We start from the raw sequence: 115,343 nt of genomic DNA, 5'->3' as shown, positions 1-115,343 counted from the left end.
GCCACCACGCAGTCCGACAGCAGCGGCAACTATACCTTCACCAGCGTGACCCCCGGCAGCTATACCGTGCGGGTGGTTGCCAGCGATCCCGATCTGGGCGGAGCTACCCCCAGCGCACCGGCCAGTGGAGCCCTGAGCGTGACGGTGAGCCCCGGCGCAGCCAGCAACAACCAGAACTTCGGTTTCAGCCGCACCGGGCTGGATGTGCTTAAGTCGGCAGGCCCGCCCACCCAGGTGGATGCCCGCACCTTTACCGTGCCCTACACGGTGGTAGCCGGGAATACCGGTACGCTGCCGCTGCCCAACGTGCAACTGACCGAGAACCTAGCCCAGACCTATGCCGACAATGCACCTACCATTACCGTTGTTTCCGGGCCGACCAAGACCACAGGGGCTGCGCCCTGCACCATCAACCCGGCCTTCAACGGCACCACCGATACCCGGCTTTTGACCGGCAGCGATACCTTCCAGGGCGGTCAAAACTGTACCCTGAGCTTTACCGTGCAGGTACAGTACCCCGACGCGGCCTCGGTACCCAGCACGCCGCAGAACAACTCGGTGTACGGCTCGAGCACCCCATCGGGCCCCAACCCCGGTCATAGCTTCCCGGGCGGCACCCCCACCCCACCGCCAGGCGCTACCGCCGCGGATACCAGCAGCAACACCACCCACCCCGCCAGCCCCGGTGCCCTCCCTGGTACGCCGAACGGGGACACCCCCAGCGCTACCCCGGTCAGCCTGGTGACCAACCTGGGCAGCATCTCCGGCACGCTCTACAACGACCTGAATGGCAACAAGAGCTTCGACGGCACCCCCGCCGATAGTCGCCTGGGGGCCGGTATCACCGTTGAACTGGTAGACGGCAGCGGCAACGTGGTGGCCTCCACCACCACCGATGCCAGCGGGAACTACAGCTTCAATGCGGTCCCGCCGGGCACCTACACCCTTCGTGTACCGACTGGGGCAGGTAATCCGGCCCTGGGCACCCTCCAACCCGTAGCCCCCGCCAGTGCGCAGATTACCGGGGTAACTATCGCCCCCGGTACGGTCAGCAACAACCGCAACTTTGGCTTCAACAACCCGCCGGTGGCTGCGAACGACAGCGCTACCACCCCCTTCAACACGCCCGTTACCTTCAGTGCGGTGGGCAACGACACCGACCCCGATGGGTTTGTTGACCCCAGCACCCTGGATCTTGACCCCAGCACACCGGGCGATCAGAAAACTCGAGCCATACCCGGCCAGGGCACCTTTACGGTGGACAGTAGCGGCAACGTGACCTTTACCCCGGAGCCCACCTTCAGCGGTACGGCCACCATCCCCTATACCCTGCGCGACAACACCGGCAATCTTTCGAATCAGGCCAACCTTTCAGTCACAGTTCAGCCGCCGCAACCGCCGGTAGCCGTCAACGACGACTCGAGCACCTTACCCAACACCCCGGTCACTATAGATCCCAAAATCAACGACACCACACCCAACCGGGGCGCCAGCATCGTGCCGGCTTCAGTGGTCTTCCCGGCATCCGGGCAGCCTGCTGGCAGCACCCGCTCGCCGGATGGCAAGACCCTTACTGTACCGGGCGAAGGCACCTACACCATCAACCCCGATGGCACCGTAACCTTTACCCCTCTGCTCACCTTCGTCGGGCCGGCAACTCCGGTCACCTATACTTTCCAGGACAGCACCGGCCAGACCTCCAATCCGGCTACCATTAGCATTGATGTAAGCAGCCCGGCGGCGCTGGACGACACAGCCACCACCCCCTTCAACACCCCGGTCACCCTCGATCCCAAAACCAACGACCTGGTAGCCTCGGGGCGCAGCCTGGTGCCTGGTTCGGTGGTCTTCCCGGCCTCCGGGCAGCCTGCTGGCAGCACCCGCTCGCCGGATGGCAAGACCCTCACGGTACCGGGCGAGGGCACCTACACCATCCAGCCCGATGGCACGGTCAGTTTCACCCCGGCTCCCACCTTTAGCGGTATCACCACCCCTGTGCAGTACACCATTACCGATAACACCGGCGCGGTTTCCAACCCGGCCAGCATTCGCGTGACAGTGGGGCCTCCCGCCGTTCCGGTAGCCACCCCAGACACAGCCACCACTCCCTTCGGGACGCCAGTTACCCTAAACCCACCCGCCAACGACACCGCCGGCCCCGGCACTACGCTGGTACCCGGCTCGATTGACCTTGACCCCAGCACGCCAGGCCAGCAGACCACCCGTACCGTACCGGGCCAGGGCCGTTTCGATCTGAACCCCACCACCGGCCAGGTCACCTTTACCCCCGACCCCGGCTTTGCTGGAACGGTGCAGATTCCCTATACCATTCAGGACAATCTGGGGCAGACCTCGGCGCCCAGCACCCTGACCGTAAATGTCACCCCGCCGCCCGCACCCGTAGCGCGCGACGACGCCAAAGCAGGCGACTTCAACCAGCCGGTGGTGGTACCGGCCCTGTTGAACGACACTGCCAGCCCCGGCACCACCCTGGTGCCTGGCTCAATTGACCTTGACCCCAGTACCCCCGGGCAAGAGACCACCCGCACCATCCCCGGCAAGGGCACCTTCACGCTGCAGCCTGACGGCACGGTGCGCTTCGACCCGGTGCCGGGCTTTGAAGGTACAGCGGTGGTGCCCTACACCATCCGGGACAACCTGGGCCAGACCTCCAACCCTGCCAATATCGCCGTCACGATTCGCCCGCGCCCAGCTCCGCCGATGGCAGTGGACGACCAGGCCTCCACCCCCAGGGGCACGCCGGTCACGCTAAACGCTGCCGCCAACGATACGGCCAATCTGCCCAACGTGATTGACCCTGGCTCCATTGACCTTGACCCCAGCACGCCAGGCCAGCAGACCTCCCTTAACGTACCGGGACGTGGCACCTTTGAGGCCCGCCCCGACGGTACGGTGATCTTCACTCCGGAGCCGGGCTTTGTCGGCGTGGTGACCATCCCCTACACCATCAACGACCAGGACAACGACCCCAATACCGCGCCCCAGACCTCCAACCGGGCCAACCTGACCGTCACCGTAAGCGAACTGCCGGCGGCAGTTGACGACCGCGCCCAGACCCCGGTGAATACCCCGGTCAACGTGCCGGTTGCGGCCAACGACGTAACCAACCCCGGCCAGACCATCGTGCCCAGCACCATTGACCTCGACCCCGATACCCCCGGCCAGCAGACCACCCGCACCGTGCCGGGGCAGGGTACGTTCGCGCTACAGCCCGATGGCAGCGTGCGCTTCACCCCCGAGCCGGGCTTTGTGGGTACCGCTACCACGCCCTACACCGTGCAGGACAGCGCAGGGGTACGTACCAATCCGGCCAACCTGATCATCACCGTTACCCCACCGCCCCCCACCGCTGCCGACGATCAGGCCCGCACCCCCTTCCGAACCCCGGTTACGCTGTACCCCAGCACCAACGACACACCGGGCGCGGGCGGGCAGTTGGTACCCAGCACCGTTGACCTTGACCCCAGCACGCCGGGCCAACAAACTGAACGGGTGGTGCCGGGCAAGGGCCGCTTCGTGCTCCTACCGGCCACCAACCTGAGCAATGAGTCGGTACAGTTTATCCCAGAAGAGGGTTTCACCGGCACGGTTAGCATTCCCTACACCATTCGGGACAACTTCGGCCAGACCTCGAGCCCGGCCAGCCTGACCGTTACGGTAGACCCGCCCACCGCGCCCATCGCCAACAACGACCTGGCCAGCACCAAGCGGGACACCCCGGTCACCCTGACCCCGGCGGCCAACGACACCCCTGGCCTGGGCACCGTGCTCGACCCCCGCACCATTGACCTGGACCCCAGCACCCCAGGGCAGCAGACCCGCTTTGAAGTGCCTGGACAAGGGGTTTTCGAACTTCAACCCGATGGCAATGTGCTATTCACCCCGGCGCCGGGCTTCACCGGCACGGTACAGGCGCCCTATACCATTCAGGACCAATCCGGCCAGACCTCCAACAGCGCCCGCCTGGTGGTGACGGTCAACCCGCTCCCGGCGGCCAGCAACGACAGCGCCAACACCCCCTTCAATACCCCGGTCACGCTGAACCCGCTCAACAACGACACCCCCAGCGACGGCGCAACCCTCGACCCCAGTACCCTCGACCTCGACCCCCTGACCCCAGGGGTGCAGGAGAGCTTCACCGTGTCGGGTAAAGGCACCTTCAGCCGCAACCCCGATGGCAGCGTGACCTTTACGCCCGCGCCGGGCTTCACCGGCACCGTGACCATTCCCTACACGGTTCAGGACACCAGCGGCAGCACCACCAACACCGCCAACATTGCTATTACGGTGCGGGCCCCTGCCGTACCGGTGGCCCGTGACGACAGCGCTACCACGCCCTACAACACGCCGGTCACGCTGAACCCCATTGCCAACGATACCCCCGGCGCGGGTGCAACCCTGGATCCCAGCACCCTCGACCTCGACCCGGCCACCCCCGGCGTCCAGAACCAGGTAATCGTGCCGGGCAAGGGTACCTTTGTGCGAAACCCCGACGGCAGTGTGACCTTTACCCCAGTCGAGGGCTTCACCGGCACGGTGGAGGTGCCCTATACCATTCGCGACAACGCTGGACAGGAGTCCAACCCCGCCACCATCCGGGTAGAGGTGCGGGGCCCCAACCTGGTGCTGGAGAAAACTGCCGTGCAGGGGGTGGCCCGTATTGGGGGAAGCCTCGAGTACATCCTCAAGGCCACCAACCAGGGTTCGGGCGCTTCTATGCGACAGGTCACCCTGAGCGACCTCTTGCCGGTGGGGCTGGAGTACCGCCCGGGCAGCTCGAGCCTCAACGGCGCAGCTTTCCCCGACCCACAGATCACCAACGAAGGAGGCCGCCAGCGGCTGGTCTGGGTAGTGGGCGAGCTGGCGCCCGGCCAGTCGGCCAGCCTGCGCTTTGCCACTACCGTGACGGCAGCCGCCCCAACCAGCGGCCAGCTGGTCAACGCTGCCGAGGCCAGCGCCCTAGTTGGTAGCTCGCTCAACCCGGTGCGGGTCAACTCCAACGTGGCCACAGCCACCGTGCGAATCGAGGCCGGCGTCTTCAGCGACAAGGGCACCATTCTGGGCCGGGTTTACTTCGACAAGAACAACGACAACAACTACACCGCCGGGGTGGATGAACCCTTGCAAGGGGTGCGGGTCTACCTCTCCGATGGGCGCTACGCCGTTACCGACGAGCAGGGCCGCTATAGCCTGACCGAAGTGCTGTCGGGCCTGAACACCCTGCGGGTAGACCGCCTGACCGTGCCGTACGTGCCCAAGGCCGTACCGGATGACCGGGGCCTGCGTGGCACCCGCCAGGTGCGGGTGGAGGGTGGTGGGCTCTACACCGAGGACTTCCTCTTCGAGAACCCCAGCAGCCAGACTGCCGTCACCCGCTCGACCCGCCTGACGGTGAATGGGCAGCGCCTGGAGAAGACCCTTACGCAGGTCTCGAGCAACACCTACACCGTCACCCTGACCCTGACCCTGAACAAGGCCGTCAACAACGTGCGTATTTCCGATCCGCTTCCCGCCGGTGGCAGCCGTGGAGCCATCACCGCGCCAAACCTGCAACCCAGCGTCCAGGGCAGTGAAATTCGCTTGGGCAACGTGCAACCTGGAACCTACACCCTGACCTACACCCTGAGCGGCAACATTCCCATAGACCGCCTGATTACCGACCCCGACCTGCTCTGGGAGGAGGTACGCTGATGAAAAGGCCAGTATTCTTCTCCATTCATACAGGTTTACGGGCAGAAGTCCCTCCCGATGGGAATCTAGCTTTAGTGAATGCCATGCAAAGCCACATCAAACTGGTACTGATTGCGCTGATGACCCTGCTCCCCTGGGTGGCAGCCCAGCCCGTTGCGCTGCCGCAGTCGAGCATCAACCTGCCGCTCTCGAGCGTGGGCAGCGAGGTGGGCTGGGACCAGCGGGCCGGAGGCCAGGACGACTACCGCCTGGCCGTCTTCGAACGGGCTGCGGGCCAGCCCTTGCGGGTGGAGCTCTTTAGCCCCGACATCAACTTGAACGATTACCGCAACAAGCGCGACGTGCAGAACTACTACGGCGACGAAATCTATGCCCCCAACGTCAAAATGCGGTCTGACTTCAAGCTGCTGGGCCGGGGCACGTCTGCATTGCTGGCGGAGCGGAGCTACGGCAACGCCGAAACCCACCGCTACGATACCCTCTTCGAGGGCACCCTGGGGCAGGGCTACTACGCTCTGCCTGTGCGCACCTTCGGCAACGGCAAGAACGCCTTTGGCTTCCGCTTGAGCCCCGGCATTGCAGTGGAGGCCAGCCAGTTTACCGTGGTAACGCGGGGGCAGTTTGGCCGCGACCAGGTTGCGGCCCGCCTGACCCTGGGGCAAGCGGCGGTCGGCAAGGTATTCCGTATCGAAAACTTCGACGCCGACGGCCCCCAGGAGATGCGCATCTTCGTGCGCTTTCCCAACGGGCAGCGCCGCGAGCTCACCAGTTCGGGTGATGTGCAGTGGGCCCGCAACGAGTTCCGTGTGACCCCCGAGCTGCGGGGCGAGTGGGCTATCCTGGTGCGGATTCTGCCCACCACAAGACAGTTCTCCAACTCGGTCAAGTTTCGCCTGCGCCTGGACAACCAACCGTACTATGCCCGCGTGCCGGCTGAACCCGGCCCGGTCCTGCCTCGCGTCGAGCCGCCACCCCCACCGCCGCCGGCCCCCACGATAGACCTGGCAGTAAGCAAGAGCGTGAACGTACCCCGTGCCAACCCTGGGGACGCTGTCAGGTATACCCTGACGGTGATCAACAACGGCCCCGATGCCGCCACCAGCGTGACCCTGGCCGATGCCCTCCCCAGTGGACTGGGGGAGGCTCGCAGCGAAGGGGCCCGCCAGGAGGGCAGTACCCTGATCTGGAACCTGGGCCGTCTGGGGCCTGGGGAGCGCCGAACGGTGCAAGTAGAAGCCATCGCAGAGAGCCTGGGCACCTGGGTCAATACCGCCGAAGTACGGGGTGCCGAGGAAGATACCGCCCCTGAGAACAACCGTGCCCAGGCCCGCCTGGAAGTGGTGCCCCCGCCTCCGCCTCCGCGCCAGCCGGAAGTGGAGCTGGCCCTTACCAAGACGGTGCAACCCGCCCGCCTCGAGCTCGGGCAAAACGCCACCTACACCCTGACCGTCCGCAACAACGGCCCCGATGGAGCCACCGGAGTGGTGCTCACGGATCGGCTGCCGGTGGGGCTCGAGTTCGTTTCGGCCACGCCTGCGCCGGTGCGGGAAGGCAACACCCTGACCTGGAACCTGGGCAGCCTGGCGAACGGGGAAAGCAAGAGCTTTAGCGTGGTGGTGCGGGGCCAGGTAGCGGGTCAGCGCACCAACCAGGCCAGCGTTCGCTCGAGCGAGCGTGACCGTGACCCCGCCAACAACCAGGCCCAGGTCTCCCTGGAAGTGTCGCCACCGCCTCCACCCCCACCTCCCCCTCCGCCGCCGGAGCCCAGGGCCGATCTGTCCATCAGCAAGACCGTGAGCCCCGCGCAGGCCAACGCAGGCGACCGGGTGACCTACACCCTGACCCTGGTCAACAACGGCCCCGATACGGCCAGCAATGTCGTCCTGACCGATACCCTGCCCGCAGGCCTGGCCAGCATCACCGCCGAGGGTGCCACCCAGCAGGACAATACCCTGACCTGGACGGTGGGCAGCCTGCCTAGTGGGGCCCGCCGCACCTTCACCGTGCAGGCCACCGCCACCCAGGCCGGAACCCTGGTCAACAGCGCCGAGGTGCGCCTGCGCGAGACCGACCCCGACCCTGCTAACAACCGGGCCCAGGCCCGCTTGAGCGTGGCCCAGCCGCCCGCGCCTCCGCCGCCGGTGGTGCGCGAGCTGGTGCGGGAGCGCGAGTCGGAAGTGACCCTGGCGGCCCGGCTGGCCTCAGCCCCGGCTGCGGGTGTGGTAATCCTCTCAGACCGGCTACCCCAGGGCGCACGCTACGTGCTGGGCAGCAGCCGCTTGTTGCGGGGTGCGCCTGGGGGCGATGTGGAGCAGTCCGTGCTGGCCAACCCCACCCGCGAGAACGCCGACCCCCTGGCGGACCCGCTCGTCTCGGGCGACCGGCTGTTCTGGGTGTTGCCTGGGCCGTTGCGGACAAACTACGTGCTGGGCTACCGGGTGAGCCATACGGGGGCGCTCGAGTTCCCCCAGGATCGCCTGGGCGTGATTCTGCAAACCCCAGAAACCCGCTCGGCAGGTAAACCCCGTACCCCCCAGGGCCAGCCCTTCCTCGGCAGTCTGGGCGATGTCCGGGTGGTGGTGGGTGAGCCGGGTCTGCTGCAGGCGCTCACCCAAGCTCAGCCCATTCAGCGGAGTGACCTGGCCGACTTCAGCCTGGTGCAGGGGGGTGGCGCACCGGCCACGGTTCAGATCTACCCCAGCCGCCCCCTTACCACCGATCGCGCCGACCAGCCCGAACTCATCATTCTGCTGCGGGATGCCCAGGACAACCCCGCCAATGTGGGCTACGTGACGGTCAATGTCCGGCCTGAACCGGAAGAGCCTGATGCCGAGCCCGGCGTGCCCGGCTACCAGGTGCGGGTGGTGAACGGCGAGGCCCGCCTCGCCCTCTCCAACCTGGGCACCCGTCTGCAAGGCGGCAGCCCGGATGCGGTCGAAGTAGAGGTGATGGCGGGTGAGGTTCGCCGCCAGGCCCGCTTCCCGGTAGAGGCCGCCCTGCCGCGCCCGCTCATCGTTTCCGGTGCGCTGGGAGTGCAGGCCAACCTGAACGGCAATGGCTTCAGCCTCGAGACCAGCCTGCGGGCCTTTGGGCGTGGAACCGCGCTGGGTGAGGGTCTTTTCACCGGTGCGCTCAACACCGGCAGCAACTTCTCGGTTGAAAACGGCTTCCTGTTCAAGGACGTGAACCTCCTACCCCCCGCCAACCCCTACCAGCGCTTCCCGCTTTTGGGCGACAGCTCGCAGATTGGCACCGACGTCAACTCCGCCGACAGCGTCTTCTTGCGCTTCGAGGTGGGGAAGAGCTACCTGCAATACGGCCAGCTCAGCACCGACTTCCAGGGCCTCCTGACCGGCTATAACGTAGGCTACAACGGCCTCAAGGGGGTGCTGCGTCAAGGCGACTTCAGTCTGAATGCCTTTGCGGCGCTGGTACCCAATGCCAACCGCCGCGAGGTGATTCCGGGTGACGGCACCAGCTTCTACCGCCTGGGTCTGCTGCCCAGCGAGCGTCCGGTGGTACCGAGCAGCGAGCAGGTGGTGCGGGTGGTGCGCAATCGCACCAACCCCAACCTGGTCCTGAGCCGCACCATCCTGCTGCGAAACGCCGACTATGACATAGACTATAGCGCAGGCATTCTGCAACTGCGGGCCCCCCTCCAGCCCACCGACCTGAACGGTAATTCGCAAAGCCTCGAGGTTGCCTATGCCGTCACTACGCCCAGCGGCATCGTGCGCGAGCTGCGCGGCGGGGTGCAAGCGGGTCTCGAGACCGAAAGCTTCGGCATCCGGGCCACCCTGCTCTCACTCGATAGCAGCGTCTCGAGCCTGGCCGGGCTGGGCTTGCGGCTGGGGGGCGAGGGCGCCCGCCTAGAAGCCGAGCTGGCCGCGCCTTTGAACAGCCTGGGCCAGGTAGCTGGCGCCCTGAAGTTTGGCCTCAAGAACGCTAATTTCGATCTGGAAGGCCGCTACCAGGATGTACCGCTGGGCTTCCAGGATCCTCGTGGAACGCCAAATGCCGCTCGAGACCTCACGCTGGGTGGTGCGGCCCGCTTTGGCCTGCTGGGCCTCTCCGGACGCTATAGCCTGAACCAGGACTATACCGCCGGTACCACCACCCAACAATTGAGCGGCGAAGCCAGGGTGGGCGGCGAGAACCTGGCCCTATTGCTGGGTGCTGGGGCCAGCTTTGGCCTGGACCCGCAGTCCATCAACAACTTCCAGACCGTAACCGCCTTCCTCTCGCTTGGGGCAGAGGCCAGGGCCGGGCGCTTTGGCATTTCGCTGCGGCAACTGGTGGGCCTGGGCAATACCCCTGGAGCTACCGACCTCAGCCTGGATTATGCACTGACCCAAAACTTCGGTTTACGCCTGCAAAATCGCCTCACCTACGCCGCCACGGGCCTGCGCCTGACCGGGGCGCTGGGGGTGCGGGGTAGCTTTGCCAACGACGAACTGCTGCGTACACTGCTTGGTAACACACCCGAGGCCCCCGACCCCGAAGCCCGCGTGCTCGGCTCCACCAACATCTCGGCGACCTACGAGATGTCCAACCTGGACGGTGAGGCCGGACGCACCCGACTGGGCCTGGATACTACCTTCCCCCTCACCAAAGAGCTTCAGTTGGGTGTGGGCACCAACGTTACCATTGCCGACAACGCCCAGGGCGGGGCCAGTGCGGGCCTTGGGCTCCGCTACAACGGCGAAAACCTGCAAGCCAGCGCCCGTGCAGAATTCTCGGGTCAGGCCAGCACCCCGGGCATCAAGCAGGTCTACGAGTTTGGCCTGATCTATAAGCCCAGCAGCGACCTGATCCTCTCGCCCCAGGCCGCCTACGTGCGCGAGGCCAGCGGCACCGACGGCAGCCGCTTTAGCCTGGCCGGAGCTTACCGGGGTGACCGCCTGAGCCTCCTGACCCAGAACGTGCTGAAGGGCGGCTTCTACCGCGACGCCGAGGGCATACTCTTCGAAGGCGAGGTGCGCGGGGGCTACCAGGCCGACGAGCGCTGGTTCCTTCGCCTGGGTACTGCCTACCGCTTGAGCGACACGAGCATCTTCACCGGCCAGGTGGGCGGCGGCCTGACCTACTTCCTCACCGACACCTTTGGGCTGGGGGCCAGTGCCAGCTACCTGTTCCAGCCCGCAACCCGCTCCGGCCAGCTTTCGCTGGGTGTGGAGGCCAGCCTACGGGTAGCCACCGGCCTGACCTTCTCGGTAGGGGCTAACCTGCTGGGCACCGAGACCAGCCTGGGCGGTTTCCAGAGCCTGTCGGGGCTGTATCTACGTCTGGACTGGCTCTTCGACGAGACCCTTTTCGGGGCACCTGCCCGATAACCCCGTGTGTATGGGCTGTAGCCTTTCTTGAAGATAATCTGCCTCCGGGCGCAAGGGTCTTGACCCGTCCCCAAGGGAATCTGCCCCCATACCAGGCCGAGCCTGCTTCGGCCTGGTATTTTTTAGCGTATGACCCAGCACCCCCGGAGGTGATTTGCTAGGCTGTACCTATGCTTTGGCGAGTGTTGAGAGCAGGGGGCCAGCCCCCGGCGATCTGGATTCTGTTGCTGGGTCTTGGGGTAGTGGCCGCCTTGCTCTTCGTACAGGCCCTCGAGCCCTACCGCACGGCCTGGCCGGTGCCCCTGTTCATTACTTTGCTGGCCTGGCTGGCCATGAGCGCGACCCAGCTCGAGCACCGTCTGGCCCCAGCCATAGAGGACGACCCCCTGATGAAGAAAGCCCTGGAGCGTCGCAATGCACTGGCTCGAGAGATTGGCCTGCTCGAGGCCCCCAGTTTCCGGCGACAGGTAGAAGATGTCTTGCAGCAGGTAGACCAGGACATCCTACCCGAGTTTGAGCGTCGCCTGGCCCGCTACCGCATCCTGGAATCTTCGCTGGCCGACCAGCGCAAGGGCCGGGGACCCCTGGTGGGGGCCAGCCCCGCTACCCTCAAAAACTTGCAACAGCTTTCTGCGGCCCAGCAAGAAGCCCTGCAAGGGCTGCTCACCAAGCTTTCCGATATGGTCGCCAACCTGATAGGCCTGTCGCACAGTACCGAAGATCCCGAGACCCTACGCCGTGCCCGCTCACTGGCCGAGGATATGGCAACCTACTGGGAAGCTAGCGCCGAGGTTTTCAAAGATACCAATCCTGCCCCACGTTCCAAATAGCCTTGTGACACTCAACGCACAGTCGCATAAGCATCTGTATACCCCCATTTTTCCGTATGTGATGGTCTCTTGGCCCCCTCCCTACACTGCAGGAGCGGAACAATAGAGCGCTCTTCATATAGAAGAAGCCTCCCGAGAATCAAGAATCCTCCATCCCAGACAGAACAGTTGCCGCCCGGAAACTCGAAACCCAAGCACCCGTGGGCCGGGCCCGCCTCACGCTGGGGTGCGCAACATGCGTCTGGGCGCAGACGCATTCTCGTTTTCACGGGCGGCAACGTCTGTGAAGAGCGCGATAGAAGCTTTCGTTGGTGAAACCGCAGGGGATCCGAATATAGCTCATTGATACAGCCCTTCAAAGGGGCCGCTATTGAATCTAACTGTACGGGCATCTATGCGACGATATACTTAATCCGTGATGCCCGCCATCAGGAGCCCTAGCTTTTCCTCAGTGGCCTCGCTGGCTTTGAGTTCACCCATGATGCGACCCTCAAACATGACCAGAATACGGTCGGACAGCGAGCGTACCTCGTTTAGGTCGGCAGAGACCAGCAGTACGGCCATGCCCGCATCCCTAGCCTTGACTATATTTTCGTGGATGAACTCAATCGCACCAATGTCCACCCCACGGGTAGGCTGGGCGGCCACCAGCACCCGTGGCTTGCGGCTTAATTCGCGTCCCACGATTATTTTTTGAGCATTGCCACCCGAGTAACGGCGGGCGGCCAGCTCGGTGCTTCGGGGGCGTACATCAAACTGCTCCACAATTTCGCGACCTTCCTGTTCAATGATGTCAGCATCAATGAAACCTAAAAAGCCTGCGTTGGGCCTCCTGTAGTGGTCGCCCAAAATCAGGTTCTCGCGGGTAGTAAAGTCCAGCACCAGACCCCTGGAGTTGCGGTCTTCGGGGATGTGCGATACGCCCCATTCACGCACGACTCGAGCGTTTGGCCGGAGGGTTTGCCCTTCGTACTCGATGGTGCCCTCATAAGGCCTCAAGCCCGTGATGGCCTCCACCAACTCGGTCTGGCCGTTGCCCTCCACACCTGCAATGCCCACGATCTCGCCTGCCCGTACCTCAAACGAGACCCCATTAAGGCGGTGCTTTTTGTCTTTGCCCGGGATAGTCAGGTTGGAAACTTTCAGTACCGCCTCGCCGGGCTGGGCCTCGGTTTTGTCCACCGACAAAATCACCTCGCGCCCCACCATCATGCGGGCCAGTTGGGCCACATTGGTTTCGGGTGTGCTAACCGTACCGACTACCTTGCCATCCCGAATGACGGTCACACGGTTGGATAGCTTGATGACCTCGGCCAGCTTGTGGCTGATAAAAATGACGGCGTTGCCCTGGTCCACGAAGCGGCGTAAGAAGTCAAAAAGCTCGTCGGCTTCCTGGGGTGTAAGCACGGCCGTAGGTTCGTCCAGAATAAGGATTTTGGCCTTGCGGTATAGCGCTTTGAGAATTTCTACCCGCTGCTGCAAGCCCACCGGCAGCTCCTCAACCGGGGTATCGAGAGGCAGGTCGAACTCGAGGTCTTGCATCAAGCTTTCGACCTCAGCTCGGGCCTGGGCCAGGTTAAGCTGGGCCCCCTGGGTAGGTTCGGATCCTAGAATCACGTTTTCCAGCACGGTAAAAGGGTCTACCAGCATGAAGTGTTGGTGCACCATCCCAATACCCTGTGCAATGGCATCGCCCGGTTCGCTGATGTTCACCTTGTGGCCATTAACCCAGATTTCGCCCTGATCGGGTTTGACCAGGCCGTACACAATCTTCATCAGGGTGGACTTTCCCGCCCCATTTTCCCCCACCACCGCCAGTACCTCGCCCCAGCGCACATCCAGCGAGATATGGTCGTTGGCCAGCACCAGGGGGTAGCGTTTGGTGATGTTTTTGAGCTCGAGGGCCACCGCACCCTTTTTTTGCGGTTTGGGGTCGGAGACGGTATTGTTCATGCCCCTCATCATACAGTCAAGCCTTACGCTGTCACAGCCGTAGGCCAGTAATACCGGATTCAAAAAGACAGTTTACAAAAGCAAAAACACCAGAGGCTGTCTTTTTGAATCCTAGAGCACTCCCTTCGGTCGGGTTAGTTCGTCACCAAAGGGTGACGAACTAACCGAATCTGGTATAAATCAAAAGATTCAGGGCGTTGAAAAACGCCCAGGGAGAACCCCTGGGCGCTATCTAGAGCCAGATTAGCGTTTGTCCGGCACCTTAATGGCACCAGAGATGATCTGGCTGCGCAACACGGCCAGGCGGTTGATAACCGCTTGAGGAATCAGGGCGCGGTTGTAGTCGTCGAGGGCGTAACCTACGCCGTTGTTGTTCAGGCCGAACTCGCGTACGCCACCCTTGAAGGTGTTTTCCTTCACGGACTTGATTACGTCATAGGTGGCCACATCCACCCGCTTGAGCATGGAGGTGAGCACATGGTTAAGGGTGCGGGGGTTGTTATCGGTGTCGCCCAGGTAGTTCTGGTTGGCATCTACCCCAATCATGAACATGGGGCGGGTGGTGGCAGCGGGGCAAGACTGATTGTAGGCGGCGTAGCGGGGCACTGCCGAGCCATTGTTGGAGATGAAACGCACCCCGGAGGGCAGCTCGTTTTGCTTCAAGCAACGTTGCTGCTTCACAAAGTCCAGCACGCCCAGGCCCGAAGCCCCAGCAGCGGCGTAGATAATGTCGGCGCCCTGCTTGGACTGAGCGGTGGCGATTTCCTTGGCCTTACCGGGGTCGTTCCAGGCGGCGGGGGTGGTGCCCACATAGTTGATGAGCACGCGGGGGTTGGCGATGTTGCGCTCGCGCATACCCGCAATGGCCCCGGCGCGGTAGCCCTGCTCAAACTTGTGGATGAGCGGGATGTCCATGCCACCCACAAAGCCCACCACACCGGTGTTGGTGGTGCGGCCTGCAATGTAGCCTACCAGGTAGCTGCCTTCGTGCTCGCGGAAGACCAGACCAACCGCGTTGTCGCACTTGCCTTCGCAGGGCACTGAGTCAATCACCGCGAACTTGATGTCCTTGAATTCCTGGGCGTTGCGGGTGATGGAGGGCTCATTGGCGAAGCCGACCCCCACGATCAGGTCGAAGCCTTCCTCGGCAAAACGGCGGATGCCCTGGCCTACCTGGCCCGGATCGCCGGGCTCAAAGTCAAAGACCTTGACGCCTAGCTCACGGGCAGCCCGCTGGGCGCCCTCGAAGGTAGATTGGTTGAAGCTGCGATCGTTTTTGCCACCTGCGTCGAAAGCCATGCCAACGCGCACTTCCTGGGCCAGCCCCAGCCCCAATGCGGTAGCCATGGCAACACCGAGCACTACGAGTTTCTTCATGCGATTCGCCTCCATCTACTTGTGAACATCACAAGTTCCGAACTGGCTGTTAGCCGAAGCGCATTATAGAGCAGAATTCATGAGGCTTGAAAGGGGCTTGACAAAAGAAAGAAGCATGCCTCTGGCGTTTTGAGACTGGCGACGGGGCCGATTTGAAATTGCTTTGAGTTAAGATGGTAGCATCGCGTTATGTCTACGCCTAAACAGCGAGTTCAGGAACTACGGGAACAAATTCGCTACCACAACTATCGCTATTTTGTCTTAGACGACCCGGTTATTTCCGATGCCGAGTACGATCGCTTGATGCGCGAACTCAAGGCGTTGGAGGAAGCGCACCCCGAGCTGGTTACGCCAGACTCGCCTACGCAAACCGTGGGTGCCCAGCTCTACGAGACCACTTTCGAAGCCGTGCCCCATCCAAGCCGCATGTTCTCGCTGGGCAATGCCTTTAGTCGCGAGGACATCGAAAATTTTGAGTCCAGCATTAACCGTGCTCTGGGCGCTGAAGAGCCGCGTGAATATGTGCTGGAGTATAAAATTGATGGTTTGTCGGTCAATCTGATATACCGCGATGGCGTGCTGCGGCGGGGCCTGACCCGGGGTGACGGCACGGTGGGGGAGGACATTACCCCCAACCTGCTCACTATTGACGATGTGCCGCACCGGCTGCAGGAGCCCTTGAGTCTTGAGGTGCGCGGTGAAATCTATCTGCCCATTCAGGCCTTTCTGGAGCTGAACGCCAGGTTAGAAGAGGAGGGAGCGGCACCCTTCAAGAATCCCCGCAACGCTGCAGCCGGTAGCTTACGGCAAAAAGACCCCAGGGTAAGTGCCAGCCGGGGCTTGCGCGGCCTGTTTTACGGTGTGGGAAGGCCTGAAGCTTTTGGCGTGGCTACCCAGGTCGAGTTGCTGAAGAAGCTAGGGGAACTGGGGTTTTCGATAGAGCCACATTACCGCGTGGTACATGGTGTGGAGGGCGTTGAGGAGGGGTATCGGGCTATGCTGGCCCATCGTCGAGCGCTTGCTTTTGAAGCCGATGGGGTGACGGTTAAACTCAACAACCTGGCCCTCTGGTCAGAACTCGGTTACACTGCCAAGACCCCCCGCTTTGCCATTGCGTACAAGTTTCCTGCCGAAGAAAAGCCCACGAGGGTATTGAATGTGGTGTTTCAGGTTGGGCGTACCGGACGGGTCACGCCGGTGGCCGAACTCGAGCCCATCACGTTGGATGGTTCCACCGTCAGCCGGGTTACCCTGCACAACGAAAGCTACGTGCAGGAGCTGGATTTGAAGATTGGCGACACGGTACTGGTGCATAAGTCCGGCGGAGTGATTCCCGAGGTGCTGCGTGTTTTGACCGATGCACCCAGAGGCCACAAGCCCGTAGAATGGCCCCACCGTTGCCCGGAATGCCATACCGAGCTCGTACTGTCGGGCAAGATTCATCTCTGCCCTAACCCCTTGTGTCCAGCTAAAGCCTTTGAGTCTATCCGTCACTTTGCCAGCCGCCGGGCCATGGACATTCAGGGGCTAGGAGAAAAACTCATCGAGCAGCTTCTGGAGGCTGGTTTGGTCAAGGACGCCTCCGACCTCTACCAGCTCCGTAAAGAGGACGTAGCGGCCCTCGAGCGCATGGCGGAGAAAAGTGCCCAGAACCTGATCGAGCAGATAGAAAGCAGCAAAAGTCGCGGCCTCGAGCGGCTTTTATTCGCCCTGGGCATTCCCCAGGTGGGCGAGGTCACCGCCAGGGTCCTGGCCAAGCGCTTTGGTCATCTGGATAACATTCTCTCAGCTACGGTGGAGGAACTCGACGCCGTGCCGGACATTGCCGAAGTCACCGCCCAGGCCATCCACAAGGCCCTTGCCAAACCCGAGATGCGGCGTTTTATAGAGCGCCTGCGGGCCGCCGGTGTTAGTTTTGAGGCCAGAGAGAGACAAAAAAGCAACGCCCTAGAGGGGCTGACCTTTGTACTTACCGGTGAGTTATCCCGCCCTCGGGATGAGGTGGCGCGGGAGCTCGAGGCCCTGGGGGCCAAAGTATCCGGCTCGGTCAGCAAGAAAACCAGTTACGTGGTCGCGGGGCCGGGTGCGGGCTCAAAACTAACCAAAGCTCGGGAATTGGGGATTCCCGTACTGGACGAGAATGACCTGACCGATCTACTGCAAAGAACCCGAAGCGATTGAAGCTTTGAACCCTCTGTCATGCATGCGTGTAACTCGTTTACTTGCAGAGGTCGTTACGACAAATGTCCAGTACGGCCCAGTCGCGGCCTGGCTGATTGCGCACCACCAGCTTCACAAAAACGCTACCACCTTCGCTCCAGTAGCGGTCCCCAGGGCTGGCATCGAATTCGGCCCGGGAAGCTGCACGCGCTAGTTTGTTGCGATTGTCAATCCAGTAGTCGCGGTAGATGAAGGGTTCCCCAGCATAGGGTATAGCCAGGGTAATGAAGTCTCCCGGCGCACTATCATCAAAACGCAGCTTGAGCTTGTCGGGTACGGCTCCTGTCACACCCAGGGTATAGGAGCGGCCCTTGATCACGCTTGCGCCAAATTGCAGGTTATCGCCGCCTCTGGGCGTTCCCCACATGCGGAAGACTGGGTTGCTGCCATCGTTGCGGGTCAGCGAGACTGGGGCGATATTGCCCCCGCTTTCGTTGTAGATGTAAAGCCGCCCATAGCTGTAGTTGCAGATGCCCGCATTCCACTCGGCCCGCAATGTGCAGTTGGTGTCGAGCAGGAAGGGATTGTTGAAAACGATGGCACGACCCGGGCTCCCACTAACCGAGCCATCAACATCCACAAAAACCCCGCCCCGGTAGCCATCGGCGTTGTCGTCTTTGGCAACTTCGTCGGGGGTGGGCTCTGGTCTGGGAGGAAGGTAGACCGGCTTGGCGTTATCGAAACTTGCTCCCTGCGCAAAATTGCGGCTATCAATGGCAAAAGCGGTAAAGCGCAGGTAGCTCATGGCCGCGGCCTCGCGCGTGGCGGTCTGGCCACCCTGGGCATTCTGGATTTGCAGGGGTTGGAAGTTGACAAACTGCACGTTGCGGAAGCCAATCTTGCCGTCGTAGAACTCAAAACCCCGGATGGGAAAGTTATCCTGGATGGGGCCGCCGTTGCTGGCTGCCCAGGGTCTGGGCAGGCTGCGACCATCTACCCCACGAAACTCCCAACTTTCGGCGAAGCCCCGGTTGGCACTGTCGCCCACTATTAACGAGTCTTCCAGGGTACTCTCCGAGGAGGCGAAGGTCACCCCAATGGCATTGTCGGCCAGCTTAGCTCCGGTCAGCTTGTGGTGGATTCCCCGGAGCCAGGCGGCATTGCCCCGGTTCTTGTAGGCGGTGAAGTTCTTGAACTCGGCCAAAACGGGCGGGTTCTTGACGTCGTCGTACTGGTTCTGGCCGTCGGCGGGGTTGGTGCGGGGGTTGTAATAGGTGGGCTCAGATTCCAGGGTGTTCTTGTTTGGGCCGCGGTCTACCATCAGCCCGTCCCAGTTGGAGTGGGCGACATTGCCCGAGAACTCGCCGAGTGGGGTGCGGCGGGGCCAGATGGTAGTGGTGGCTGAAGGGCCGGTGGGGTTTTCGGGCAGGGCATACCAGAAGCCGGTGTGGTGCGAACCTGCGGCCACATTGTTGCGCACGATGTTGTCGGGGTGACTGATCCAGAAGGTGGCGGGGTTGATGTCGGTGGGAATGATCGGGCGTTCGCCCTGCTGGCTGTTGGGCCGCCGGGTCAGAATGCCCAGGTTGTTCTCGAGCAAGTTTTTGCTTTCGGCGGCGTCCTCGAGGAAATAACAGTGCCCCACGGTGTTGTAAGCCACGTTGCCCACCACTTCCACCCGGCTGGTGCCGTGAATGGTGACACAACGGTTGAAACTCTGGTGGATGGAAGACTGCTTTAGGTACTGCCCCGGAGCGTCGCCCATCAGGTGCCAGTGGATGGGATAGCGGGCCAGTGTGTTGCGCTGGCCCATGCGCAGCAGCTCCACACCGGAAACACGCAGGGTGCCCCCCTGCATGGACATAATGTGACCTCCAAAACCGCTCTGGCTCGAGGCCTCGTCCCCCTGGATGGTGATGTTGCGGCTCAGCAAGCCCACCTCCCCGCGCTGATCCACCCCATAGGTAATCTCGCCAAAATGGGGGTATCGGAGGGCTGAGTCGAGGGTGATGGTGTTGCCAGCAATGGCGGTGATGGTTCTGACTTCGGCCTGTTCGGGGTTGAAATCGGTGGAGGCCAGCACGATGCGGTCTCCTACCCGCCACCCACTGGGATCCAGCACGGTTATGCCATTAGAACCGGCAGCCACGCTCTCGCTCAGTTTGGTCCAGCCATTGCGGGGCTCCCCGTGCAAATCCAGCACGCCCCCCTTCATCACGCCAATCACCTTGCTGCCCATGCCCATGATGTTTTCGTTGGGGTTGTTACCGGTTAAGGTCAGGACGGCTCGGTTGCGAAATGGCTGGCTTGGGGTGCCGATCTCGAGCTTTCCATGCACCATAATCCAGTCGGCACTGAGCTGTAAATCCTTGTTGTCAAACCGCAATATGCCGTAGACGTTAAGCCCCTTGAGCGCCGGCGGGTTGACATCCAGCGTCACGGCCAGGTCGGCGGGGATGTTCACCACCTCACCCTCACGGGGCACCTGTCCAGCGGGCCAGATTTTGGGATCCGACCATAGCCCCGACCGGGTGGGATTGGCTCCTTCATCTTGCGGTGAACATGCTGTAGCACTCAGCAAGATTGTCAGCCAAAGCCAGTGTTTCACGGGTTCCTCCAGGAGCGGGTTATCGCGAAGAAGTGCTGATACAGCAGTAACATTCTAGACCGATGGTATGACAAATAGTGGTTGTAGTCCACTCGTTTGGCACTCATTAAGACGGGGTTTAGTCGCTTACCGCCAGTATGAGAATCTTAGTGGTTTCTCAAGAGAGCAGTTTCGGCTTTCGCGGCCCTGGCCATGGAAAAAGCGGGTCGGCTCCAGCCACCTTATACCAGTTCTTTTGGGGCGAGGCCAATAAAGGAGAATGATGCCAGGCGACTTCAAAGGTTGATTGCTCGTGTATTTCTCTATTTAGACCTTGACACTAACGCCTGGTACTCGGTCAACCCCCAAAATGCCTTGCGCATTTGACAGCTCAAGGCTTACCTAGACAAAGCCTCGAGTCCACTCTATACTCATAAACTGCTGGTGCCGAGGAGTAGCGCAGCCTGGTAGCGCACCTGCTTCGGGAGCAGGGGGTCGCTGGTTCGAATCCAGTCTCCTCGACCAACGGACCCCACGATTCGTGGGGTTTTTTTCGGCATACCTTCTAAAGCTCTTCTCACGGGCTTCAAATAACGATTTGTGAAACTCAGATCTGCTATAAACTGCCATCAGGCAGAAGCTCCTGAAATGCAGCAGGGCCAACGCCAGGCCATGGCCCCCAGTAAAACAGATAAGTCATGAAACGTTTGCTCGTCTTTTTATTGGTCCTCACCACGTTCGGTCTGGTGGCGGGTCAGTCGAGCGTTTATCGCCTGCGGGTGGTTTCCTGGAGTTGTAAAGCGTTTGCTCGAGGGGTACTGGTGCAGGGTACGGTCAAGAATATTAGCTCCCGGCCTTTGCAGGACCTGAGGGCGAGTGTACGGGTGATTGGGCCTGGGCTTCGCATGGCCAGCAATTCCACTGCGTTGCAAGATCGCAACTTAATGCCTGGAGAGGTAGCCCCTTTTGAGGTGCGGATTCGTACTGGTTTTGACTCGGTCAATCGGTGTGAGTTGTGGTTTCGCAACCCTCGAGTGGTGCAAATTGCTTCTCTGGTTCCCAGCCCCCGCTGAGTATTTCCAAGGAATGACCGACCCTGCAACCAGCTCGGCCTACATGGAGGTGTTGTATCTGTGAGGCCGCCGATGGGTAGATGGGCCTTACGGCCTTTACATCCTCATAGAATCAGCCTGGAGGTGGACAGGAAGTATCGGATATGGGGCCTGGTTTTGGGAGTAACGTCGGTTCTTTGGTAGCATTGCGGTATGAACAAAGCTGTTATTTTTATTGGGTTGATGTTGTCTACGGGACTGGGTCAGGCGCAGGGTACGGTCTACAAGCTTCGGGTCAGCGAGTGGAGTTGCGCCCTCAACGCCAGCGGTGCGATGGTAGCACGAGGTACGGTGGTCAATCAGTCGGGGCAAACCCTGAACAATATCCGAATCAACCTGCGCATAACCGACAAGGAGGTTACCACGGTGAATGGGGTGCCCAATCGCCGGGTTTATGGCACTAATTCAGCCCCCATCGCGGTGCGCAGCCTGGCCAACGGGGCCAGCAGCCGTTTTGAAGTACAGGTCAAGCCCAGTCAAACGCGCAATGTGCAATGCCAGATCTGGTTCCGTAGCCCGGACATGGTGCAGATTCCGACTCGGGTTCCCGGGCAGTGATCCTGAGGGTGCTACGGTGCTGCGAATTCTGGGCGGAACGGCCAAAGGGGTCGCGCTAAAAGTACCGCAATCGGCGCGACCGAGTCCGGTACGGCTGCGCAAGGCCCTTTTTGACTATTTGCGTTTTCGCTATCCACGCAGGGGTAGCTTTCTGGATTTGTATGCGGGCAGTGGCGCGATTGGGCTCGAGGCCGCCTCGGAGGGTTTTGAAACCACCTTGGTGGAAAAAGATCGCCAGGCCATTCAGTGCCTGCGTGAGAATGCTACTAAAGCCCGCCTAAAGGTTCGGATTGAAGGTAAGGCCGTGGAGGATTATTTGCTGGAAGCGAAAAGGCGGGGTTTGCGCTTTACCGTGGCCTTCATGGCCCCGCCCTACCCCCACAATCTGGTGCAGGATTTTGAGCGTTTGCTCGAGGCTGAAATTGTCGAAGCGGGCGGTCTTTATATTTTGCAGCACCCCACCGAACTGACCCTGCCAATGGGGGAGCGTAGAGAGTATGGCTTCAATACCATCAGTATCATTGAAGCCAGAACGGTTGCAGATGCAATACAATCCACCACTCAGAAATAAATCCGTGCGTGGGGGTTTGGCGGTCTTTCAGTCGCCGGGCCAAGTACAATATGATGGGCATTATCCTGCAATAGACTTGTTTTAGAGAAACCCAGGCTCCGACCCCGAATCCCCTTACGCTAGGTGTGTTTGACGCTTTGCGCCCCGTTATGTGAAGATACTCCGCGAAAGCGAGGCTTTATGCATGTGGTTTATCCGGGGAGTTTTGACCCTTTGCACAACGGCCACTTCGATGTGATTCAGCGGGCCTCGAAGCATTTTGCCAGGGTAACCGTAGCAGTGCTCGAGAACCCCTCCAAACGCGGACTATGGCTTTTTACCCCACAAGAGCGGGTCGAGATTATCCGCCAGGCGGTAGCCAGTGCCCGCATGACCAATGTGGAAGTGGATACCTTTAGTGGCCTGTTGGTAGATTACATGAAGCGGATTAACTCCAAAGTGATTGTCAAAGGATTGCGGGCGGTGTCCGATTACGAAAACGAACTGCAAATGGCCCACCTCAACCGCCAATACGGCAATCATCCCGAGACTTTGTTCATTATGGCGGCTACCCGCTGGTCATTTGTTTCTTCCACCATGATCAAGGAAATCGCCCGCTATGGGGGGGATGTGTCCAAGTTGGTACCGGCGGCTACTGTTGAGGCGCTTCGGGCCAAGCTCAACTCGGTAGAGAGGTAAACCGTGCAAACACATAAAAGCAAATATGGTAGTACCTTGGAGATTGGCCACATTATCGGTGGTGAGGAAGTCTTCGATGGCAGGCAGCTCGAGCGCCACAACCCTGCCGACCGGGCCGACCTTACAGCGCGCTTTCCCGAAGCTTCCAAAGAAACTGTGCGAAAAGCTGCGCTAGCGGCCCAAAAAGCTTTCCAGGAGTGGTCGCGCACGCCTGCACCTGTTCGTGGGGGGGTTCTAATGAACCTGGCTGGGGTGCTGACCCGTGAAAAAGACACCCTGGTGCGGCTGATGGTGCGCGAGGTGGGTAAGACCTTCAAAGAGGCCGGTGGCGATGTGCAAGAGGCCATTGATACGGCCATCTTCTTTGCCTCGGAAGGGCGCAGGCTCTACGGCCAGACGGTGCCCAGCGAGATGAAGAACAAAGAACTTTTTACCTTCCGCAGGCCCATTGGCGTGGTGGGTATGATCACGGCAGGCAACTTTCCCATTGCTGTACCCTCCTGGAAGCTAATTCCGGCTATCTTGACCGGCAACACCGTGGTCTGGAAGCCCTCCGACGACTCTCCCGCACTTTCCTATGTCTTTGTCAAGCTCTTCGAGGAAGCCGGACTGCCGCCTGGGGTCATCAATGTGGTGTTTGGCGAGGGCAAGGGATCTACGGGGCAGTGGCTGGTCGAACTGATGGACGAGGGCTTGCTCAACAAATTCGCCTTTACCGGCAGTACGGCGGTGGGGCGCTGGATTGGGGAGGTGGCGGGCCGCAACCTTCTGCGCCCGACGCTGGAACTTGGCGGTAAAAACCCCCTGGTGGTGCTACGTGACAGCGACCTCGAGCTAGCCGTAGAGGGGGCCTGGTGGAGCGCTTTTGCCACCGGCGGTCAACGCTGCACCAGCGCAGGCAACATCATTGTAGATGCGCCCATCTATGACGAGTTCAAAAAGCGCTTCCTGGAAAAGACCGAGGCGACGGTGGTGGGCAATCCCCTCGAGTTCCCCGAGGTGACCTATGGCCCCTTCATGAACACGCGCCTCTTTGAGCGCTGGATCGAACACTATTCCTGGGGTCGGCAGGATGGGGCCACACTCCTCTTTGGCAAGGCCCGTATTACCGGTTCCAACCCCTATCCCCGCTTTAAGGGCGACCCCGATGCTGGTACCTTCGGCTGGCCTACGGTGTGGGAGGCCCGGCCCGGCATGAAGCAGTTTGAGCAGGAGATCTTTGGCCCTACCATCAACCTGGTGCGGGTAGAAGGGCTGGACGAAGCCATCCAGGCCGCCAATGCCCACCCTTACGGCCTTTCCAGTGCGGTCTATACCAACCGCCGCGACTGGGCCTACCGCTTCAAAAATGAAATCAAGGCCGGTATGACCAGCATCAACAACTCCACCGTGGGCGCCGAGGCCCACCTGCCTTTTGGTGGGGTGAAGGCAAGTGGGAATGGAGCCCGTGAAAGCGGTATTTGGGTCATTGAGGAGTACACCTACTGGCAGGCCGTCAATGAAGAGTATTCGGGTAAACTCCAACTCGCCCAGATGGACACAGCCTATACCCAGCCCCAGGCCCCAACTGATTGGGCCAAGTTGCTGGAAGGCTAGCGGAAAGGCAGAAAGCAAAGGTTTGAGGCCCACTGTGAGTTTCTCAAAACGCTCAAGGGCTTGGTTTAAATCGGTTGTGCGAAACCATGCCTCGCCCGCACTGTCTTAGCTTTGTGCTACCTTCACCCGACTATCACCCTTCCAGGCTTAACATGAAGCCGGAGGTACACGTATGCGTAACTGGATTGCACTGATGCTTGTTGGAATTACCCTCCTGGTGGCCTGTGGCCCTACGGTGCGGGCCGACCCTGGCGAGGTGGTCTACGAAGTGGGTAGTGGTTTTCCCCTTGGAAGTGTACAGGCTGTAGGGGCCGGGCATCCGATCATCGTACGGCTATCCCAATCGGTAGCCTCCTACTATGCCCTGGAAGCCCGTCCGCTTCCAGGCTATGGGCGCTGGGTACAGCGTTTGGGAACGGGTTCTACGGCCATATATGTCTCCCAACGGCTCAATGCCCAGGGACAACCGGAAGCAACCATCGAGATGCGGTGGACGTTTGCAGTTCGGGCCGATGGCTTTGGCTCGGTTCGCCTGGAAACCCTGGCTTCAGAACAGATAGACGTGGGTTTGGTAGAGGGCCCGGCTTTTGCCAGGCTCGATCGTGATTTTCGCCGGGTGGCCAGCGCTCGGTAGGGGCGCTGGGCCTATTTGCGCAGTCGCAAGCGGTGGGTGAGCTGGGCGTATTCCTCGGGAGTATGGGCGGCGCAGAACCGGTCCAGATAGGGCAGGGCGGTCTTCATGCAGTTGGCGTGGGGGTTGTAGCCTTGGTTCTTTAGCAAAGGGTTCAGCCAGATCAGGGCTGCGCTGCGCTGGTGTATTTGTCGCAGCGCATAGTCCAGTACTTCCGGTGCTCCTGTGTCCAGGCCGTCGCTGGCAATGATCACGATGCTGTCGCCCCGGATCAGGCCCCCGTACTTTTGCTCCAGATAGAGCAGGTTCTCCCCGATTTGGGTTCCACCCCCCCAGGCCTGACCCAACCGGCTGAGCCTAGGGCGTTCGGAAAGGCTTCCCGCTTTCTCGAGTTCACGGGTAATGCGCTTCAGACCTGTTGAAAAGACAAATACCTCGACCCGGTTACAGCGCGTGCGCAGGGCAAAGGCAAATTGCAATAGCCGGTCGGAGTAGGATTGCATCGAGCGGCTTCCGTCTAGCACAAACAAAAAGCGAGGCTGGCGCTTGGGGTGGTGCTGCCAGGCGGGATAAAGCGGCTCACCCCCGGTGTGCAGGGCTTTTCTCAGGGTGCGTCGAAAGTGGAAACGAGTGCCCTTGGGTGTGCTAACCCAACGGCGGCTACGACCCAGCCTGACCTGATTAACCAGTTGCGTCGCAGCATGGAGCATGGCATCCAGGTCCTGCTGGAGAATCTCGACCTCCGGCGTCTCGCTCCCTCCGGTGCGACTAAACATGGCCTTGAGTAGAGGGGCGGCCCAGTCGTTGGTATAGGACTCTTCAGCCAACCTGGCCTTGCCCTGCGCCAGTGGGCTTCTTGGGTCGAGAAGGGTCTCGGAGGGGTTGTTGCGGGCGGGCTGGCTTTTCTGGCCGGTCTCGCCCTGGTTGCCGGGGCTTGCCTTGTGGGCATTGGGCTGGGCCTCGATTCGTTTGCGGCCGGGCAGAAAAAACTGAAAAAAAAGGTCGTCAAAGACCCGTTCTTGCTCGAGGTTGCTACAAAAAACCAGTTTCAAAGCCAGCCTAACTTCCTGGAGGCTGCCCAGCTGAACGGCTTCTAGCGCCAGCAGGGCATCCTCTACTTCTCCAGGGCCAAGGTTGAACCGCTGGGTGGTGTGCCGCAGGTGTTCGGCAAAGGCAATCAGGTTCTCGGGCAGATTACCATACGGAAACCGCTGAGATTCGATAGTGCTGGACATCGATTTAACCTGATCTCAAGCTTCTGAGCAGCCAGAAGGGCATCTTTGATGAACCACGATGCTCCTGGGCCTAAGCCACCAGTTCGGCAATGCGCTGTTTGTGGGCCTCCACCAGGGTCAGGTCGTCCTTATCCTTTAGAATCACACCCCAGGTTTGCTCCAAAACCCCCATATCCAGCGCTTCCTGGTGCAACGATACAAGGGCCTCTGCCCAGTCCAGGCTCTCGGCCACGCCGGGGGCTTTGTTCAGGGGAAGTTCGCGCAGGTGCGCTACCACCGTGGCGATTTTCTGGGCCAACCGCACGTTGATACCCGGCAGCTTGGTGCAGATGATTTCGACTTCTTTCTCGAAGCTAGGGTAGTTTTGCCACAGGTACAAGCACCGCCGCCTCAGGGCATCTGACAACTCTCGAGTACGGTTAGAAGTAAGAATCACGTAGGGGCGGTGGGTGGCTCTTACGGTACCCAGCTCGGGGATGGTGACCTGAAACTCGGCCAGAAGCTCCAGCAAAAAAGCCTCAAACTCTTCGTCGGTGCGGTCAATTTCGTCAATCAGGAGCACCGGAGGCTTGTCCTGTGAGATGGCCTCCAGCAACGGGCGCCGCAGCAGGTAGGCCTCGCTAAAAATCTCGGCCTCGCGCTGGGCTATGCTTGAGCCGCTGTTCTCGGTCAGGCGAATGTGCAGCATCTGCTTGGGATAGTTCCACTCGTAGAGGGCTTGAGCGGTGTCCAGCCCTTCGTAACACTGCAAGCGAATAAGTCTGGTATCCAGCACCTCGGCCAGGGTTTTGGCCACCTGGGTTTTGCCGACCCCGGCGGGACCTTCGACGAGCAAAGGTTTGCGCAGTGCCATTACCAACCGCAAAGCAGTGGCCATGGGCAGGTCGGCGATGTAGTTCCGCTCGTGTAGAACGGCCTGGATGCCCTCGACGGTGGTAAGCAGGGGGTTAATTTCGGCCTGGCTCATGCCTTGCCTTTCAGATATTTGTCGGGATTCTTGAGGAACTTGGCCCGGCAGTTGGGGCAGCTGAAGTAGTAGGTCTGGCCCTGGTATTCTGCGCTGACCGCTTTGGCGATTTCCAACAATTCGCCACTGGTTGGGTCTATGGCCGTTCCGGGCGGCAGGGGAGTGGGGGAGGGGGGAGTGGCCGACACCTCAGCCGCGACCGACACCACCTGCTGTATCTCCCTCATGACGGTTGGGTCGTTTTGGGGCGAGAAGGGCATGGGCTGGCTCGAGGTCTGGGTGCTGGCAGGAATTTTTTCCTTTGCAACCCCGGCGCTATCGGCCCACTCCTTGCCGCTTTTGTGCAGGATAATTTCGGCCAGGATCGAGATGGCTACCTCGTCGCGCCCACGTCCGCCCAGGTCGAGTCCGGCGGGGTATTTGAGTCCTGGCAAGGCGGTTTTGGAGACGCCCAGAATCTCGAGGTTATCCAGCACCGTAGCACCGCGCTTGCGGCTGGCTACCAGGCCCAGGTAGGCGGGCTGGGGCATCCACCTGGCAATGAGGGCCAGTGCGTCTTCGTCGTAGTGACCCTGCGAGGCCACCACGATGCTGGTTTTGGCAGGGTTCTGGTTGGATAGCCAGCCCTCCAGCTCGCGCCAGTCCAGCACCTGGATGTCGGACTCGAGGCTCACCCCGGCCAGCTCTGGCATATCGCAGGCCAGTGTGACTTTGTAGTTCATCCGTGCCGCAATATGCGCTGTCGTGAGGGCGATTTGTGAGCCGCCCACTACCAGCAGGCTGGCCTTGGCAACGAGGGGTTCAATGTACACATCCACCGCGCCCTCACTGGAGCAAGTCATCGGGATGATGACCTCATCGGCGTGTTCAAGCACCACCTGAGCGGCGGCCTCTGGGGTGATTTTGACCAGACGTGGTTTGCCCAGCCGCAAGACCTCGAGGGCCTGCTTACGCACAATTTCTCTAGAGCAAGATCCACCCACATACCCCTCAAAGCGCCCATCCTCGAAAATCAGGGCTTTATCGCCGAGGTGGGAGGAAACCGGGGCCTGCCGCGAAACCACCGTGGCCAGGGCAAAAGTCTCGCCCTTGCGCCTTAGTTCAGCGATTTTGCCGTAGATGTCCATTTGCTTTACAGCGTAAAACGAGCAGGCTCAATGAAATCTTTCGCTGGCCACAAATGCGTCGTTTCAGGTCAGATTAGTCCTGAGTCTGGCGTATCGTTGAAATCAGATTTGTCTTGAGCCAGGCGTATTGTGGAAAGCGGCTAAACCTCGCTCATCTTTTTGCTCATGTTGGCAAACACGGTCTCGATAAGCCGCTTGGCCTGGGCGTCGAGCACCCGTCCGCCCACGGTGGCTGCTGGCCCGCTGACGGTTGCCTGACCTTGCCAGTCCAGGAGGGTGGTTTGGTCATCTTGTCCCAGGATGTCAGCGCTGGCGGTCAGGTCTACTGCACTGCCCAGGCCACCGCCACGAATGCGTACCATCACTTTATTTTCTTCAGGATGGGGGTCAAGTTCGATGTTGAACTTGAAAGAACCCCGCACAGGCCCTACGGCTACGCCTACCGTAGCCACCATATTTCTTTCGTCCTTGAACTCTACTGCCTTCAAGTCAGGCAAGCAGGAGGCAACTTTGTTGGGATCCTGGATAAAGCTCCAGACCTTCTCGGGATTGGCTTGAACATTCTCTTGACCGCTGTACTCGAGTTTCATGCGCTAACCTCACGGATAGCCTATAGCTGATAGCCAACGGCAAAACCAATCTGGGTCGCTATTAGCCATGAGCTATAGGCTATTGACATTCCTTACTAGAACGAATCCACCCCGGCCTGCCGCAGCACCTTCCAAACCTTTTCGCGGGTGATGGGCATGTCAATATGCCGCACGCCCAGGTGGGCCAAAGCATCTACCACCGCGTTCACAAAGGCTGCTGGGCTTCCGACCGTGGGTGACTCGCCCACGCCTTTGGCCCCGATGGGATGGTGGGGGCTGGGGGTGACGGTGTGGCCGGTCTCCCATTTGGGGGTCTCGAGCGCGGTGGGCAGCAGGTAGTCGGTAAAGTTCGAGGAGAGGTTGTTGCCCTGCTCGTCGAAAGCGATTTCCTGCATGAAGGCCATGGCAAAGCCCTCGGTCAGGCCGCCATGTACCTGCCCTTCCACAATCATGGGGTTGATGATGGTGCCGCAGTCGTCAATGGCCACAAAGCGACGCACCTTGACCTCGCCGGTGCCCTTGTCTATATCCACCACACAGATGTAGGCCCCGTGGGGGAAGGTCAGGTTGGGGGGGTCGTAGTAGTAGGTGGTCTCGAGACCCGGCTCCATGCCGGGGGGCAGGTTGGTGTAGGCCGCGAAGGCCACCTCGTTCATGGTCACGCTCTTGCCCGGTACGCCCTTGACCACAAACTTCTTGTCCACCCACTCCACATCGTTCTCGCCCACCTCCAGCAGGTGCGCGGCAATCTTTTTAGCCTTCTCGCGGATGCGTCTTGCGCCGAGCGCCATGGCGCCTCCTGCGGTGGGGGTGGAGCGGCTGGCATACGTGCCCAGGCCGTAGGGGGCGGTGTCGGTATCGCCCTCTTCCACGATGATTTTGTCCACATCCAGACCCAGCTCCTCAGAGACAATCTGCGCCCAGGTGGTTTCGTGGCCCTGGCCCTGGTGGCGAGTACCGGCCCGCACGATGGCCGAGCCCGAGGGGTGCACCCGGATTTCAGCCCCGTCGAACATCTTGATGCCCAGGATGTCGAAGTCCTTGGAGGGCCCAGCGCCCACAATCTCGGTGAAGGTGGAGATGCCAATGCCCATCAGCTCGCCTCTTGCCCTTTTCTCGGCCTGTTCCTTGCGCAGCTCGGCGTAGCCAATGCGCTCGAGGGCGACCTTGAGGGTTTTCTCGTAGTCGCCCGAGTCGTAGGTCCAGCCCAGGGCCGAGGGGTAGGGGAACTGGGAAGGCTGAATAAAGTTTTTGAGGCGCAGCTCGGCGGGATCCATCTTCAGCTCGTGGGCCAGCACGTCCATGCTGCGCTCGATCAGGTAGCTGGCCTCGGTCACGCGGAAGGAGCAGCGGTAGGCCACTCCGCCCGGGGCCTTATTGGTATATACCGCCTCGACCTGAGCGTAAGCCTTCTGGAAATCATAGGAGCCGGTGCAGATGGAGAAGAGGCCCGCCGGATACTTGCTGGGGTCGGCGGCGGCGTCGAAGGCCCCGTGGTCGGCCAGGGTGTAGACCTTCATGGCCGTGACCTTGCCTTCCTTTGTTGCTCCAATCTCGATATCCATGTGGAAGTCGCGGGCAAAGCCGGTGGTGGTGAGGTTTTCTGTGCGGGTCTCGACCCATTTCACCGGCGCTCCCAGCACGATGCTGCCCACGATGGCGCACACGTAGCCGGGGTAAACGGGTACCTTGTTGCCGAACCCACCCCCAATATCCGGCGAGATGACCCGGATGTTGTTTTCGGGAATGCCAGTCACCAGCGAGAGCACCGTGCGAATGGCGTGGGGAGCTTGGCTGGTCATGTAGACCGTGAGCCGCCCGGTGGCCTTGTTCATGTCGCCGATGCAGCCACAGGGCTCGAGGGGGGCCGGGTGGCTGCGGGGATAGACCATGTGCTGCTTGATGCGGACTTCAGACTGGGCCAGGGCTTTTTCGGTCTCGTCTTTGGAGCCCACATCCCAGGTCCAGATGTGGTTGTCGTGACGGCGGGGGCCATGCGCGCCCGTCATATTGCCCTTGATATCCTCGCGCAAGACCGGGGCATCGGGGGCGGTGGCCTTGAAGGGGTCTACCACCACCGGCAAGGGTTCGTACTCGACCTGTACAGCGGCGGCCCCGTCGGCGGCGGCCTGGCGGCTCTCGGCAAAGACCGCTGCGACTTCCTGGTACTGGTAGAGCACCTTACCATCGGCCAGCACCATCTGTTTGTCGCCAGCCAGGGTTGGTATCCAGGCCAGGCCAGCGCCGGCCAGTTCTTTGGAAGTGATGACCGCTTTGACCCCTGGAATCTTGAGAGCTTCAGAGGTGTCAATGTTTAGAATCTTGGCGTGGGCATAGGGGCTATGTACAAGGGCCATGTGCAACATGCCGGGCAGATTGATGTCGTCGAGGTAGTTGCCCTTGCCCACGATGAAGCGCGGGTCTTCCTTGCGTTTGATGGCCTTGCCGAGCCCCTGGATACCCTTGGGCTCGAGGTTCGCGGATTCAACTGCCATTGGTGCTCCTTTCAGTTGCCTGGGTAGCAAAAGACCGATAACTTACTGCTCGTTTGGATTAATCGTCTGCTGCTGCGCCTGCGGGTTGTTGCAACATCTGAGCAGCCTGTTGAACGGCTTTAACGATGTTCTGGTAGCCCGTGCAACGGCAGAGGTTGCCAGAGAGCCCAAAGCGAATCTCTTCTTCCGTGGGGTTGGGATTGTGTTGCAGTAAAACGTGGGCCGACATGATCATGCCGGGGGTGCAGTAGCCGCATTGCAAACCGTGCTGATCGTAAAAGGCTTGCTGCAGCGGGTGTAGCTTTCCACCCTGGGCCATGCCTTCAATGGTGGTGATTTCATGGCCCTCGGCCATTACCGCAAACATGGTGCAGCTCTTAACCGCCGTTTTGCCGTCCAGCACCACTGTACACACCCCGCAAGACGAGCTATCGCAGCCGATGTGGGTGCCGGTAAGCCCTGCATCGCGGATGGCATGAACCAGAAGGGTGCGGGGTTCTACATTGAGCTTCTTTTCAGCGCCATTGATTTTCAGGGTGATTTCCATGGTTTCTCCCTTGGGTTATCAGGCCACTACCACATTCAAGCGCCGCAGGGCCTTGATCAGGCCCCGGCCCACCAGTACCCGGGCCATGTCTTTCTTGTACTCCGCAGAGCCCCGTGCGTCGGGGTTGGGGTCGGCGATTTTGCGGGCCTCCTCGGCAGCAGCCCGGATCAGCTCGAGTGAAGGCTTCTGGCCGCGCAACAGGTTTTCACCTTCAACTACCCGAAGCGCCATATGGGCTACCGCCGTGATGCCGATACCGGCCTCTTTGATGGTTCCATCTGGGTTGAGCTCGATTTGCACGGCGGCGGCGGCGGTGGCGTAATCGCCTACCTTACGCTCAATTTTTTCGTAGGCGCCCGAGGTGAGGGAATTTGGGACTGGAAAGCGCGCTTCTACTGCCATTTCCCCTTCGCCGATGGAGGTAGCGAAGCTGTCCACTAAAAATTGGTCAATGGCTTCGACTCGAGGCCCATTTTTGCCTTGAATGACCATTTGCGCGCGGGCCGCAATGGCAGCAGCGGCCCAGTCTCCAGAGGGGTCGTTATGGCATAACGACCCCACCACCGTACCCCGGAAACGCACGATGGGGTCGGCCACGACCCTGGAAACATCGCTGATTAGATGATACTTGCTTTGTATTTCTTCGTTGAACTCCACATCGGTATCGCGTACCAGTGCACCCATGCGGAGCATCCCGTTTTCTTCGTGCATATACCCCAGGTTGGGGAGCTTGTTTATATCCACCAGCACGGAGGGTTGGGCCAGGCGATAGCGCATGGCCGGGATAAGACTTTGCCCCCCGGCCAGCACTCTGGCGTCGTAGCCATGTTCAGCCAGGTGGCTGATGGCCTCCTCGAGGGACATCGGGCGCTTGTACTCAAAGGCCGCAGGTATCATGTTGTCCAACCTCCCTTTGGTTTTTTGCTTTCTCAAGCATGGCTAATCTAAAACCTTGCAGTCAGATTGAGCATGCTGGAGATTACAGTTTGAACCTGACGACAGGCTTCGACCAGGCAAGGGGTCTTCTTGTGGGAGGGGCCTTGCGGATTCTGAAAGGTCAATATCCGCAGGTTGCAGAGCCTTGGCAGTGCTATTTTGGTTTGTGGATCGCCTGAAAGTTTTTACGGGAAGCCTAACCTTTTTTAGCCAGACCTACGCAACATACCCCGACCACTTTCTCGGCGAATACCCCGTCTATGTCACCGATCGACGCAATTGTGCTCTCTGCCGGTAGAGCCTCGAGGTTTGGGGTTCCCAAGTTCCTGCTACCCGCCGGGCAGGGCCATATCCTGTTGACTCGAGTTCTGGAGCATGCCCTGCGCGTTGCCGATGGGCGCATCGCGGTGGTTTTGGGGCGTGAAGCCAGGGTTGCTCGGTTTGCATTGCAGCGGTGGCTGGCAACACAGCCGGGTGACCTTGCCTCGAGGGTTTTCGCCGTCCTCAACCGTCACTACCGATACGGCCAGAGCACCTCGCTCAAAGCGGGTATGCGGGCACTCGCTGACGCCCAAGGGGTTCTGGTGTTTCTGGCCGACATGCCCGCACAGGAACCGGAAAAACTCACACAGCTCAAGCGGGCCATCCACCACCGCGACCCGCAAAAGCTCGCGGTGGTGGCCAGTGAGCAGGGCCAGATGCGCCCACCCGTTTTTTTGTCCAGGCAGCTATTTCCTGAAGTTCTAAAACTCAAAGGCGATCAAGGTGCCCGGGCAGTTTTGAATGCTCATCAGGAAAAGATAGAACGGGTGGAGTGGGGCTCCGGGCCCTGGTTTTTTGATATTGATGACTGGCAGACCTACCGGGAGTTGGCCTGGAAACTGGGCTGGGCCAACGAATTGTTTGTGTCCATATCCCGTGAGAGAATTTCTACCTCGGCAATACAAGCACGGGTGGATGCGGCCCTGGCTTCAGAAACAGCGCCCTGGCTTGCGCCTGGGTTGCTGTTGTTGGCCGCGAAAAGTGAAGCCCGCTGGCTCGAGCTGTCCCTAAGTTATCGAGGTGTGCGGGGGGTCATTCTGGGACCTGCCCAAACACCCGCTGCTTACCTGGAACTTGTTCGCTGGGCCAGCCTGGCGGCCCTGGCAGAAAATAAATAAGTGCAGGGTTGCCAATACCCTGCAGAAGGGTTTTGTTGAAGCCTATTTGTAGCGCAAGCCGGGCCATTACAAACCGGAAGAACATTTATCACAGCCAGCCAGTGCTTCAGGTCGTAGACTGGGCCTTAGGAAAGACATGGTGCATAAGGTGAATAAACACGGCCCCACCTGGGTACGCCAACCCAAGGTTTATTTGAGCCTTGACAACCTCCATCAAGGATTAGCATAGAGGCCGTGGTGGTGCAGCGCGATACCGACCCAACAAAAGCCGTTTCGATGTCTGCGCTGTCAAGCATCGAATCTTTGCTACGAGAATCCGAGGCGTGTCTGGCCCAGGCACCCCAGGAAGCATCTCGTTTGGCTCAGGAAGCCAGAACCCTGGCTCAGGCGCATCAGGCGCTATCGCTCGAGGTTCAAGCTGCTTTTACCCTGGCCAGGGCTCTTCTTTCGCTGGGACAACTGGGCGAGGCTGTCCAGATGGCCCAGGCAGGTGTAGAGCTGGCATCCACATTCGATGAATCCACCCTCAGGCTCGAGGGTTTGCGGCTACTCGCCACCATTTTGCGAGAGCAGGGCGACCTCAACCAGGCCTCGAGCTACCTCGAAGAGGCCGCTTTGTTGGCCCAGCAAGCCAATCTACCCGCCGCCGAGGCCGACTGCCTCAACCAGCAGGCCGGAATCCATCACTCCAAGGCCGAGTATGCCCAGGCTCTGGACAAGCTCACTAAAGCCCTCACGCTCGTGCGAATCCAGGGCAATCGAGTTGCCGAGGCCAATGTCCTCAACAATATCGGAATCCTGCGCACCGAACTGGGGCAGTATCCGCTGGCCCTCGAGGCGTTTCTGGAGGCCTATCAACTGTATCGCCACGAAGAGCATAGCCCTCGCAACCGGGCGGGCAACCTGGCTTCCATTGGCAATCTCTACATGGAAATGGGGAATTTCGAACAGGCCGACCGATACTACGAGCTGGCCCTGGCTGAGATCCGCCGCACCCAGGAGAGATTTATCGAATTGCAGATTTTGCAGCTAATCGCGGAATTGGCCTTCAAGCGCCAGGATTACCCAAGGGCCAGGGATACGTACCATGGTGTGGTAGTAGCCAGCAGAGAGTTGGGGCTGGAACGGATTTTGCTTACCTCATTAGAAGGGCTGGCCAAGGCGCAGATGGCGCTGGGTGAGCCCCAGGTTGCCACCCAGACGCTATTGGAAGTGCTGGAACTGGCCCGCTCTAAAGGCTGGCGTGCCACCGTTCTGGACGTACTGCTCAGCCTGGGGGAGGCCTCTATCGAACTAAAGGATCTACACCAGGCACAGGTGTACGGGTTGGAAGCCCTGGAACTCTCACGCCAGGCCGAGCGTAAACGCAGCACCTACCTGGCTCACCGCCTGCTGGCACGGGTGCACCGTGCAAGCGGGGAATATCTCCAGGCCATCGAACACCTGGAGGAGTACCATCGCCTCGAGCGGGAAGTCTTCAACGAAGAAAGCGAGCGTCAGCGCCAGACCTTGATGAACCAACTCGAGCTCGAGCGGGTGCGTAACGAGGCGGAAAACTTGCGGCTGAGAACCGAACTCGAGCGCCAAGCTCGCGAGGAGGCCCAGGCCAAGGTCTTCCAGCGCACCCAGGAGCTCGAGTTTGCCCAGCTCGAAATAGTTTCCCGCCTGGCCCTGGCCGCTGAGTTCCGCGATGATGCCACCGGCGAGCACACCTACCGGGTAGGCCGCAACGCGGCCATGATTGCCAAGGAACTCGGCTGGCCCCAGCACGAAGTCGAAACCCTGCGCTTGGCTGCGCGCTTGCACGATGTGGGCAAAATTGGAATCCCGGACGCGATTTTGCTAAAGCGGGATCGACTCACGGTAGGTGAGTACGAGCTGATGAAAGATCACACCACTATTGGCGCGCGTATCCTGTCTGGGGGACGCTCCAAAATTCTCAGGCTGGCGGAAGAAATTGCGCTGTCGCACCACGAACACTTTGATGGCAGCGGCTATCCCCGTGGGTTGGCAGGGGATAGCATTCCCATGTCCGGGCGTATCGTGGCGGTGGCTGACGTGCTGGATGCCCTTACCCACGAGCGCCCCTATAAGCGGGCCTGGTCGGTGGCTGAAGCGCTGGCGGAAATCAAGCGTCAGAGCGGACGGCAATTCGATCCGACCGTGGTCGAGGCATGCCTGGCGGTCTTTGCAGAAGTCACCGTCGATGTGGAAGAGCATATGCAGCGCCTGGACTCCGACCTTTCGCTCTCGGTGCAGCTGGAGAAAGCCCAGCTGGGCTGGGCGGACGAGGAAATCGAGCTGCTCAAGCAAAACTTCGAGCAGTTGCTGGCTGAGCGCACCCGCGAACTCGAGCAAGCTCGCCGTGAGGCCCAGGTGCTGGCCCGACGCATGGAGCTGATGGCGCATACCGACGTACTGACCGGTCTGGGCAACCGCCGTGCCTTTGAGTCTGACCTCGAGAGTGAGGTAGCACGTGCGCAGCGGGTCGGTTACTCGCTCAGTGTGCTGGCCCTGGATGTCGATACCCTCAAGCAGCTCAACGACACCGAAGGCCACGAACGCGGGGACGCCCTGCTGCGCACCTTTGCCCAGGCCATGCAAGAGTGCTTTTTCGAGCTGGGGCGAGTGTATCGAATCGGCGGGGACGAATATGCTGCCATTCTGCCCTATGTAGATGCACGCCACCAGGCCAAGATTCTGGGCCGGATTGAAACGGCTATACTCAATACCAAAAGCCAGGGTTTCCCAACGGCCAGCGTCAGCTCCGGTATGGCTTCCATGCCCGATGAGGCTACCTCTGATGGCGACCTGGTACGGCTTTCTGACCAGCGCATGTACCAGGATAAGCTCGAGCGCCGCAGGGCCCGTGAAGCTAAACCTGATCGTCCGCACGACTAAAGCGAAGGGGTTGACAGAGCTTCCCCACCTCTCTAAACTCACTTTTATCCGCGCCGGGGCGCGGCCACAAACAAGCAAGTTCTTTTATCCAGAGCGGCGGAGGGAATCGGCCCAGTGAAGTCGCAGCAACCCACAAAATAGCTTTTGTTCATCGCCAAAAGCTATTTTGCAAGGTGCTAATTCCGGCTCGACTGCTGAATGTTGTAGGCACACAACGTTCAAGACTTGGCATAGTCTGGCAGTCGGGAAAGATAAGAGAAGGGAATGCACGCATCGTGACCCCCTTCCAGCCATAAAAGAACGCCTGGTAGGGGGTTTTGCTATAGCAAAACTCCTACCGAAAGCGCCCCAATCTCATCGCGGTAGGAGAGCTTTATGTCGCAAAAACACCGTTTCGAGACCCTTCAGCTCCACGCTGGCTACAGCCCCGACCCCACCACCGGTGCCCGCCAGGTGCCCATCTACGCCACCACGTCCTATCAGTTCAAGGATGCCGACCATGCCGCCCGGCTTTTTGGCTTGCAGGAGTTCGGCAATATCTACACCCGCATCATGAACCCCACCACCGATGTGCTGGAAAAGCGCATTGCAGCGCTGGAGGGGGGGGTAGCAGCCCTGGCCACCAGCTCAGGCCATGCGGCGCAGTTTTTGGCCATCACCAACATCGCCCAGGCGGGTGACAACTTTGTCTCCACCCCCAACCTGTATGGGGGCAGCATCAACCAGTTCAAGGTCACCCTGCCCCGCCTGGGAATTGAGAGCCGCTTTACCGACAGCGCCGAGAGCGTGGAGGATTTTATTCGACTCTCGGACGACAAAACCCGCTTCTGGTACCTGGAGTCGCTGGGCAACCCGGCCCTCAACATCCCCGACTTCGAGCTGATTGCCCAGGCTGCTCAGGAGCGTGGAATCGCCCTATTTGTGGACAACACCTTTGGGCATGGGGGTTACCTTTTCCGCCCCCTTGAGTGGGGGGCCAATGTCGTGACCCACTCCGGCACCAAATGGATTGGGGGGCATGGGGCGGCCATTGCGGGCCTGATTGTGGATGGCGGCAACTTCAACTGGGACAATGGGCGGTATCCACTGATCACCGAGCCGCAACCGGGCTACCACGGCCTCGAGTTGCACAAGGCCCTGGGGAACCTGGCCTTCATTATCAAAGCCCGCGTAGACGGCCTGCGCGACCAGGGGCAGTGCCTGGGCCCCTTTGAGGCTTTCTTGTTGCTGCTGGGCCTCGAGACCCTCTCGCTGCGCTCTGAGCGCCACGTAGAAAACACCCTGGCCCTGGCTCACTGGTTGCGCGAGCAAGACGAGGTAGCCTGGGTCAACTACCCCGGCTTAGACGACCACCCCAGCCATGCCAAGGCCCAAAAGTACTTCAAGGGAAGGCCAGGGTCGGTGCTGACGTTTGGTCTCAAAGGCGGCTATGAGGCGGCCAAAAACTTCATCAATCGGCTTGAGCTGGTTTCGCACCTCGCTAATGTTGGCGATACCCGTACCCTGGCCATTCACCCGGCTTCCACCACCCACTCCCAGCTATCGCCGGAAGAGCAAGTCCGCGCCGGGGTCAATCCGGAGCTGGTGCGCATCAGCGTGGGACTGGAAGCCATTGAAGATATTCAGGCCGACCTCAAACAAGCCCTGCGCTCAAAGGTAGGCGTTTGATGCGTTCTAGCAGTGCGCTGCAGGGTTTGTGGAGAGGAAGACTGCCATGACCGACTTGCTGGTACAAGAGGCCTGGGGCGACCACGAGGCCTTGCTGATCAAGCCACCCAAGAGTCGGGGCCGGGTGCTCCCACCGGTGCCGGCTCAGGCCCTGGTTGCGGGTGGTTTTCGCCTCGAGTACGGCGGAGCCCTGCCGGAGTTGCGCATGCGCTACGAAACCTACGGACAACTCAACCTTGACCGCAGCAACGCGGTGCTGGTGTTTCATGCCTGGACGGGCTCGGCGCATCTGGCCGGCACCTACACCAAGGAGACCCTCAGCAGTCTGCCCAGGCTTGACCAGGCCTTTGGGCCCGATGGTTGGTGGGACGAGTTGGCGGGGCCAGGTCGAATGCTCGATACCGAGAAGTATTTTGTGATTTGCGCCAACCATATTGGCAGTTGTTACGGCTCTACCGGCCCGCTTTCGCTTAATCCAGCCACAGGTCGCCCTTATGGCCCCGATTTTCCTAAACTCACCGTGCGCGACCTGGCCCGCGCCCAGGCCAAGCTTCTGGACTTCCTGGGCATCGAAAAGGTCACCCTGCTGGGGGGTAGCTTGGGCGGTATGGTGGCTCTCGAGTTTGCCCTTCTGTATCCACATCGGGTCAATAAACTGGTGGTTCTGGCGGCCCCTCCCGTGCATAGCCCTTGGGCCCGAGCCTTCAATCGGCTCTCGAGGGAGGCGGTGCTTATCGACCCTGGCTACCAGGGGGGGCACTACACCGAGCAGCCACTGGGTTTGCAGCTGGGTAGGGCCCTGGCCATGCTTTCCTTCCGTTCACCCGACTCCTTCCGGCTGCGCTGGCAGCATCACCCCGAGCGTGGCGAAAGCTACGTGCTGTACCAGGGGGAGAAGTTTGCCAGGCGGTTCGATGCGAATGCCTATCTGGTGCTTTCCGAGGTTATGGACACCCACGATGTGGGCCGGGGGCGGGGTGGGGTCGAGGCGGCTCTGAAGCAGCTTCGGGGTACCCCAAGCTTGTTTGTGGGCATTAACTCCGACGTCCTCTACACTGCCCAGGAGGTTCGGGAGATGGCTGCTTTGAGTGGAGGCATCTACCGCGAGATTCACAGCCCTCATGGTCACGACGCCTTTCTAATTGAAACCGACCAGGTTGAGCGCATTCTGGGCGATTTCCTATAAACAGAGGCCTGTTGGATAAAAAACCGCTGGGGCTTTCCAAGCCTCCGGATGCCCACATCGTCTCATCACAGTGATACCGGATTCGAAAAGACAGTTTGCAAAAACAAAAACCTCAATATATTGTCTTTTTGAATCCTAGAGCACACCCTTCCAAGGGGCGGTATCGCCCTCCGCTACGCGGATAACTTCCAAGGGGCGGTATCGCCCTCCGCTACGCGGATAACTTCGGCCCGGTTGATTCGTTATCGTTCGGTAACGAATCAACCAAATCTGGTATGAGTGCGCCTATCCTTGGGGCCATACGTACTCCTCAAATATCTCATCTTGTGCTACTATTTTTGCACAGCAGCTTGAAGACTCAGGGTGCTTGTTGCATTTATGTGCGCTAATGTGCTAGCATTATTTTTGTGTTTTGTGGCCTGCACCCCTGGTGTGTTCCACAAAAAGCGTAAGAATCAGCCGCCGCAGGGAACTTTTTCGCCTGCGGAAGAACCCTGTTAGCTTACGAAAACCCCCCACAAGGCCCAGAGCAAGCTGTATCCGTGCCCTAAAGTGCGGAGAAGAGCCACGGGTTAAGAGGTGTTTTGATGAAGATAGAGCGGTTCGGCAAGATTACAGAAGTTATTCCCTTCCCACCCCTCACCGAAATCCAGGTTGATTCCTTCACCAAAGCCTTACAGGCCCATGTTCCCGCCTCCAAGCGGGAAGCCATTGGTCTACAAGCCGCCTTCAAGGAGACCTTCCCCATCGAAGAAGGGGAGAAGGGGCGGGGTCTGGTGCTGGATTTCCTCGAGTACCGACTGGGCGACCCGCCTTTCAATCAGGATGAGTGCCGGGAGAAAGACCTAACCTATCAAGCACCGCTGTACGCCAAGTTGCTGCTGGTGCACAAGGACACCGGTTTGCTCAAAGAAGACGAGGTTTTCCTGGGCGACCTTCCCCTCATGACCGAAGATGGCTCGTTTATCGTCAATGGGGCAGATCGGGTGATCGTTTCGCAGATTCACCGCTCTCCAGGGGTATACTTCACCGCCGACCAGGCCCGCCCTGGTAAATATGTGGCCTCGGTCATTCCCTTGCCCAAGCGTGGCCCCTGGATCGACCTCGAGTTCGAGCAGTCTGGCGTGGTGGTGATGAAGGTCAACAAAAAGAAGTTCCCGCTGGCACTTCTTCTAAAGGTTTTGGGCTTCACCGCCGAAACCCTCAGCAAGGAACTCTCGGCCTACCCCGACCTGCTTCCAGGTCTACTGGAAGCCCAGTACCGGGGCAACAAAGCCCTCGAGATGGGCGTGGACGAAGCGCTGCTCAAACTCTTCACCGAGCTGCGCCCCGGTGACCCGCCCAAGCGCGACAAGGCCATCACCTACTTGCACTCGCTGCTCTCTGACCCGCGCCGCTACGACCTGGGGGAGGCAGGCAAGTACAAGGCCCAGCAAAAACTGGGCATCAAGCTCTCGGGCCGCATGCTCATCAAGTTTGAGAACGGCGAGTTCAAGGACGAAGGCCTGCTGCCAGTGCTCAAATACCTCTTTGCCCTGCAAAGCGGTGAACCCGGCTACGAAGCCGACGACATTGACCACCTGGGCAACCGTCGCATTCGCACTGTGGGCGAGCTTTTGGCCGACCAGTTCCGGGTAGGTCTTTCTCGCCTGGCCCGCGGCGTGCGCGAGCGTATGCTCCTCGGTACACCCGAAAGCGCCACCCCGGCCAAGCTGGTCAATAACCGCCCTCTGGTAGCCGCCATTCGCGAGTTCTTTGGGCGCAGCCAACTGAGTCAGTTCAAAGATCAGACCAACCCCCTCTCGGAATTGCGCCATAAGCGTCGTATTTCAGCGCTGGGCCCGGGTGGTCTGACCCGGGAGCGGGCGGGTTTCGATGTGCGCGACGTGCACCGCACTCACTATGGGCGCATCTGCCCCATCGAGACGCCTGAGGGTGCCAACATCGGCCTGATCTCCTCGCTGGCTTCGTTTGGTCGTATCAACGATCTGGGCTTCATCCTGACCCCCTACCGCAAGGTGGAAAACGGCAGGGTGACCGACAAGGTCGATTTCATGACTGCCACCGAGGAAGACCGCTTTGCCATTGCCCAGGCCAACACCCCACTCAAACCCGATGGGCATTTCGATACCCAGCAGGTGGTGGTGCGCAAGAAAGGCGAGCCCATTGTGATGCGTCCTGAAGACGTCGAATACATGGACGTTTCGCCCAAGCAGATTTTCTCGGTCAACACCAACCTGATTCCCTTCCTCGAGCACGACGACGCCAACCGCGCCCTGATGGGCTCCAACATGCAAGCCCAGGCGGTGCCCCTGCTGCGGGCTCAAAGCCCGGTGGTTATGACCGGCGTGGAAGAGCGGGTGGTGCACGACTCCCTGACCTCGCTTTACTCCCATGTGGATGGCGTGGTGGAGTATGTGGATGGCTCCAAAATCCATATCCGGGGGGACGATAAGGGCCTCTACGAGTTCAACCTGCGCCGTTTCACCCGCTCCAACCAGGGAACCGCCCTTGACCAACGTCCCCGGGTCTCCAAGGGGCAGAAGGTCAAAAAAGGTGACCTCCTCGCCGACGGCCCCGCCTCCGACGAAGGACGGCTGGCTCTGGGACAAAATGTACTCCTGGCCATCATGCCCTTCGATGGCTACAACTACGAGGACGCCATTGTTATCTCCGAAGACCTTCTGCGCCGCGACTTCTACACCTCGGTGCACATCGAGCGCTACGAGATTGAGGCCCGCGACACCAAGCTAGGCCCCGAGCGTGTCACCCGGGACATTCCCAACCTTTCCGAAGCTGCCTTGCGCGACCTCGACGAAGACGGGGTGGTGCGGATTGGCGCTGAGGTCAAGGCCGGTGACATTCTGGTGGGCCGTACGAGCTTCAAGGGTGAGACCGAGCCCACCCCCGAAGAGCGGCTTTTGCGCAGTATCTTCGGTGAAAAGGCCCGCGACGTCAAGGATACTTCCCTGCGGGTGCCTCCCGGCGAGGGGGGCATTGTGGTGCGCACCCTGCGCTTGCGTCGGGGCGACCCTGGTGTGGAGCTTAAGCCCGGCGTGCGGGAGGTAGTACGGGTGTATGTGGCCCAGAAGCGTAAGCTGCAAGTGGGCGATAAGCTGGCCAACCGCCACGGCAACAAGGGCGTAGTTTCCAAGATTCTGCCCCCCGAAGACATGCCGCACATGCCCGATGGTACCCCGGTGGACATCGTGCTCAACCCACTAGGCGTTCCCAGCCGCATGAACCTGGGGCAGATTCTGGAAACGCACCTGGGATTGGCCGGCTATGAACTTGGCCTCAAGTTTATTACGCCGGTATTTGACGGCATTGCCGAAAGTGAAATTAAAGAGATGCTGGGTAAGGCCTTCGACAAGAAGTGGGAGGCTCGTACCAAAGCCGGTTTTGGCCTTGACAACCGCGAGCGTGAAGTGCTGGCCAGAGCCGCCAAGCTGGGTCTTGTGGACGGTACGAAAGACCCCGCCGAACAGTTACGCGAAGTGGCTCAACAGGGCAAGAGCGTGCTGTATGACGGACGTACCGGTGAGCCCATCGAAAGCCCCATTGTGGTGGGGGTGATGTACATCATGAAGCTCTACCACATGGTCGAGGACAAGATGCATGCCCGCTCTACAGGCCCTTACTCCCTCATTACCCAGCAGCCCCTGGGCGGCAAGGCGCAGTTCGGGGGTCAGCGCTTTGGCGAGATGGAGGTGTGGGCGCTAGAAGCCTACGGTGCGGCGCACACGCTGCAAGAAATCCTTACCATCAAGTCTGACGATATTGAGGGTCGCAACGCTGCGTATGAGGCCGTGGTCAAAGGTGAAGATGTGCCCGAGGCCAGCGTACCGGAAAGCTTCAGGGTACTGGTGAAGGAATTGCAGTCGCTGGGCCTGGATGTCGAGACCTACGACGAGAATGCCAGGAATCTCGACATCTTTGAAGGGTTGGCTAGCCGCCGATGATGATGTGGTTCACAAGCCAGCAACTACCACTGGGCCTATGACTTGAGACACAAGTTCACGGAGTGAACGATGATTAAACGAGAAGTTCGCAAAGTAAGAATCGGACTGGCCTCCCCCGATAAGATTCGGAGCTGGAGCTATGGCGAGGTTGAGAAACCCGAGACCATCAACTACCGCACCCTGAAACCCGAACGCGATGGGCTTTTTGATGAGCGCATCTTCGGGCCGCAGAAAGACTACGAGTGCGCTTGCGGCAAGTACAAGCGCCAGCGCTTCGAGGGCAAGGTGTGTGAGCGCTGTGGGGTAGAGGTCACCAAGAGCATTGTGCGGCGTTACCGCATGGGGCACGTGGAGCTGGCGACCCCGGTCGCGCACATCTGGTATGTAAAAGATGTGCCCTCCAAGATTGGCACCCTCCTCGACCTGTCGGCTCAGGAACTCGAGCAAGTCCTGTACTTTGCCAAGTACATCACCATAGACCCCAAAGGGGCCATGCTGGGCGGTGTGCCGGTGCAGAAGCGCCAGCTCCTCACCGACGACGAGTACCGTGAGCTGCGCTTTGGCAAGCAAGAGACCTACACCATTCCGGCCGGGGTGGAGACCTTTGTTAAGGACGGTGAAGAGGTCAAAAAAGGCCAGGAGCTGGCACCGGGGGTGGTGAGCAAGATGGATGGGCTGGTGCTTTTCCGCTTCCCCCGTCGCATCCGGGTCGAGTACGCCGATAAAGAACGGGCCCGACTGACCCTCCCCAAAGCTGCCTGGATCGAGCAGGATAAGTACAAGCCGGGCGAACCCTTGGCCGAGCTCGAGGCCTCCTACCAGATCACCACCGAGGACTCTGGGGTGGTGGATGTGGAAGAGCTGGGCGATGGGGCCCTGGTCAAAATCCTGGACCCCGACACCAGCACGGTCAGCGCCATTTACCTGATTCCTGTGGGAATGCACCTCAAGGTAGGCCAGGGTGAGCTGGTGGGCAACGGCGACGTGCTGGCCCAGGGCAAGGGCCAGCTCAAGATGCCCAAGGGTCTCAAAGTGGAAAAGCTCGAGGCCGAAGCTGCCAAGAAGGAAGTGCACCTGAGCTTTACCCTCGAGCGCCCTCGTGTGGCCGACTATCCCCTCCAGCCCCACATGCACGTGCTGGCCGGCGAAGGTATGCAGGTGCGCAAGGGTGATAAACTGGTGGGCGCAATCGAGCCCGAAGAAGAGGTCCACGCCGAGGCCGATGGAGTGGTGCACCTGCACGAGCCGGCCTCCATTGTGGTGATGAAGGCCAAGCTTTACCCCTTCGAGGACGATGTGGACGTGACCAACGGCGACCGGGTCTCGCCCGGCGACGCCCTGGCCGACGGCGGCAAGGTGACCTCGGAAATTTATGGCCGGGTGGAGGTGGACTTCATTCGCATGGCCGTGCGGGTCATCGAGTCCTACGACATCGATGCCAAAATGGGGGCCCAGGCTATTCAGGAACTGCTCAAGGACATTGACTTGAGCGTGCTCGAGGCCGAACTAGTAGAAGAGATGAAGCACCCCAGCCGCGCCCGTCGGGCCAAAGCCCGCAAGCGGCTCGAGGTGGTGCGGGCCTTCCGCGACTCCGGCAACCGCCCCGAGTGGATGGTGCTGGAGGCGGTGCCGGTGCTGCCCCCCGACCTGCGCCCCATGGTGCAGGTGGACGGAGGGCGCTTCGCGACCAGCGACCTCAACGACCTCTACCGTCGCCTGATCAACCGCAACAACCGTCTGCGCAAACTGCTGTCGCAAGGCGCGCCCGAGATGATCATCCGCAACGAGAAGCGCATGCTGCAAGAAGCAGTGGATGCCCTGTTGGACAACGGGCGGCGCGGCACCCCGGTCACCAACCCCGGCTCCGACCGGGCCCTGCGCTCGCTCACCGACATTCTCTCGGGCAAGCAAGGCCGCTTCCGCCAGAACCTGCTGGGCAAGCGAGTGGACTACTCGGGCCGCTCGGTGATTGTGGTGGGGCCGCAGCTCAAGCTGCACCAGTGCGGCCTGCCCAAGCGCATGGCCCTGGAGCTCTTCAAGCCCTTTTTGCTCAAGAAAATGGAGGAGAAGGGCATCGCCAACAACGTCAAGAGCGCCCGCAAGATGCTGGAGCGCTCCCGCGACATCAAGGACGAGGTATGGGATGCCCTGGAAGAGGTCATCCACGGCAAGGTGGTGCTTTTGAACCGGGCGCCCACCCTGCACCGCTTGGGCATTCAGGCCTTCCAGCCGGTGCTGGTCGAGGGTCAGTCCATCCAGCTTCACCCCCTGGTCTGCGAGGCTTTCAACGCCGACTTCGACGGTGACCAGATGGCCGTACACGTGCCACTCTCGAGCTATGCCCAGGCCGAGGCCCGCATCCAGATGCTCTCGGCCCACAACATCCTCTCGCCGGCCTCGGGTGAACCCGTAGCCAAGCCGGCCCGCGACATCATCCTGGGCCTGTACTACATCACCCAGCTCCGTCGCGAGAAGAAGGGCCAGGGCCTGGAGTTCAAGACCATTGAAGAGGCCCTGCAAGCCTATGAGGAAGGCAAGGTGGCCTTGAACGCCAAAATTAAGGTGGCGGGCAAAGAAACCAGTGTGGGTCGCCTTAAGTACGTCTTTAGCAGCGTGGATGAAGCCCTCCTGGCCGTGCAGAGCGGTGTGGTGGATCATCAGGACGTGGTCACGGTGCGCCTGGGTAATCGACTCCTGGAAACCTCACCGGGACGCATGCTCTTCTTGCGCATTGTCAGCGAGGCAGTTGAAGACACGGCGGCTGCGGAGGAGCTGGTGAACCTCGAGGTTGCCCAGGAGAAGAACTCGCTCAAAGACCTGGTCTACAAGAGCTTCCTGGTGCTCGGGGTGGAAAAGACCGCCAAGCTCCTGGACGCGCTCAAGTACTACGGCTTCGTGCTCTCGACCACATCGGGTATCACCATTGGCATCGACGATGCGGTGATTCCGGTTGAGAAAAAGCAGTTCTTGCAGGAAGCCGATGCCAAGCTGGCCCAAATTGAACAGGCTTTCGAACTGGGCTTGATGACCGAGGAAGAGCGCTTCCAGCAGATTCTGCAGCTCTGGAGCCAGACCACCGAGAAAGTCACCAATGCAGTCTTCAAGAACTTCGAGGAAAACTACCCCTTCAACCCGCTCTACGTCATGAGCCAGTCGGGGGCCCGCGGTAACCCTCAGCAAATTCGCCAGATTTCCGGCATGCGTGGCCTTATGGCCAAGCCTTCGGGCGAGACTTACCCGGTGCCGGTGAAGGCGTCCTTCCGCGAGGGTCTAACGGTGCTGGAGTACTTCATCTCGACCCACGGGGCCCGCAAGGGTGGTGCAGACACCGCCCTGCGTACTGCCGACTCGGGCTACCTGACCCGCAAGCTGCACGACGTGGCCCACGAGGTGATTGTGCGGGAAGCCGACTGCGGCACGCCCGACTACATCTCGGTGCCGCTTTTGCAGTTCGACGAGGCCTTCCGCAACAAGCGGCTGCGCAAAAAGAGCGACATCGAGTCGGGGTTGTATGGCCGTACGGTGGCCCGCGAGTTTGAAATCAAGGGCAAGGTGTTTGCCGAAGGGCACCAGCTGAGCCTCGAGGATGTAAACCTCATCGTCAAGGCCGCCGAGGAGCGCCTGATTGAAGAAGTGCCCGTTCGTTCGCCCCTGACCTGCCGCACCCGCTACGGGGTCTGCCAGCACTGCTATGGCTGGGATCTGTCGGCGGCTAAGCTGGTCTCCATCGGCGAAAGCGTGGGGGTGGTGGCCGCCGAGTCCATCGGGGAGCCCGGTACCCAGCTCACCATGCGTACCTTCCACACCGGTGGGGTGGCCACCGGCACCGACATTACCCAGGGCTTGCCGCGCGTAATCGAGCTCTTCGAAGCCCGGCGCCCCAAGGTTAAGGCGGTGATTGCCGAGATCGACGGCACCATTCACATCGAAGAGCACGAGGACAAAATCAGCATCTTTGTCAGCAGCGAGGGCTTTTCCAAGGAGTACAAAGTACCCAAGGAAGCGCGTATTACCGTCAAGGAAGGCGAGACGGTGGAAGCCGGACAGCCCTTGACCCGTGGGGCCATTGACCCCCACCAGCTGCTGGAAGCCAAAGGCCCCGAGGCGGTAGAGCGCTACCTGACCGACGAAATCCAGCGCGTATACCGGGCCCAGGGGGTGAAGCTGCACGACAAGCACATCGAGACCATCGTGCGACAGATGCTCAAGTACGTAGAGATTACCGACCCCGGCGATAGCCGCTACCTCGAGGGTCAGGTGATCGAGAAGTGGGATGTGGAATCGGCCAACGAAGCACTAATGGCCGAGGGCAAAACCCCCGCGAGCTGGAAGCCCATGTTGATGGGCGTAACCAAGAGCGCCCTCTCGACCAAGAGCTGGCTCTCGGCGGCCAGCTTCCAGCACACCACCCACGTGTTGACCGAAGCAGCCATTGCCGGCAAACTCGACGAGCTGATTGGCCTCAAGGAAAACGTGATTCTGGGTAAGCTGATTCCCGCCGGTACCGGCTCCGACTTTGTGCGCGATACCCAGGTGGTAGACCAGAAGACCCTGAGGCGCCTCGAGGAGGCCCGCCGCGAGGCCGAGCAAGTGCCGGTTGGGTCGCGGCGCCCGGGTGTGCGTCCCGAACAACCCGCTCGCGAGGCCTAGACTGAGCTCGAGGTACAGGCTGTAGGTGTTGGCCTACAGCCTATAACCTGTAGCCTTTGGGATAGCCAATAGCGGCCTCCAAAAAGAACGCCAACTCCAATGCCAGATTCGCTTGATTCATTACCGTTCGGTAACGAATCAACATGGCCGAAGTTATCCGCGTAGCGGAGGGCGATACCGCCCCTTGGAAGTTATCCGCGTAGCGGAGGGCGATACCGCCCCTTGGAAGGGAGACGATTTTCTCGCCGACCGTTCGGGAGGGTGTGCTCTGGGATTCAAAAAAGACAACCTATAGTTTTAGTGGTTTTGTAAACTGTCTTTTTTGAATCTGGTATAAATTCATGCCATCGGGCAGATTGCTTATGAAGGCCAGACTCTACCTCGTTTTTCAGCAGATTGGTGCCGATTTATTCTCGGCCGGACTGGCCTCGGCCACTTCGGGGAACTACTCGGTGCGGGAAGGCAATGGGCTCTGGATTACCCGCTCAGGCGCGCAGAAAGCCCATCTGACCCCCGACGACCTGATGTTTCTGCCTCTCGAGCCGGACCCTGAGCGAGACCAGGGCGCCTCGGTGGAGCGGGTGATACACCGGGCCATCTACCGGCAATCCGACGCAACAGCGGTGGTGCATGCCCATCCCCGCCATGCGATTGCGCTGTCGTTTCACCTCGAGTCCATCCAACCCATTGACCTCGAGGGCCTGTACTACTTTGACCAGATTCCGGTGGTCGCCCCCAAAACCGCCTCGGGAACCCAGGAAGCCGCCGAAGCTGTGGCCCTGGCGCTAAAAGAACACCCTGCTTGTGTGATTCGTGGGCATGGGGCCTTTGTCAAAAGCAGCCTGGAAAACTCCGATAAAGCTCTCCTGCAAGCCTACTCGCTTATGACCAGCCTCGAGGAAGCCTGCGAGGTGCTTTTTTTGGAACGTTTATGGCGAGGAAATGCCGGCCGAGCTTCCTCGTAGCAAGCGTCTCGAGGAAGCCTGCGAGGTGCTTTTTTTGGAACGTTTATGGCGAGGAAATGTCGGCCGAGCTTCCTCGTAGCAAGCGTCTCGAGGAAGCCTGCGAGGTGCTGTTTTTGGAACGTTTATGGCAAGGAAATGCCGGCCGAGCTTCCTCGAAATAAGCGTATTGAGCGCATCATAAGCGCTCTCCTGCTTGAGACTTGCAAATGAAAGGGTACAGTAGAAGCAGATGAAAGTACTTTTTGTGGAGGGTAAAAACCTCGATGTGCTGCGAGGTTTGGCGCGGCAATTTCCCCATCCCTACCGGCTTTTGTACCGTGCGGAACAGGAACTCTATCTACTCGAGGTCTGGGCCCATACCCCTGAGATGGAGCGCGCTGCGGCCGGGCTGGAGGGTTTTCGCAGCTGGAGTTTTGAGTTGCTCGAGGAGGGGAGTCGGCAACCGGGATAGTGGGGGCTTTTAGTCATTGGCTCTAAGCCGGTAAGGAACCTTATGCGCGAAGAAATAGATTTGATTGCTGTGGACGATGGGGTGGAGGTCTACCTCGAGGACACCGGCCCCCTGGATGCCCCGGCCATAGTGGTACTGCATGGGGGGCCTGGGGGAAGCAGTTATACCCTGCGCGAGGGGCTGGAGGAATACCTGGAAGGCTTCCGGGTGCTCTACCTTGATCAGCGGGGGGGAGGCCGCAGCCCCGCGCTCCCGGAAGAACCGGGCCTTTTTACCATTGATGCACTGGTCGGCGACCTTTTTCATCTGCGCGATCACCTCGGCCTGGATTCCTGGACCCTGCTGGGACACGGTTTTGGTGGGCTGCTGGCCCTGGACTATGCCCGCCGTTCCCCAAAGACCACCCAGCGACTGGTGCTGGTTAACCCCTGGATCAACTTTCCCTGGCTGGCCGGCCAGCTCTACCGGGCCTCGCTGGGGTTGCGGGGTATCGAAGAGCACGAAATCGAGTTGGAGCTTGAAGACGGCACCCGGCTGCTCCAGGAAGCTTTTGCCGAGGTAGAGCCCAAAGCGGCCTTTGACAAGCTCTTGTTTCCCAGCCAGCACAGCCGCATGGAATACGAATGGATGGCGGAGGGCTCTACCGTGATGGGCGCCGATACGCCTGGGCGGATGTTCGTGCTAAACGGGCTATGGCGCCTGGACTACACCCCTTTTTTACTGGAGATACAAGCGCCCTGCACGGTATTGTTGGGTGCTTTGGATGCCAGTAGCTACCCCGAAGCCCAGACCATTTCCGATCTGGTCGGCGGGCAGCTCGAAATTATTGAAGGGGCGGGTCACTACCCCTGGATCGACCAGCCCCAAGCTTTTGCCGAGGCCATTCACAACGCGCTGCTAGGGATACACTAGCTATCTAAGAAAATATCGGAACGCCGAATTGTAAGACTATTACGGTTTGTGCGAGCAGGTGCTTTTTATTCAAGCCCAATCTTAGCCCTATGCACACCCACCGGGCCTATTTAGCCTCACGCTTAAGGGCGTGATTGACCTGCGGGGCTTTCGGGGTTGGGCTGAGTTGAATGAGCAGCCCTTCTTGCGCCTATTGCGCGAGGAAAAAGTCTCCAGGCGTGCTTTTGAGTGCTGGCTGGTGCAGGAGCAATACCTGTACCAAGCCATGCTGGACCTGCAGACCGCTTTGCTGCGCCGGGCGCCGCAAAAACACCGTCTGATTATGGTCAACGCCCTGCTGGTCACGGTAGAAGAGCTGGACTGGCTGGCCGACCTCGAGCTGCCCCCCGTGCCTGTCCACCCCGCCCGCCAGCATTACCTGGATTTTCTGCACGGTCTCGAGCAAGTCCCTTATGCCATGGGTTGTGTAGCCCAATGGGCCAGGCATAGGGCTTTTTTCGACGCCTGGAGTTCCCACCCGCTCCCAGAGGCACCAGGCGGTCTGGCCGACCTGGTAGCCCAGCACTGGATGGCTCCCGAAGCGCAGGCCCTGTTGCACGATTTGGGTAGTCTGGCCCTCGAGGCTTCCGAAGAACTGCGTCCTGCGGAAGTGGATGGGGTCGTGGGCCGGGTGCTGCAACTCGAGCAGTCGGCCTGGGAGATGGCCTTGGAGTTTGCTCTGGGGGATAGCCTGGGCGAGGGGTCTAGTAAAGCTTAGCGCCTTTGTGTTAAATCCGATACACAAAGCCCTTCAGATACTACCTAGCCTTAGTCCTGGGAGGTAACCCATGAAAAAGTGGATGCTGTTGCTAGGACTAATGCTGGTAGGCGGGGTATTGGCACAGGTGGCCAGCCTGACGGAGAGTATTCGCGGGTATGCGGGTTGGACACGGGTTAATGTCAACAAAATCAACACTGCTGGGGCCCACCCCTTGGGTAAGGATGTCTATGTCAATCTGGCCCCAGAGCGCCTTGTGGGTGCGAATGGTAATTACAATCTGCCCTTCGCTCAAGGCACCATTTTTGTTAAGGAACGTGTCGATCCTACCAGTTTGACCGTTACCAATATCTGGGTGATGCAAAAGCGCAGCAACAGCGCAGGCGACTGGGCCTGGGCTGCTTACGAGCGTAAAGGTGATGCGTTCCAGGGTGGTGCGCTATCCAACCCGGCCATGTGCGTAGACTGCCATCGGCAGGCCAATGCCACCGACCAGGTTTTTACCTCCTGGGGTCGTCGCTAGTTATACCAACTCTACGACGAGGTGACACATAAAGCCTCTTGAATCCAAGGCCAAAAGCAAAGCCGCTTGACCCTGGTTGGATTAGCCGCAAGCTGGGCGAGGCACTCCTCAGCAGCCAGGCGTTTGTGCTCCAGTGAAGTGTACACTTTGCCTTCAATGGCCCGCCTGACCTCCTCAAACACCCGCTCGGCAGGATTGAGCTCGAGCGAATAGGCCGGCTGAATGATACGACTCCCCGCCAACTCGGACAGGCTACGATCCCCATGAACCCCCGCCCCATCCCAAACTTTGCCCTACCCCTGGCCCGCTACCTGGTCGCGCAAGGCGCCTGCCTGTATCCCATCCACCCCTCCCTGACCAGCCAGTACCGCAGCCGGGTCGAACGGCGCAAGGAGGATGGGCGGGATGCGGCCCATGCCGCCCATGCCCTGCTGGCCAATCCGCAACACCCCCGCTACCTGCCCTGCGAGGCCACCCTGGCCCTGCAGGAGCTGACCCGTTGCCGGGGGCAACTGGTATCGGTGCGCAAGGCCCTACAAGCACTACCTGGCCAGCTATGCCGGGGTGGCGCCGGTGTACCGGGGGAGTGGGCAGGTGGGCCGGGTGTGCGTAAACCCTGGGGGCAACCGGCGGCTCAACCATGTGCTGCACCTAGCGGTACTGACGCGGATTCGTCTGAACCAGCGGGGGTTTCGGGACTACTTCCTGCGCAAACGACAGGAGGGCAAGACCCCTCGGGAAGCCCTGCGACTGCTCAATACCTATCTGGCCCGCGAGGTCTATCGAGTCCTCAAGGCCCAGGTAAAGGCTTGACATACTAGGTTCGTATTGTAGTCGGTACGACCTAAACCGCCGTACCGACTGTTTGTGGGAGGCCGCTCTTAGTACTCGCGCTCGAGCAAGCGGGCGTACTCCAGCGCCTCGCGCAGGGACAGTGAGCGCCCGCTGGCCCAGGCCAGGTTCCACTCGAGGTCGCTGGCCCGTGTCTTGGCCTGCCTGACCGAGTTCGCCAGGCGGGCCTGGTCAGGCACCGAGAAGGGTAGGCCCTTGGCCTCGCGCTCGGCCTCCACCGCCCCCCACAGCCGCGCGGCCTGCAAGACCTGCTCGTGCCCGGCCTCGGGGTCAGCGCCCAGTGCCTCGCCCAGCGAGACCAGAACTCGGGTCAGCAGGAGCGAGTGCTCGCTCAGGGACAGTGCTCGGAGCAGGTCGGATCGGGCCGCCGCGTGTTCACCCCGCTTCATCGCCAGCTGAGCCCTGATGTCGAGGAGTAGGGGTTCCCAAAAGGAGTTGCCGACCTCGCGGCATACCTCCAGCCCTGCCTGGGTGAACGCACCAGCGGCCTCGAGGTTGCCCAGCAATAGCTGGGCGTAAGCCAGTTGGAGTAGCGTGCTGGCGATCAAGTTGGGACTACCCTCCCGGCGGCTGGCCCTGAGGGCCTCTTCCAGCACCCGCAGCGCCGCATGATAGTGCCCCCGCTCGATCTCCACCCGCCCCCGGTGCATCAATATATGGGCCTCCCAGTGGGTCAGCCGCTCCGCCCGGCTCAGGCCCAGGGCTATATCCAGCCAGGAGTCTACAGTCTCGAAATCCCCCACCTGCCAGGCCATCGTGGCGGCGCGATTGAGCATGTGGATGCGCAGCTCCGGCTCGACCTCGCCGGGCAGGGCCAGTGCCTCTCGCATCCAGGAGAGCCCCTCGCGCTGGTAGCCCCGCACCTCCAAGAACCAAAAGCTCTGGCGCAACATCCGCAGAGCCGGTCGGGCTTCGCCGCGCTCCAGCACCCGCTGTAGCGCCGCCCGTAGGTTGCCCATCTCGGCCTCGAGCCAGTCCATGTCCTCCACAGGGTGGGCCTCGAGCCGGGCCAAGTAGTGCTGAAAGTGAGCCGCGCGGGCGGCTTCCAGTTCCTCGGCGGAGAGCTGCTCGAGGGCGTAGGTGCGGAGGATCTCGAGCAGGTAGAAGCGGCCCCCCTCGCGGCGGATCAGGTAGGCATCCAGCAGGGCCTCGAGGTCGCCCTGGCTGGCCCCCGCGACCTCGGTAGCGGCAGCTAGGTCAAAGCCGCCCACGAACACCCCCAGGTGCCGGAAGACCCGCTGCAAAGGGGCCTCAAGCCGCTCGTAGCTCCAGGCGATGGCCCCTGCCATGGTCTGTTGGCGCTGGGGCCAGTCCCTCGGCCCACTCCCCAGCGCGGCCAGAGGCTTCATCCGGAGCTGGGAGGCCAGTTCGCCAGGGCTCAGGTAGCGCAGCCGCCCGGCGGCCAGTTCGAGGGCCAGCGGGAGGCCATCCAGATGGGTCACGATATCGGCGACGGCGGAGGCGCTGTGGGGGTCCAGGGTAAACGCCGGGTCGAAGGCCTGAACCCGCTCGACCAACAGGCGTACCGCCGGATTCGCGGCGGGGTTGCCCGGCCCTGGCAGCGCCAGCGGCTCGAGCGGCCACTCCTGCTCACCGTAGAGCCGCAAGGCCTGGCGGCTGGTGGCCAAAACCCGCAGGCCGGGGCAGCCCTCGAGCAGCCCCGAGAGCCCCACCACCGCCTCCAACAGGTGCTCGAAATTGTCCAGCACCAGCAGGATTTGCCGATCGCCCAGGTGCTTTTGCAGCCGGGCCGGGAGCCCCGAGCCGCCCTCCGAGAGCCCCAGGCTGCGGGCCAGGGTGGGGAGCACCAGCTCCGGACGCTCCAGCGGGGCCAGCGGTACAAAGCGCACCCCGTCGGCGAATGCCTCTTTTAGCTCGTGGCCCAGTTGCAAGGCCAGCCGGGTCTTGCCTACCCCCGGCGGCCCGGTGAGGGTGAGCAGGCGCGGTTGGGCGGCGAGGAGTTTCTGCTTGATCAGGGCCAGTTCTTCCTCCCGCCCCAGGAGCGCCGTGGCCGCGACGGGTAGGCTGGAAGCGGGCGTGAGGGTTCGTCCTGGTAGCGCCCTAGGCACCGGGGGCTCGGCCCGGGCCAGCCGCAAGAAGCGTCCTAGGTCTTGCGGCTCGATCTCGAGGTGCTTAGCCAGCCCCTCGGCCAGCAGGGGCGAGGGGCGGCGGCGGCCCTCCTCAATCTTCTGCACCGTGACCGGGGCGCAGCCCAAGAGCCGCGCCAGCTTCTTTTGGGTGAGCTGGAGTTCCCTGCGGCGCTCGCGCACCCAGCCCCCGAAAAAGGTCGCGGTTTGCATACCCTTCGTACATGGTACGACGTGCGGTACGAAAATACTATTGCGCGGCTGGGACGCCCTTTGTTCAATGAAAGTGTCCCCAAAAAGGGCGGGAGGTATAAAGATGAAAAAGCTCGCACTCACCACCCTAGTTCTCCTCGGCATCGTGGCCGCCCAGCCCCCGCAGGCCCAGCCCCCCCGGCCACCACTGGTGGCCTGCGAAGCGGGCAAGAACGTGCCCTGCGTGGTGCTGGCCACCAGTCCTGCCGATATCGTGGGGGTCTGGAAGCAATACCAGAACAACCCGGCGTTCGCCCCGCAGGGCGGGATGGGCTACATCCGCTACAACCCTGACGGCAGCTTCGCACTGGGCGTGACCCCCGAGGGCACCCGCACGCCCACCGCTCCCTTCCCCAGCGGCACCTTCCGGTTCGAGGGCAGCCGCATGATCCTCGAGGTCAAGGGCTTCCCGCCGAACATGCCCGAATGCGCCCGTGCGGTTTACGAGGTGCGGGTGTTGCGAATGGGCGACCAGCCAGTGGCCCTCTCCTTCATCCCGGTCGAGGACACCTGCAAACCGCGCCTCTCCGACCTAAGCCAGGCGGTGATTTTCATAGGGCGGTAGGCTTGGGGGAGCAGCGCCCGGCCTGAGCGTCGGCCCGGTTGAGTGGCATTGGCTCGAGACAATTCTTAAGCGGATTGGCCTGATTCGTTACCACACAGCAACGAATCAGGCCGTTTGCCGACCGACAAAGAGGGGTATGCTCTGGGATTCAAAAAGAGAACCTCCAGGGTTTTGGCTCTCTAAGCTGTCCATTTGAATCCCCTACTAGACACCATCGGCAAAGCCCTCGAGCCAGGCCTCGAGGGCTTTCAGGTTGACCTGGTAGCGCCCACGGGTTCCTTTGACAAGCCCCAGGTTGCGCAGCTCGCCCAGGGTGTGGGTTACCGTTACCCGGGTGATGCCGCACATGGCTGCTAGGTCTTCTTGCTTCAGTTCCATGGGCAGATCGCGCCAGGGCGAAAAATCGGGCATGCTGAAGCGCTGGGCTAGCCAGGCAAATGTCCGGCCCAGACGAAAAGCAGCAGGTGCCGACGAGACCTCGAGCTGGGCCTCGAGCTGACCTACCCGTTCTGCCAGCACCTGGGCTAGCCGCAGGGGAACATTGGGCAACTCGCGAGAAACCCGCTCCATCTGGCTTTTTTCTACTGGACAGACCATGACCCGGCTCAAACAAACGGCGGTGGTCGAGTGAATTGCATCCTGATCCAAAAAGTTGATACCCAGCAGATCCCCGTTTCCCGCCACGTACACAATGCGTTCCTGGCCCACACCGGCGACCCTCGAGAGCTTTACCTGACCTTCAATCAGGATGAGCAGGCTCTGGCAGGTGTCCCCCTCACGGTGCAGCAGCTCGCCTGGCTGAATGACCCGCGGTGGGCAAATCTGCCCCAGCCGCTGCCGCTCGTGTTCGCTCAGACGCTCTAAAAAACCAGGTTGATGGAGATAAGGCATGTCTTATCCGGATTGTACCGGATACCCCGTCGGCCCTGCTTCATACTCGGGTGCCAGGGTGTCCGCCAGAGGAAAGGCAAAGTGCGAGCAGAACCGATGCCGGTTGGGGCCTCTGGCTAACACGCCCCTAAGGTCTTGAAAACCAGTGTGCAGTAGTGCTTCGAAAGGGACTCGAGGGTCAGCTTGCCGTGGGGTCGGTACCAGTGATAGGTCCAGTTCAAAGCCGACAGGACAAACAGAGTCGCCAGCCGCACATCCTCTACCTGAAACTGACCTTCTTTGACCCCGGCCTCGATGGTCTTGCGGAAGTGCGTCTCGTAGTCGTCCCGGCGGGCCTTTATTCGGCTTTGCAACTCGGGGTTGAGGAACTTCCACTCATGAAAAAAGACCGTTGCATAGTCCAGCTCACGCACAATTACCTCCAGGTGCCCCCGGATAAGGCGCTCGAGCCGCTCTTTGGGTGATATGTGGGCCGGAATTGCCTCGGCATTGTATAAAAACTCATCTGCTGCCCTGTTCACCAGCTCAAATAGCAATTCTTCTTTGGAATCGATATGAGCGTAGAGACTGCCCCCTTGCAGATTAACTGCTCGGGCCAGATCGCGCATGGAGGTAGCATGAAAACCCCGACGGCTAAATAGTTCCCCGGCCGCGTCCAGGATTTCATCGCGGCGGCTCATCTTCTCCAGCTTTTCTTCTTCAAACGAACGATTGTTCGGCACCTTGGGGCAGAGTATAGGATGTGTCCTGAAGAGCGTCAATGTCAGAGCCCCTAATTCCAGACCTTTTTGAGCCAAAGGAATCAAGCTTGCCCTTCTTGACGCATTACAGCACGACGTCTACAATACCCTTTGCTGTTGCGGCGCGGTGAGCGTAGCTCAGCCGGTTAGAGCACCGGTCTGTGGAACCGGGGGTCGTGGGTTCAAGTCCCATCGCTCACCCCAAATAAGGGCGCAGAGGTCAGGGCACAAGCAAGCAGCAAACTCAACCCCTGACCTCTAAACCCTATCCTTCCTGCGCGGATGGTGGAATTGGTAGACACGCAAGACTTAGGATCTTGTGCCGCAAGGTGTGGGGGTTCAAGTCCCCCTCCGCGCACCAGCGAACCCCGGGAAACTCCCGGGATTCTTGCTTTTCTGCACTTATTTTGAGCTTGCTTTCTCAGTGCACTGGCAACTTGTTTTGCAGCGCGTCGATTGCCCAAAAATTGCGATCTGCGCCTCATCGGGGCGGACTTTATACCGGATTCAAAAAGACAGTTTACAAAACCAAAAACACTAGAGGCTGTCTTTTTGAATCCTAGAGCACACCCCTCCCTTGAGTACCGGCGCTAGCCGGGGGCCGATGGCCCTTCACTGTCGGTCGGCGAAGAAAGCGTCTCCCTTCCAAGGGGCGGTATCGCCCTCCGCTACGCGGATAACTTCCAAGGGGCGGTATCGCCCTCCGCTACGCGGATAACTTCGGTCGGGTTAGTTCGTCACCAAACGGTGACGAACTAACCAAATCTGGTATTAGTGCGCCCAAATTCTTTGTTACCTGATCACAAAAAAAGCTTACCTGTCCTGGCAGGGTATTTCCTAGACATGGTGAAGCGTAATCTACCTGGAACAGCAAGCCCTGCTGTACCAAATAACCGTGGGAACCGCGTTCAGGCGTGAATAGCTGTACGGGAAAAGATAAACCCCTCTCGCATCGGGAGAGGGGTTGGTAGGAGAGGCAGTTACGGCAGGAACGACCAGCCGTTGCGATACTTGAGCAACAACATTTTTTCCACCAGCACCTTGTTGAAGTCGCCCAGCACATTGGGCAGCATGACCTGGAACTGGCGGGGCGGGTAGAGGTGGTTGCCCAGGATGATGACCTCTTTGTTGCCCGCGTCCATCACGCACACTGCCGGCATGCTGCCAAAGGATTTGCAGTGCAGGTTGTTGAGGTTGCCGTGCAGGACTTCGCGGATGTTGTGGGCAGCAGTCTTGGCCATTTCGTCGGTGGGGAAGCCGGTTTTGGGCACACCAAAGGCCACATCACCCTTGAAGGGGTTGGGCACCTTGGCGGCCAGCCCTACCGCAAAGACATTGGGATAGTGGGTACTCTGGTAGCCGTCGGAGACTTCCACAAAGCCTTTGGAATCCACCAGTTCTGGGGTTTTTTGCATCACCTCCACCCCTTCGAAGGGGGGTACCAGCATGGTGAACTTGGAAGGCAGCACTTCTCCGGTGGAGAGCACCACGCCATCGGGGCGTACTTCTGTAATGGCCGCATTGGCCCGGTAGTCAATGCCTTGCATCTTCAGGAACATCTTGAGCATGGCCTCACCGCCGGACATACCGCCAATGCCAAAATGGCCGAGCTTGGGTTCGGGCGTGACCCAGGTAATGCTAACCTGGTTACGTTTGCCGGCTTTACGAACCTGGTGGTCGAAGTTGAAGAGGTATTCGTAGCCAGCCCCCATGCAGCTAGCGCCCGGAACTGCGCCGATCACCACCGGGCCTGGGTTTTCCAGGAATTTTTTGTAGGCCTCATAAGTCTTTTCGGCATCTGGCGGGGTGAAGATGGAGTGCGAATAGCCTTTGGGCCCCAGTCCCGGCACGGCATCCCAGGCCAGCCTGGCGCCGGTGGCGATGACCAGGAAGTCATAATCCAGAACGGTGCCGTCGGCCAGTGCCACCTTATTTTCCGCAGGTTTGATCTGGGAGGCTTCGCCAAGGATAAACTCGATGCCCCCACGCCGGAAGGTGCTCTCTGCATCAAAGGTAATGTCCGAGACCTTGCGGCGACCAAAGGGCACCCAGATGAGAGAGGGGACGTAAACAAACTCTTTTTGCCTCGAGACCACTACAATTCGTGCTTCTTTACCCAGCTTGCGCTTGAGCTCGAAAGCACTGGTCATTCCGCCGAAGTTTCCGCCGATTACCAGAATGGTTTTCATGGCTTGCTCCTTGTTTCACAAGTTACTACATACCTATAGGGGGTATGTAGGGTCAGTTGTCCCGTCTATTGAAAGAAAGCATTGGGGCGTAGGGTTCGCCTCTTTAGCATAGAATCTCTGACGACCTTCAGGTCTATGCCCTGCTTACAGGGGTGGCAAGCAACTTTTGTTTTTCTGCTTGGGTGTACCTAAATCCTGCCTTATGGTTGTAAACTAAGCACTTGGCGACCCCAGGGGTCGAACTTGAGGTGTGTTGTGGCAGAAATTTTGGAACGCGAAGGCTACAGGGTCAAAATAAAGGTAGAGGTTCCGGCCAGCCAGGTCGAGCAAACCTATCAATCGGTGCTGAACCACTATGCCGGGCGGGTCAAGGTGCCGGGCTTTCGTGCTGGCAAGGCCCCAGGTAAGGTGATTGAGGCCAAAATCGGCAAAGAGTCGCTACTTGAAGAGGTAAAGGAAGCCCTGCGCGATGAGACCTTTCCCAAGGCTGCGCAGGAGCTATCGCTGCTACCGGTGGGGGCCAGGGTACTCGAAGAGAACCTGACTTTTGGGCAGCCTTTTGTGTATACCGTTGAAGTCGAGAACTACCCCGAAGTCAAGCTGCCTGACTGGCAAACCTTCAAGCTCGAGGTCGAAACGCCCGAGGTAACCGATGAAGTGGTGAACCGTGCCCTGGACGATTTGCGCAGTCGCTATGGCGAAATGGTGGCGGTAGATCGGGAAGCCCAGGAAAATGATCACGTCTTCATCGAGACCGATGATGGGGGGCGCTTCCCGGTGGTGATGGAGAACGCCCAGCCCCACGTTCGCGAGGCCCTGCTTGGCAGGAAAGCTGGCGACGAGGTGGTGGTACCGGTCAAAGATGGTGAAACCATTGTGCGCGAGGTCAAGACCAAAATTCTTGAAGTCAAAACCTTGCAACTGCCTGCGCTGGATGACGAATTTGCTAAAACGGTGGGTGAAGACAACCTGGAATCCCTCACCAATAAAGTTCGGGAGAGCCTCAAAGCCCAGTTTGAACGCGAGGCCCGCAACGCCAAGGCCAATCAGTTGCTGGATAAGCTTGCTGAGGCCATCGAAGCCGAGATTCCGCCTACCATGCAGGCCCGCGAGGAGCAGAGCCTGCTGCAAAGCCTGGCCGACGACCTCGAAGAGCAAAGACTTGAACTGAGGGATTATATTGCCCAGCTCGAGAAAGACGGCAAGCTCGAGGAGTTCAAGCAAAACCTTAGCGAAAGTGCTACCAAGCGCTTGCGCCGCTCACTGGCTGTTGAGGCCCTGGCCGAAGAGCTCAAAACGGAACTGAGTCAGGAGGAGTTTGAAGAGTTTCTGAACGAAATGGCTCGCTCCTACCGCACCACTCCGGCCCGCTTGCAAAGCGAACTAGGCCGCGACGCCATTGCCCGCCTCCGTATCCAACGTTTGCACGATAAAGCGCTTCTCGAAGCAGTGACTAGGATTGAAAGCTGAAAGACTGCTCAGTGTAAAGGCTCCTTGTACGCCCCCGGCAGGGGGCGTACACTGTCTGGGATCCCTAAGCCTGCCGACTTTGCAGTGGTATTTGATAGCAGATTCGAAAAGACAGCTCACAAAACCAAAAACCCCATAGGTTGTCTTTTAGAATCCTGGAGCAAACCCCTCCCTATCGGTCGGCGAAAAAAGCGTCACCCTTTTCAAGGGGCGGTATCGCCCTCCGCTACGCGGATAACTTCGGTCGGGTTAGTTCGTCACCAAAGGGTGACGAACTAACCGAATCTGGTATTACTGTTGGGTAACGAATCAATCGAATCTGGTGTGAGTTGGTGCGATGAAAACTCGTTATGTGCGCCAACGCCCTCTTGACCTGGCATTCAGGCATAAAATAGAGCCGATATGGTAGTTCCCTACGTCATCGAACAAACTGCCCGTGGCGAGCGCGTCTACGATATATATAGCCGCCTGCTCAAAGACCGCATTATTTTCCTGGGTACGCCCATAGACGCGCAGGTAGCCAATACCATTGTGGCACAAATTCTCTTCCTGGCCGCGCAAAATCCCAATCAGGAGATCCGCATGTATATCAACTCACCTGGGGGGGACGTGGATGCCGGGTTGGCCATTTATGACACCATGCAGTTTGTCTCGGCGCCGGTCTCGACCATCTGTGTGGGGCTGGCCGCTTCCATGGGAGCAGTCTTGCTTGCGGCGGGGGCACCCGGCAAGCGCTATGCACTGCCGCACTCCAAGGTCATGATTCACCAACCCTGGGCCAGAGGACTGGGCGGACAAGCTACCGATATTGCCATCCAGGCCGAGCAAATCCTCAAGACCCGTAAAGTCCTCAATGGTATCATTGCTCGCCACACCAATCAGCCTATGGAAAAGGTCGAGCGCGATACCGAGCGCGACTACTACCTCACCGCCGAAGAGGCCGCCAGCTATGGATTGGTAGACCAGGTGGTTACCCGTGAGACGCAGTAAGCCTTCTTGTAGTTTCTGTGGGCGCAAACACCCGGAGGTCGCCCATTTGATCGAGTCGCCGCTGGGCGAGGTCTTCATCTGCAACGAATGCGTGGAACGGGCCAACGACCTGCTGGAATCCGAACCCAAGCAAAGCTTTGCCGGCCCTAGTCATCTGCCCAAACCAGCCGAGATTAAGAGCTTCCTTGACCAGTACGTAATCGGACAAGAATTGCCCAAGAAAACCCTCTCGGTAGCGGTATACAACCACTACAAGCGGCTTATGCATCCCGAGGCCGAGGTGCAAAAGTCCAACGTCCTCCTGATTGGCCCTACCGGAACCGGCAAAACCCTACTGGCCGAGACCCTGGCCCGGATGCTGGACGTGCCTTTTGCCATCGCCGATGCGACTACCCTGACCGAAGCCGGTTACGTGGGCGAGGACGTAGAAAACGTCTTGCTGCGGCTTTTGCAAGCAGCCGATTTTGACGTTCAGGCTGCCGAGAAGGGCATCATTTACATTGACGAGATTGACAAGATTGCTCGTAAGTCGGAGAATCCCAGCCTGACCCGAGATGTCTCGGGTGAGGGGGTTCAGCAGGCCCTCTTGAAGATTGTGGAGGGCACCATTTCCAATGTACCGCCCCAGGGCGGGCGTAAGCATCCCCACCAGGAGTTCATTAGCCTCAATACCAAGAACATTTTGTTCATTCTGGGCGGAGCCTTCGATGGCCTCGAGCGCATTGTGCTCTCGAGGGTAGACCAGAACCCCATCGGCTTCACCCGCCCCAAGAAAACCGAGGAGAAGCCCGAGCCCATCCCGGAAGATCTGGTGCGCTATGGTCTGATCCCCGAGTTTGTGGGCCGCATGCCGGTAATGGTACAGCTCGAGGCCCTCGACGAAGAAGCTCTGGTGCGCATCCTGACCGAGCCCAGGAACGCCCTCATACGCCAGTACCAGGAGTTGCTACGTATGGAGGGCATTGATATTCGCTTCACGCCGGGCGTGTTGCGCGAAATTGCCCGCCGGGCGCTAAAGCGCGGCACCGGGGCCCGCGGCCTGCGGTCGGTGATCGAAAAGGCTATGGTCGAACTGATGTACGAGCTGCCCGGCTCTGGGGTTTCGGAAGTGGTTTTTGACCTGCCCCACCTGGATAAACCGCTCATGGCCCTCGAGGAAGCCCGGCTGCGCCAGGCTTCCTGAGCAAGCTGGCCAACAGGTCGGCGGAGGTATTCAGGATTGCTTCCGGGAACCTTCTCGCAACCGGCCAGGCAAGCTTTGCCATGTCTGGTGCTAAAACAAGATCAGGCCAGCGCGATGCGCTCAGGGCTTGGCCGGGCTACTGGCGCCACCCTGGTCGTTGCCTGGGGCCTGACCGGCCAGGGCTTTGTCGAGGATTTCACGCCAGCTATCGTAAGAGCGCTGGCCGGTGTATTTTTCGCCGTTTACGAAAAAGCTTGGCGTACCGGTTAAACCCAGGTCGCCTGCCAGCTTCTGGTCAGCCAGCACGCCTGCCCGTTTGCTACCCGATTTGAGGCATTGCAAGAAGGTTGCCGGGGCCATCCCGATCTGACCTGCCAGGTCGGCGAAGTAGTTATCGAGGGCCTCTCCGCTAAAACCTGCCCACTGCAGTTGCGCCCGAAAAAGGGCTTCGTGGTATTCGACGTACAGGTTGTTGTCGGCGGCGCAGGCAGCGGCTTCACCCGCCCGAATAACGTTTTCCTGTCCCCCAAAGGGAAAATCACGGAAAATATAGCGTACCTTACCGGTATCTATGTAGTCCCTTTTGATGAACGGAAATACATCGTTGGCGTGATCTCGGCAGTGGCCACAAAGGTAGTTGGAGAAGTCCACTACCGTCACTTTGGCATCCGGGTTTCCGATAACGAACCTGGCGCCAAGAGCTGCGTCGGTAACACCGACAGAGGGTTGGGGTCGGAGCACTACGAAGAGCACTGCGGCAATGACAGCAGCCAGGAGTGCGACCACAATAAATAGGGTCCTTTGCATACGTTAGATTCTATTGCTTACTGATGAAAAAATGCAGAAGGCAACTGGTACGCCTTGCTCCAGAATGTGCCCAGCGCAGCCTGGACTTCGGCCGGCTTTTCAAAGTGGGGCAGCCCATCGGTCTCGGGAATCCGGACTACGCTGGCGTTTGGCTTTTGTGCGAATTTTGACAGGCTATCAAATGAGACAAAGCCGTCTTGGTCGTAGAGCACCAGCACCGGAATAGTCAGTTTGTCATATAACCTATCGTATGCATTGCGGGTAAACAACCGCCCACTCACAAAGTAGATGGGGGCGAACCTGGCACCGGGCTGGCGGGTGGTCTCTAGGGCATAGTCCACGATATCGGCCGGTACCGGCCCACGAAAGCTTCGGTCAAGGAAGAACTCGAGCACAAAGCGCGTACTCAACAGACCAAACAGGGGGTCGCCAATCGCGGCCAGAAAACCATACAGCGAGTTGCCGCCATCCTGCTCGGAGGCTTCCTGAGAGGTGCCGGTGGGGGTTCCAAAACCACTTGGGCTGATGAGCACCAGGGTCTTGATGCGCGGCTCGGCAAGGGCTGCTCGAGCAGCAAACTCACTGCCCAGGCTGAGGGCCACCACATCTACCTCGCCGCCGATTTGCTTGACGAGCTCGAGCAGAGCCTGGCTCATCAACTCTGGCGTGTATTGGAGGTCCGGACGATCACTGCTGCCAAATCCAGGCCATTCCAGGGCAAAAAGCGGGCGAATACCGGCATACATCTCCCACACGGGCTTCATTTCGTAAGCACTAGCAGCCGCATTGACCGCGTGGGTCAGAATCAGCGGGCGGCCCGTCCCTCGCGGATTGGCGTAGTAGCTGACCTTTCCAAAACCAGGCAGCTCGAGACTCCGGCGCTCAGCCTCCAGTGCAGGACGCAGGGTGTAACCATCCGGGTCTGGGGTTGTGCTGATGGCTGGTGCGCACGAAACGATCAGAACCATTAGCAATACGAATAAAAGAGCGGGGCGTGGATTTTGCTTGACTGGATTACTCACCAAAGCACAGTACCCCTTAGTGCTGCACACTACCGTAGCCCCTCTGGCAGTTGAGGCTTGTTGTCCGCTTGCGGCCCATGCAGCCTCAGGCCCCGGACTGCCGTGCCTCGCCCTCTTCGGTTAGCCAGAAGGGCCGGGCATCGCTAGAAACCATCGTTTCGGCGGTGATGGCCTCCTTGAGGTCTTTGGGCAAGACGAACATGGCCTCGATGTAGGGGGCCTCGAGGTGCCTGAGCGGTAGGTTGCGCTCCAAAATACGGGCTTCCAGAGTGCCCTCGCTCAAGCCCGTAATATCCACAGCGTCCGAGGCCACAATAAAGCCAAAATTAAGCATGAAGCCAGGAATGTAGTTTTGATAAGTGCGGGTGTACTTGAAGACCTGCTTGACAGTGTGGTGCACCACCGGGTGCATTTTGTGATGGGTAAGCAGGATCATCCCGGCCTGCATTGCCATCAGGCCTCCCGGGTTGAGGCGGCGCTTGAGCAGCTGATAAAACTCCACCGTGAAGAGCATCCGGGCTGGATTATCCTCACCCACTGGATCGTTCAGATCCACAATGATCACGTCGTAGGTGTCGGGGTGTTTCTCCAGATAGCCCCTGGCATCCTCGGTGATGATCTGGGCCCGGGGGTCGTCAAAAGCACCCTGGTGCCACTCGGGCAGCAGGGTGCGGGCCATTTCCACCAGCTCATCGTCAATGTCGCACATCACGGCTTGCTCGATGGTGGGATGCCGTAAAACTTCGCGCAGGGTAGCACCTTCACCGCCGCCCACAATGAACACCGAACGCGGGTTGGGGTGAGCCAGCAGAGCCGGATGCACCAGGGTTTCGTGGTAGATGTACTCGTCGCGCTCGGTAGACTGTACGTCCTTGTCGAGCACCAGCACCTTGCCAAAAGCACCGGTCTGAAAGATGAAATAATCCTGGAACCTGGTTCGCCCGGCGGCCAGCACCTTGTCCATGCGGCGGTAGATGGCTTCATAGGGGGTGACTTGCTCGAGGTAGTACATTCCGTATTCCATGGTTCCTCCAGAAAAGACTAGGGTTTAGGCCCAAAGTTGGTAAACAGAGGCTGGCCAGGGTAGGACGACCAGAAATAAAGCCTTCCTGCGGATTAGCGATTCGAGCGGCTGGCGTTACCCTGGCTTCTGCGCTTGATTTCGTGCTCGCCCCCCCGCCACAACCGGAAAGCCGACTCCTCCCTGGCCCCAAAAGCCCTCGCCAAGCCCCGCAATACCGATTCGGGGTCTACGTCGGGCTTAAAAAAGTAAAGATCGAGGGCTGCCGAAGCGTCATCCTCGGGCCAGGTGTGAATCATGACCGCTGCAACGGGCGAAAGGATGGCTGCCGAGAGTCCCTGGGGATAGAACTTATAAACCGTGGCCTGCACACTTCCAGGAGGCGCTCCTAGTTTGAAGACCGCGTCCCTGAGCGCAACCTCCACGAGTTTGGGGTTTTCCAGCACTTCCAGGTTGCAGCCATAAATCTCGGCCACCCAGCGGCCACCGGTAACGTCTGTCACGGCTGTTTATGGTAGCACACCCACTAGGATCTGCGAAGAAATGCACCTGGCAAAATCAAGATTGTAGACCGCGATTTGCTTTGGTGGGAAGGGCCAACTCGCGGAAAAAAGGTTTCGGTTGGTAGCTTGCAGGCCCTGATACCGGGTTCAAAAGGACAGTTTACAAAACCAAAACCCCATAAGTTGTCTTTTTGAATCCTAAAGCACACCTCCCTGTCGGTCGGCGAAAAAAAAGTGTCGCTTTCCAAGGGGCGGTATCGCCCTCCGCTACGCGGATAACTTCCAAGGGAAGAATGCTCGATAGGTCTGGAAAATACGCTGCTGCATGTCCTCCGGGCTGTACGAACGCATGGTCTCATGCACTTCTTGAATAAGTTCCTCGAGGCCCGGACGAGCCGAAAGTTTGCCAATAAAACGAGGTATGGGCACTGCGAAATTGCTCCAACAACCACCGATCCATCCACCAATCTTCCTATTACCGGGCTCAAATAACCCTGGACCGATGGGCCTGGGATGGGGCTGCTTTGGGAGGGGCGGGCTCGGTTTGCACAAGCCAGCGCAAGGCCAGACTGATTTGCACGAGCAGCACCAAGAAAATAAGAATTCCAATGGCATCGGTGGGCTCGGCCCCACCCAGCAACCAGCCGACCGGACTTGGTGCGGGCAGGCCAACGGTGTGGGTCAGTACATAAATCAAGGCCGTCAGACTACCTACCGCTAGGGCAATCAGCAGAAAAGGCCGGGCCTGGGATTTTTGAATCGTACCGTTGTGCATGAATCCCAGCATCAATACAAAAAAACCCGTAGCCATCAGCAGCGAGATGCCCCACAGCATGATTTGAGCGTAAAAGAAAGCCTGAGGCTGCTCGAGCATCAACTGATCGAGCCCGATGGCTCCACAAGGCCCCCCACCCAGTGGCGTACCCGCCCAGCCCAGCAACTGCAGGGCAAAGGGGGCAAACATCAAGCCGACCAGTAGCCCCAGTTGGCGGTCGCGTATACCCAACATGTGCCAATGTTGGCCTGATTCTGGAGGGTTGTGTAGGGAGAAATATCCCGATGTATCCGCCGAAACCAAATTTGCCGATAAAGGCCGATCAGCTTTCTACGCATTAGCTGAGCGAAGCGACCGATAAGGGCAGCTCAGGTCTGCCCATTGAGTGCCAGCACATGTCCGATGGCCTGAGCGAAGCCATCCTCGCGCACGTGGCCGGTGACGTGGTCGGCCACGGCCATGATTTCCTCTACCGCGTTGCCCATGGCAATGCCGAGTCCCGCATCGCGGATGGCCTCGAGGTCGTTATGGCTATCGCCGATCATGGCCACCTCCTCTAGAGAAAGCCCGTAATAGTCGGCCAGCCAGCGAAGCCCGGACAGCTTGTTCACCCCCTTTTTGATTAAGCCCACAATGGCTTCGCGCGGGCTCAGGTACTCGGCCAGGTCAATCTCGGTTAGGGCCTCCAGGTCGGGCTTGACCGTTTCCCACAAACTCAGATCGGGCACCACAAACCACAGCCGCACCAGGGTTTCTTCTATTTCCTCAACCAGGGCCGAGCGAGCCGTCACGCCGGTTATTTCGATGTGGGTCAGGAGTTCGGGGGGCATTAGTGCGTCTTCGTAGTAGCGGCCACCCTCGGCCCCCATGAGGTCAAAGGGCAGCCGGTATTTGCGGGCAATGGCGATGATTTCCTTCAAGCGGGGTACCGGCTCGGCATGGAGCGACCTGCCCCCGGCGTCGCAAATGGAGGCACCATCGTTGAAGACATGGGGCCCGTCGGGTTGCAAGCGTTGGGCGTATTGCAGGCCATGGCCCCCCTGCGGACGACCTGTACACACCGCAAATTTCAAGCCCGCCTTTTGGCCTCGCTCGATGGCAGCCCAGGCCGACTCGGGCACCCCCAGGATGCGTCCTGCGTAAAAGGTTCCGTCGAGGTCCAGGGCCACAAGTTTGATCATGAAAGGCCTCCTTAAAGCATAAAAACTTCACAAGCCTGTTTTATCGTGAATAAAATCACTTATTGATGCACCGACGATGCCCCCAAAATATCCAGGGCCTGCTCGAGGCCACACTCATCAACTTCCCTCACTACCAAGTCGGCGGCTTGCTGCACCCTTGCAGGCGCGTTGCCCATAGCGATACCCAGCCCGGCGGCCTGGATTAGCTCGAGGTCGTTTTCACCATCACCAACCATGGCGCACCGGCTCAAATCGAGCCCTAACTGATCCGCCACCCATTCCGCTGCCGCCCGTTTGGAGACCCCCCTTGCGGTTACTGAACTAAAACCTACCCCAGGCATACCCGGGCTGGTAGCTTCGTGGAGCTCAACCTCCGGCATGCGCAGAATCTGCTCGCGTATCTGCGACCAGGCGGGGGAGGGGCGCCAGACAAACTGCACCCGTACCACCCGTTCGGCCACGCGATCCAGGTTGCGCAGCTCGGCTTGGAAGCCCAGCATGGTTTCGTGGTAGAGCAGGTCGGGGTGGGTGCTCTCGCGGTAGAAACCTCCCTCGGCGGTGTATACCTCAAAGGGAACCGCGTGCAGTCGGCTGAGCTCGAGCAGCCTTTTATAAGCCTGCATGGACAGCGCCGAGACCCGCACTACCTCCTGCTGCCCCGAAACAATCACCGCACCCGACTCGAAAATATGGAAACCCTGGGGGTCAAGCCGCTCGGCGTACTCGAGGGCGAAGCCACGCCCGGGCCGCCCCGTACAGATGCTCAGATGCAACCCTGCTTTTCTGGCACGTTCTGCGGCCTCCCAGGCGCACTCGGGCACACCGCCGGGGCCGAACAGGGTGCCGTCCACGTCTATCAGCACAAGCCGGATCGATCTATTCATAAAAGGTCTGCTTTGGCAAGCGATAACTGCAAATGCTGGAGGTGCTCAGTTGAGGCTGCCACCCAGCTCCACCACGCCGTTTTCCGCTACCACCGCGGTGCCGCCAATGAACACGCCCAGGATGTTTCCGGCAGGGCCATACTCAACCCGCACATCCACCTGGCCAGGGCCGCCCATGCGGTGGCCCTGGGTAACGGTGAGGTTAACCTCACCCTCCCAGCGCGGCACCACCCCTGCACGGGCCAGCAGCGCACCCAGGGCCGCGTTGGGTGAGCCGGTCACAGGGTCTTCGGGGATGCCCAGGGCTGGGGCAAAGGTTCGGGCATAGAAGCGACGGGGGCCATAGGGGGCGTAGACATGCACGGTGGCGACCTCGAGCTCGCTGGACAGCTCGGCCAGTTTTTCCATGTCGGGCTCCAGAGCATCTACCAGCCCCGGCGCCACTACCGGCATGAAGAGCGTCCACAGGCCGGTAAAGGTGATGCCGTAAGGTAGGCCCCGGTGCAGGTAACGCTCATTGGCCCCCATCACCTCGATAAACTCTTGCAAGACCTTCCAGGAAGGGGGGTCGCGGAAGCGGGGGCTGGGGCTTTGCACCCGGGCCCGGCTGTCCTCGAGTTCTGCCGTGAGCGACTCCCCGATGGTGCGCAAATAGATTTTTTTGACACCCGCAGGCAGCTTTTCTTCTCTGGCCAGGGTGATCACTAGGGCCACAGCAGCATGACCGCTAAACTCCACCTCGCCATTGGCCGCAAAGAAGCGCACCCCAAACCCGGCGCCATCCCAGTCGGTCACAAAAGCGGCCTGGGGCTGCCGCAGTTTGGTAGCCACCAGCTGCATCTCCTCGGTGGTCATGCCACGGGCATCCAGTACCAGGGCTACCCGGTTGCCCCCGCCGGGGATTTCTGTAAAAGCATCGACCAGCAAGTATGGGACGCGGTACTGGGCGCTAGACATGGCTAACCCCCTTTTCCGTTCGGTTCGGAATATCCCTCAGGTTAGGGCATGGGGTTATGGTGTCTTTGGGTTTCATGCGTTACCCCGTATGGCCAGCCCGACCGCAGCCAGCTGGGTTTCGTCCACAGGGGCGGGGGCGCCGGTGAGCGTTTCTTTACCCTCTTTGTTCTTGGGGAAGGCAATGACCTCCCGAATAGAATCCTCGCCAGCCAGGTGCGCAACGAAACGGTCGAGGCCCCAGGCGATGCCGCCGTGGGGGGGTGCGCCGTAGGAGAGGGCCTCGAGCAAAAAGCCAAACTTCTCCTGGGCCTCCTGGGGGCCGATGCCCAGCAGGGTAAACATGCGCTCTTGCAAGTCGCGGCGATGGATGCGGATGGAGCCGCCCCCAATTTCGCTGCCGTTGAGTACAAAGTCGTAGGCGTACGCCCGCACCTGACCGGGGTTGTTCTCCAACAGCGGCAGGTCTTCGAGGTTGGGGCTGGTAAAAGGGTGGTGCATGTAGGTCCACCGGTTGGCTTCTTCGTCCCACTCTAGGAGAGGGAAGTCCACCACCCATAAAAACTTGTAGCCGGGCTCGATCAGCTTGAGCCGCTTGCCGAGCTCGAGCCGCACCGCCCCCAGGCTCTCGACCGCCTTACGCCAGGGGCCGGCCACGAACAGCACGGTCTGGCCCTCCGAAATCGCTATTTTCTCGCGCAGGCCGGGCGGTATGAACCTGGCAATACCTCCCGTGAACGCGCTATTTTCCAGCCGGGCCCAGGCCAGACCCGCTGCCCCTTTGGACTTGGCGAGGGCCTCGAGCTCCTCGATCTCCTTGCGGGGCAGCAGGGCCGGCACCACCAGGACCTTGACGGTCTCGGCGCTGGCAAAGGCCCTAAACTCGCCGCCTTTGAACACTTCCGTTGCGTCTTGCAACTCCAGGCCAAATCGCAGGTCGGGTTTGTCGGAGCCGTAGCGGTTCATCACTTCGGCATAGGTGAGGCGCGGGAAGGGAAGGCTAAGCTCCACCCCCAGGGCTTCCTGGAGGATGTAGGCGGCCAGCCGCTCGTTGAGGGCAATGATGTCCTCCTGGGTCACGAACGACAGCTCCATATCGAGCTGGGTGAAGTCGGGCTGGCGGTCGGCCCGCAGGTCCTCATCGCGGAAGCAGCGGGCGATCTGAAAATAGCGGTCGTAGCCAGCCACCATCAGCATCTGCTTGAAGAGCTGGGGCGACTGGGGCAGGGCATAAAAGTGGCCGGGCTCCAGCCTCGAGGGCACCAGAAAGTCCCGCGCGCCTTCAGGGGTCGAGCGGGTCAGGTAGGGGGTTTCCACGCCGATGAAGCCCTCGGCATCCAGAAAGCGGTAGATTGCGGCAATCACTTTATGCCTTAGCCGCAGGTTGTCGTGCAGCCGCTTTCGACGGAGGTCTACCACACGGTTTTTCAGACGCACTTCCTCATTTACGCTCTGGTCCTGCTCACCCCGCCAGCCGGCGTCAATGGGGAAGGGGGGTGTCTTGGCTTCAGCCAGCACCTCGAGGCTCTCCGCCACCACCTCCACCGCACCGGTGCTTAGTTTTGGGTTGACCTGATCGGCAGGGCGGCTACGAACCACCCCCACTACCCGCACCACCCATTCTGGGCGGACCCTATCCGCTTCGGTAAAACAGGTTGAATCGGGGTTGGCGATAACCTGGACAATGCCCTCGCGGTCCCGCAGGTCAATAAAAATAAGCCCCCCCAGGTCGCGCCTGCGGTTGACCCAGCCTTCCAGGACTACTTTTTCCCCTGCATGTTGTTCGCGTAAATTGCCACAATAGAGCGTACGGCGCATAGGCTTTAGCATACCTTTTTGTGAAAACTTCTCAAATTGCGATGACGTGTGCAGCTAGTTATTAATATTTTCACAAATACATTTTATCGTGAAAATATACACAAATCAAAGAAGCATTTATAGCCCTTCGAACTTGCAAATATTGTTATATTATATTATATTTATATCATGGCGGAATCGGCCCTTCACCGCTTCAAAGCGGAGTTTTTCAAGGCGCTCAGCCACCCTTTGCGGCTGGCTATTCTAGACAGCCTGCGCAAAGGGGAGAAGAGCGTAGGTCAACTGGTGGCTGAACTTAATGCTGACCAGCCTGCGGTTTCGCAGCAGCTATCCATCTTGCGCCAGCGGGGGTTCGTGGAAACCCGTAAGGAAGGCACTACTATCTTTTACCGCACCGCTGACCCGGAGGTGTACGTCTTTCTTGACCTGGGTCGAACCATTTTCGAACGACAACTGGCCCAGTCCGGCGAGATGCTGGCTCAGATCCGGCGGGAGGTGGGGTCAAGGTGATTAGCAACAGCTGGTTGAAGAGCCTCGAGCTCCTCAACCCCATTCCGGCCTGGCGCCAGGAGTTTTCTGACTACAACCCGACCCGCTTCCAGCAGGACCTGCTGGCCGGTCTGACTGTGGGGGTAGTTGCGCTACCCCTGGCCCTGGCTTTTGGGGTGACCAGTGGGGCCGGAGCTGCCGCCGGACTATTTACCGCCATTGTGGCTGGCTTCATAGGCTCGGCGATGGGTGGTTCGCGTTACAACATCACCGGCCCCACCGGAGCCATGACGGTGGTTCTTCTGCCGATCATTGCCCAGTACGGGGTAGACAAGATTTTCCTGGTGGGCATCATGGCCGGCCTGATCCTGCTGGTCATGGGCCTGCTGCGCTTTGGTCGCCTCATTCAACTCATCCCTTACCCGGTGGTGATCGGCTTTACCAATGGCATTGCCATCATCATTTTCCTGCAGCAAATTCCAGCAATGCTGGGCGTGGCAACGCCCAGGGGCGAACACATCCTGCCCATCACCCTGGAGGCCTTGCAGGATTATCTTCGTCAACCCGAAATGGCCGCCCCGCTCCTGACTCTGCTCACGGTGGGTCTAATTTTGTTGTGGGGCCGCTATGTCAAGCACATTCCAGGTAGCATTGTGGCCCTCATTGCAGTAACGCTGGTGAGCTTACTTTTTGATGTGCCTCGCATCGGCGAGATTCCTACCACACTGCCTGCGCCCCATCTGCCCGCCTGGAGTTTTACCGATGTGAGCCGCCTGTTCAGCCCTGCCCTGGCAGTAGCCCTGCTGGCCGGCATCGAGACCCTGCTTTCGGCTGTTGTGGCCGACAGCATGACTATCCGCGAACGCCACGACCCCGACCGGGAGGTGATTGGCTCGAGCTTCGCCAATCTGCTGGCCCCCATCTTTGGGGGAATTCCGGCCACCGGGGCCATCGCCCGTACAGCGGTCAATGTTCGCTCGGGGGCGCAAACCCGACTTTCGGGCATCATTCATGCACTCTTCTTGCTCCTGGTGGTGGTGCTGCTGGGGCCGCTGGCGCAAGCGATTCCCCTTGCTGCCCTGGCGGGCATTCTGATGGTGGTAGCGGTGCGGATGATTGAGTGGGAGGCTGTACAGGCCATCTTGCGCTCGACCAAAAGCGACCTGAGCACCATGCTGGTCACCATGGGCATGACGGTGGCCTTCGACCTGGTGCTGGCCATTGAGGTGGGGCTGGTGCTGGCCGGGATTTTGTTCATCCAGCGAATGCGCAACTCCCTGAGCCTGGAGCCCATGGATCTAACACCCCAGGTTCCGTCGCATCTCGAGGTCGATCACGACCTGCTGCGCGAGCGGGTGGTAGCTTTCCGAGTAGACGGACCGCTGTTCTTTGCGGCAGCAGGCGAGTTTATCAACAACCTGACACAAATCTCCAAGGTAGACGCGCTGATTCTGCGGATGCGGCGGGTTAAGGTCATCGATGCGAGTGGGGCCAACGCCCTCCTGACCATGAAGCAAGCCCTGGAGCGAAAAGGTATTAAGTTTCTCATCTCAGGTTTACAACCGCAGCCCAGGGAAGTGCTGGCGCGCATGGGCTTGCTCGACGAAATTACTACCCATGGGCACCATCTGTTCGAAACTACCGACCAGGCCATCGGCCACGCCTGGAGCCACGTAGAGAGAAATCGCCAGACACAATCGGAAAGTAAACCCGTCGGTCCCTAGCGGGCTGATGAAAAAGGAAATGGCTACTTGGGGTCGGGGCCCTCAAAGAGGCTGTGCAGTTGCAGGGGCTCGAGCTCCTTCTGCTCACCGCTCTCCAGGTGTTTGAGGGTGATGACCCCCCTGGCCCGCTCGCCTTCACCCAGAAAGCCCACGTAGCAGGCTCCTTTCTTGAGGGCATCCTCGAGGGCCTTGCGCGGGCTTTTGGGGGTATAGCCAATCTCCACGCTCACCTTAGGACGCAAGCTTTCGGCCAGGGCCAGGGCCTCGATCTGGGCGGGTTCGTCCAGGGGGGCCAGGTAAAGCGTGGGGGAGGGGTCGGGAGGGATCGCAATGCCCTCTTGCTCGAGGGCAATGGCCACCCGCTCGATGCCTATACCAAAGCCCACCCCCGGTACCCGGGGGCCGCCCAGCATTTCGGAAAGACCGTCGTAGCGACCTCCACCTCCCAGGGCCGACTTGGCCCCAATCTGAGCATGGTGGACTTCCCAGGCAGTGCGGACATAGTAATCCAGACCGCGCACAATGCTGGGGTCAACGCTGAACGAAATTCCCAACCGTTCCAGGTAGTAACACACCTTCTCGTGGAAGGCCCGCGATGCCTCACCCAGAAACGCCAGCATGGGCTTGACCTGCAAATCGGCCACAATCTGCTGGTCGATCTCACTCTTGGAGTCCAGAATCCGCATGGGGTTGGCTTCCAGGCGCACCCTGGAGTCCTCCGAGAGCTTCTCGGCATGAGGCCTGAAGAGCTCCCGCAGGTACTCGTTGTAGCGCAGGCGGTCTTCGGGGTCGCCGACCGAGCCCAGCTTGACCTCGAGGTTTTTCAAGCCTAACGTTTTGTAAATGCGCACCATCAGCGCAATGGCTTCCGCGTCCAGGAGAGGATCAGCGAGGCCCAGGGCCTCGTAGTCTACCTGATGAAACTGCTTGTAGCGGCCCTTTTGCTGGCGTTCCGCCCGGAAAATAGGCCCCCAGGTAAAAAGTCGCACCGGCTGGGACCAGACCTTCATGCCGTGTTCGTTGTAGGCCCGCACGATAGAGGCTGTGGGCTCCGGACGCAGTCCCAGCACCCGTCCCCCGCGGTCCTCGAGCACGTACATCTCCTTCTTGACCACAATGTCTGAGGTCAGGCCCACGCCTTTTTGCAGCACTTCCAGATACTCGAAGATGGGGGTATGGATCATCTGCGCTCCGGCCCCCCGCAACACCTCCTCGGCGGTCTGGGTAATGTAGCGAAAGACCGGCTCACGGAAAGGGTATTCTCTGGCCTGGGCAAAGATGTCGTTGGTTCCGGGTACCGCCTTCAACATGACCCTTATTCTAAGGGTCCCGCGTGCTCAGGGGCCCTCCCGCAAGCAGGCTAAAGCCTTACCCAACCCCTTTTTTATCGTCGTACATGCGCCGATCGGCCAGATTGAGCAGCATCTGTGCGCTATCGGCTTCCTGGGGGAAACTGGCCGCACCGATGTTGGCTGAAAGGCAAAAGCCTTCAAAGCAGATGGTTGAGAGGGCCTCGAGCAGCCGGCCGGCTGCGGCCCGGGCCCCCTCCAGGTCGGTCTGCGGCAACAGCACTGCAAACTCGTCGCCGCCCCAACGGAAGACCATGTCGCCTAAGCGTTGGGCCTGGGCCAGTACCCTGGCCACCGCTACCAGGGCCTGATCGCCCACGGCGTGGCCGAGTTGGTCGTTGATGGGCTTAAAGTTCTTGAGATCAATCACCAGCAACGAGAGTGAATACCCGTAGCGCCGGGCCCGCTCGAACTCCTCCTGCAGGCGCAGGTCAAAAGCCCGTCGGTTGTAAAGGCCGGTGAGCCCATCAGTCAGCGCGGCTTTTTCCAAAGCTGACCTATTTTGCAGCTCGTGTATCAAAGTAGCAATGGGCGCAGCAAACAAACGGGCTACCGCCAGGGAGTCTTCGGCAAAAGCCTCGGGGTCGTGCTGATTATCCAGGTTAAGATAGGCCAGCACCCGGCCCTGATGGCCCACCGGGAGGCACAGGTTGGCCTGTAAGCCCTGGCGCAAGGTTTGTTGACCGCTGCGGATGCGGGGCTGGCCTGAGAGCGCTTTGGCGGGTTCCAGACCAAACCACTCCATAAAGCTGCTCTCGTCCTGCGTTTCTTCGCAGGCCTGCCCAGAACCCACCCAGGCCCTACAGCGATATGCAGCCCCGTCCCACACCCACAGGCTACCGGCTTCGCTGCCGGGTACTAACTCCACAGCCACCTCGAGGATATGGGCATATACCTGTTGGGAGGGCACCGACCAGGCCTCGGTGAGCAGGCGGCTGATCCGCTGGTGCAGTTCCTCTAGCAAGGCCCGCTCCAGGGCAGAGCTAAGGAGCCGCTCTACCCCCAACAGAATTTCCTTCTTGCCGCGTGTCCAGGCCACTGGGGCCCGCTTGCCCAGAACCAGCACCACCCGGCCCTTCATGGCATCGCGGATGTGTACCGGGTAGGCCACCAGGGTTTCAAAACCGAGCTGCTGGAGTTCCGGCAGGGCCGTGGGATGGGCAGAATAGTTTTCAAAAAAGTGAGACTCACCGCTGTGGTAGGCCTGCCAGGCGATGCCCTGGTGGTTGGCGAGTGCCTGGGCTAGGGGGGTCAGGGCGGGCCGCAGATCCTTGGGCAGGTGCCAGCCGATACCCCGCAAAGTGCCTTTTACATACTGCATTACTGCGCCGGCTTCCATATCCAGCGCAGACAACAGATGGCGAAGGGCCACCTCGGCCACTATTTGTTTGTTGCTGGCTGCCGAGAGTTGGTCGGCCACTTTGAGCAGAAGCCTGCGGAGCTCGAGGTCTTGCAGGTGCTCGAGCTGGCGGCTCACGGTCTGGGCCAGGCGGAAGAAAAGCTCGAGTTCCTCCTGGCGCCAGGCCTCTCCCCGCAAAAACTGTAATACCGCTACCGGCTCGTCCCGAACCCGCAGGGCCACCGCCAGCTCGTAGGGGCCCGGGGTGCCTACCCTTCCGGGAGCTGGATGGCCCGGTTTTTTGGGGCTTCGTCGCGCAAGGTCCATGTCAGGCCAGACCAGCTGGCGCACCCCCAGGGCCTGCCGCACCAAAGGCGTAGGCAGGTCGCCGGTGTTGAGGGGGTCTGTCTGGAGGAGCTCCAGTTGTTGGGCCCCCCGGGGAATCCAGATGCGCAGCTGGCTACCCCGCAAAAGCTGCGAGAACATGCCCGGCAACTCCCGCAAAAGCTGCTCGCGGCTTAGAAAGCGTGGCACGAGTTCCAGGCCTTGTAAAAAGACATCCTGAATTTGCGCGAGCTGTTTGGCCCGCCGGTGGGCCCTGCGCAGGCTGTGGCCAACCTGGTCGGCCAGGTAAGCCGACAGCAGCAGAATGAAGGCCATCACCAGATAATCCTGGGGGTTTGAGGGGTAAAAGTTTAGCAATACCACCGAGCCCAGCGCTGCTACCGTGCCGACCCAGAGGCCATGCACGCTGGCCGCCGTTGCCGAAAAAAACATGAACCAGGGCAACGCATAAATGCCGGCCAATCCCAGACCATAGACCGCTGCAGCTGCGGCCAATGAGGCTACAAGAATAGCGGGGTAGGGAATGGTCATCTGGTTTCCTACAATGGCTCACAGTTTAGCAAATTAAGCGCTTCAAAACAGGCTAAAATAACCATCAGCCCAGCCTGGCTGAAGCGGGCGCGCCTTCAGACAAACACGCCACCGGTTTCGATGAGGCCCTGGGATACCAGAAGGTGGACTCGAGTCCATGTAACGCTTGTTGGTGGCAGATGGGTCATGTTTTGCTTTGGAAGAAGCTAGTATTTCATTCATGAGATTTTTTGTTTACGTAACGTTTTTTGTAACACTGTGGGCTGGGGCTCTACCCAACGACATACCCAAAGACCACTGGGCTGCGCCGGCTGTGGCCGAAGTGGTAGCGAGAGGCTGGCTGCAGGGCTACCCAGGGGGTGCATTCAAGGGCGAGCTGAGCCTGGATCGCTACCAGCTGGCCACCACGCTGGCTCGAGTGCTTGCCGATAGCCCCTTACCCGTCCGTGAGGGCGAGGTGCGCTTTAAGGATGTCAAACCCAATCACTGGGCCTTGCCTGGTATTCGCCGGATGGTAGGGGAGGGACTTGTACTGGGCTTCCCGGATCAGACCTACCGGGGAGCGTCGGTTCTTACGCGGTATCAGCTTAGCCTGGTGCTCGACAAGCTAATGCAAAGCCTGGGAATTGCTGCTCCGGCCCGGGTAGTGCGTCCGGACGATTTACCGGCCGGTCACTGGGCCGAAGGTGCGGTGATGCGGATGATTGGATTGGATGTTTTACCCATGGGCGCAGACGGTTTATTCAGGGGAAACCAGCCGGTCAACCGTTACCAGATGGCCCGTGCGCTATGGCGTGTCGGGCAGCTTGGGTTGTCGAGCCAGGAGGCCTCTGCTCAGAGTGGCGTGGCTTCCGCGTTGCCAAGCAACACCCCACAGTCCCCTAGCTCGAGCGCCCTACCTGCTAGTCAAACCGGGGTTAACTCCAGTGTCCAGGCGAGCCAGCAGGCACCGTTGGTTCCGGTGGAGGTTACAACGGCCTCGGTCCCAGAGGGTACTCCGCTGTCCCGCCTTAGCACAGCGCCTTTGCCAGAGGGATGGGCTTCGGCCACCCTCGAGCAAAGCCTCATTCACCTTGGCCAGGACCGGGGGAGTGGCCGGGTCTGGGCAACCCTCAAACACCAGGGACAGCAGGCCATTGCCCTATTGAGGTTGGATGAAGGCCCCCGCCTCGAGGCCTTCTATCCCCTCAACGAGGCCGTGGCCGTGGCCAGCGAGGGTTGGGCCTGGCTCGAGGGGGGTCGGCAGCTTCTGTTCTGGGATGCCAAAGCTCAAAAAACCCGGCTCTATGGCCCCATCGGGCAGTCCGGGGCCCGTGAGGCCCTGCCGCCGGTGTTTGCCGCTGGGGTGCAGGAAGGCTTGCTGGGCGGAGTAGCCCTGGACGAAAGCCGCAACTACCTGGCCCTCATGAGCGGGCGGCCCCTGTGTTTGCCCGATTGCGAAAAAGCCGCCTCCTCGCAGGTGCTACGGCTGGTTCTCCTGGGCCTGAACCCCGATGGGCTTTTCGCGGAGTATGCCTACTTACTGGACGACCCCAAAAACCGGGTGGTGGGCCTGGCCTGGCCCAAGCCCCGGCTGCTGCTTGTTCACGAACACGACGGCCAGAAAAGCCGCATCTACAGTGTGGATTTAAATCAGGCCGACGACCTGGCTTTTACCGAATGGGACACCCCAGAGGCCAACCTCGAGCTGAAGCCGCAGGTCAAGCCCCTGACCAAAAAACTGATTGCAGAGCTAAACCTCACCAGCCCCCGCGGGCTTGCCCTTCTCAGCTCTACAGAGGCCGTCACCATTCAGCAAGGTGTCCTGCGGCTAAAACTAGAAAAGCCCCTCTGGTAAGCCAAAAAGTGTCAACCGGGTACGGCCACACCCGCCCGTATCCGGATTGCTTTTTGCTCACTAGCTGGAGAGGGTAAGGCGGGTTGGGTTGGGGGCGAGTTGGGACTCCTCACGCTCGGCCCGCCGCACGATTTCTTCATTGCCCAACAACCGCACAAGTTGGTCTCGAGTTACCAAGCGGCCGGCGTACATGTACACCAGACCCCGCCGCTGATGGATTACTACAAAGGGTGTGCCGTTGTAATAGCGCACCAGGGTGTTGTGACGGCGGGCGTGCCGGGACATCCGCGCCAGTGCCCGAACGCTTTGGTCTATCTTGCGCTTCTGTGTTTGGGGGTACCAGATCGAAAAAAGAATCAAAAACGCCAGCCCGACCATCAGCAAAACCACAGCAAAGTTGATTTCCATAGGTATCGCAAGTATAAAAACAGGCTTTATCGACCTCGGTGTTAACTCAAAGAAAGCTAAAGATAAGATGAAATAAAAAGCGCACTTATAATCCTAAGTACGCATTTGATATACTGGTGGCATGCTGGTGCCGCTGACGAACTGGAACAACCCGGCCAAACGCCGCCTCGAGGCCATCCGGGCCGCCCACGAGCGCAACCTGGAGGGTTTGCTCGAGTTGCTCGAGGCGCACCTGGTTTTGAAAGGTCGAAAACGCGCTGCACTGAGCCCACGTACCCTCGAGAACTACCGTCTGGCGGTGCGCGACTTCCTGGCCTGGGCCTGGTCGGATACCCAGTCGCTGGAAATCCTCAAAGCCACCGCCGACGACCTCGACCGCTACATCGCCGATCTGCAGTTGCATGGCGGCCACCTGGAAAACTCTGAGGGCCAGCAGCTCAAGCCCGGTTCTATCGCAACCTACGTAGCGGGCGTTCGAGCTTTTTACCGGGCGCTCGAGTGGGCTGGCGCAGCAGTATTGCCACAGGTGCATTCACCCCGCGACCCCACACCCCCCGAGGAACGTCGGCCAGCCTTACCCCAGGGTCTATATCAACAACTTCTGAGACACCTTGCGGGTGGTGAGCCGCAAACCTACCGGGATCGCCTGGCGGTGCGGCTCATGGCCGAGGCTGGACTGCGTATTAGTGAACTTGTTAACTTGTGGGTGGAGGATATCCACCTCGAGGAGCGGCTATTGCTTATCCGCAGCGGTAAGGGTGGCAAACAGCGCAGTGTGCCCCTCTCACGCTCAATGGTCCAGGAGCTCGAGGGTTGGCTGAAGCTGCGGCTGGCTCACGCCGTCGCGGGCGAGCGTGCCCTGCTCATCAATCTGGGGGGGCGCAAAGCCAGTGGCCAGGCCATGACCGACAAAACCCTGAGGAAAATTCTGAACCGACACTACCGAGCCCTGGGTTTTCCTGAGCGCTACTATGGAGCCCACATGTTACGCCATACCGCCGGAACCCGCTTCTATAAAAGCAGCCGCGACCTCCACGCCACTGCAAGACTTCTGGGCCATACCAACATTAACACCAGTAGCATCTACGCCAAGATGGATCTGGAAGGGCTGTTTGAGATTGTCGATGGGCTTGAGGAATAGTATGAATAGCCAGCTTATAACTCAAAAGAACCTGCTCACCTTTTTTCGGATAACCACCCGCATCATCTTTAATCTGGCCCTGATTGCGCTACTGTTAGGCCTTCTGGTGAGTGTTGGCCGCACATTACTGGATCTGGGCCTGGCCTTTACTCAACCAACCGTGCGTCTAGGTCTTAAGGATCTGGTAACCAACATTTTGTCCCTGGTGGTGGTGCTCGAGCTGGTACGGGCTTTTGTGGATTACTTCGAGTTCGACCGTATCCGGCCAGAAATACTTGTAGAGGTAGCGGTGGTGTTTCTACTGCGGGAGATGATGCTGGGCCTTTTCTCCGGAGATATCAAGGGCTGGGATGTACTGGTTTGGAGTGTCGGCATCCTGGCTCTGATTGCAGCCAGGGCCCTGGCTATTGCTTACCCTTACAGCAAGGAGAAAAAACATGCGGGTTGAGGAGAGTGTGTTACCGGGAGTTGGGCGTAAGTTTACAATTACGGTTCGCTCAGGCGACCGCCTGGTGATAGTTATCCACCACTCGGGCTCGAGGGAGCTTCAGTACTTCGAACAAGGCAGCCTCGATGAACCCAGCGCGGTGCTCGACCTGACCGATGAAGAAGCCCGCGAGCTAGGCGCCATCCTGGGGGGGGTACTGTTTACGCCACAGGCCATAGGCGATACGCAGACCAAGCTGGCGCAGGACACCATCGAGTGGGTCAAGCTAAACCCCGGTGCACCCTGTATTGGACGCACCGCACGGGAATTGCACGAGCAAGGGGCTCATCTCCTGGCAGTCTTGCGCGAAGGAGAAGCCTTGATACCCAACCCGCCACCTGAACTTTCCTTGAGAGTGGGCGATACCCTGGTGGTGGCGGGCCCACGGGGGGCCGTGGAGCGTCTGCGCAAACAGATGACCGGATAGTCATGCACGAATCGGTCTTTGCTTTTGCCTTCGCCACATTGCTTCTGGGCTTGGGGGCAGCCCTGGTGCATCGTTGGCACTTCCCGCCTCTGGCCGCCTATCTGCTAGTAGGCCTGATGCTGGGTAGGTTTCTGGATACTGAAAGCCTCGAGCCTCTACCCTCTTTGGGATTGCTTCTGCTGCTATTTTCCGTGGGGTTGGAGTTCGGCCCCGACCGTTTGCAGCAGATGTCCGGGCGTGTGCTGCGGGCTGGCGCCTGGGATGCACTGGTGTTGCCGGTTGGCACGGCCATAGGGCTGGGGTTGGGGCTGGATTGGAAAGGGGCTTTGTTGCTGGGTGGGGTCATGTATGTTTCCTCCAGCGCGGTGATCGTAAAGCTAATCCTCGACTTGCGTCGGGCGGCCAACCCCGAAAGCGAGGTGGTACTCGGTGTGCTGGTATTCGAAGATCTGCTCATCACCTTGCTGTTGGTGATGGTGCAGGGCGGTTCAGGGCTTGGCCTGGCAATTGTGGTCGCCTGGGTTGGGGTTTTTTGGCTGCTCCTGCGCCTGGGAGCTCCCTGGATTAACCAGCAGCTTCGGCTGCTTTCCGACGAGCTGGTATTGCTGCTTGGGGCAGCGCTCGTCAGCAGTACCGCGGTGCTTTTTCACGCCGTGGGTGCTTCTGAGGCGGTAGCGGCATTTATCTGTGGTGCGATGGCCGCAGGTCTGGGACTACGAGAGCGCCTCGAGCATCTACTCAGTCCGGTACGCGACCTGGGTGTGGCTTTATTTTTTCTTACCGTAGGTGCTCAATCACTTGCCCTTGTGGGTCACATCAGTGCCGAAGTGGTGGTGCTCAGTTTGCTGGCCATGGCCCTCAAGCTGCCGCTTAACTTCAAAGGAGGGCAGGTGGCTTTGCTCTCGGTGCGGCGGAGCTATTTTGTTGCAACTTACTTGGTGCCGCGTGGAGAGTTCAACCTGATTTTGGGTGCTTTGGCCATGCAGCAAGGCTATACACTGGTAGGGCAGGTAGCTGTGCTGCTGGTGCTTATTTCGATTCCTTTGGGCAGCCTGCTTATGCGCCTCGCACCCCACTGGTACGATAGAAAAGTACGATGATTCCAATACGTGACTCACTTCTGTTTCACGGACCGGCCCCAGTTACCAAGGCTATAATTCTTTTTTGCGGCCTGGTTTTTTACCTTCAGTGGTCTTGGGGCCCTCAAGAGAGCATTGTACGCTTGGGATTTGTTCCGTCCGCCTTTTTTGAAGACCCCCTCGGGCAGGGCTACCGGCTGCTAAGCAGCATGTTTGTGCACGGCTCACTGGGGCACTTGCTGAGCAACATGTGGTTCTTGTGGGTTTTTGGGCCCGCCCTGGAAAGCCGTCTGAGCAGTTGGCGCTATTTTGGGCTTTACATCCTGGCAGGTATAGCAGCAGCCATGACCCAGGCTTTCTTTACCTCCGAACCTACCGTGCCCATGGTCGGCGCCTCTGGAGCCATTGCTGGAGTCACCGGGGGTTACCTGCTACTGTTCGCCGATGCGTATGTACTCACCTGGCTATTTCCAGCTTTTTGGGTTTGGCTTCCAGCCAGCCTTTACCTGGGGTATTGGGCAGCCATTCAAATTATCAATGCGCTCCTGGGAATGCCTGGGGTAGCCTGGTGGGCCCATCTGGGGGGGTTTGCGGCCGGTATGCTGCTGGCGTACTGGGGCAAGCCCCGACGTAACTACAAATCCGCACCCGTCTGGGAGAGCTGGTATTACTTTCGATAACAAGGGAGGCTTATGGAAATCTTTTTTCAGTTGTTCTGGCTATTCTTTATCCTCTCAACGCTAAGCCCGTACTTCAACCAGCAAATGCTGCTGGCCGCACGCGCGCGGCGTATTACCGACCTCGAGCGCAAACGAAAAAGCCGTGTAATTACCCTGATTCACCGACAAGAGGGGTTTTCATTTTTGGGTATTCCTTTTGCCCGCTACATAGATATTGACGACTCCGAGCAGGTCTTGCGGGCCATCCGCATGACTGACTCGAGCGTCCCCATCGATTTGGTTCTGCACACACCCGGGGGGCTGGTATTGGCGGCCGAACAAATAGCCGAGGCCCTCCTCAAGCACCCGGCCAAGGTTACGGTGTTCGTGCCGCACTACGCCATGTCGGGCGGCACCCTGATTGCCTTGGCCGCCGACGAAATTGTGATGGATCCTAATGCAGTGCTCGGGCCGGTAGATCCCCAGCTCGGGCAGTACCCGGCGGCCTCCATTTTGCGGGTACTGGAACAAAAGCCCATAGCCGAGATTGACGACCAAACCTTGATTATGGCCGACATGGCCCGGAAGGCCCTGAACCAGGTCAAGCGCACCGTGGTTGGCCTTTTGCGCAAACACTTCGACGAGCAAAAAAGTGAGGAACTAGCCCAACTGCTCTCCCAGGGCACCTGGACCCACGACTACCCCATCAGCGTAGAGGAGGCCCGCGGCATGGGCTTGCGCGTCTCGACCGAGATGCCCCTGGAGGTGTATGAACTCATGGGTATGTACCCCCAACCCCGTGGAGGCAAGCCCAGCGTGCAGTATGTTCCGCTGCCTTATGGCCGGGAGGAACCAGTAACCCGGCGGCGCTAAAGATTTTGCGCCGCAGTACACCGCGTATGCCCCACATACGGTGCGAGGCAGTTTTAGGCCAGGGCTTCCTCGCGCTTGATGCTGTACACCCGGCTCACGCCCTTCTCGGTTGTCACGCCATACAGGGCATCGCAGGCTTCCATGGTGCGCTTCTGGTGGGTCACCAGAATAAACTGGGTCTGGCCCTTGAAGTGCTGCAGGAAGCGGCAGAAGCGCTGAATGTTGGCCTCGTCCAGCGGGGCATCCACTTCGTCCAGGACGGCTATGGGCAGGCCACCGCTCCCCTCCCCTACCTCCGCGAGAGCAAACAAAAAGGCCAAAGCGCCCATGGTGCGCTCGCCCATGGAGAGCAGGTTCAGGTTCACCGTGCGCTTGCCGGCGGGCTTGAGGATTAGCTCGAGACCATGATGGGTGCGCTCGAGTTCGACCTCGGCGTCCAGTAAAGCGCTGGCGTAATGGGCAAATTTTTCCTTGAATGTGGCATATACCTGCTGCATTCGCTCGCGGTATTCGGACTGCACCCCGTGAAGCTCGGCCTCCAGTTTGCGCACTACCTTTTCCGACTCCTGCAAAGCCACCTCGAGTTTCTGGATGTCCTCGCTCAGGAGGGCATACTCCTGTTCGGCCAGGTGGTTGATGGGGCCCAGGGCTTCCAGGGCCGCCTCGGTTTCCGATAGGGTGCGGGCCAGGCTGCGCGAGGAGCCCTCCTCCAGCGGCCCTGGAGGTAGTTCGGCCAACTCTTGCTGAAGGGTCTCGATGGTGGCCTCGCGGCGGGCCTGGGTCAGGTGGAGGGCCTCGAGGTCGGATAAAAGCTGATTGGTGCGTGCAATGAGCCGGGTTTCTTCCTCTGACAAGGCCCGGGTACGGCCACGGGCCGCATACAAGGCCCCTTCCAGGTGGCGCAGGTTCAGGCTGCGCTGGGCCTGCTCGAGTTCGTTTTTGCGGGCCTGGATGGCGGTCAGTTTTTGCCCCAGTTCACCCTGCTCACTGCGCAGTTGATGCAGGCGGGTCTCGAGCTCACCCATCTCCTTGTGGGCCTGGCGGTAGCGCTCGAGGTCCTCCCGGTAGCGCTGCCACTGGCTCGACACCTCTCGCTCCTGGGCCATCTGAGCATTCAGGGCTTCGCGCTCGTTACGCAGGGCCTGCAGGCGTTCGGGCTGTGGAGGGGCGGCAGGTGGGGGGGCCTGAGGTGCGGGGCTATGCGAGAGACGCGAAAGGCTGGCTTGCACCGCCTTGAGTTCAGAGCCAAGCTCGGTCTGGCGCCGCAGAAGGTTGGGCAGATCCAGCCCGGCCAGTTCGGCCCGCAGGCTTTCGGTTTGGGCCCGGAGGGCCTCCGCCTCGGCATTCAGGCGCCGGGCCTCGGCCTGGGTCTCCTGGTAGCGTCGGCGCAGGGTGAGCATCTGCCCGCCCCGTTGCACCCGCCCGCCCGTGATGGCCCCGCTGGTCTCGAGCAGTTCGCCTTCCAGGGTAACGATGCGGGGGTGGTCAGGGTAAGTTCGCACCAGCGAGAGCGCAGCATTCAGATTCTCCACAACCAGGGTTTCACCCAGCAGCGTGGGCAGGGCCTCGGGGCAGGCCGGTAGCTGCACCAGTCGGCGGGCCACCCCCACCACGCCCTGTACCTTGCTCCAGTCGCGCTCCCGTTCCCGAAACGCCCGCAACAGGGTACGCGGCAGAAAGGTGGCTCGGCCCCCGTGTTGTTTGAGGTGCTGCACGGCGGCCTGGGCGGCTTGCTCGTGCTCGGTCAGCACCCATTGCATCCGCCCGCCCATGGCCACTTCGATGGCCAGCTCGAGCCCGGCAGGCACCTGCAACAAATCCGCCACCACCCCGATCAGTCCGGGAATGCCGGCCTCGCGGGCCCGCTTGGGGCCTTCGGCCAGGTCGGAACCCGAGCGCAGCATGGCCTCGAGGCGACGCGCCTCGGACTCCGCAGCACGGGCTTCGCTCTGGGTCTGGCCTTCTTGCTTGACCCGTTCATTCAACTGAGCACGCAGCTCATTTTCACGGACCTGCAACATTGCAAGCTGATCCTGCAGGTGTCTCAGTTCGGCCTCGAGACGTCCCCTATCGGCCTCCAGGGCCGATTTTTGCGCCAGCATCTGCTCGTAGGCCTGTTTCTGGGCTTCGTAGGTGGCCTGGGCTTGCAGGTAGCGCTCGAAGGCTTGTTGCTGGGCCTTGAGCTGGTGTTCCTCCGTCTGTATCGCGGCTTGTAGTTCCTGCAGGCGTTGGCGGTAGCCCTGTATGACCTCGGGGGTGGGCTCCGGCTCGCTGGGGGCTACAGGCTCCGACAGCGAGCGCAGCCGGGTCAAGCGGGCCTCACTTTCGCCCAAATCCTGCGCCAGTCTGCGCAACAGCCCCTCGAGCGAGGCCCGCTCCTGATCCGCTAACCGCAGTTCCCCGCTAAGGGCTTCGGTTTGCCGGAGGGCCTCGCTGTAGGCATTCTGGGCGGCTTCCAGGGCCTCCAGGGCCTGGCTTTTCTCGGTCTCCAGTTCACGCAAACGCTGGCTGGCCTCGGTGCGCTCCTGTTCCAGCGCCTGGGCCTTCTGCCGCGCAGCTTTGGCCTCCTGGTCGGCCTCGCGAATGCGGGCCGACAGCACACTGCGGCGCAGCACCAGGCTACGGGCGGCCAGGGTAGCGGCTTTCTGGGCGGCTTCGGCCTGCTGGGCTTTTTCGGCCACCGAAGCTTTGCGCTCGGCGAGTTCCTGCGTGCGGGTTTGCAGCTCGAGGGTAGCGCTCTCCAGGCGTTCGTGTGCGGTCTTGCTGGCCTGGGTGACGGCCCGCAGACCAGCGGCTTCTTCCAGGTAGGAAAGCAGCACCTCGGGCCCGGCCTGCAAAATTTGCCCCACCTCACCCTGCCCCACAATGGCGTAGCCGGTACGGGAAAGCCCGGTGCCCATCAGGGCTTGCTCCACTTGTCGCAGGGTGCTGCGCGAACCGTTGAGCCGCACATCGCTGCTGCCGTCGCGCTCGAGGCGGCGGCTCAGATTAACCCGCCGTCCATTGCCCCCCAGCTCCAGCCCCACCTCGGCAAACCCCAGCGGCGCTCTGCCATCTGCGCCATGGAACAAGAGCGAAAGGGCTTCCTCCCCGCGCAGTTCGCGCGCTCGCGCCCCCACCACCCAGCGCAGTGCTTCCACCAGGTTGCTCTTACCGGAGCCGTTGGGGCCCACAATGCCATAGATGCCGGGGCCAAACTCGAGGCTGGTGCGTTCGCCAAAGGACTTGAAACCTTGCAGGATGAGTCGCTCGATCTTCATAAGGGTTCGGATACCTGAACAGGTCGCCGGTCAAAAATCTGTTTGGGATACAGGCAACAGGATGTTTATCGGAATCTGCCATTGACCATGGACCATCGACTATTGAACGCTGTTCACGGCTTTTGTCGCTTGAACGGATCCAGAAGGGACAGGTGCCCCAGGCTTTCAACTTCCTTGCCTTCCAGCAAAAACTTGACCTGCTGCACCTCTTTGAACTCCAGCAAGGTGTTGGTGATGCCGTAAATCAGGGCCAGTTCACCCGCAGTGCCGTAGTTCAGCCGCCCATAGGCTGCCGGTAAGTCTACCAGAGCGGTGCTGTCGCGCAAGAAAACGGTGGGTGCAGGGGTTCCCGCCGGAACCAGGGGTGCGGCCCCTTGCATCTGGGGCCCCCGCACCAGTTCTTCCAGCACGCGCCCCAGGACATATTCTCCCTCGGCAATCTGTACGGTGCGCTCCTCCACCACCAGGCCGTCTTCGGTATCTTTGGCAAAGTATAGTTTGATGTTTCGGGGGCCCCGGTTTTCCAGATCGGAGGGGAGGTTAAGCGACCTCGAGCCGCTATCGCTCTGGAGCGACCACAAAGCCCAACCCCCCAAAATTAGCACCACCAGACCCAGCAAGTTGGTAAAGCTCAGTATCCGTCTCACGGCCTGGCACCTCCGGTGGGGCCTGGGTTCGGCGTGGGAGCGGCGGTGCGCGGGGGGGAGGCTTCGGGCAGGCCCAGGTAGGAGAAAATGGCCCTGGCCAGCACCTCGGCCACCTGTTCACGGCCCTGCGGGGTGCGAAGTTGTTCGAAGCCCACCTCGAGCAAGATCGCCGCACCGCCGGCCATCGAGAGCACGTACATGGCGTCCTGGCTGGTAGTAGCTACTATCCCGGCGGTGGCAAAGCCCTCCGACACCCCCTGGGCAAACCGCGCAGCCGAGCCTGGAGCCGCCACATAGCGCTCCAGAACCGCCCGCTGGTTGGCGGGGGTGCGGGCCGAGAGTTCACGGCCTTTTTCCAGCAGGCGCAGGGTCTGCACCTCGGGGTGGCTAAAGACCGTAACCCGGTTACCCGCTGTCGCGTGCAAGCTGATAAATACCTGGGCCGAGGTGGCGTACTGGGCTCTGGCCAGGAGCGGCACGGCGCGGTCTGAGTTGCGGGTCAGGATTACCTCGAGCCTGCCCTGGAGCAATTTCTGCAAACGCTGGCTCACGCTCAAAACCAGATCCTTCTCCCGCAGGCTGCCCACCACCACCCCGGTGTCGGTGCCCCCATGCCCGGCATCCAGAACCACCCGGGGCAACCGGGTAAGGCCGCCCCGTTCCACTACGACTTGTTTGGGCAAAAACAGCAGTCGGGGAGGGTCGTTGCCTTGCGGCAGGTAAATCTCGGTACCCCAGTCCTCCCGGCTATAGCTAACGGGTGAGTTGGGCGGCGCATCCGGTACCTCGCGCACACCGATCATGGCCAGGCGGGGAGGGTTATTGGCCAAAAGCCGTACCTGCACATCTCGATCAAAACGAAGGATGTAGCGTTCGCTCGAGCCCGCTACGGCCCGCCGCACCTCCAGCAGTCGCGCCGGCCGCAGGGCCAGCACCGGTGCGCCATAGTCGTTGCGGTAGTACAGGTCAAGGTTGCGGGCCAGCTCCCGTACCGGAACCCACAGGCTGCCCTGGTAGCGGTAGGCATTCAGAAAACGTGCGGCATCAGCGCCCTGGCTGCTTATGCCAAAAGCCGCCACCCGGCTGCCCAGGCTCAGGTACACCTTCCCCGAGGCCTCGAGGTAGCCCAGCCCCAGGGCTTCGGCAATCAGCTTTGCGGAGCCAAAGGCTACCGTGCCGCCGCCCGGATAAATGGCCTGACTCTCCTGAAAACCCACCAGCAGGCGATTTTCGTACTGGGCCAGGGCAAGCCCAAGCAATACCACCCAAACCGTCAATATGCGCCGCATCCCAGATCCAGTCGCTACAGTTTTACTTGGCCCAGATTAGAAGTGCAAGCCCATCCGGGTTCAGGGAGCGCCGAGCGTCGGGGGCCAAAGGCTACCAGCTTTCCAGCTCACGCCGTATCGCTCGTTTTTTGTCGTCGGCTTTCTTCTGATAGTCCCGCTTGCCCCGGGCCAGGGCCAAGAGCAACTTGGCCTTGCCCCGCTCGTTGAAGTAAATCTTTAGCGGTACCAGGGTCAAACCTTTCTGCTCGGCCCGGGCTTTGAGCTTGTTGAGCTCGTGGCGGTTAAGCAACAGCTTGCGCAGGCGGCGGGGGTCGTGGTTGGTGTAGCCGCCTTTCTCGTAGGGGGCAATATAAAGGTTTTCCAGAAAGAGCTCGCCATTTTGAAACCGGGCAAAGGTGCCGGTAAAGTCCACCTGGCCCGCCCGGATGGACTTGACCTCAGTGCCTTTGAGGACCAGGCCCGCCTCGAGGGTTTCCAGGATTTCATAATCGTGGCGTGCTTTGCGGTTCTCGAGTCCAGCCATAAGGCACCCCATTCTACGGCTTCAAGGGCGGCTCGAGGCGATCCCCTGGTTTCTGGTTTCCCGAGCCGCCCACCAGGTCAACCCCCTATCGCAGCAGCGGGGTCTAGCACAGGCTTTCCGGATGCCCTCGCCCAGGGCCACCCACCCGTGATGCTGTCCTGACCTTTCAGGGAGTATATTCACCTTCGATGGGCTTGCGTTTGAGTCTGTATCTAGGTTTTCTGGTAAGTACCTTGCTGGTGCGCCTGCTCTGGGACCTGCGCTTTGCGCCCTCCTGGCTCTACGCAGCGCTGGTCTTGCTGGTAGTGGGGTTGGGCCTCTGGACCATGCGGGGCTCGCCAGCCCTGGTATGGGTTGGCGGGTTGGTTACGCTTGCGGGTCTGGGGGTAGGTTACTTCAATGCAGTGGCATCCCTCATCGCATTAGCTGGGCTTTTCATCAGTTATCACGGCTGGCGCAACCACCTGAGCGAGAAAGATCAGGCAGCTTTTTGGGGCTGGGTATTTGTCTGGCCCGCGCTGGCTCTCCTCGTGTTCTGGCAGGTCTTGCCCGCCTTTTACGCGGTCTGGCTTTCCCTGCTGGACAGGTTCAACTTTCTAGGACCCAGCCGATTCGCGGGGCTGGGCAACTACGAAATTCTGCTGCGTGATCCGCTTTTCTGGAAGGCCATGGGCAACACTTTCTGGTTTGTGGCTTTCACCGTACCCATAGGTATAGGATTGGCAGCCTTGATAGCTATTTTGCTCAACGAACGTGTGCGGTTCCAGGGGCTTTTTCGCACCCTGTACTTTTTGCCCTACATCACGGCCCTCACCGCAGCCGCGGCAGTCTGGGACTGGATCTACAACCCCGAGTTTGGCTTTTTAAACTATCTGCTGGGCACGCAGGGCCTGGACTGGCTCAACCGGCCCGAGGGCATTTTTAGCTTGCTGCTGGCACCTTTGGGCTTCCAGTTGCAGGGCTTTTTTGCCGGGCCCAGCCTGGCTTTTGTGGCCATCATGGTCATGACCATTTGGCACTTTTTGGGCTATCAGATTGTGGTGCTGCTGGCTGGATTACAAAACATCCCCAGGGAATACTACGAGGCCGCCGAGCTAGACGGGGCTTCCTGGTGGCAGCAGCAGTGGCTGATCACCTGGCCCTTGCTCTCCCCTGCAACGTTTTTCCTCTTTACCCTGGGCCTGATTGGCGCGTTTCAGGTCTTTACCCAGGTCTTAATCCTCACCCCCACCGGTGGGGTGTTGCAAGATACCCTGACGGTCACGCTTTATCTGTACAACAAGGGTTTTCGGGACTCCGACTTTTCGTATGCTTCGGCCATTGCGGTGGTGGTTTTTGGCGTGATTCTGATCCTGACCCTGATCCAGCAGCGGGTGTTGGAAAGGCGAGTGAACTATGAGACGTAGCTCCCCCCTGGGCCGGTTTCTTATCTACCTGGTGCTAACTGTGGGGGCTGTGGTGATGGCATTCCCTTTTTACTGGATGCTGGCCACCAGCCTCAAGAGCCCTCAGGAGGCCCAGCAAGCCCGGCCTATCTGGATTCCCGAGCGGCTCAAAGCGTCCAACTGGCGAGTGGCCTGGAGCCTGGGTGCAGAGGCGGGCTCGAGCTGGTGGGGTGGTTTTGGTCCTCAGCAAAGCGTAACCCTGAAGCTCTATGCCCCCCCAGGCCCCGTGCCCCAGGTCATGGTTCCCTCACCCCCCGGGGCATTCTCCGACCCGCGCTCCGAACAAACCCGGGTACAGGTTTCCTACCAGGGCGACCACTGGGCCATTCGCTTTACCAATCCGAGCAGCGAGCACTTTCGCACCCTTCCGGCAGTCATCCTGATTTCTAAGGAATACCCCAGCTACACCCCCGAACTACCCCCGGACGCCATCCGCAGCAGTGGCGATGACTGGCGGCTCGAGTATGTCAATGTGGCCCCAGGGCTCTTGGGCTACATCTTCCACAACTACCTCGAGGCCTGGTACGCCGCCCCCTTCGCCCGGTATTTTTTCAACAGCTTTTTCACCGCAGGGTTACAGGTGCTGGGCGGGTTGTTTTTAGCGGTGCTGGCAGCCTTTGCCCTGGCCCGGATTCCTTTTCCGGGCAAGTCGTGGGTATTTGGCCTGATTCTGGCCACCCTGATGATCCCCGGCGAGGTACTGCTAATCCCCAACTACGTGCTGCTGGCGCGGCTAGAGTGGATTGACACCTACTACGCCTTAATTGTGCCCTGGTTGGCCTCGGTCTTTGGCATCTTCTTGTTGCGCCAGTTCTATCTGTCTTTGCCCCAGGATTTGTTCGATGCTGCCCGTATTGACGGGGCCAGCTACTGGACGCAGATGTTCCGCATTGCGCTGCCCCTTTCGATTCCAGGGCTGATCACCTACGGCATCTTCACCTTCCTGGGAGCCTACAACGCCCTGCTCTGGCCGCTCATCGTAACCAACAGCCCGGAGATGCGCACCGTTCAGCTGGGTTTGCAGGTGTTCATCGGCGAGGCCGGCAGCGACTACGGCGCACTCATGGCGGCCTCTACCGTTTCAATTTTGCCTATCATTCTGGGTTATTTCATTGCCCAGAAGCAGTTTATTCAGGGTGTGGCACGCAGTGGTATCAAGTAAAAGGATATTTTACTAGTGAGAATATTCACGATAAAATATGTTCGTGAAAACATTATGCAATTGTTTGCAATCACAGCCCCTACTTGGCTACAAGTGCATTTGAAGATAGCTGCAGGAAAAGCTGATGGACTCGAGTATCTTCACTCAGCTCGGGATGAAAAGTACCGGCTAGTAACTTACCGGACTGCACCAGCACAGCTTCATTCTGATGTTTGGCCAGAACCCTCACGTCATCGCCAACTTTTAGGATGCGTGGCGCCCGAATAAAAAAAGCATGAAAGGGCCTTTCAAAACCCAGAATCTCTAAGTCTTCCTCGAAGCTATCGACCTGACGCCCATAGGCATTGCGCTGCACAGCGATGTTCAGGACACCCAGCCGGGGCTGATCGGGAAACTCCGGTATCTCCCTGGCTAACCAGATGGCGCCCGCGCAGGTTCCCCAGACCGCCAAAGAGCCTTCCCGAACCCGCTCACGCACAGCGCCCTCGAGGCCATACTCCCGCGCCAGCATACCGATTGTGGTGGACTCACCCCCAGGCACAATTAACCCAGCCAGGCCTTCTAAGTCCCTGGGAAGACGCACCTCAACCGCCTCGACCCCCAGTTCTTTTAGCATCTGTTTGTGTTCACGAAAATCACCTTGAATCGCCATCACACCGATTTTCACATCCCCAATCCTATAGCAAGCTGCACGATTCGCCCAAAAAGAAAAAGGCCAGGTCAAGCCTGGCCCTATAGTTTGGGAATCTAGGCAGGAATTGTAATCAGGTTGACAGTAGGGCCGTGGCGGCTCTCTTCAGCCTCTGCCTTCAGGAGCTGCTTTTCGTGCTCCTCACCCAGGGCTTTCAGCAGGCGCTCTCGAGACACAAATTGGCCCGCTAGCATGTAGTAGAAGCCTTGTTGACCCAAGACCACCACATAGCGCACCCCAAGATGATTGCGCACAAAGGTGTTGTGCTTCCGAGCGAATCGGTACATCCTGTCCAGCGCAAGCAGCTCACGTTCTTGACGGCGGCGCTTCAAAACTGGCATCAGCCAGGTAGGAATCAACACGATCAGGGCCGTGACAGCAAAGAAAACCATGCCAAAGGTTTCTGCTTTCATAGCGTTACAAATATACACCAATACGTTACGCTTTTTGTAACATAGTCGTAACCTGAACCCAGTACAAAATACCCTCTCACCTGTAGAGCGAGAGGGAGTGCATCTTTTCGGAGCTTAGAGCGCTCTTCACTGGGCCGGGCCCGGCCCACGCTTGGGTGCGTAAGATGCGTCTGGGCGCAGACGCATTCTCATTTTCGCGGGCAACAACGTCTGTGAAGGGCGCGATAATCTACCAGCCGCGCTTGGCCAGTTTCTCTTCTTCAGACAGGAAATCCAGATTGATGCCCACCATCGCCTCACCCAGATCTTCAGAGACCTCAGCCAGGACTTCGGGGTTGTTGTAGTGCGTCACCGCCCGCACAATGGCCTTGGCCCGCTTGCGGGGGTCACCCGACTTAAAAATACCCGAGCCCACAAACACTCCATCCATGCCCAGTTGCATCATCAAAGCGGCGTCGGCTGGAGTGGCCACCCCGCCCGCCGCAAAGTTTACCACCGGTAGCTTGCCGTTTTCGTGGACCCAGAGCACCAGCTCGTAGGGGGCGCCGTGGTTTTTGGCATAGGTCATGAGCTCTTCCCGGGGCAGGGCCTGAATCTGCCGGATTGCCCCCATCACGCTTCGGGCATGGCGCACGGCTTCCACCACATTGCCAGTGCCGGCCTCGCCCTTGGTGCGAATCATAGCCGCCCCTTCCCCAATCCGCCGCAGGGCCTCGCCAATATCGGTGGCACCGCACACAAAGGGCACCTTGAAGGCGTGTTTATCGATGTGGAACGACTCGTCTGCCGGGGTCAGCACCTCGGACTCGTCGATGAAGTCTACCCCGAGAGCCTGGAGAATCTGGGCTTCTGCGATGTGCCCAATACGGCACTTGGCCATCACCGGAATCGAGACCGCTCCGATGATCTCCTTGATCAGCTTGGGGTCGGACATGCGGGCCACGCCCCCCTGCGCACGTATGTCGGCCGGCACGCGCTCGAGGGCCATAACGGCTACCGCTCCAGCCTCCTGGGCAATTTCGGCTTGCTGGGCGTTGACCACATCCATGATCACGCCGCCCTTGAACATTTCAGCGAATCCAGTTTTGACCCGCAAAGTTCCTTTTTCCATAACTCCCTCCAGCACCGTAGCATAAGGCTTTTTCGTTCAGTCTCCTAGGGGTTTGGCTTACAGCCCATAGCGCATAGAGACCAATCCTGGTTCTGGCTACCTTCACCAAAACATGCAATCGAGAAAGAACCAGCAAATATGCCTTGCCACGCTGCTGCACTTTTTCACCACGCAGCGGGACGTCAAGCTTGTTCGTTTGGTTCACAAAGGGGAATTGTATTCTTCCTGAAAAACCGCAAAGCGGATCCTGAGCCGCCTGGAAAAAAGCTCAAGGCAGATAGGCCAAGGGGTTACGAGCTGCACCGCCGACCCGCACTTCGAAGTGGAGGTGGGGGCCGGTGCTCCAGCCCGTCGAGCCCACGTAGCCAATCAAATCGCCCCGAGCGACCCACTGGCCCGGACGCACTGCAATGCGCGACATGTGGCCGTAAAGGGTCTCCTGGGCCCCACCGTGGTCGAGGATGACATGCAAACCATAGCCGAAGCGGCTCCAGCCAGCCGTATCGACCTGGCCTGCCCTGGCTGCGTAGATAGGGGTACCGGTCGGTGCAGCCAGATCTATACCGGTGTGGAAGCGCTGGAACACCCCTCGGCGGCCATAGTAGGTGGTGATGGTGAAGTTCGTCATGGGCCAGCGGTACCCAGCTGCCGCTACCACGGCATTGGCCCGGCGCAGGCGGGGCTGGCTCTGGACTTGCTGCTGGCGTGTGCGGGCCTGTTGCTCGAGGCGCCGTTGCTCTTCCTGCTGCTTGCGGCGGGCTTCCTCCCGCTGGCGGCGTTCTTCGGCCAGTCGGCGCTCTTCTTCTTCGCGTGCTTTGCGCTCCGCTTCGCGGATTTGCAGCAATCGGTCGTAGGTGGTCTTGGCCTGTATACCTGGCAGCAGTACCAGATCCCCTGCTTGCACATCGGTGGGCGAGTTCAGCGCATTGGCCTTGGCCACATCGGTAACCGAAAGCCCAAAGCGGCTGGCCAGGTCCTGGATGGTCTCGCCTGGCTTGAGGCGGACCAGCAGGCCGGTCTCCCCGGTGGGGATGTAAAGGGTGGAACCGACCTCGAGGCGATCCAGGCTGGGCAGGCCCGGATTGGCCGAAACCAACCCCAGCACCGTCAAATCGAAGCGATTGGCCACCGACTGCACCGTATCGCCCCGGCGCACGATATAGGTGCGAACACCCGGCGGCAGGCGACTTTCATCGTTGGCCTCTTCGACCAGGGGGATGCGTAGCACCTGTCCGGGACGCAAGGCAACACCCTCCAGGCCGCTGCTGTACATGATGGCTCTGGCGTCTACCCGGTATCGGCGCGCAATCTGGCTCAGGGTATCACCGGGCTGAACGGTGTACAGAACCCAACCCTTGCGGGCGGGTGAGTCTACCGCAATTTCAGTTCCTGGCAGGTTAGCCTGGGCCAGACCCATCGGTAAACCGAGTACACCCGTCGCCAGCACACTGCTCAAGAGTTCGGTTATGGCCAAAGTCAACCTCCATAACTACCCAGGAGTTGCCTCAAGAGGACTCCTGGTTGGAACGACAGAATATATGGGTCTGTTGCCCGTACACCCTGAGTTCCCATCACTTCCGCAGGGAGTATACCTATTTTCCCCCCAATGTTGCAAGGAACTCCTTGTTGGTCTTGGTACGAGACAGTCGTCCCAGCAACATTTCCATGGCTTCAGCCGGATCCATATCGGCCAGCACCTTGCGCAACAACCACATTTTCTGTATGACATCCTCGCCCAGAAGCAACTCCTCGCGCCGGGTGCCCGACTTGAGGATGTCGATAGCCGGGAAGATGCGCCGTTCTTCCAGGCGACGGGATAGGTGCAGTTCCATATTGCCGGTGCCCTTGAATTCTTCAAAAATCACATCGTCCATGCGGCTGCCGGTTTCGACCAGGGCCGTAGCCAGGATGGTCAGCGACCCCCCGCCCCGAATATTGCGGGCCGCACCCAGAAAGCGCTTGGGGAAGTGCAGCGCCGCCGAGTCCAGACCCCCCGATAAGGTACGTCCAGTAGGGGGCGTGACCAGGTTGTTGGCCCGGGCCAGGCGGGTGATGGAATCCAGCAAGATTAGTACGTGGCCCCCTTCTTCGACGATCCGGCGGCTGCGCTCGTGTACAAATTCGGCCACCCGGATGTGGTTTTGCGGGGGTTCATCGAAGGTCGAAGCAATCACATCGGCCCCCTCCACCGACTCGCGAAAATCGGTAACCTCCTCAGGCCGTTCATCGATTAGCAATACGATTACCTTGATATCGGGTTCGTTACGCAAGACGGCCCGGGCCACCTTCTTCAAGAGCGTGGTTTTACCGGCTTTAGGCGGGGCCACAATCAAACCGCGCTGGCCGCGCCCAATAGGAGCCAGCAGGTCTATAACTCGGTTGGAAGACTCCTCGCCGGTGGTCTCGAGGATGATCTGGCGGTCGGGGAACTGCGGGATCAGGTCGTCAAACTTGGGGCGCCTGGCAGCGGCCTCGGGGTCGAGGTTGTTGACCGCTTCCACCTTCATGAGGGTGCCGTAGCGCTCATTTTCACGTGCTGGACGAGCCTTACCCACGATATAGTCGCCCGTACGAAGCTGATACTGCTTAATCAGGCCCGCCGAAACAATTACCGTGCGGGATTCCATGGTGTAGAGGCTTTCCTGCAAGAAGCCATAGCCATCCTGGCTGATTTCCAGATAGCCTTTGGCGATGGACAGGCCCTCCTCGGTGGCCTCCTGCGATAGCAAGAGCATCACCAGCTCATCTTTGGAGAGCTTCTTATAGTTGGGAATGCCTGCCTCAGCGGCCAGCAGGTGTAGCTCGGGCAGGATGCGGCTCGAGAGTTCCTGGTAGCTGAGCGGTACCTGGCTTTCGGCCTTGCGGCGGATTTTCTTGCCGGTACGGGTCACGGTGACCTGGGCTTCGGCGTTGGGGTCGGCTGTAGTTGTTTTTGGCATTGCACTGACTCCAGTTCTAAAAAAAGGCTTACTGGTGCTACACCCTGGCGCTGGCCCTGGCCCAGTCCTCGAGGAAAGCTTTGAGGCCCAGGTCGGTCAGGGGGTGCTTGATGAGTTGCTGAAACACTTTGGCAGGCATGGTAGCAATGTCGGCACCCAGCATGGCGGCCTGGGTCACATGACGGGGGTGGCGAATCGAGGCCGCCAGGATGCGGGTACCGAGGTTTTGCACCTGGAACAGCTCGGCAATCTCGCGGATTAAATCCATGCCCTCCCAGGAAATGTCGTCGATGCGACCCAGGAAAGGCGAAACACACCAGGCCCCGGCTTTGGCACACAAAAGGGCCTGGTTGGCCGAGAACACCAGGGTCATGTTTACCCGGATACCCTCGACAGCGAGGGTTTTGCAAGCCTTGAGCCCCTCGATGGTGGTGGGAAGCTTGACCACTAAGTGTTCGTCGATAGTCGCCAGACGACGCCCTTCGGCCACCATATCGGCTGCTGAGGTCGAAACCACTTCCGCCGAGACTGGCCCCTGCACGATCTCACATATTTCTTTGATGGTGGGCTCGAGCGGACGACCCGACTTAGCAATCAAGGAAGGGTTGGTAGTAACGCCCGCAAGCACGCCCCAGGCTGCGATTTCCTTGATTTCATTTACCTCGGCAGTATCCAGATATAAGTCCATACCGCATTCACTCCTTCCCGCGTCTGGCCACATTTGTGCGGATTTTCCAAGCGAGTATATCGCCGGTTAGGGATGAGAAGCAAGAGATTGATTGTTGACGCGGGGATAGCAGCTTGCTACCATTCAGGTTAGCCGGTTGCCAGCAGTGAAATATAGCACACGCTGCACCCGGTGTAAAGGGCCGGGGACGAGTACGCCTTCAGCGACCACAAAGCGAGCCTGGGAGGGTGCAAGCCAGGCGGCAACCTGAAAGCTGAAAATCACCCCGGGATAGTTTGGGAAGAACGAGCGACCACGCTCTAGTAGACCCCAACGGGTGCGCCCGAGATAGCGCAGTAGAGTGCCTGAATGAAAGCTTATGGCTGGTAGCCACATGCCCATTTTTTGCTTCATCAGCTATTAGCCAAAAACAACATTCAGGAAGTGCGGTGGTAACGCGGGAAAACTCGGCAGAGATTCTCGTCCGCACCTGAGGAACCCGAGGGTCACAGGTCGGACTTTTTTGTTGATTACCGGTGGTTCGACCCTTGACCAGGGGTGGCGCCTCAGAAAGGAACCGACTATGGTGGAGGAGAAAAAGCTATTCCAGGAGATTAAGGAAACCAACTTCCCCCAACTAGAGGAAAACATTCTTGCCTTCTGGCGCGACAACCACATTTTCGCCAAATCCGACCAGAAGACCGCACCCAAGGGCGAGTTTGTCTTTTACGAAGGCCCCCCAACGGCCAATGGCAAACCGGCCATGCACCACGTGCTGGCCCGTAGTTTCAAGGACATCTTTCCGCGCTACAAAACCATGCAGGGCTACCACGTCACCCGCAAGGGGGGCTGGGATACCCATGGTCTACCAGTAGAAATTGCTGTGGAGAAAAAGCTGGGCGTGTTGGGCCGCAAAACCCTCAACCGCGATGAGATCGCGGAGTTTACCAGGCAGTGCCGCGAGTGGGTTTTTGCCAACATTGAGGACTGGAACTACTTTACCGAGCGAATGGGCATGTGGGTAGACCTGGAAAACGCCTACGTGACCTATCACAACAGCTACATCGAGTCGGTGTGGAACCTCCTGAAGCGCATGTGGGATAAAGGGATGGTGGTGCAGGACTACAAGGTAGTGCCCCTATCACCGCGCATTTCCTCGACCCTCTCGCAAAACGAAATTGCCGATGGCTACCGCGAGGTGGACGACCCCAGCGTGTATGTGCGCTTCCCTCTAAAGCTAGAAACTACCCCCAAAGTGGTGAGCGATAAACTTCAGGCGCAAGGGGTGCGGCTCCTGGATCTGGATAACCTGGCCATTCTGGTATGGACGACGACGCCCTGGACGCTGCCCTCCAACACCATGGCTGCGGTAAATCCTGAGATGGACTACGCAGTGGTGCGCTCCCCTTCGGTGGGGCATCTGATTTTTGCAGTCGAGGCGGTGGAGCGGCTTCGCGAATTGCATAAAGAAGACCTCGAGGTGCTCGCCCTCCTCAAGGGGAAAGACCTGGAGTGGTGGGAGTACACCCCCCCTTTCCCCGAAGTGTGTGTGGAGCTGGGGGTTGTGAAGGCGCAGGGGGAAAAGCGGCCCGATGGCAAGCCGGTCATGCACTTTGTGGCCCTGGCCGACTTTGTGAGCGCCGAGGACGGTTCGGGGGTGGCCCACGAGGCCCCGGTCTACGGTGCAGAAGACCTCGAGCTTTCCCGTCAGTATGGTACGCCCCTCCTCTTCGGCACCAACGAGTACGGGATCATGCAGGTCACGGACGAGCGCGGCAAGTTTTTCAAGGAGGCCGACAAGGGACTCATTCGCATCATGAAGGAGCGGGGGGTCATGTACCACGCCGGCCAGATTCGCCACCGCTACCCCTTCCACGACCGCACCGGCGACCCCATCCTGTACTTTGCCAAGCCAAGCTGGTACATCAAGACCTCCAATTTCCGCCAGGCGCTCTACGACAACAACGAAAAGATCAACTGGATTCCCGAACACATCAAACACGGGCGCTTCGGCAACTGGCTCAAGGACAACGTAGACTGGGCCATCAGCCGCGAGCGCTACTGGGGCACGCCGCTGCCCTTCTGGGTCTCGGAGGACGGCTCGGAGTACGTCTGCGTGGGAAGTGTAAAAGAGCTTTCGGAGCTGGTTGGGCGCGACCTTTCGAACCTGGACCTGCACCGCCCCTACGTGGACGAAATCACCTTTGTAAAAAACGGCAAAACCTTCCGCCGGGTGCCGGAGGTGCTCGATGTGTGGTTCGACTCCGGGGCCATGCCCTATGCCCAGTGGCATTTGCTGCTGGACCAAGAGGGCCAACCCCTCCCCGGCACCGAGGAGAACTATCGGCTCTGGCAGCGGCACTTTCCCGCCGATTACATCTGCGAGGCTATTGACCAGACTCGGGGCTGGTTCTACTCGCTGCACGCTATCTCTACCTTGCTCTACGGCCAGCCCTGCTTCAAGAACGTCATCTGCTTAGGGCACCTGGTAGACGAGAAGGGGCACAAAATGTCCAAGAGCAAGGGCAATGTGGTGGAGCCCCTGCCCATGTTCGACAAGTACGGAGCCGACGCGGTGCGCTGGTACCTTTTTACCGGCTCCGAGCCCGGCGAGCAGAAGCGCTTCTCCGAGCGGCTGGTGCAGGAGGCCCAGCGGGGCTTCCTGGGTACGCTGTGGAACGTCTACAGCTTCTTTGTGCTCTATGCGAACCTGGACAAGCCCGACCTGCGCAACCGCCCCCCGGTGGAGGCGCGGCCCGAGATGGATCGCTGGCTGGTGGCCCGTAAGCAGCAGCTTATCGAGCGGGTAACGGCAGCTTTGGATGTTTACGATGCCAGAGGTGCTGGAAAGGAACTCGAGCAGTTTGTCGAGGAACTTTCCAACTGGTACGTACGCCGCAACCGCCGCCGCTTCTGGAAAAACGAGGATGCCACCGACCGGGAATCGGCCTACGCTACGCTATGGGAAGCTCTGGTGGTGGTGGCCCAGATGGCCGCGCCTTTTACTCCCTTTGTGGCCGAGGCCCTGTGGCAAAACCTGGTGCGTTCGGTTCTGCCTGAAGCCCCTGAATCGGTACACTTGTCGGATTGGCCCAAAGCCGACTCCAGGCTCCTGGACGAGACCCTGCTCACCCAGATGGGCGCAGTGGTAAAGGTGGTGGGGTTAGCCCGGAGTGCGCGGGCCATCAGTGGCATCAAGACCCGGATGCCCTTGCCCAGGGTACTGGTAACAGCCCCCACCGAGGCCGAACTAGCGGGACTGCGCCATTTTGCCGACGAAATTGCCGAAGAACTAAACGTTAAGCAGGTCGAGGTGCTGGCCCTGGGGGAGGAGTTGCTCACCTACCGGGTACTGCCGAACCTGCCGGTGATGGGTAAGAAGTACGGCAAACTGGTTCCAGCGATTCGGGCCGCCCTGGCCGAACTTGACAGCAGGATGGTGGCCAAAACCATCAAGGCAGGACATAGCGTCCGCCTCGAGTTGGGCACCCTGGATGGCTCTGTCATCAGCCTTACCCCAGAAGAGCTGCTGCTAGAGGCTCTCTCGCCCGAAGGCTACTCAGCCCAGGAGCAGGATGGCTATCTGGCCGCGCTCGAGGTCAGGCTCGATGAGCAGTTGTTGCTCGAGGGCCTGAGCCGCGACCTGATCCGCCTGGTGCAACAGGCCCGCAAGGAAATGGGCCTGAATGTATCGGATCGCATTCACCTGACCTATGCTGCCGAGGGCAAATACGCCGAGTCTCTGGTGCAGTTTGGCCCCAGGCTCCAGGAGGAAACCCTGGCCCTCTCGCTTGTCCAGGCTGAGCCGGTTGGCCATATCGTAGAGCTGTCGGATGAAGAGGGTACCGTCAGGTTTGGGCTCAGTAAGGCCTGAATAAATCAGGCCAGATTCGGTTAGTTCGTCACCGTTTGGTGACGAACTAACCCGACCGAAGTTATCCGCGTAGCGGAGGGCGATACCGCCCCTTGGAAGGGAGACGCTTTCTTCGCCGACCGACAGGAAGGGGTGTGCTCTAGGATTCAAAAAGACAGCCTCTGGTGTTTTTGGCTTTGTGAACTGTCTTTTTGAGTCCGGTATCAGCGGGTAGGCTTGAAGAAGTCGGCCTCAGTAAAGGTCAAATTGATCTCCACTTCCATCAGCTCGCCCCTGGCGGTCAGCGCCCCATCGATATAGTTTTCCCACTTTTGCGGCAGGCGCACGCCCTGCACAGTCTGGTAGTTGGAAAAGAAAGTAATGCTCTCCCCTACGCCAGGAATGGTCAGGCGTTCACCCAGAAGTAAACCATCGGCGCCGAATAGATAGGTGCTCACCCAGCCCTGGGTACTGACCGTCAGCAGGCGGCCGGTCTGGTTGCGCAGGCTGCCTTGTGACACACTGGCCCGCTCGCGGTTGCTGCTACCGTACTTGAGGCCCAGCCAGCCGGTGTAGAGGCTCGAGCGCAGGATCTCCCGCTCTCTTGCAGGCAAAGGCCTGAGCGAAGTCTCCCGACTCCAAAAAAAGCTCTCCTGTGGGCTGTATTGCTGCAAGGCCAGCGGAATGGGGTTTGGGTTATTGAGGCTCTGGGGGTCGTAGATCTCCAGGCGCACCCGGCTGTTGGCAAAATCCACGAGCAACAGGGTTACGATGCGGCTCTCCTCCTTGCCATCAGGGGTGTAGTAGATGTTGGTGGTCACTTCGCGGTAGGTTTTGAGGTTGGCTAGGGCCGATCCACCCAGTACCGTGCGTCCCCGCTCGAGTAGCTGGGCCGCCTCGGGCGAAACCTGGGCTAGGACCAAGCTGCCAAGCAAAATCAAAAGCCAGCTAAAGGCAAACCGATGCATACGATTGAACTTAGCACGTAAAAAGTTCAAATTCCATGCGTCTTTTTGTTATTATTTTCACGATAATATGTGTTCGTGAAAATAATATCGGCCAGCATTTGAAGCGTGGGGTAAAGTTCTGGTCGTGGACTTCAACCTACTGCTAGACAAATACAACCTCGATGCGCTTTTTATCTCCAGTCCCCACAATGTTCTCTACCTATCGGGCTTTGTTGAAGGCAAGGATGCCAAGATTGTTATTACCCGCAGCGGCGCCACCCTGATCACCGATGGTCGTTACATCCTAGAAGCTGGCCAACAACGGCTTCCCCATCGCATTCTGCTGAAGCGCACAGAGATGAACCGGCTGCTTGGGGAGTTCTTTCAGGGTCGGGTCGGCATCGAGGCCGAACACCTGAGCGTAGCCACCCTGGAAAGCTTTAAGAAGGACTTTCCAGACCTCGAGTTCGTCTCTACCTACGGGATTATCGAAGACCAGCGCAAGCGTAAAACCCCTGAGGAAATTGCTCATATTCGCAAAGCCGCCGAACTAGCCGACCGGGGTTTCGAGCATATCTTGCCTTTCATCAAACCCGGCGTGCGCGAGATCGAAGTGGCGCTGGAGCTCGAGTTCTTCCTGCGCAAGAACGGCTCCGAAGGACTGGCCTTTGGTACGACCGTGGCCTCGGGGCCGCGTGGCGCCAGGCCACACGGGGGGGCCAGCGAACGCAAAATAGAGTCGGGGGAGCTGGTCACGCTGGATTTTGGCTGTGTGGTGGGCGGCTACTGCTCCGACATGACCCGCACTGTGGCGGTGGGCAAGGTTTCGACAGAGCTCCAGCACGTCTACCAAGCTGTACTCGAGGCCCAAACACTTGCGCTCGAGGCCGTTGCCCCGGGTAAGAAGGGCCAGGAGCTTGATGCGCTGGCCCGAGCGCACCTAACCAGCCAGGGCTACGGCGAATACTTCACCCACGGGCTGGGGCATGGGGTGGGCCTGTTTATTCACGAGGCGCCCGGTCTGGGCCAGACCTCGGAGGATGTACTCGAGGCCGGTAACATAATCACCATCGAACCGGGGGTCTATATCCCCCAGGTAGGCGGTTGCCGCATTGAAGACCTGGTATTGGTCACCGCACAGGGGCACGAAGTCCTTTCCAAAAGCCCCAAACACTTGATCGAGCTATGAGGCGCTGGCTTGCCCTGTTGTTGTTTTGCGGACTGACCTGGGGACAGGGGTATGTGGTCCAGCCCGGCGATTCGCTGGAGCGAATTGCCCGGCTGTTCCAGGTGAGCGTAGCCGACCTGATGATGCTCAACGGCCTGATCGAAGACCCCTTGCCCGTTGGTCTGGAGCTGGAAATTCCTGCATCGGACTGGGACCCAATGAACCTGGAGGTGCTCCCCCTGCCCGACCCCGTTCAAGACACGGCGCCGGTTGCGTGGGTCTTCATCCGTCCGCCTCTGGCCCCGGAGGAACCCAAAGCGCCCGTTTCTGCGGCCGGTTCGATTCAGCAGGGCTGGGCCTCCTGGTATGGGCCCCGGTTTCATGGCCGCCTTACCGCCAACGGGGAGCGGTTCAACAAGTTTCATCTCACCGCTGCCCACCGCACCCTGCCCTTCAATACCCGGGTTCGGGTGACCAACCTGCAAAATGGCCGGAGCATCGTGGTGCGCATCAACGACCGGGGCCCTTATATTCGCGGCCGGATTATTGACCTCTCTTATGCTGCTGCACGTCGGCTAGGAATGCACCAGCACGGGGTTATTCGGGTAAAAGTGGAGATCCTCAGGTGAAATACGGTTTCCATATGTCCATTGCCGGCAAGCTGGGCGTTGCAGGGGCCGCCGAGGAGGCCCATCTGCTCGGCCTAAGCGCTATTCAGATTTTTGCCAAAAGCCCGCGCAGTTGGAAAACCCGCAGCCTGAAAGCGGGGGAGGTCGAGGGCTTTAGAGCCCGTAAGGAGAACCTGGGCGGCTTGCCCACGGTCATTCACGCTTCTTATTTAGTGAACCTGGCCGCCGAGGGCGAATTATGGGAAAAAAGCGTGTTCAGCCTAGCTGACGACCTGGCCAAGGCCCAGATGCTGGGCATCGAGTATGTGGTGGTGCATCCGGGTTCAGGGCCCGCCGAAAAAGCCAGGATAGGTGCTTTGAAGGCCCGCGAACTGGCCGGACTCGGCAGAAACGGGCCCTGGCTGTTGCTCGAGAACACCGCGGGGGGTGGCGAAAAGCTGGGGGCCAACCTGCACACCCTGGCCGAGCTGGTCGAGGGTACTTCGCTCGGGGTTTGTTTCGACACCTGCCATGCCTTTGCCGCTGGCTACAACCTTGCAGAAGCCCTGGAGGCGCTCGAGCAGACTGTTGGCCTGCAGCGGGTGCCGGTAATCCATCTCAACGATTCGGTGGGCGAACGGGGTTCGCAGATTGACCACCACGCCAACCTAATGGAAGGCAAGATTGGCGAGGAGCTTATGGATTTTGTACTCGACCCCCGCCTCAAGGACAAGATTTTCATCATGGAAACCCCACGGGGCACCCTCGAGGATGCCCACAACCTGCGGATTTTGCGCGGGTGGCTGGGTTTGACCTGAAACGCTGGTTTATCGCTGTAAAGGAACGCACCTGAACAGACTATGGACCATTGGTGACCCCTTGACCACCCTACAGACCAAACAGGCCGAAAAACTGAGTACGCACCGCGCTCAGAAAGTTGCCGAGCGGTTGGCGGAACACCGTCAGCAACAACAGCATGGCCACAATCACATAGGTCGGATTCATCTCCAGTCGCCAGATGTAAGGGTGCCAGCGCAGGGGTAAAAAACTCTGCAAAATTTTGGAACCGTCCAGGGGCGGGATGGGCAAGAGGTTAAAAACGGCCAGATTCAGGTTGACACTCGCCGCCACCACCGCCGCCTGGAGCAACACCCGCAAAAAACCTTGAGGATTTTGCAGATAACCGGCATCGAGCATCCAGCGCAGGATAAGCGCCAGGGTGGTGGCGATGAGCAAATTAATCACGATGCCTGCTATGGAGACCAAAAAGAGCCCCACCCGGTAGTGGCGAAAGTTAGGGGGGTAGATCGGCACCGGCCTGGCCCAGCCAAACCCCACCAGCAGAATCATGACCGAACCAATCAGGTCGAAGTGCTTGAGGGGGTTGAGGCTCACGCGGCCTTGCTCTTTGGCAGTAGTATCGCCCATCCAGAGGGCGCTGATGGCATGACCCCACTCGTGCAAGGCCAAGGAAAGCATCAGCACCAGCGCCACCAGCACAAAAGCCAGGGGGTCTGTTTGCAGAAGTGCCAGCAGCCCCATCTACAACCCGATGGCCGCAAAAAGGCTATTGAGCAACCCGCTGAGTCCTGCGCGGATGGCTGGTAGAATGCCACTCAGGTTCAAGACCAGAAAAATCAGGAAGAAGCCCACAAAGCCATAGCTCTGAAGCTGATCCATGAAGCGGCGGGCCTCGGCGCTGCCGATGGCATAGACCACCCTGGCACCGTCCAGCGGTGGTACCGGGAACAAGAACACCGCCGCGTGGCCGATCATGAGGGAACCGGCCACCTGCATACCAAGGGCGATGCTCGAGGTGGCCGGGCCCACCCCTTCCAAAAGCCTGCCAATCAGGATATAGAAAAAAGCTGCTACAAAAAACCCCAGCGGCCCCATCAGTGCGGTCTGGGCACCCTTGGGGCCAAAGAGCCGCCAGGGCACCAAGCGGGGAAACCCAAAGCCAATCAAGGCCAGGAAAATGAGCCCCAGGCCATCCAGGTGTACCCTGGGCTCCACCGTCAGAAAACCGTAGCGCCGGGGGTCGCCATCTTTGTAGCGATCGGCCAGATAAGCTTGAAACAGGTTGTGCACGACCAGGCCAAAAGCACCTGCCGCAAACGCGACCAGATAGGCCAGGGGGTCTCTACCAAGAAGTTCGAAGAAAAACATGTCGTTACCAGTTTACGGGTTTTAGGCCCAAAGATTGACTGTCCAGACCCAGTGGGTGGGCGAGTGTTCGTGACCCACTGTCGCTGAAGACCAGAGCCAGTACGCCCAACAGGCCGCTTATTCCGACATACGGGTAGTCACAAAGTTGGTGTAAATGGCCCCCCGCTTGTAGAAGGCATTGTCCATGACCTTGAGATGGAAGGGCACGGTGGTCTTGACCCCAGGCCCCTCGATGACGGTCTCGGCTAGCGCCCGGCGCATCCGGGCAATGGCCTCCTCCCGATTCTCACCATGCACAATGAGTTTAGCCACCAGCGAGTCGTAGTTGGGCGGGATGCTGTAGCCAGCATATAGGTGGGAATCCACCCGCACACCGGTGCCGCCAGGGAAGTGCAGGGTTTCGATCTTGCCTATGCTGGGGCGGAAGTCTTTGTCATAGTCCTCTGCATTCAGGCGACACTCGATGGCGTGACCCCTGAGCTGGATATCGCTTTGCTGCAGAGTAAAAGGCTCACCCGCAGCTATTTTTATCTGGAGCTTGACCAGATCGAGACCCGAAATCATCTCGGAGACGCAGTGTTCGACCTGTATGCGGGTGTTCATCTCCATGAAGTAGAAATTACCGTCGGGATCTACGATAAACTCGAGCGTCCCCGCGCCCTGGTAGTTGACATATTTGGCCAGGCGCACACCTGCCGCCAGAATTTCCTGACGCAAGGACTCCTCGAGGCGGCTGGGCGCTTCCTCGATAAGCTTCTGATTGCGGCGCTGGATCGAGCAGTCGCGTTCGCCCACGTGCACCACATGGCCCTTGCCATCCCCCATTACCTGCACTTCCACATGCCGAAACAGTTCGATGTATTTCTCCAGGATGAGGGATGGATCCGAGAAGTAGTTCTGGGCCTCGACCTGGGCCTGGGCAAAGGCAGTTTTCATCTCCTCGGAAGAACGCACTACTTTCTGACCACGCCCACCGCCCCCCGCACTGGCTTTTAGCAGCACCGGGTAGCCGATCTTTTCTGCGGCTTCAAGGGCCTCTTCCACCGACTGCAAAACCCCCGTACCCGGAACGGTGGGCACGTTGGATTTGGCGGCAATCTCCCGCCCCCCTGCTTTGGAGCCCAGGCTATGCATGGACTCCGGGGTAGGGCCAATGAAGACTATCCCGTGGTCGCGGCACATCTCGGCAAACTGGGGGTTTTCTGCCAGAAAACCATAGCCGGGGTGAATGGCTTCGGCTCCCGAGATAATCGCCGCAGACAGTAGATTGGGAATATTGAGGTAGCTCTGGGCCGAAGGGGGCGGCCCGATGCAGATGGCCTCATCGGCCAGCAAAACAGGCAGCGACTGGCTATCGGCTTCACTGTGGGCCACCACCACCTTAATCCCCAACTCCCGCGCAGCCCGCAATACCCGCAGGGCAATCTCACCTCGGTTGGCAACCATTATTTTCTTGAACATAAAGGGCTCTCCAGGCGCACTGGTAGCGCATTGCGGTAGATAGCTATCAGCGCTTATGCCGGCTCGATCAAAAATAGGACTTGGCCGTACTCTATAGGCTCCCCATTGGCAACCAGAATTTTCCGCACCACGCCCGATACTTCGCTTTCGATTTCGTTCATGAGCTTCATGGCCTCGATGATGCACAAGACCTGACCCTTCTTAACGGTATCCCCTTCCTTGACAAAGGGTTCAGCATCGGGGGATGGCGCACGGTAAAACGTACCCACGATGGGCGCCTTGACTTCGACGTATTTACTGGTATCTTCCTTGGGCGTTTCGACCTTGGGAGCTGGCGTTGCGGCCGGTGCCGCAGCAGGGGTTGGGGCTGGCGTCGCTACCGGCGCATGGCTCACAGGCTGCGCTGCCGGAGCCACCGCTGGCGGCTGGATCACCACAGGCGCTGGGGCAGCCACATATTGCACCTCACCACCACGCTTGATCGTGAGTTTGTAATCGGGGGTCTCGAGGGTCAACTCGGACACCTCATGTTCTTGCAGGGCTTGGAGGATGGACTTCAGTTCCTTTGCATTCATGACTGCCTCCGAAACAGTACTGAGCTATAGCTTCATAGACTACCTATAGAAGTATAAGCCCCTGAGGTTGGTTTTACCGATTGCAGGCAGGTATATATGGCCGTCCGCTCTAACAAAAAAGCCCGCCGGCAAGGAAGGGGCTTAAGGGCATCAACCAGGCTATCTGGCCCCTGGTTTGGCCTTCTGTAGAGCCTGGACAGGCTGGTTTAGTCATAACATAGCAACAGTACGGCGGTTCTAGCCGTGCTGGTTACATAACGACCTGTGACGCACGCCGTTATGGCTAAGAACGCGATAAGAATGCGTGTTCGAGATTCGGCTCAGGCGCGACCGAGGTATTCCCCGGTACGGGTATCCACCCGAATAACCTGTTCATTTTCGACAAACAGCGGCACCTGCACCACTGCTCCGGTCTCAAGGGTAGCAGGCTTGGTGCCTCCCGAAACCGTATCTCCCCGCACTCCAGGGGGCGTATCGATGATCTTAAGTTCAACCGAAGCAGGCAAGGTGATGTCCAGAGGACGGCCGTTGTACATGGCTCCCTGAACAGTCATGCCTTCTTTTAGGAACTTGGTGGCCTCGGAAATATCCCGCGAGACATGGAATTGCTCGTAGGTTTCCAGATCCATGAATACCAGTTCATCGCCTTCGGGATAAAGGTATTGAAGATCTTTGGTTTCAACGTAGATGTCCTCGAGCTTCTCACCCGAGTTGAATGAGCGCTCTACGGTTGCGCCGGTCTCGAGGTTTTTGAACTTGGCGACCACTTTGGCGCCGCCCCGTCCAATTTTCTGGTGCTGATAGTCCACGCACTGCCAGAGTGCCCCATCCATCTTGACTTTGGTTCCATTCCGCAGGTCGGTAACGCTGATCATTTGCCCTCCTCGTACCCAAACCAAGAGTGTACAGGATGAAGCCAGCAAAGAAAAGGTGAACCGACTTTTTGGAACTTCAGCACCAGGACAAAGCCAATCCCGAGTATGTCTATCGCAGCGAGGCCGGATCGCTGGCGTCACGTAGGGCATCCCCCAGGGGAATTATCGCATTCCCCACCATTACACCTCACACAGTGATGTTTCCCAGGCCCAACAAGCCCCACTGCGACACTATTCGTGTATCAGCTATCCCGCTGCACCCCGAACAACCAGAACTGGCGTAGAGCAGTTGTGCAGCACTTTATCGGTGACGCTGCCCATCATCACGCGATCAATGCCTTTTCGTCCGTGGGTTGCCATCACGACCAGGTCGTGTTCCTTTGCAGCCTCGAGAATAGCCGGCACGGGGTGTTCCTCGACAATTAATGCTCGGGTATGAACCCCCTTCGATTCAGCTTCGGCTGAAATGCGGCTCAGAACTTTTTGGGCTTCAGCCTTGAAGTCATTCATAAGCTTTTCGAAGTATTCCGGTGGCTGGGTAGTGTAGTTCTTGAAGGGTTCGTACGGGCTTTCGATGGCATAGAGTATCGTCACCTCTCCCCCGGACAGTTTGGCTAGATCCAATCCTTGCTCGAGGGCACCCTGGCTAAACTCGCTGCCATCCGTGGGGATCAGGATTTTTTTGAACATAAGAGCCTCCTCAGGGCGTACAGGTCAATACAGCACAAGGCTTTCGCTCTGGTCAATACCCTAAACCTGTACCCCAGGGGCTTGTGTCCCTCAAGAAAGATGCGCAGCCAACGGCAAGCCGGTTTTCTAAAATACGTCTTCGGGCTTTTTCTCCATTTTGCCGGTGAGCCAGTAAATAATGCGTTCCGAGATATTCTCGAGGTGGTCCCCCAGGCGCTCGTAGCTACGGGCCACCCGGCCCAGGGTGAGGGCTTTGGTGATGGTGCGGGGGTCTTCCATCATGTAGGTCAGGAGTTCGCGCGAGACCTCCTCATAGAGGCCATCAATCTCGTCGTCGCGGCGGAATATTTCTTTGGCAGCTTCGATGTCACGCTCGGCAATTGCCTTGGAAACCAGGTCGAGCATCAGGGTCAGGCGGCGGCCCATATCGGGCAGGGTGATGTAGTTTTTGAGGGGGGGCTCTTTGGCCAGCACAATCACGTCTTCGGCCACGTGTGCGGCGTAGTCGGCGGCCCGCTCGAGGTCGGTCAGGGCTTTGATAATGGTAAAGGCAAAGCGCAAGTCCGAGGCCACCAGCCCCTGGCGGGCCATAAGGGTGATGGTCTGGGCCTCGATTTCCAGCTCCAGGGCGTCTACCTCGGCATCCTGGGCAATAATTTCCTGGGCCAGCCGGGGGTCTTGTTCGGCCAGCGCCTTGGCGCTTTTATCCACCATCTCGCGTACCAGCGAGATCATACGAATGGTCTGTTCGGTCAGGTGGTTCAGTTCACGATCCAGGGTTTCGCGCATAGCCATACTCCGTACCTCCAGTTTAAACAGGTGTTTGGGTTGTCTGACGATTATAGGCAGTACCGGCATGGAGGGGGAACGTCAGGCCGAAAGCATTACCGTTCTCCAGGGCGCGTCCATAAGCGGTGCCGCCCCATCCCGCCGCCAGCCGCCGCACCAGGGCCAGCCCCAGGCCTGTGCCGCGCACATTGGCTGCATGTACCCCGCGCTGGCCGGCCTGGAAGAGCTTCTCAAACTCTTCTAGGGGCTGACCCTGATTGCGGACCTCGAGCCACACCCCATCGGCGTTTTGCCCGCTGACAACCACAATTTCAGCACCGGTTCCATACTTCAGGGCGTTATCCAGCAGGTTGAGCAGGGCCTGGTACACCGCGTCGGGATTGGCCCGGATGGTATGGGGGGTTTGCCACTGAATCCAGGCCGACTTTTCGGCCAGTTGAGGGGCCAGGAAGCGCTCGAGGCGGCTTCGCAAATCTTCCAGGGCAAAGGTACGTTCTTGCGAAGGGCGGCGGGTCAGGGGCAGGTCTTCTACCAGGCGCCGCAAGCGCTGGGTTTCCTGGTAGAGCATCTGCAAGGCTTCTTTTGCGTCCGGGCCTTTCAGGCCACCTTGCAAAGCTTCCAGCAAAGAGAGCATCCCGGCCACGGGGGTGCGGAACTCGTGGGCCAGCATCCGGCTGGACTCCTCGAGGGCCTCGACCCGGTTTTTTTCCTCGGTTTGATCCCACAAAAGCAGGATGCCGGGCACGGCTTTGGCCCACACGGTACGGTTACGGGTCTCGATAGTGGTCTCGCCTCCAATACGGCAGAGCGCCTCGAGTTTGTGGTCACGCAAGGCCAGCAGCAACGGGCGGCCCAGCACCCTTTCGCGCTCGATGCCCAGCAGCTCGGCTGCCACCGGGTTCAGATAAAGCACCCGGTCTTCTGCAAAAACCAGCACCCCTTCGCGGGCTGCTTCCCAGGCATCTTTCAAGAGGGTGTCCATGAGGCTATGGGCTTGGTGGAACCGGGCCGGGCTGGTTGCTGGGCACGCCGACCCTCACTCCCTGAAGCGATACCCTACACCGCGCAGGGTTTCCAGGAAGCGGGGAGCCTTGGGGTCTTCGCCCAGCTTATCTCGTAACTGGGCTACGTGCTGATCCACGGTGCGGGCCGTACCCAAGAACTCCTGACCCCAGACCCGCTCCAGGAGTTCTTCGCGGGTGTAGACCCGGCCAGGGTGTCGGGCCAGAAAAGCCAGCAGTTCGAACTCCCGGCGGGTGAGCTCGAGGGCGTGTCCGTCCAGAAAAGCCTGATGTCGCTCCAGATCCAGGCTCAGCGCGCCTCGTTCCAGCCGCCCACTTTTACCCACACGGCGCAACAGGGCCTGCACCCGTGCAATAAGCTCGGGGGTAGAAAATGGCTTTGTCAGGTAATCATCAGCCCCACGGGTCAGTCCCTCAACCCGGTCTCCTTCGCTGGCCCTGGCAGTGAGCATCAGCACCGGCAGGTTTTCGTAGCGTCCGTCGCGGCGCAAGCGATCCAGGAGCCGCACCCCTGGCTCATCCGGGAGCATCCAGTCGAGGATGACCAGGTCGGCACCGGCGAGCTTCTCCCAGGCTTCGCCGGCAGTGGGCGCCTCCAAAACCTGATGCCCGGCCTTGGATAGCGAAAGCCGCAACCCCATACGAACAGAGGGTTCATCCTCGACCAAGAGCAATTTAGACATCCCTAATAGTTTATTCTCATCCCTGTCAAGCAAATGTCATGCAAGGCAGGCAAAAGCCGACTCCTGCTTCAGCAAATAACCGTGAAACACTAGAAGCCTCTGTAGAGCACCCAGGCCAGCAGGAACCCCCTCATCGTCCAGGCCAGGGTTCGAATCCAGTTGGTCGTTACCAGTAGAGCATGGGCTTGGGCGTCAAAACCTGTGGCCAGTTTGGCGTGCAGCGGCACCGAAACCAGCAGGGTAGTCAGCCAGATTACCCCCACTAAAGCCAGGCCCAACCAACCGACCCAGACGGGCAGGCTCGAGGGCCACAAGGTCAGGATAGCAATGGCAGTGAGCAGCTCGAGCAGCATCAGGGGCCCCACCACCAGGGTAATCAGGTTGGCGTGGGCGGCTTGGTAGCCAGCAAACTCCGCCGACCCGACCCTGTTAAAAAGCGGATAATGAACCACCTGCACCATCCAGATGAGCCCCAGCAAAAACCAGGTAGCAGCGAAGTGCAGTACCAACACGCCCTTGAACAGCCCGTCGGTCATGGTTGGTGCCTCATCCCTTTCAGCTTATAGCCCAAACTGATTTCCTTTAGTTGACTGTACATCACAGACCAAAGCTCTGCGGGCCTGCTGGTATGGTTCTCTTCGGGATGTTCGGGTAAGCTACGCCGTGGTATGGAAGCCCTGCTCAACACGGTAGTCCCCGTCGCCTTTATCGTTCTGATGGGCTATCTGGTCGGCAAGCGCATAGACTTCGACCTGCAAACGCTCTCCAAGCTTTCCATTTACGTGCTGGTTCCAGTGCTAATTTTCGATGCCATGCTCAGGGCTAAACTGACCGGAGCCAGTGTGATCGGGATTACGGCAGCATTTTTCCTGGCCTCCATCGCGTTGTATTTTCTGGGGCTGGCGCTCAGCAAATGGCTGCACCTTGACCAGGGCTCGAGCAAGACCCTGATTGCATCCGCCACTTTTCCCAACTCGGGCAACATGGGGCTTTCCCTCACCTTTTTTGCCCTGGGGCAGCCCGGTCTGGATCGGGCCATTGTGTTCTTCATTGCCAGCAGCGTGCTGATGTTTGGGCTGGGACCCGCCTTCTTGCGCGGGGGTGGGTTTATGCAAAGCCTCTGGTTCACCCTGAGGCTGCCGCTGTTCTGGGCCCTGGCTGGGGGCTTGCTGGTGCGCGGGCTGGGTATCCCGCTGCCCCTGGGGCTCGACGAAGGGGTGCATCTTCTAGAATCTACAAACCACCTTACCCAAATCAGGCACTGCAGTTATGTTTAGAGCATGAACCGCCGTGCTTACCCATCGGACGTCCGTGATGAGGAATGGGCTCTGGTGCTGCCCTATTTGACCCTCGC

89 protein-coding genes, 3 tRNA genes, 1 pseudogene and 1 riboswitch (1 of these 94 running past the window's edge) are annotated in these 115,343 nt (G+C 59.7%); of the genes and pseudogenes, 46 read left to right on the top strand and 47 right to left on the bottom strand.

What is annotated here, in order from left to right:
• From Mhypo_RS00470 to Mhypo_RS00460, 3 genes are all read left to right on the top strand, one after another.
• On the top strand, nt 1-5,712 hold the 3' portion of the coding sequence (locus Mhypo_RS00470) for a tandem-95 repeat protein (protein WP_119339394.1). Its footprint begins 3,468 nt before the window's first position; the window shows 5,712 of its 9,180 coding nt (coding positions 3,469-9,180); its start codon lies beyond the left edge, outside the window; the stop codon is at nt 5,710-5,712.
• Complete coding sequence (locus tag Mhypo_RS00465; protein WP_119339393.1) at nt 5,712-11,045, top strand: DUF11 domain-containing protein; 5,334 nt, start codon at nt 5,712-5,714, stop codon at nt 11,043-11,045. Before Mhypo_RS00470 ends, Mhypo_RS00465 begins: the two co-directional genes overlap by 1 nt.
• A gap of 170 nt (nt 11,046-11,215) precedes the next feature.
• Entirely contained in the window at nt 11,216-11,875 is a 660-nt protein-coding gene (locus Mhypo_RS00460) for a hypothetical protein (RefSeq protein WP_147075266.1), read from the top strand.
• A gap of 408 nt (nt 11,876-12,283) precedes the next feature.
• On the opposite strand, the gene Mhypo_RS00455 is transcribed toward Mhypo_RS00460, so the two are convergent.
• Nucleotides 12,284-13,828 carry an ABC transporter ATP-binding protein gene (locus tag Mhypo_RS00455; protein ID WP_119339391.1) on the bottom strand — a complete coding sequence of 515 codons (1,545 nt, stop codon included), beginning with the start codon at nt 13,826-13,828 and terminating at the stop codon, nt 12,284-12,286.
• Between the two features lie 243 nt (nt 13,829-14,071).
• On the bottom strand, nt 14,072-15,205 hold the full coding sequence (locus Mhypo_RS00450; RefSeq protein WP_119339390.1) for a BMP family lipoprotein: 1,134 nt from the start codon (nt 15,203-15,205) through the stop codon (nt 14,072-14,074).
• A 189-nt stretch (nt 15,206-15,394) separates the two neighbouring features.
• Here Mhypo_RS00450 and ligA point away from each other — a divergent pair, with 189 nt between their 5' ends.
• Complete coding sequence (gene ligA / locus Mhypo_RS00445; RefSeq protein WP_119339389.1) at nt 15,395-17,386, top strand: NAD-dependent DNA ligase LigA; 1,992 nt, start codon at nt 15,395-15,397, stop codon at nt 17,384-17,386.
• 37 nt (nt 17,387-17,423) lie between these two features.
• Here ligA and Mhypo_RS00440 read toward each other — a convergent pair whose 3' ends face one another.
• A complete protein-coding gene (locus Mhypo_RS00440; protein ID WP_119339388.1) occupies nt 17,424-19,973 on the bottom strand; it encodes a G8 domain-containing protein in 2,550 nt (849 codons plus the stop codon).
• A gap of 427 nt (nt 19,974-20,400) precedes the next feature.
• On the opposite strand from Mhypo_RS00440, the gene Mhypo_RS00435 reads away from it, so the two are divergent.
• The 7 genes from Mhypo_RS00435 to Mhypo_RS00405 all read left to right on the top strand — a co-directional run bounded on the left by Mhypo_RS00435 (nt 20,401) and on the right by Mhypo_RS00405 (nt 25,101).
• Nucleotides 20,401-20,477 (top strand) — tRNA-Pro (locus Mhypo_RS00435).
• Nucleotides 20,478-20,650: 173 nt separating this feature from the next.
• A complete protein-coding gene (locus Mhypo_RS00430) occupies nt 20,651-21,025 on the top strand; it encodes a hypothetical protein (RefSeq protein WP_119339387.1) in 375 nt (124 codons plus the stop codon).
• A gap of 192 nt (nt 21,026-21,217) precedes the next feature.
• Nucleotides 21,218-21,622, top strand: coding sequence for a hypothetical protein (locus Mhypo_RS00425; RefSeq protein WP_119339386.1), 405 nt, complete (start codon nt 21,218-21,220; stop codon nt 21,620-21,622).
• 16 nt (nt 21,623-21,638) lie between these two features.
• A complete protein-coding gene (locus tag Mhypo_RS00420; RefSeq protein ID WP_119339385.1) occupies nt 21,639-22,193 on the top strand; it encodes an RsmD family RNA methyltransferase in 555 nt (184 codons plus the stop codon).
• Between the two features lie 180 nt (nt 22,194-22,373).
• Complete coding sequence (coaD, locus tag Mhypo_RS00415) at nt 22,374-22,871, top strand: pantetheine-phosphate adenylyltransferase (RefSeq protein WP_119339384.1); 498 nt, start codon at nt 22,374-22,376, stop codon at nt 22,869-22,871.
• A gap of 3 nt (nt 22,872-22,874) precedes the next feature.
• A complete protein-coding gene (locus tag Mhypo_RS00410) occupies nt 22,875-24,467 on the top strand; it encodes an aldehyde dehydrogenase family protein (RefSeq protein ID WP_119339383.1) in 1,593 nt (530 codons plus the stop codon).
• Between the two features lie 172 nt (nt 24,468-24,639).
• On the top strand, nt 24,640-25,101 hold the full coding sequence (locus tag Mhypo_RS00405; protein WP_119339382.1) for a hypothetical protein: 462 nt from the start codon (nt 24,640-24,642) through the stop codon (nt 25,099-25,101).
• 11 nt (nt 25,102-25,112) lie between these two features.
• On the opposite strand, the gene Mhypo_RS00400 is transcribed toward Mhypo_RS00405, so the two are convergent.
• From Mhypo_RS00400 to Mhypo_RS00370, 7 genes are all read right to left on the bottom strand, one after another.
• Nucleotides 25,113-26,333 (bottom strand): vWA domain-containing protein, encoded by a 1,221-nt coding sequence (locus Mhypo_RS00400; protein ID WP_119339381.1) that lies wholly within the window; start codon nt 26,331-26,333, stop codon nt 25,113-25,115.
• Between the two features lie 70 nt (nt 26,334-26,403).
• Nucleotides 26,404-27,300 (bottom strand): AAA family ATPase, encoded by an 897-nt coding sequence (locus Mhypo_RS00395; RefSeq protein WP_119339380.1) that lies wholly within the window; start codon nt 27,298-27,300, stop codon nt 26,404-26,406.
• Complete coding sequence (locus tag Mhypo_RS00390) at nt 27,297-28,427, bottom strand: XdhC family protein (RefSeq protein WP_119339379.1); 1,131 nt, start codon at nt 28,425-28,427, stop codon at nt 27,297-27,299. The genes Mhypo_RS00395 and Mhypo_RS00390 overlap by 4 nt, the downstream gene beginning before the upstream one ends.
• A 140-nt stretch (nt 28,428-28,567) precedes the next feature.
• Nucleotides 28,568-29,017 (bottom strand): SRPBCC family protein, encoded by a 450-nt coding sequence (locus tag Mhypo_RS00385; protein ID WP_119339378.1) that lies wholly within the window; start codon nt 29,015-29,017, stop codon nt 28,568-28,570.
• A gap of 95 nt (nt 29,018-29,112) precedes the next feature.
• Nucleotides 29,113-31,512, bottom strand: coding sequence for an aerobic carbon-monoxide dehydrogenase large subunit (locus Mhypo_RS00380; protein WP_119339377.1), 2,400 nt, complete (start codon nt 31,510-31,512; stop codon nt 29,113-29,115).
• Between the two features lie 58 nt (nt 31,513-31,570).
• Nucleotides 31,571-32,059 carry a (2Fe-2S)-binding protein gene (locus tag Mhypo_RS00375; RefSeq protein ID WP_119339376.1) on the bottom strand — a complete coding sequence of 163 codons (489 nt, stop codon included), beginning with the start codon at nt 32,057-32,059 and terminating at the stop codon, nt 31,571-31,573.
• Nucleotides 32,060-32,077: 18 nt separating this feature from the next.
• Nucleotides 32,078-32,956, bottom strand: a complete 879-nt coding sequence (locus Mhypo_RS00370) for an FAD binding domain-containing protein (protein WP_119339375.1) — start codon at nt 32,954-32,956, stop codon at nt 32,078-32,080.
• A gap of 299 nt (nt 32,957-33,255) precedes the next feature.
• On the opposite strand from Mhypo_RS00370, the gene Mhypo_RS00365 reads away from it, so the two are divergent.
• From Mhypo_RS00365 to Mhypo_RS17990, 13 genes and pseudogenes are all read left to right on the top strand, one after another.
• Nucleotides 33,256-34,155: a nucleotidyltransferase family protein gene (locus tag Mhypo_RS00365; protein WP_119339374.1), complete on the top strand. Its 900-nt coding sequence runs from the start codon at nt 33,256-33,258 to the stop codon at nt 34,153-34,155.
• Between the two features lie 303 nt (nt 34,156-34,458).
• The gene (locus Mhypo_RS00360) at nt 34,459-37,056 is read left to right on the top strand and encodes an HD domain-containing phosphohydrolase (RefSeq protein WP_240637052.1); all 2,598 of its coding nucleotides are present in this window, start codon (nt 34,459-34,461) and stop codon (nt 37,054-37,056) included.
• Between the two features lie 81 nt (nt 37,057-37,137).
• Nucleotides 37,138-37,257, top strand: a riboswitch (SAM riboswitch).
• Nucleotides 37,258-37,431: 174 nt separating this feature from the next.
• Nucleotides 37,432-38,724 carry an O-acetylhomoserine aminocarboxypropyltransferase/cysteine synthase family protein gene (locus Mhypo_RS00355; RefSeq protein ID WP_119339373.1) on the top strand — a complete coding sequence of 431 codons (1,293 nt, stop codon included), beginning with the start codon at nt 37,432-37,434 and terminating at the stop codon, nt 38,722-38,724.
• A 46-nt stretch (nt 38,725-38,770) separates the two neighbouring features.
• On the top strand, nt 38,771-39,910 hold the full coding sequence (gene metX, locus Mhypo_RS00350; RefSeq protein WP_119339372.1) for a homoserine O-acetyltransferase MetX: 1,140 nt from the start codon (nt 38,771-38,773) through the stop codon (nt 39,908-39,910).
• Nucleotides 39,911-40,497: 587 nt separating this feature from the next.
• Nucleotides 40,498-43,872 (top strand): DNA-directed RNA polymerase subunit beta, encoded by a 3,375-nt coding sequence (gene rpoB / locus Mhypo_RS00345; protein ID WP_119339371.1) that lies wholly within the window; start codon nt 40,498-40,500, stop codon nt 43,870-43,872.
• 72 nt (nt 43,873-43,944) lie between these two features.
• Nucleotides 43,945-48,522: a DNA-directed RNA polymerase subunit beta' gene (locus tag Mhypo_RS00340; RefSeq protein ID WP_119339421.1), complete on the top strand. Its 4,578-nt coding sequence runs from the start codon at nt 43,945-43,947 to the stop codon at nt 48,520-48,522.
• 362 nt (nt 48,523-48,884) lie between these two features.
• The gene (locus Mhypo_RS00335; protein WP_119339370.1) at nt 48,885-49,487 is read left to right on the top strand and encodes a class II aldolase/adducin family protein; all 603 of its coding nucleotides are present in this window, start codon (nt 48,885-48,887) and stop codon (nt 49,485-49,487) included.
• A gap of 229 nt (nt 49,488-49,716) precedes the next feature.
• On the top strand, nt 49,717-49,938 hold the full coding sequence (locus Mhypo_RS00330) for a hypothetical protein (RefSeq protein ID WP_119339369.1): 222 nt from the start codon (nt 49,717-49,719) through the stop codon (nt 49,936-49,938).
• Between the two features lie 42 nt (nt 49,939-49,980).
• Entirely contained in the window at nt 49,981-50,850 is an 870-nt protein-coding gene (locus Mhypo_RS00325) for an alpha/beta fold hydrolase (protein WP_119339368.1), read from the top strand.
• A gap of 130 nt (nt 50,851-50,980) precedes the next feature.
• On the top strand, nt 50,981-51,607 hold the full coding sequence (locus Mhypo_RS00320) for a hypothetical protein (RefSeq protein ID WP_119339367.1): 627 nt from the start codon (nt 50,981-50,983) through the stop codon (nt 51,605-51,607).
• A 70-nt stretch (nt 51,608-51,677) separates the two neighbouring features.
• A complete protein-coding gene (locus Mhypo_RS00315) occupies nt 51,678-52,130 on the top strand; it encodes a cytochrome P460 family protein (RefSeq protein ID WP_119339366.1) in 453 nt (150 codons plus the stop codon).
• Between the two features lie 263 nt (nt 52,131-52,393).
• Nucleotides 52,394-52,606: pseudogene (locus tag Mhypo_RS18820) on the top strand (hypothetical protein); the annotation flags it as partial.
• A 70-nt stretch (nt 52,607-52,676) separates the two neighbouring features.
• Complete coding sequence (locus Mhypo_RS17990) at nt 52,677-52,943, top strand: transposase (RefSeq protein ID WP_119339365.1); 267 nt, start codon at nt 52,677-52,679, stop codon at nt 52,941-52,943.
• 68 nt (nt 52,944-53,011) lie between these two features.
• Here the strand turns inward: Mhypo_RS17990 and Mhypo_RS00300 are convergent, their stop codons facing one another.
• Complete coding sequence (locus Mhypo_RS00300; RefSeq protein WP_170148165.1) at nt 53,012-55,282, bottom strand: ATP-binding protein; 2,271 nt, start codon at nt 55,280-55,282, stop codon at nt 53,012-53,014.
• A gap of 103 nt (nt 55,283-55,385) precedes the next feature.
• On the opposite strand from Mhypo_RS00300, the gene Mhypo_RS00295 reads away from it, so the two are divergent.
• A complete protein-coding gene (locus Mhypo_RS00295) occupies nt 55,386-55,886 on the top strand; it encodes a hypothetical protein (RefSeq protein ID WP_147075527.1) in 501 nt (166 codons plus the stop codon).
• Between the two features lie 204 nt (nt 55,887-56,090).
• On the opposite strand, the gene Mhypo_RS00290 is transcribed toward Mhypo_RS00295, so the two are convergent.
• Both Mhypo_RS00290 and Mhypo_RS00285 read right to left on the bottom strand, forming a co-directional pair.
• Nucleotides 56,091-56,777 (bottom strand): Crp/Fnr family transcriptional regulator, encoded by a 687-nt coding sequence (locus Mhypo_RS00290; RefSeq protein WP_119339362.1) that lies wholly within the window; start codon nt 56,775-56,777, stop codon nt 56,091-56,093.
• A gap of 116 nt (nt 56,778-56,893) precedes the next feature.
• Entirely contained in the window at nt 56,894-57,457 is a 564-nt protein-coding gene (locus tag Mhypo_RS00285) for a TetR/AcrR family transcriptional regulator (protein ID WP_186814668.1), read from the bottom strand.
• A 187-nt stretch (nt 57,458-57,644) separates the two neighbouring features.
• On the opposite strand from Mhypo_RS00285, the gene Mhypo_RS00280 reads away from it, so the two are divergent.
• Nucleotides 57,645-57,721 (top strand) — tRNA-His (locus tag Mhypo_RS00280).
• Nucleotides 57,722-57,793: 72 nt separating this feature from the next.
• Nucleotides 57,794-57,878, top strand: a tRNA-Leu gene (locus Mhypo_RS00275).
• 619 nt (nt 57,879-58,497) lie between these two features.
• Here the strand turns inward: Mhypo_RS00275 and Mhypo_RS00270 are convergent.
• The gene (locus tag Mhypo_RS00270; protein ID WP_119339360.1) at nt 58,498-59,706 is read right to left on the bottom strand and encodes an NAD(P)/FAD-dependent oxidoreductase; all 1,209 of its coding nucleotides are present in this window, start codon (nt 59,704-59,706) and stop codon (nt 58,498-58,500) included.
• A gap of 255 nt (nt 59,707-59,961) precedes the next feature.
• On the opposite strand from Mhypo_RS00270, the gene tig reads away from it, so the two are divergent.
• From tig to clpX, 3 genes are all read left to right on the top strand, one after another.
• Nucleotides 59,962-61,176: a trigger factor gene (gene tig, locus Mhypo_RS00265; protein WP_119339359.1), complete on the top strand. Its 1,215-nt coding sequence runs from the start codon at nt 59,962-59,964 to the stop codon at nt 61,174-61,176.
• Nucleotides 61,177-61,578: 402 nt separating this feature from the next.
• On the top strand, nt 61,579-62,166 hold the full coding sequence (locus Mhypo_RS00260; protein WP_119339358.1) for an ATP-dependent Clp protease proteolytic subunit: 588 nt from the start codon (nt 61,579-61,581) through the stop codon (nt 62,164-62,166).
• A complete protein-coding gene (gene clpX, locus Mhypo_RS00255) occupies nt 62,153-63,349 on the top strand; it encodes an ATP-dependent Clp protease ATP-binding subunit ClpX (protein WP_119339357.1) in 1,197 nt (398 codons plus the stop codon). The genes Mhypo_RS00260 and clpX overlap by 14 nt, the downstream gene beginning before the upstream one ends.
• 120 nt (nt 63,350-63,469) lie before the next feature.
• Here clpX and Mhypo_RS00250 read toward each other — a convergent pair whose 3' ends face one another.
• The 9 genes from Mhypo_RS00250 to aspS all read right to left on the bottom strand — a co-directional run bounded on the left by Mhypo_RS00250 (nt 63,470) and on the right by aspS (nt 72,314).
• Entirely contained in the window at nt 63,470-64,156 is a 687-nt protein-coding gene (locus tag Mhypo_RS00250) for a DsbA family protein (protein ID WP_119339356.1), read from the bottom strand.
• Nucleotides 64,157-64,173: 17 nt separating this feature from the next.
• Nucleotides 64,174-65,124 (bottom strand): alpha/beta fold hydrolase, encoded by a 951-nt coding sequence (locus Mhypo_RS00245; RefSeq protein ID WP_119339355.1) that lies wholly within the window; start codon nt 65,122-65,124, stop codon nt 64,174-64,176.
• 139 nt (nt 65,125-65,263) lie between these two features.
• On the bottom strand, nt 65,264-66,202 hold the full coding sequence (gene speE / locus Mhypo_RS00240; protein ID WP_119339354.1) for a polyamine aminopropyltransferase: 939 nt from the start codon (nt 66,200-66,202) through the stop codon (nt 65,264-65,266).
• Nucleotides 66,203-66,294: 92 nt separating this feature from the next.
• Complete coding sequence (speD, locus tag Mhypo_RS00235; RefSeq protein ID WP_119339353.1) at nt 66,295-66,702, bottom strand: S-adenosylmethionine decarboxylase; 408 nt, start codon at nt 66,700-66,702, stop codon at nt 66,295-66,297.
• A gap of 484 nt (nt 66,703-67,186) precedes the next feature.
• On the bottom strand, nt 67,187-67,711 hold the full coding sequence (locus Mhypo_RS00230; RefSeq protein ID WP_240637050.1) for a hypothetical protein: 525 nt from the start codon (nt 67,709-67,711) through the stop codon (nt 67,187-67,189).
• Between the two features lie 134 nt (nt 67,712-67,845).
• A complete protein-coding gene (locus Mhypo_RS00225; protein WP_119339352.1) occupies nt 67,846-68,658 on the bottom strand; it encodes an HAD-IIB family hydrolase in 813 nt (270 codons plus the stop codon).
• A gap of 59 nt (nt 68,659-68,717) precedes the next feature.
• Nucleotides 68,718-69,542, bottom strand: coding sequence for an HAD family hydrolase (locus Mhypo_RS00220; RefSeq protein WP_119339351.1), 825 nt, complete (start codon nt 69,540-69,542; stop codon nt 68,718-68,720).
• A 45-nt stretch (nt 69,543-69,587) separates the two neighbouring features.
• Complete coding sequence (locus Mhypo_RS00215) at nt 69,588-70,499, bottom strand: PhzF family phenazine biosynthesis protein (RefSeq protein WP_119339350.1); 912 nt, start codon at nt 70,497-70,499, stop codon at nt 69,588-69,590.
• 72 nt (nt 70,500-70,571) lie between these two features.
• On the bottom strand, nt 70,572-72,314 hold the full coding sequence (gene aspS / locus Mhypo_RS00210; RefSeq protein ID WP_119339349.1) for an aspartate--tRNA ligase: 1,743 nt from the start codon (nt 72,312-72,314) through the stop codon (nt 70,572-70,574).
• Nucleotides 72,315-72,482: 168 nt separating this feature from the next.
• Between aspS and Mhypo_RS00205 the strand changes: the two genes are divergently transcribed.
• A complete protein-coding gene (locus Mhypo_RS00205; RefSeq protein WP_119339348.1) occupies nt 72,483-72,824 on the top strand; it encodes an ArsR/SmtB family transcription factor in 342 nt (113 codons plus the stop codon).
• Nucleotides 72,821-74,527, top strand: coding sequence for a SulP family inorganic anion transporter (locus Mhypo_RS00200; RefSeq protein ID WP_119339347.1), 1,707 nt, complete (start codon nt 72,821-72,823; stop codon nt 74,525-74,527). The genes Mhypo_RS00205 and Mhypo_RS00200 overlap by 4 nt, the downstream gene beginning before the upstream one ends.
• 23 nt (nt 74,528-74,550) lie before the next feature.
• Here the strand turns inward: Mhypo_RS00200 and hisS are convergent, their stop codons facing one another.
• Together hisS and Mhypo_RS00190 are read right to left on the bottom strand one after the other, a co-directional pair.
• Complete coding sequence (hisS, locus tag Mhypo_RS00195) at nt 74,551-75,837, bottom strand: histidine--tRNA ligase (protein WP_119339346.1); 1,287 nt, start codon at nt 75,835-75,837, stop codon at nt 74,551-74,553.
• Between the two features lie 58 nt (nt 75,838-75,895).
• A complete protein-coding gene (locus Mhypo_RS00190; protein ID WP_119339345.1) occupies nt 75,896-78,091 on the bottom strand; it encodes a diguanylate cyclase in 2,196 nt (731 codons plus the stop codon).
• A gap of 220 nt (nt 78,092-78,311) precedes the next feature.
• Here Mhypo_RS00190 and Mhypo_RS00185 point away from each other — a divergent pair, with 220 nt between their 5' ends.
• The gene (locus tag Mhypo_RS00185; protein WP_119339344.1) at nt 78,312-79,928 is read left to right on the top strand and encodes an S-layer homology domain-containing protein; all 1,617 of its coding nucleotides are present in this window, start codon (nt 78,312-78,314) and stop codon (nt 79,926-79,928) included.
• 60 nt (nt 79,929-79,988) lie between these two features.
• On the opposite strand, the gene Mhypo_RS00180 is transcribed toward Mhypo_RS00185, so the two are convergent.
• The gene (locus Mhypo_RS00180; RefSeq protein ID WP_119339343.1) at nt 79,989-80,336 is read right to left on the bottom strand and encodes a hypothetical protein; all 348 of its coding nucleotides are present in this window, start codon (nt 80,334-80,336) and stop codon (nt 79,989-79,991) included.
• A 121-nt stretch (nt 80,337-80,457) separates the two neighbouring features.
• Between Mhypo_RS00180 and Mhypo_RS00175 the strand changes: the two genes are divergently transcribed.
• The 6 genes from Mhypo_RS00175 (at nt 80,458) to Mhypo_RS00150 (ending at nt 85,002) form a co-directional block, all read left to right on the top strand.
• Nucleotides 80,458-81,477, top strand: coding sequence for a tyrosine-type recombinase/integrase (locus tag Mhypo_RS00175; protein ID WP_119339342.1), 1,020 nt, complete (start codon nt 80,458-80,460; stop codon nt 81,475-81,477).
• A gap of 1 nt (nt 81,478) precedes the next feature.
• Nucleotides 81,479-81,925 (top strand): phosphate-starvation-inducible PsiE family protein, encoded by a 447-nt coding sequence (locus Mhypo_RS00170; protein ID WP_119339341.1) that lies wholly within the window; start codon nt 81,479-81,481, stop codon nt 81,923-81,925.
• Nucleotides 81,915-82,391 carry a cation:proton antiporter regulatory subunit gene (locus tag Mhypo_RS00165; RefSeq protein WP_119339340.1) on the top strand — a complete coding sequence of 159 codons (477 nt, stop codon included), beginning with the start codon at nt 81,915-81,917 and terminating at the stop codon, nt 82,389-82,391. The genes Mhypo_RS00170 and Mhypo_RS00165 overlap by 11 nt, the downstream gene beginning before the upstream one ends.
• A 2-nt stretch (nt 82,392-82,393) precedes the next feature.
• Nucleotides 82,394-83,491: a cation:proton antiporter gene (locus Mhypo_RS00160; protein WP_119339339.1), complete on the top strand. Its 1,098-nt coding sequence runs from the start codon at nt 82,394-82,396 to the stop codon at nt 83,489-83,491.
• Nucleotides 83,492-83,613: 122 nt separating this feature from the next.
• Nucleotides 83,614-84,150 carry a rhomboid family intramembrane serine protease gene (locus tag Mhypo_RS00155; RefSeq protein ID WP_240637049.1) on the top strand — a complete coding sequence of 179 codons (537 nt, stop codon included), beginning with the start codon at nt 83,614-83,616 and terminating at the stop codon, nt 84,148-84,150.
• A gap of 12 nt (nt 84,151-84,162) precedes the next feature.
• Nucleotides 84,163-85,002: an SDH family Clp fold serine proteinase gene (locus Mhypo_RS00150; RefSeq protein WP_119339337.1), complete on the top strand. Its 840-nt coding sequence runs from the start codon at nt 84,163-84,165 to the stop codon at nt 85,000-85,002.
• A 53-nt stretch (nt 85,003-85,055) separates the two neighbouring features.
• Here the strand turns inward: Mhypo_RS00150 and Mhypo_RS00145 are convergent, their stop codons facing one another.
• From Mhypo_RS00145 to smpB, 4 genes are all read right to left on the bottom strand, one after another.
• Complete coding sequence (locus Mhypo_RS00145; RefSeq protein WP_119339336.1) at nt 85,056-88,262, bottom strand: AAA family ATPase; 3,207 nt, start codon at nt 88,260-88,262, stop codon at nt 85,056-85,058.
• 113 nt (nt 88,263-88,375) lie between these two features.
• The gene (locus Mhypo_RS00140) at nt 88,376-88,909 is read right to left on the bottom strand and encodes a GerMN domain-containing protein (RefSeq protein WP_119339335.1); all 534 of its coding nucleotides are present in this window, start codon (nt 88,907-88,909) and stop codon (nt 88,376-88,378) included.
• Nucleotides 88,906-90,198, bottom strand: a complete 1,293-nt coding sequence (locus tag Mhypo_RS00135) for an N-acetylmuramoyl-L-alanine amidase family protein (RefSeq protein WP_119339334.1) — start codon at nt 90,196-90,198, stop codon at nt 88,906-88,908. Before Mhypo_RS00135 ends, Mhypo_RS00140 begins: the two co-directional genes overlap by 4 nt.
• 91 nt (nt 90,199-90,289) lie before the next feature.
• On the bottom strand, nt 90,290-90,721 hold the full coding sequence (gene smpB, locus Mhypo_RS00130) for an SsrA-binding protein SmpB (RefSeq protein ID WP_119339333.1): 432 nt from the start codon (nt 90,719-90,721) through the stop codon (nt 90,290-90,292).
• A 188-nt stretch (nt 90,722-90,909) separates the two neighbouring features.
• Between smpB and Mhypo_RS00125 the strand changes: the two genes are divergently transcribed.
• Nucleotides 90,910-92,127 carry a carbohydrate ABC transporter permease gene (locus Mhypo_RS00125; protein WP_119339332.1) on the top strand — a complete coding sequence of 406 codons (1,218 nt, stop codon included), beginning with the start codon at nt 90,910-90,912 and terminating at the stop codon, nt 92,125-92,127.
• A gap of 55 nt (nt 92,128-92,182) precedes the next feature.
• The gene (locus Mhypo_RS00120) at nt 92,183-93,328 is read left to right on the top strand and encodes a carbohydrate ABC transporter permease (RefSeq protein WP_170148172.1); all 1,146 of its coding nucleotides are present in this window, start codon (nt 92,183-92,185) and stop codon (nt 93,326-93,328) included.
• A gap of 79 nt (nt 93,329-93,407) precedes the next feature.
• Here Mhypo_RS00120 and pdxT read toward each other — a convergent pair whose 3' ends face one another.
• The 6 genes from pdxT to fsa all read right to left on the bottom strand — a co-directional run bounded on the left by pdxT (nt 93,408) and on the right by fsa (nt 99,170).
• Nucleotides 93,408-93,980 carry a pyridoxal 5'-phosphate synthase glutaminase subunit PdxT gene (gene pdxT / locus Mhypo_RS00115; RefSeq protein WP_119339420.1) on the bottom strand — a complete coding sequence of 191 codons (573 nt, stop codon included), beginning with the start codon at nt 93,978-93,980 and terminating at the stop codon, nt 93,408-93,410.
• A gap of 95 nt (nt 93,981-94,075) precedes the next feature.
• Complete coding sequence (locus Mhypo_RS00110; protein WP_119339330.1) at nt 94,076-94,432, bottom strand: hypothetical protein; 357 nt, start codon at nt 94,430-94,432, stop codon at nt 94,076-94,078.
• A gap of 229 nt (nt 94,433-94,661) precedes the next feature.
• Nucleotides 94,662-95,543 (bottom strand): pyridoxal 5'-phosphate synthase lyase subunit PdxS, encoded by an 882-nt coding sequence (gene pdxS, locus Mhypo_RS00105; RefSeq protein WP_119339329.1) that lies wholly within the window; start codon nt 95,541-95,543, stop codon nt 94,662-94,664.
• Nucleotides 95,544-95,811: 268 nt separating this feature from the next.
• Entirely contained in the window at nt 95,812-96,960 is a 1,149-nt protein-coding gene (locus tag Mhypo_RS00100) for a peptidoglycan DD-metalloendopeptidase family protein (RefSeq protein WP_119339328.1), read from the bottom strand.
• Between the two features lie 175 nt (nt 96,961-97,135).
• Nucleotides 97,136-98,413 carry a transcription termination factor Rho gene (gene rho, locus Mhypo_RS00095; protein WP_119339419.1) on the bottom strand — a complete coding sequence of 426 codons (1,278 nt, stop codon included), beginning with the start codon at nt 98,411-98,413 and terminating at the stop codon, nt 97,136-97,138.
• Nucleotides 98,414-98,519: 106 nt separating this feature from the next.
• Nucleotides 98,520-99,170: a fructose-6-phosphate aldolase gene (gene fsa / locus Mhypo_RS00090; RefSeq protein ID WP_119339327.1), complete on the bottom strand. Its 651-nt coding sequence runs from the start codon at nt 99,168-99,170 to the stop codon at nt 98,520-98,522.
• A 562-nt stretch (nt 99,171-99,732) separates the two neighbouring features.
• Here fsa and ileS point away from each other — a divergent pair.
• The gene (ileS, locus tag Mhypo_RS00080) at nt 99,733-103,023 is read left to right on the top strand and encodes an isoleucine--tRNA ligase (RefSeq protein WP_119339325.1); all 3,291 of its coding nucleotides are present in this window, start codon (nt 99,733-99,735) and stop codon (nt 103,021-103,023) included.
• 203 nt (nt 103,024-103,226) lie between these two features.
• Here the strand turns inward: ileS and Mhypo_RS00075 are convergent, their stop codons facing one another.
• Nucleotides 103,227-103,970, bottom strand: a complete 744-nt coding sequence (locus Mhypo_RS00075; RefSeq protein WP_119339324.1) for a hypothetical protein — start codon at nt 103,968-103,970, stop codon at nt 103,227-103,229.
• Between the two features lie 124 nt (nt 103,971-104,094).
• On the opposite strand from Mhypo_RS00075, the gene Mhypo_RS00070 reads away from it, so the two are divergent.
• The 3 genes from Mhypo_RS00070 to Mhypo_RS00060 are packed head-to-tail and all read left to right on the top strand — an operon-like array spanning nt 104,095 to nt 106,543.
• A complete protein-coding gene (locus Mhypo_RS00070) occupies nt 104,095-105,138 on the top strand; it encodes a M24 family metallopeptidase (RefSeq protein ID WP_119339323.1) in 1,044 nt (347 codons plus the stop codon).
• Nucleotides 105,135-105,746, top strand: coding sequence for a septal ring lytic transglycosylase RlpA family protein (locus Mhypo_RS00065; RefSeq protein WP_240637048.1), 612 nt, complete (start codon nt 105,135-105,137; stop codon nt 105,744-105,746). The genes Mhypo_RS00070 and Mhypo_RS00065 overlap by 4 nt, the downstream gene beginning before the upstream one ends.
• Entirely contained in the window at nt 105,743-106,543 is an 801-nt protein-coding gene (locus Mhypo_RS00060) for a deoxyribonuclease IV (RefSeq protein WP_119339322.1), read from the top strand. The genes Mhypo_RS00065 and Mhypo_RS00060 overlap by 4 nt, the downstream gene beginning before the upstream one ends.
• A 70-nt stretch (nt 106,544-106,613) precedes the next feature.
• Here the strand turns inward: Mhypo_RS00060 and Mhypo_RS00055 are convergent, their stop codons facing one another.
• The 10 genes from Mhypo_RS00055 to Mhypo_RS00010 all read right to left on the bottom strand — a co-directional run bounded on the left by Mhypo_RS00055 (nt 106,614) and on the right by Mhypo_RS00010 (nt 114,525).
• Nucleotides 106,614-107,261, bottom strand: coding sequence for a site-2 protease family protein (locus Mhypo_RS00055; protein WP_170148170.1), 648 nt, complete (start codon nt 107,259-107,261; stop codon nt 106,614-106,616).
• 6 nt (nt 107,262-107,267) lie between these two features.
• On the bottom strand, nt 107,268-107,894 hold the full coding sequence (locus Mhypo_RS00050; RefSeq protein ID WP_119339320.1) for a site-2 protease family protein: 627 nt from the start codon (nt 107,892-107,894) through the stop codon (nt 107,268-107,270).
• 117 nt (nt 107,895-108,011) lie between these two features.
• Nucleotides 108,012-109,355, bottom strand: coding sequence for an acetyl-CoA carboxylase biotin carboxylase subunit (gene accC / locus Mhypo_RS00045; protein WP_119339319.1), 1,344 nt, complete (start codon nt 109,353-109,355; stop codon nt 108,012-108,014).
• Nucleotides 109,356-109,408: 53 nt separating this feature from the next.
• Nucleotides 109,409-109,930 (bottom strand): acetyl-CoA carboxylase biotin carboxyl carrier protein, encoded by a 522-nt coding sequence (gene accB / locus Mhypo_RS00040; protein WP_119339318.1) that lies wholly within the window; start codon nt 109,928-109,930, stop codon nt 109,409-109,411.
• 320 nt (nt 109,931-110,250) lie between these two features.
• Nucleotides 110,251-110,805 carry an elongation factor P gene (efp, locus tag Mhypo_RS00035; RefSeq protein WP_119339317.1) on the bottom strand — a complete coding sequence of 185 codons (555 nt, stop codon included), beginning with the start codon at nt 110,803-110,805 and terminating at the stop codon, nt 110,251-110,253.
• Nucleotides 110,806-111,051: 246 nt separating this feature from the next.
• Nucleotides 111,052-111,495 carry a universal stress protein gene (locus Mhypo_RS00030; protein WP_119339316.1) on the bottom strand — a complete coding sequence of 148 codons (444 nt, stop codon included), beginning with the start codon at nt 111,493-111,495 and terminating at the stop codon, nt 111,052-111,054.
• A 126-nt stretch (nt 111,496-111,621) separates the two neighbouring features.
• On the bottom strand, nt 111,622-112,284 hold the full coding sequence (phoU, locus tag Mhypo_RS00025; protein ID WP_119339417.1) for a phosphate signaling complex protein PhoU: 663 nt from the start codon (nt 112,282-112,284) through the stop codon (nt 111,622-111,624).
• Between the two features lie 22 nt (nt 112,285-112,306).
• The gene (locus Mhypo_RS00020) at nt 112,307-113,266 is read right to left on the bottom strand and encodes a sensor histidine kinase (protein ID WP_119339315.1); all 960 of its coding nucleotides are present in this window, start codon (nt 113,264-113,266) and stop codon (nt 112,307-112,309) included.
• A gap of 54 nt (nt 113,267-113,320) precedes the next feature.
• Nucleotides 113,321-113,989, bottom strand: coding sequence for a response regulator transcription factor (locus Mhypo_RS00015; RefSeq protein WP_119339314.1), 669 nt, complete (start codon nt 113,987-113,989; stop codon nt 113,321-113,323).
• A gap of 89 nt (nt 113,990-114,078) precedes the next feature.
• Nucleotides 114,079-114,525, bottom strand: a complete 447-nt coding sequence (locus Mhypo_RS00010) for a hypothetical protein (protein WP_119339313.1) — start codon at nt 114,523-114,525, stop codon at nt 114,079-114,081.
• A 132-nt stretch (nt 114,526-114,657) separates the two neighbouring features.
• Between Mhypo_RS00010 and Mhypo_RS00005 the strand changes: the two genes are divergently transcribed.
• The gene (locus tag Mhypo_RS00005; protein WP_240637047.1) at nt 114,658-115,266 is read left to right on the top strand and encodes an AEC family transporter; all 609 of its coding nucleotides are present in this window, start codon (nt 114,658-114,660) and stop codon (nt 115,264-115,266) included.
• Nucleotides 115,267-115,343: the final 77 nt, after the last annotated feature.

Source organism: Meiothermus hypogaeus (assembly GCF_003574035.1).
GTDB classification, from domain to species: Bacteria; Deinococcota; Deinococci; order Deinococcales; family Thermaceae; genus Meiothermus; species Meiothermus hypogaeus.
Note: the sequence above shows the minus strand (reverse complement) of the source record. Positions and strands in the feature narration are given on the sequence as shown.

Bases quoted from the DNA above. Each gene is read 5' to 3' on its own strand.
- Mhypo_RS00330 (WP_119339369.1), top strand. From the start codon at position 49,717: ATGAAAGTACTTTTTGTGGAGGGTAAAAACCTCGATGTGCTGCGAGGT.
- Mhypo_RS00160 (WP_119339339.1), top strand. From the start codon at position 82,394: ATGCACGAATCGGTCTTTGCTTTTGCCTTCGCCACATTGCTTCTGGGC.
- Mhypo_RS00145 (WP_119339336.1), bottom strand. From the start codon at position 88,262: ATGAAGATCGAGCGACTCATCCTGCAAGGTTTCAAGTCCTTTGGCGAA.
- Mhypo_RS00175 (WP_119339342.1), top strand. From the start codon at position 80,458: ATGCTGGTGCCGCTGACGAACTGGAACAACCCGGCCAAACGCCGCCTC.
- Mhypo_RS00215 (WP_119339350.1), bottom strand. From the start codon at position 70,499: ATGTCTAGCGCCCAGTACCGCGTCCCATACTTGCTGGTCGATGCTTTT.
- Mhypo_RS00335 (WP_119339370.1), top strand. From the start codon at position 48,885: ATGAAGGCCAGACTCTACCTCGTTTTTCAGCAGATTGGTGCCGATTTA.
- accB (WP_119339318.1), bottom strand. From the start codon at position 109,930: ATGAATGCAAAGGAACTGAAGTCCATCCTCCAAGCCCTGCAAGAACAT.
- Mhypo_RS00260 (WP_119339358.1), top strand. From the start codon at position 61,579: ATGGTAGTTCCCTACGTCATCGAACAAACTGCCCGTGGCGAGCGCGTC.
- Mhypo_RS00325 (WP_119339368.1), top strand. From the start codon at position 49,981: ATGCGCGAAGAAATAGATTTGATTGCTGTGGACGATGGGGTGGAGGTC.
- Mhypo_RS00355 (WP_119339373.1), top strand. From the start codon at position 37,432: ATGTCGCAAAAACACCGTTTCGAGACCCTTCAGCTCCACGCTGGCTAC.
- efp (WP_119339317.1), bottom strand. From the start codon at position 110,805: ATGATCAGCGTTACCGACCTGCGGAATGGAACCAAAGTCAAGATGGAT.
- Mhypo_RS00465 (WP_119339393.1), top strand. From the start codon at position 5,712: ATGAAAAGGCCAGTATTCTTCTCCATTCATACAGGTTTACGGGCAGAA.
- coaD (WP_119339384.1), top strand. From the start codon at position 22,374: ATGCATGTGGTTTATCCGGGGAGTTTTGACCCTTTGCACAACGGCCAC.
- Mhypo_RS00250 (WP_119339356.1), bottom strand. From the start codon at position 64,156: ATGCAAAGGACCCTATTTATTGTGGTCGCACTCCTGGCTGCTGTCATT.
- aspS (WP_119339349.1), bottom strand. From the start codon at position 72,314: ATGCGCCGTACGCTCTATTGTGGCAATTTACGCGAACAACATGCAGGG.
- Mhypo_RS00190 (WP_119339345.1), bottom strand. From the start codon at position 78,091: ATGACCATTCCCTACCCCGCTATTCTTGTAGCCTCATTGGCCGCAGCT.
- Mhypo_RS00450 (WP_119339390.1), bottom strand. From the start codon at position 15,205: ATGAAGAAACTCGTAGTGCTCGGTGTTGCCATGGCTACCGCATTGGGG.
- accC (WP_119339319.1), bottom strand. From the start codon at position 109,355: ATGTTCAAGAAAATAATGGTTGCCAACCGAGGTGAGATTGCCCTGCGG.
- Mhypo_RS00205 (WP_119339348.1), top strand. From the start codon at position 72,483: ATGGCGGAATCGGCCCTTCACCGCTTCAAAGCGGAGTTTTTCAAGGCG.
- Mhypo_RS00150 (WP_119339337.1), top strand. From the start codon at position 84,163: ATGGAAATCTTTTTTCAGTTGTTCTGGCTATTCTTTATCCTCTCAACG.
- Mhypo_RS00365 (WP_119339374.1), top strand. From the start codon at position 33,256: ATGTCACCGATCGACGCAATTGTGCTCTCTGCCGGTAGAGCCTCGAGG.
- fsa (WP_119339327.1), bottom strand. From the start codon at position 99,170: ATGGACTTATATCTGGATACTGCCGAGGTAAATGAAATCAAGGAAATC.
- Mhypo_RS00455 (WP_119339391.1), bottom strand. From the start codon at position 13,828: ATGAACAATACCGTCTCCGACCCCAAACCGCAAAAAAAGGGTGCGGTG.
- ileS (WP_119339325.1), top strand. From the start codon at position 99,733: ATGGTGGAGGAGAAAAAGCTATTCCAGGAGATTAAGGAAACCAACTTC.
- Mhypo_RS00390 (WP_119339379.1), bottom strand. From the start codon at position 28,427: ATGGACATCTACGGCAAAATCGCTGAACTAAGGCGCAAGGGCGAGACT.
- Mhypo_RS00185 (WP_119339344.1), top strand. From the start codon at position 78,312: ATGAGATTTTTTGTTTACGTAACGTTTTTTGTAACACTGTGGGCTGGG.
- Mhypo_RS00120 (WP_170148172.1), top strand. From the start codon at position 92,183: ATGGCATTCCCTTTTTACTGGATGCTGGCCACCAGCCTCAAGAGCCCT.
- hisS (WP_119339346.1), bottom strand. From the start codon at position 75,837: ATGTTGAAGGCGGTACCCGGAACCAACGACATCTTTGCCCAGGCCAGA.
- Mhypo_RS00405 (WP_119339382.1), top strand. From the start codon at position 24,640: ATGCGTAACTGGATTGCACTGATGCTTGTTGGAATTACCCTCCTGGTG.
- Mhypo_RS00170 (WP_119339341.1), top strand. From the start codon at position 81,479: ATGAATAGCCAGCTTATAACTCAAAAGAACCTGCTCACCTTTTTTCGG.
- pdxS (WP_119339329.1), bottom strand. From the start codon at position 95,543: ATGGAAAAAGGAACTTTGCGGGTCAAAACTGGATTCGCTGAAATGTTC.
- Mhypo_RS00010 (WP_119339313.1), bottom strand. From the start codon at position 114,525: ATGACCGACGGGCTGTTCAAGGGCGTGTTGGTACTGCACTTCGCTGCT.
- Mhypo_RS00230 (WP_240637050.1), bottom strand. From the start codon at position 67,711: ATGTTGGGTATACGCGACCGCCAACTGGGGCTACTGGTCGGCTTGATG.
- Mhypo_RS00005 (WP_240637047.1), top strand. From the start codon at position 114,658: ATGGAAGCCCTGCTCAACACGGTAGTCCCCGTCGCCTTTATCGTTCTG.
- Mhypo_RS00050 (WP_119339320.1), bottom strand. From the start codon at position 107,894: ATGTTTTTCTTCGAACTTCTTGGTAGAGACCCCCTGGCCTATCTGGTC.
- Mhypo_RS00425 (WP_119339386.1), top strand. From the start codon at position 21,218: ATGAACAAAGCTGTTATTTTTATTGGGTTGATGTTGTCTACGGGACTG.
- Mhypo_RS00220 (WP_119339351.1), bottom strand. From the start codon at position 69,542: ATGAATAGATCGATCCGGCTTGTGCTGATAGACGTGGACGGCACCCTG.
- metX (WP_119339372.1), top strand. From the start codon at position 38,771: ATGACCGACTTGCTGGTACAAGAGGCCTGGGGCGACCACGAGGCCTTG.
- phoU (WP_119339417.1), bottom strand. From the start codon at position 112,284: ATGCGCGAAACCCTGGATCGTGAACTGAACCACCTGACCGAACAGACC.
- Mhypo_RS00290 (WP_119339362.1), bottom strand. From the start codon at position 56,777: ATGCCTTATCTCCATCAACCTGGTTTTTTAGAGCGTCTGAGCGAACAC.
- Mhypo_RS00300 (WP_170148165.1), bottom strand. From the start codon at position 55,282: ATGCAAACCGCGACCTTTTTCGGGGGCTGGGTGCGCGAGCGCCGCAGG.
- Mhypo_RS00165 (WP_119339340.1), top strand. From the start codon at position 81,915: ATGCGGGTTGAGGAGAGTGTGTTACCGGGAGTTGGGCGTAAGTTTACA.
- Mhypo_RS00395 (WP_119339380.1), bottom strand. From the start codon at position 27,300: ATGAGCCAGGCCGAAATTAACCCCCTGCTTACCACCGTCGAGGGCATC.
- rpoB (WP_119339371.1), top strand. From the start codon at position 40,498: ATGAAGATAGAGCGGTTCGGCAAGATTACAGAAGTTATTCCCTTCCCA.
- pdxT (WP_119339420.1), bottom strand. From the start codon at position 93,980: ATGGCGATTCAAGGTGATTTTCGTGAACACAAACAGATGCTAAAAGAA.
- Mhypo_RS00075 (WP_119339324.1), bottom strand. From the start codon at position 103,970: ATGCATCGGTTTGCCTTTAGCTGGCTTTTGATTTTGCTTGGCAGCTTG.
- Mhypo_RS00375 (WP_119339376.1), bottom strand. From the start codon at position 32,059: ATGGAAATCACCCTGAAAATCAATGGCGCTGAAAAGAAGCTCAATGTA.
- Mhypo_RS00380 (WP_119339377.1), bottom strand. From the start codon at position 31,512: ATGGCAGTTGAATCCGCGAACCTCGAGCCCAAGGGTATCCAGGGGCTC.
- Mhypo_RS00180 (WP_119339343.1), bottom strand. From the start codon at position 80,336: ATGGAAATCAACTTTGCTGTGGTTTTGCTGATGGTCGGGCTGGCGTTT.
- smpB (WP_119339333.1), bottom strand. From the start codon at position 90,721: ATGGCTGGACTCGAGAACCGCAAAGCACGCCACGATTATGAAATCCTG.
- Mhypo_RS00285 (WP_186814668.1), bottom strand. From the start codon at position 57,457: ATGAGCCGCCGCGATGAAATCCTGGACGCGGCCGGGGAACTATTTAGC.
- Mhypo_RS00020 (WP_119339315.1), bottom strand. From the start codon at position 113,266: ATGGACACCCTCTTGAAAGATGCCTGGGAAGCAGCCCGCGAAGGGGTG.
- Mhypo_RS00295 (WP_147075527.1), top strand. From the start codon at position 55,386: ATGAAAAAGCTCGCACTCACCACCCTAGTTCTCCTCGGCATCGTGGCC.
- Mhypo_RS00315 (WP_119339366.1), top strand. From the start codon at position 51,678: ATGAAAAAGTGGATGCTGTTGCTAGGACTAATGCTGGTAGGCGGGGTA.
- Mhypo_RS00385 (WP_119339378.1), bottom strand. From the start codon at position 29,017: ATGAAACTCGAGTACAGCGGTCAAGAGAATGTTCAAGCCAATCCCGAG.
- speE (WP_119339354.1), bottom strand. From the start codon at position 66,202: ATGGAATACGGAATGTACTACCTCGAGCAAGTCACCCCCTATGAAGCC.
- Mhypo_RS00100 (WP_119339328.1), bottom strand. From the start codon at position 96,960: ATGGGTCTGGCCCAGGCTAACCTGCCAGGAACTGAAATTGCGGTAGAC.
- Mhypo_RS00135 (WP_119339334.1), bottom strand. From the start codon at position 90,198: ATGCGGCGCATATTGACGGTTTGGGTGGTATTGCTTGGGCTTGCCCTG.
- Mhypo_RS00065 (WP_240637048.1), top strand. From the start codon at position 105,135: ATGAGGCGCTGGCTTGCCCTGTTGTTGTTTTGCGGACTGACCTGGGGA.
- Mhypo_RS00400 (WP_119339381.1), bottom strand. From the start codon at position 26,333: ATGTCCAGCACTATCGAATCTCAGCGGTTTCCGTATGGTAATCTGCCC.
- Mhypo_RS00125 (WP_119339332.1), top strand. From the start codon at position 90,910: ATGGGCTTGCGTTTGAGTCTGTATCTAGGTTTTCTGGTAAGTACCTTG.
- ligA (WP_119339389.1), top strand. From the start codon at position 15,395: ATGTCTACGCCTAAACAGCGAGTTCAGGAACTACGGGAACAAATTCGC.
- Mhypo_RS00270 (WP_119339360.1), bottom strand. From the start codon at position 59,706: ATGAAAACCATTCTGGTAATCGGCGGAAACTTCGGCGGAATGACCAGT.
- Mhypo_RS00030 (WP_119339316.1), bottom strand. From the start codon at position 111,495: ATGTTCAAAAAAATCCTGATCCCCACGGATGGCAGCGAGTTTAGCCAG.
- Mhypo_RS00370 (WP_119339375.1), bottom strand. From the start codon at position 32,956: ATGATACCTGCGGCCTTTGAGTACAAGCGCCCGATGTCCCTCGAGGAG.
- Mhypo_RS00460 (WP_147075266.1), top strand. From the start codon at position 11,216: ATGCTTTGGCGAGTGTTGAGAGCAGGGGGCCAGCCCCCGGCGATCTGG.
- Mhypo_RS00110 (WP_119339330.1), bottom strand. From the start codon at position 94,432: ATGAAAGCAGAAACCTTTGGCATGGTTTTCTTTGCTGTCACGGCCCTG.
- Mhypo_RS00015 (WP_119339314.1), bottom strand. From the start codon at position 113,989: ATGTCTAAATTGCTCTTGGTCGAGGATGAACCCTCTGTTCGTATGGGG.
- Mhypo_RS00245 (WP_119339355.1), bottom strand. From the start codon at position 65,124: ATGGTTCTGATCGTTTCGTGCGCACCAGCCATCAGCACAACCCCAGAC.
- Mhypo_RS00225 (WP_119339352.1), bottom strand. From the start codon at position 68,658: ATGATCAAACTTGTGGCCCTGGACCTCGACGGAACCTTTTACGCAGGA.
- Mhypo_RS00430 (WP_119339387.1), top strand. From the start codon at position 20,651: ATGAAACGTTTGCTCGTCTTTTTATTGGTCCTCACCACGTTCGGTCTG.